109 protein-coding genes, 1 other RNA gene and 2 pseudogenes (1 of these 112 running past the window's edge) are annotated in these 112,001 nt (G+C 60.8%); 63 read left to right on the top strand and 49 right to left on the bottom strand.

What is annotated here, in order from left to right; genetic code table 11:
• The 9 genes from mreB to ACJ8MK_RS21755 all read left to right on the top strand — a co-directional run.
• A protein-coding gene (gene mreB / locus ACJ8MK_RS21795) for a rod shape-determining protein MreB (protein WP_003855260.1) crosses the window boundary here: on the top strand, positions 1 to 839 show its 3' portion. 205 nt of this gene lie to the left of the window's left edge; the window shows 839 of its 1,044 coding nt (coding positions 206-1,044); its start codon lies off the left edge, out of view; it ends in the stop codon at positions 837 to 839.
• Between the two features lie 94 nt (positions 840 to 933).
• The gene (gene mreC / locus ACJ8MK_RS21790) at positions 934 to 1,959 is read left to right on the top strand and encodes a rod shape-determining protein MreC (RefSeq protein WP_033636173.1); all 1,026 of its coding nucleotides are present in this window, start codon (positions 934 to 936) and stop codon (positions 1,957 to 1,959) included.
• Positions 1,956 to 2,444: a rod shape-determining protein MreD gene (gene mreD, locus ACJ8MK_RS21785; protein WP_004936918.1), complete on the top strand. Its 489-nt coding sequence runs from the start codon at positions 1,956 to 1,958 to the stop codon at positions 2,442 to 2,444. Before mreC ends, mreD begins: the two co-directional genes overlap by 4 nt.
• 10 nt (positions 2,445 to 2,454) lie before the next feature.
• Positions 2,455 to 3,039, top strand: coding sequence for a Maf family protein (locus ACJ8MK_RS21780; RefSeq protein ID WP_048321988.1), 585 nt, complete (start codon positions 2,455 to 2,457; stop codon positions 3,037 to 3,039).
• 38 nt (positions 3,040 to 3,077) lie between these two features.
• A complete protein-coding gene (gene rng, locus ACJ8MK_RS21775; protein WP_016930237.1) occupies positions 3,078 to 4,547 on the top strand; it encodes a ribonuclease G in 1,470 nt (489 codons plus the stop codon).
• 87 nt (positions 4,548 to 4,634) lie between these two features.
• Positions 4,635 to 8,438 (top strand): AsmA2 domain-containing protein YhdP, encoded by a 3,804-nt coding sequence (yhdP, locus tag ACJ8MK_RS21770; protein WP_442518055.1) that lies wholly within the window; start codon positions 4,635 to 4,637, stop codon positions 8,436 to 8,438.
• A complete protein-coding gene (nit1, locus tag ACJ8MK_RS21765) occupies positions 8,435 to 9,295 on the top strand; it encodes a deaminated glutathione amidase (protein ID WP_033636170.1) in 861 nt (286 codons plus the stop codon). The genes yhdP and nit1 overlap by 4 nt, the downstream gene beginning before the upstream one ends.
• 7 nt (positions 9,296 to 9,302) lie before the next feature.
• Positions 9,303 to 10,748, top strand: coding sequence for a metalloprotease TldD (gene tldD, locus ACJ8MK_RS21760; protein WP_047570394.1), 1,446 nt, complete (start codon positions 9,303 to 9,305; stop codon positions 10,746 to 10,748).
• 123 nt (positions 10,749 to 10,871) lie between these two features.
• Positions 10,872 to 11,636, top strand: a complete 765-nt coding sequence (locus tag ACJ8MK_RS21755; protein WP_041036851.1) for a CDP-diacylglycerol diphosphatase — start codon at positions 10,872 to 10,874, stop codon at positions 11,634 to 11,636.
• Positions 11,637 to 11,681: 45 nt separating this feature from the next.
• On the opposite strand, the gene ACJ8MK_RS21750 is transcribed toward ACJ8MK_RS21755, so the two are convergent.
• Positions 11,682 to 13,364 (bottom strand): Wzy polymerase domain-containing protein, encoded by a 1,683-nt coding sequence (locus tag ACJ8MK_RS21750; protein ID WP_442518054.1) that lies wholly within the window; start codon positions 13,362 to 13,364, stop codon positions 11,682 to 11,684.
• Between the two features lie 691 nt (positions 13,365 to 14,055).
• Positions 14,056 to 14,997, bottom strand: a complete 942-nt coding sequence (gene uriH / locus ACJ8MK_RS21745) for a uridine-preferring nucleoside hydrolase UriH (RefSeq protein WP_033636166.1) — start codon at positions 14,995 to 14,997, stop codon at positions 14,056 to 14,058.
• Positions 14,998 to 15,204: 207 nt separating this feature from the next.
• On the opposite strand from uriH, the gene ACJ8MK_RS21740 reads away from it, so the two are divergent.
• On the top strand, positions 15,205 to 15,480 hold the full coding sequence (locus tag ACJ8MK_RS21740; RefSeq protein ID WP_041036845.1) for a zinc ribbon domain-containing protein: 276 nt from the start codon (positions 15,205 to 15,207) through the stop codon (positions 15,478 to 15,480).
• A complete protein-coding gene (locus ACJ8MK_RS21735; protein ID WP_442518053.1) occupies positions 15,477 to 15,821 on the top strand; it encodes a hypothetical protein in 345 nt (114 codons plus the stop codon). Before ACJ8MK_RS21740 ends, ACJ8MK_RS21735 begins: the two co-directional genes overlap by 4 nt.
• On the opposite strand, the gene aaeR is transcribed toward ACJ8MK_RS21735, so the two are convergent.
• Positions 15,812 to 16,723, bottom strand: a complete 912-nt coding sequence (gene aaeR, locus ACJ8MK_RS21730) for an HTH-type transcriptional activator AaeR (RefSeq protein WP_033636163.1) — start codon at positions 16,721 to 16,723, stop codon at positions 15,812 to 15,814. The two genes, ACJ8MK_RS21735 and aaeR, sit on opposite strands and share 10 nt — an antisense overlap.
• Before the next feature lie 314 nt (positions 16,724 to 17,037).
• Between aaeR and aaeX the strand changes: the two genes are divergently transcribed.
• The 5 genes from aaeX (at position 17,038) to ACJ8MK_RS21705 (ending at position 21,198) form a co-directional block, all read left to right on the top strand.
• A complete protein-coding gene (gene aaeX / locus ACJ8MK_RS21725; protein WP_039569422.1) occupies positions 17,038 to 17,241 on the top strand; it encodes a p-hydroxybenzoic acid efflux pump operon protein AaeX in 204 nt (67 codons plus the stop codon).
• A gap of 7 nt (positions 17,242 to 17,248) precedes the next feature.
• Positions 17,249 to 18,184: a p-hydroxybenzoic acid efflux pump subunit AaeA gene (gene aaeA / locus ACJ8MK_RS21720; protein ID WP_033648981.1), complete on the top strand. Its 936-nt coding sequence runs from the start codon at positions 17,249 to 17,251 to the stop codon at positions 18,182 to 18,184.
• Positions 18,184 to 20,151, top strand: a complete 1,968-nt coding sequence (gene aaeB, locus ACJ8MK_RS21715) for a p-hydroxybenzoic acid efflux pump subunit AaeB (protein ID WP_049234171.1) — start codon at positions 18,184 to 18,186, stop codon at positions 20,149 to 20,151. Before aaeA ends, aaeB begins: the two co-directional genes overlap by 1 nt.
• 280 nt (positions 20,152 to 20,431) lie before the next feature.
• Positions 20,432 to 20,893, top strand: a complete 462-nt coding sequence (locus ACJ8MK_RS21710) for a ribonuclease (RefSeq protein ID WP_047570407.1) — start codon at positions 20,432 to 20,434, stop codon at positions 20,891 to 20,893.
• 5 nt (positions 20,894 to 20,898) lie between these two features.
• Positions 20,899 to 21,198 carry a barstar family protein gene (locus tag ACJ8MK_RS21705; RefSeq protein WP_060423064.1) on the top strand — a complete coding sequence of 100 codons (300 nt, stop codon included), beginning with the start codon at positions 20,899 to 20,901 and terminating at the stop codon, positions 21,196 to 21,198.
• A gap of 30 nt (positions 21,199 to 21,228) precedes the next feature.
• Here the strand turns inward: ACJ8MK_RS21705 and yjgA are convergent, their stop codons facing one another.
• A complete protein-coding gene (yjgA, locus tag ACJ8MK_RS21700; RefSeq protein WP_004936968.1) occupies positions 21,229 to 21,777 on the bottom strand; it encodes a ribosome biogenesis factor YjgA in 549 nt (182 codons plus the stop codon).
• A 179-nt stretch (positions 21,778 to 21,956) separates the two neighbouring features.
• Here yjgA and pmbA point away from each other — a divergent pair, with 179 nt between their 5' ends.
• Together pmbA and cybC are read left to right on the top strand one after the other, a co-directional pair.
• The gene (pmbA, locus tag ACJ8MK_RS21695) at positions 21,957 to 23,297 is read left to right on the top strand and encodes a metalloprotease PmbA (protein ID WP_041036841.1); all 1,341 of its coding nucleotides are present in this window, start codon (positions 21,957 to 21,959) and stop codon (positions 23,295 to 23,297) included.
• 138 nt (positions 23,298 to 23,435) lie between these two features.
• Complete coding sequence (gene cybC / locus ACJ8MK_RS21690; protein WP_015379185.1) at positions 23,436 to 23,822, top strand: cytochrome b562; 387 nt, start codon at positions 23,436 to 23,438, stop codon at positions 23,820 to 23,822.
• A 4-nt stretch (positions 23,823 to 23,826) separates the two neighbouring features.
• On the opposite strand, the gene ACJ8MK_RS21685 is transcribed toward cybC, so the two are convergent.
• Complete coding sequence (locus ACJ8MK_RS21685; RefSeq protein WP_025304388.1) at positions 23,827 to 24,609, bottom strand: AraC family transcriptional regulator; 783 nt, start codon at positions 24,607 to 24,609, stop codon at positions 23,827 to 23,829.
• Between the two features lie 290 nt (positions 24,610 to 24,899).
• On the opposite strand from ACJ8MK_RS21685, the gene ACJ8MK_RS21680 reads away from it, so the two are divergent.
• The 3 genes from ACJ8MK_RS21680 to ACJ8MK_RS21670 are packed head-to-tail and all read left to right on the top strand — an operon-like array spanning position 24,900 to position 28,013.
• Positions 24,900 to 26,354: an FAD/NAD(P)-binding protein gene (locus tag ACJ8MK_RS21680; RefSeq protein ID WP_442518052.1), complete on the top strand. Its 1,455-nt coding sequence runs from the start codon at positions 24,900 to 24,902 to the stop codon at positions 26,352 to 26,354.
• Complete coding sequence (locus tag ACJ8MK_RS21675) at positions 26,351 to 27,232, top strand: formyltransferase family protein (RefSeq protein WP_033648989.1); 882 nt, start codon at positions 26,351 to 26,353, stop codon at positions 27,230 to 27,232. The genes ACJ8MK_RS21680 and ACJ8MK_RS21675 overlap by 4 nt, the downstream gene beginning before the upstream one ends.
• Positions 27,225 to 28,013 (top strand): sulfite exporter TauE/SafE family protein, encoded by a 789-nt coding sequence (locus ACJ8MK_RS21670; RefSeq protein WP_033636153.1) that lies wholly within the window; start codon positions 27,225 to 27,227, stop codon positions 28,011 to 28,013. The genes ACJ8MK_RS21675 and ACJ8MK_RS21670 overlap by 8 nt, the downstream gene beginning before the upstream one ends.
• Positions 28,014 to 28,050: 37 nt before the next feature.
• On the opposite strand, the gene rnk is transcribed toward ACJ8MK_RS21670, so the two are convergent.
• Entirely contained in the window at positions 28,051 to 28,461 is a 411-nt protein-coding gene (rnk, locus tag ACJ8MK_RS21665) for a nucleoside diphosphate kinase regulator (RefSeq protein WP_004936993.1), read from the bottom strand.
• Positions 28,462 to 28,905: 444 nt separating this feature from the next.
• Here rnk and ACJ8MK_RS21660 point away from each other — a divergent pair, with 444 nt between their 5' ends.
• The 10 genes and pseudogenes from ACJ8MK_RS21660 to ACJ8MK_RS21615 all read left to right on the top strand — a co-directional run bounded on the left by ACJ8MK_RS21660 (position 28,906) and on the right by ACJ8MK_RS21615 (position 37,725).
• On the top strand, positions 28,906 to 29,232 hold the full coding sequence (locus tag ACJ8MK_RS21660; RefSeq protein ID WP_086557014.1) for a glycine dehydrogenase: 327 nt from the start codon (positions 28,906 to 28,908) through the stop codon (positions 29,230 to 29,232).
• Between the two features lie 36 nt (positions 29,233 to 29,268).
• Entirely contained in the window at positions 29,269 to 29,634 is a 366-nt protein-coding gene (locus tag ACJ8MK_RS21655) for a glycine-rich SFCGS family protein (protein ID WP_033636151.1), read from the top strand.
• Positions 29,634 to 29,930 (top strand): DUF4312 family protein, encoded by a 297-nt coding sequence (locus ACJ8MK_RS21650; protein ID WP_041036832.1) that lies wholly within the window; start codon positions 29,634 to 29,636, stop codon positions 29,928 to 29,930. The genes ACJ8MK_RS21655 and ACJ8MK_RS21650 overlap by 1 nt, the downstream gene beginning before the upstream one ends.
• Positions 29,931 to 29,960: 30 nt before the next feature.
• Positions 29,961 to 30,737 carry a DUF4311 domain-containing protein gene (locus ACJ8MK_RS21645; protein WP_004937006.1) on the top strand — a complete coding sequence of 259 codons (777 nt, stop codon included), beginning with the start codon at positions 29,961 to 29,963 and terminating at the stop codon, positions 30,735 to 30,737.
• An 11-nt stretch (positions 30,738 to 30,748) separates the two neighbouring features.
• Positions 30,749 to 31,399, top strand: a complete 651-nt coding sequence (locus ACJ8MK_RS21640; protein WP_442518051.1) for a DUF4310 family protein — start codon at positions 30,749 to 30,751, stop codon at positions 31,397 to 31,399.
• 60 nt (positions 31,400 to 31,459) lie between these two features.
• Positions 31,460 to 32,599 carry an amidohydrolase/deacetylase family metallohydrolase gene (locus tag ACJ8MK_RS21635; protein ID WP_033648991.1) on the top strand — a complete coding sequence of 380 codons (1,140 nt, stop codon included), beginning with the start codon at positions 31,460 to 31,462 and terminating at the stop codon, positions 32,597 to 32,599.
• A complete protein-coding gene (locus tag ACJ8MK_RS21630) occupies positions 32,583 to 33,701 on the top strand; it encodes a DgaE family pyridoxal phosphate-dependent ammonia lyase (RefSeq protein WP_033636145.1) in 1,119 nt (372 codons plus the stop codon). Before ACJ8MK_RS21635 ends, ACJ8MK_RS21630 begins: the two co-directional genes overlap by 17 nt.
• A complete protein-coding gene (gene dagF / locus ACJ8MK_RS21625; protein ID WP_004937022.1) occupies positions 33,698 to 34,438 on the top strand; it encodes a 2-dehydro-3-deoxy-phosphogluconate aldolase in 741 nt (246 codons plus the stop codon). Before ACJ8MK_RS21630 ends, dagF begins: the two co-directional genes overlap by 4 nt.
• A gap of 94 nt (positions 34,439 to 34,532) precedes the next feature.
• Positions 34,533 to 35,757, top strand: a pseudogene (locus ACJ8MK_RS21620) (lactonase family protein).
• A gap of 51 nt (positions 35,758 to 35,808) precedes the next feature.
• Positions 35,809 to 37,725 carry a BglG family transcription antiterminator gene (locus tag ACJ8MK_RS21615; RefSeq protein ID WP_033648995.1) on the top strand — a complete coding sequence of 639 codons (1,917 nt, stop codon included), beginning with the start codon at positions 35,809 to 35,811 and terminating at the stop codon, positions 37,723 to 37,725.
• A 47-nt stretch (positions 37,726 to 37,772) separates the two neighbouring features.
• On the opposite strand, the gene npr is transcribed toward ACJ8MK_RS21615, so the two are convergent.
• The 11 genes from npr to ACJ8MK_RS21560 all read right to left on the bottom strand — a co-directional run bounded on the left by npr (position 37,773) and on the right by ACJ8MK_RS21560 (position 45,807).
• Positions 37,773 to 38,045, bottom strand: a complete 273-nt coding sequence (npr, locus tag ACJ8MK_RS21610) for a PTS phosphocarrier protein NPr (RefSeq protein WP_033648996.1) — start codon at positions 38,043 to 38,045, stop codon at positions 37,773 to 37,775.
• Complete coding sequence (rapZ, locus tag ACJ8MK_RS21605; protein ID WP_015379177.1) at positions 38,042 to 38,896, bottom strand: RNase adapter RapZ; 855 nt, start codon at positions 38,894 to 38,896, stop codon at positions 38,042 to 38,044. Before rapZ ends, npr begins: the two co-directional genes overlap by 4 nt.
• Positions 38,897 to 39,025: 129 nt before the next feature.
• Complete coding sequence (gene ptsN / locus ACJ8MK_RS21600; protein ID WP_016930212.1) at positions 39,026 to 39,487, bottom strand: PTS IIA-like nitrogen regulatory protein PtsN; 462 nt, start codon at positions 39,485 to 39,487, stop codon at positions 39,026 to 39,028.
• Positions 39,488 to 39,642: 155 nt separating this feature from the next.
• Positions 39,643 to 39,930, bottom strand: a complete 288-nt coding sequence (gene hpf, locus ACJ8MK_RS21595; RefSeq protein WP_004937038.1) for a ribosome hibernation promoting factor — start codon at positions 39,928 to 39,930, stop codon at positions 39,643 to 39,645.
• Between the two features lie 23 nt (positions 39,931 to 39,953).
• The gene (gene rpoN / locus ACJ8MK_RS21590; RefSeq protein WP_043141961.1) at positions 39,954 to 41,387 is read right to left on the bottom strand and encodes an RNA polymerase factor sigma-54; all 1,434 of its coding nucleotides are present in this window, start codon (positions 41,385 to 41,387) and stop codon (positions 39,954 to 39,956) included.
• Between the two features lie 52 nt (positions 41,388 to 41,439).
• Positions 41,440 to 42,165, bottom strand: a complete 726-nt coding sequence (gene lptB / locus ACJ8MK_RS21585) for an LPS export ABC transporter ATP-binding protein (RefSeq protein ID WP_004937040.1) — start codon at positions 42,163 to 42,165, stop codon at positions 41,440 to 41,442.
• A gap of 6 nt (positions 42,166 to 42,171) precedes the next feature.
• The gene (gene lptA / locus ACJ8MK_RS21580; protein ID WP_004937045.1) at positions 42,172 to 42,711 is read right to left on the bottom strand and encodes a lipopolysaccharide ABC transporter substrate-binding protein LptA; all 540 of its coding nucleotides are present in this window, start codon (positions 42,709 to 42,711) and stop codon (positions 42,172 to 42,174) included.
• Complete coding sequence (gene lptC / locus ACJ8MK_RS21575; protein ID WP_033654803.1) at positions 42,680 to 43,258, bottom strand: LPS export ABC transporter periplasmic protein LptC; 579 nt, start codon at positions 43,256 to 43,258, stop codon at positions 42,680 to 42,682. The genes lptA and lptC overlap by 32 nt, the downstream gene beginning before the upstream one ends.
• Positions 43,255 to 43,809, bottom strand: coding sequence for a 3-deoxy-manno-octulosonate-8-phosphatase KdsC (gene kdsC, locus ACJ8MK_RS21570; RefSeq protein ID WP_166445424.1), 555 nt, complete (start codon positions 43,807 to 43,809; stop codon positions 43,255 to 43,257). The genes lptC and kdsC overlap by 4 nt, the downstream gene beginning before the upstream one ends.
• A gap of 17 nt (positions 43,810 to 43,826) precedes the next feature.
• Positions 43,827 to 44,813 carry an arabinose-5-phosphate isomerase KdsD gene (gene kdsD, locus ACJ8MK_RS21565; RefSeq protein ID WP_025304376.1) on the bottom strand — a complete coding sequence of 329 codons (987 nt, stop codon included), beginning with the start codon at positions 44,811 to 44,813 and terminating at the stop codon, positions 43,827 to 43,829.
• A 16-nt stretch (positions 44,814 to 44,829) separates the two neighbouring features.
• Positions 44,830 to 45,807, bottom strand: a complete 978-nt coding sequence (locus ACJ8MK_RS21560) for a calcium/sodium antiporter (RefSeq protein ID WP_025160120.1) — start codon at positions 45,805 to 45,807, stop codon at positions 44,830 to 44,832.
• A gap of 303 nt (positions 45,808 to 46,110) precedes the next feature.
• Between ACJ8MK_RS21560 and mlaF the strand changes: the two genes are divergently transcribed.
• From mlaF to murA, 7 genes are all read left to right on the top strand, one after another.
• A complete protein-coding gene (gene mlaF / locus ACJ8MK_RS21555; protein ID WP_028127533.1) occupies positions 46,111 to 46,926 on the top strand; it encodes a phospholipid ABC transporter ATP-binding protein MlaF in 816 nt (271 codons plus the stop codon).
• 4 nt (positions 46,927 to 46,930) lie between these two features.
• Positions 46,931 to 47,713, top strand: coding sequence for a lipid asymmetry maintenance ABC transporter permease subunit MlaE (gene mlaE / locus ACJ8MK_RS21550; RefSeq protein WP_004937059.1), 783 nt, complete (start codon positions 46,931 to 46,933; stop codon positions 47,711 to 47,713).
• 4 nt (positions 47,714 to 47,717) lie between these two features.
• Positions 47,718 to 48,266, top strand: coding sequence for an outer membrane lipid asymmetry maintenance protein MlaD (gene mlaD, locus ACJ8MK_RS21545; RefSeq protein ID WP_033636129.1), 549 nt, complete (start codon positions 47,718 to 47,720; stop codon positions 48,264 to 48,266).
• Positions 48,267 to 48,280: 14 nt separating this feature from the next.
• Complete coding sequence (gene mlaC, locus ACJ8MK_RS21540) at positions 48,281 to 48,910, top strand: phospholipid-binding protein MlaC (protein WP_033636128.1); 630 nt, start codon at positions 48,281 to 48,283, stop codon at positions 48,908 to 48,910.
• Positions 48,910 to 49,212, top strand: coding sequence for a lipid asymmetry maintenance protein MlaB (mlaB, locus tag ACJ8MK_RS21535; protein ID WP_016930202.1), 303 nt, complete (start codon positions 48,910 to 48,912; stop codon positions 49,210 to 49,212). Before mlaC ends, mlaB begins: the two co-directional genes overlap by 1 nt.
• Positions 49,213 to 49,352: 140 nt before the next feature.
• Positions 49,353 to 49,607: a BolA family iron metabolism protein IbaG gene (ibaG, locus tag ACJ8MK_RS21530; RefSeq protein ID WP_004937066.1), complete on the top strand. Its 255-nt coding sequence runs from the start codon at positions 49,353 to 49,355 to the stop codon at positions 49,605 to 49,607.
• A gap of 55 nt (positions 49,608 to 49,662) precedes the next feature.
• Positions 49,663 to 50,922 carry a UDP-N-acetylglucosamine 1-carboxyvinyltransferase gene (gene murA, locus ACJ8MK_RS21525; RefSeq protein ID WP_004937068.1) on the top strand — a complete coding sequence of 420 codons (1,260 nt, stop codon included), beginning with the start codon at positions 49,663 to 49,665 and terminating at the stop codon, positions 50,920 to 50,922.
• Positions 50,923 to 50,993: 71 nt separating this feature from the next.
• On the opposite strand, the gene degS is transcribed toward murA, so the two are convergent.
• The 3 genes from degS to zapG all read right to left on the bottom strand — a co-directional run bounded on the left by degS (position 50,994) and on the right by zapG (position 54,093).
• Entirely contained in the window at positions 50,994 to 52,052 is a 1,059-nt protein-coding gene (gene degS, locus ACJ8MK_RS21520; RefSeq protein WP_033636127.1) for an outer membrane-stress sensor serine endopeptidase DegS, read from the bottom strand.
• Between the two features lie 88 nt (positions 52,053 to 52,140).
• Positions 52,141 to 53,511 carry a serine endoprotease DegQ gene (degQ, locus tag ACJ8MK_RS21515; protein WP_033636125.1) on the bottom strand — a complete coding sequence of 457 codons (1,371 nt, stop codon included), beginning with the start codon at positions 53,509 to 53,511 and terminating at the stop codon, positions 52,141 to 52,143.
• Between the two features lie 180 nt (positions 53,512 to 53,691).
• Positions 53,692 to 54,093, bottom strand: coding sequence for a Z-ring associated protein ZapG (gene zapG, locus ACJ8MK_RS21510; protein WP_004937074.1), 402 nt, complete (start codon positions 54,091 to 54,093; stop codon positions 53,692 to 53,694).
• A 231-nt stretch (positions 54,094 to 54,324) separates the two neighbouring features.
• Between zapG and zapE the strand changes: the two genes are divergently transcribed.
• The 5 genes from zapE to sspB all read left to right on the top strand — a co-directional run bounded on the left by zapE (position 54,325) and on the right by sspB (position 58,026).
• On the top strand, positions 54,325 to 55,452 hold the full coding sequence (gene zapE, locus ACJ8MK_RS21505; protein ID WP_033648999.1) for a cell division protein ZapE: 1,128 nt from the start codon (positions 54,325 to 54,327) through the stop codon (positions 55,450 to 55,452).
• Between the two features lie 264 nt (positions 55,453 to 55,716).
• Entirely contained in the window at positions 55,717 to 56,145 is a 429-nt protein-coding gene (gene rplM, locus ACJ8MK_RS21500; RefSeq protein WP_004937079.1) for a 50S ribosomal protein L13, read from the top strand.
• A gap of 15 nt (positions 56,146 to 56,160) precedes the next feature.
• The gene (gene rpsI / locus ACJ8MK_RS21495) at positions 56,161 to 56,553 is read left to right on the top strand and encodes a 30S ribosomal protein S9 (RefSeq protein WP_004937080.1); all 393 of its coding nucleotides are present in this window, start codon (positions 56,161 to 56,163) and stop codon (positions 56,551 to 56,553) included.
• 325 nt (positions 56,554 to 56,878) lie between these two features.
• Positions 56,879 to 57,520 (top strand): stringent starvation protein SspA, encoded by a 642-nt coding sequence (gene sspA / locus ACJ8MK_RS21490; protein WP_025304366.1) that lies wholly within the window; start codon positions 56,879 to 56,881, stop codon positions 57,518 to 57,520.
• Positions 57,521 to 57,525: 5 nt separating this feature from the next.
• Positions 57,526 to 58,026 (top strand): ClpXP protease specificity-enhancing factor, encoded by a 501-nt coding sequence (sspB, locus tag ACJ8MK_RS21485; RefSeq protein ID WP_004937084.1) that lies wholly within the window; start codon positions 57,526 to 57,528, stop codon positions 58,024 to 58,026.
• A gap of 62 nt (positions 58,027 to 58,088) precedes the next feature.
• Here the strand turns inward: sspB and ACJ8MK_RS21480 are convergent, their stop codons facing one another.
• From ACJ8MK_RS21480 to gltB, 3 genes are all read right to left on the bottom strand, one after another.
• Positions 58,089 to 58,568, bottom strand: a complete 480-nt coding sequence (locus ACJ8MK_RS21480) for a hypothetical protein (protein ID WP_033649000.1) — start codon at positions 58,566 to 58,568, stop codon at positions 58,089 to 58,091.
• Between the two features lie 165 nt (positions 58,569 to 58,733).
• Positions 58,734 to 60,152, bottom strand: a complete 1,419-nt coding sequence (locus ACJ8MK_RS21475; protein ID WP_033649001.1) for a glutamate synthase small subunit — start codon at positions 60,150 to 60,152, stop codon at positions 58,734 to 58,736.
• Positions 60,153 to 60,166: 14 nt separating this feature from the next.
• Positions 60,167 to 64,627: a glutamate synthase large subunit gene (gene gltB, locus ACJ8MK_RS21470; RefSeq protein ID WP_033649002.1), complete on the bottom strand. Its 4,461-nt coding sequence runs from the start codon at positions 64,625 to 64,627 to the stop codon at positions 60,167 to 60,169.
• A gap of 691 nt (positions 64,628 to 65,318) precedes the next feature.
• Here gltB and ACJ8MK_RS21465 point away from each other — a divergent pair.
• Complete coding sequence (locus ACJ8MK_RS21465) at positions 65,319 to 66,251, top strand: TIGR01212 family radical SAM protein (protein ID WP_442518050.1); 933 nt, start codon at positions 65,319 to 65,321, stop codon at positions 66,249 to 66,251.
• Here the strand turns inward: ACJ8MK_RS21465 and ACJ8MK_RS21460 are convergent.
• Positions 66,246 to 66,953 (bottom strand): acid phosphatase, encoded by a 708-nt coding sequence (locus ACJ8MK_RS21460; protein WP_049196177.1) that lies wholly within the window; start codon positions 66,951 to 66,953, stop codon positions 66,246 to 66,248. The genes ACJ8MK_RS21465 and ACJ8MK_RS21460 overlap by 6 nt on opposite strands.
• 411 nt (positions 66,954 to 67,364) lie before the next feature.
• Between ACJ8MK_RS21460 and arcB the strand changes: the two genes are divergently transcribed.
• From arcB to mtgA, 3 genes are all read left to right on the top strand, one after another.
• Positions 67,365 to 69,704: an aerobic respiration two-component sensor histidine kinase ArcB gene (arcB, locus tag ACJ8MK_RS21455; RefSeq protein WP_033649005.1), complete on the top strand. Its 2,340-nt coding sequence runs from the start codon at positions 67,365 to 67,367 to the stop codon at positions 69,702 to 69,704.
• Between the two features lie 237 nt (positions 69,705 to 69,941).
• Positions 69,942 to 70,595 (top strand): isoprenoid biosynthesis glyoxalase ElbB, encoded by a 654-nt coding sequence (gene elbB / locus ACJ8MK_RS21450; protein ID WP_047570433.1) that lies wholly within the window; start codon positions 69,942 to 69,944, stop codon positions 70,593 to 70,595.
• Positions 70,592 to 71,323 carry a monofunctional biosynthetic peptidoglycan transglycosylase gene (gene mtgA / locus ACJ8MK_RS21445; protein WP_033636115.1) on the top strand — a complete coding sequence of 244 codons (732 nt, stop codon included), beginning with the start codon at positions 70,592 to 70,594 and terminating at the stop codon, positions 71,321 to 71,323. Before elbB ends, mtgA begins: the two co-directional genes overlap by 4 nt.
• Positions 71,324 to 71,362: 39 nt before the next feature.
• Here the strand turns inward: mtgA and dolP are convergent, their stop codons facing one another.
• Genes dolP through ACJ8MK_RS21425 form a run of 4 tightly spaced genes read right to left on the bottom strand, consistent with a single transcriptional unit; the run spans position 71,363 to position 74,976 of the window.
• Positions 71,363 to 71,938 (bottom strand): division/outer membrane stress-associated lipid-binding lipoprotein, encoded by a 576-nt coding sequence (gene dolP / locus ACJ8MK_RS21440; RefSeq protein WP_033636114.1) that lies wholly within the window; start codon positions 71,936 to 71,938, stop codon positions 71,363 to 71,365.
• Between the two features lie 9 nt (positions 71,939 to 71,947).
• Positions 71,948 to 72,538: a DnaA initiator-associating protein DiaA gene (diaA, locus tag ACJ8MK_RS21435; RefSeq protein ID WP_004937103.1), complete on the bottom strand. Its 591-nt coding sequence runs from the start codon at positions 72,536 to 72,538 to the stop codon at positions 71,948 to 71,950.
• Positions 72,539 to 72,589: 51 nt separating this feature from the next.
• Entirely contained in the window at positions 72,590 to 72,943 is a 354-nt protein-coding gene (locus tag ACJ8MK_RS21430) for a YraN family protein (RefSeq protein ID WP_442518049.1), read from the bottom strand.
• Positions 72,940 to 74,976 (bottom strand): penicillin-binding protein activator, encoded by a 2,037-nt coding sequence (locus tag ACJ8MK_RS21425; protein ID WP_041036809.1) that lies wholly within the window; start codon positions 74,974 to 74,976, stop codon positions 72,940 to 72,942. The genes ACJ8MK_RS21430 and ACJ8MK_RS21425 overlap by 4 nt, the downstream gene beginning before the upstream one ends.
• A gap of 62 nt (positions 74,977 to 75,038) precedes the next feature.
• Here ACJ8MK_RS21425 and rsmI point away from each other — a divergent pair, with 62 nt between their 5' ends.
• Together rsmI and rnpB are read left to right on the top strand one after the other, a co-directional pair.
• Positions 75,039 to 75,902, top strand: a complete 864-nt coding sequence (gene rsmI / locus ACJ8MK_RS21420) for a 16S rRNA (cytidine(1402)-2'-O)-methyltransferase (RefSeq protein WP_004937108.1) — start codon at positions 75,039 to 75,041, stop codon at positions 75,900 to 75,902.
• A gap of 41 nt (positions 75,903 to 75,943) precedes the next feature.
• Positions 75,944 to 76,321: RNase P RNA component class A (gene rnpB, locus ACJ8MK_RS21415), an RNA gene on the top strand.
• 57 nt (positions 76,322 to 76,378) lie between these two features.
• Here the strand turns inward: rnpB and ACJ8MK_RS21410 are convergent.
• The gene (locus ACJ8MK_RS21410) at positions 76,379 to 77,080 is read right to left on the bottom strand and encodes a pirin family protein (RefSeq protein ID WP_442518048.1); all 702 of its coding nucleotides are present in this window, start codon (positions 77,078 to 77,080) and stop codon (positions 76,379 to 76,381) included.
• Between the two features lie 107 nt (positions 77,081 to 77,187).
• Here ACJ8MK_RS21410 and ACJ8MK_RS21405 point away from each other — a divergent pair, with 107 nt between their 5' ends.
• Entirely contained in the window at positions 77,188 to 78,084 is an 897-nt protein-coding gene (locus ACJ8MK_RS21405) for a LysR family transcriptional regulator (protein ID WP_004937113.1), read from the top strand.
• 50 nt (positions 78,085 to 78,134) lie between these two features.
• On the opposite strand, the gene ACJ8MK_RS21400 is transcribed toward ACJ8MK_RS21405, so the two are convergent.
• From ACJ8MK_RS21400 to ACJ8MK_RS21350, 11 genes are all read right to left on the bottom strand, one after another.
• Entirely contained in the window at positions 78,135 to 79,121 is a 987-nt protein-coding gene (locus ACJ8MK_RS21400; protein WP_442518047.1) for a glutathione S-transferase family protein, read from the bottom strand.
• A gap of 70 nt (positions 79,122 to 79,191) precedes the next feature.
• Positions 79,192 to 79,587 (bottom strand): DoxX family protein, encoded by a 396-nt coding sequence (locus ACJ8MK_RS21395; RefSeq protein WP_004937119.1) that lies wholly within the window; start codon positions 79,585 to 79,587, stop codon positions 79,192 to 79,194.
• Positions 79,588 to 79,881: 294 nt separating this feature from the next.
• Entirely contained in the window at positions 79,882 to 80,169 is a 288-nt protein-coding gene (locus ACJ8MK_RS21390; RefSeq protein WP_004937121.1) for a YqjK-like family protein, read from the bottom strand.
• Positions 80,166 to 80,567: a phage holin family protein gene (locus tag ACJ8MK_RS21385; protein ID WP_033636106.1), complete on the bottom strand. Its 402-nt coding sequence runs from the start codon at positions 80,565 to 80,567 to the stop codon at positions 80,166 to 80,168. Before ACJ8MK_RS21385 ends, ACJ8MK_RS21390 begins: the two co-directional genes overlap by 4 nt.
• Positions 80,568 to 80,569: 2 nt before the next feature.
• Positions 80,570 to 80,875, bottom strand: a complete 306-nt coding sequence (locus ACJ8MK_RS21380; RefSeq protein WP_004937125.1) for a DUF883 family protein — start codon at positions 80,873 to 80,875, stop codon at positions 80,570 to 80,572.
• Positions 80,876 to 81,039: 164 nt separating this feature from the next.
• Positions 81,040 to 81,411: a DUF1090 domain-containing protein gene (locus ACJ8MK_RS21375; protein ID WP_033636105.1), complete on the bottom strand. Its 372-nt coding sequence runs from the start codon at positions 81,409 to 81,411 to the stop codon at positions 81,040 to 81,042.
• A 241-nt stretch (positions 81,412 to 81,652) separates the two neighbouring features.
• Positions 81,653 to 82,027 (bottom strand): EnvZ/OmpR regulon moderator MzrA, encoded by a 375-nt coding sequence (mzrA, locus tag ACJ8MK_RS21370; protein ID WP_004937130.1) that lies wholly within the window; start codon positions 82,025 to 82,027, stop codon positions 81,653 to 81,655.
• On the bottom strand, positions 82,024 to 82,704 hold the full coding sequence (locus tag ACJ8MK_RS21365; protein ID WP_033636104.1) for a DedA family protein: 681 nt from the start codon (positions 82,702 to 82,704) through the stop codon (positions 82,024 to 82,026). Before ACJ8MK_RS21365 ends, mzrA begins: the two co-directional genes overlap by 4 nt.
• A 135-nt stretch (positions 82,705 to 82,839) precedes the next feature.
• Positions 82,840 to 83,286 (bottom strand): hypothetical protein, encoded by a 447-nt coding sequence (locus tag ACJ8MK_RS21360; protein WP_033636103.1) that lies wholly within the window; start codon positions 83,284 to 83,286, stop codon positions 82,840 to 82,842.
• A 186-nt stretch (positions 83,287 to 83,472) separates the two neighbouring features.
• Complete coding sequence (gene exuR, locus ACJ8MK_RS21355) at positions 83,473 to 84,249, bottom strand: transcriptional regulator ExuR (RefSeq protein ID WP_033636102.1); 777 nt, start codon at positions 84,247 to 84,249, stop codon at positions 83,473 to 83,475.
• Between the two features lie 119 nt (positions 84,250 to 84,368).
• Positions 84,369 to 85,667 (bottom strand): MFS transporter, encoded by a 1,299-nt coding sequence (locus ACJ8MK_RS21350; protein WP_033636101.1) that lies wholly within the window; start codon positions 85,665 to 85,667, stop codon positions 84,369 to 84,371.
• Positions 85,668 to 85,744: 77 nt separating this feature from the next.
• Here ACJ8MK_RS21350 and ACJ8MK_RS21345 point away from each other — a divergent pair, with 77 nt between their 5' ends.
• From ACJ8MK_RS21345 to ACJ8MK_RS21335, 3 genes are read left to right on the top strand one after another with little or no spacing between them, the layout of a single operon-like run.
• Entirely contained in the window at positions 85,745 to 85,912 is a 168-nt protein-coding gene (locus tag ACJ8MK_RS21345; RefSeq protein WP_165791047.1) for a hypothetical protein, read from the top strand.
• A gap of 55 nt (positions 85,913 to 85,967) precedes the next feature.
• A complete protein-coding gene (uxaC, locus tag ACJ8MK_RS21340) occupies positions 85,968 to 87,380 on the top strand; it encodes a glucuronate isomerase (protein WP_103774259.1) in 1,413 nt (470 codons plus the stop codon).
• A 20-nt stretch (positions 87,381 to 87,400) separates the two neighbouring features.
• Positions 87,401 to 88,888, top strand: a complete 1,488-nt coding sequence (locus ACJ8MK_RS21335) for a UxaA family hydrolase (RefSeq protein WP_060424570.1) — start codon at positions 87,401 to 87,403, stop codon at positions 88,886 to 88,888.
• A gap of 53 nt (positions 88,889 to 88,941) precedes the next feature.
• Here ACJ8MK_RS21335 and sstT read toward each other — a convergent pair whose 3' ends face one another.
• The 5 genes from sstT to ACJ8MK_RS21310 form a co-directional block, all read right to left on the bottom strand.
• On the bottom strand, positions 88,942 to 90,177 hold the full coding sequence (gene sstT / locus ACJ8MK_RS21330) for a serine/threonine transporter SstT (protein WP_103774260.1): 1,236 nt from the start codon (positions 90,175 to 90,177) through the stop codon (positions 88,942 to 88,944).
• A 256-nt stretch (positions 90,178 to 90,433) separates the two neighbouring features.
• On the bottom strand, positions 90,434 to 91,408 hold the full coding sequence (locus ACJ8MK_RS21325) for a TerC family protein (RefSeq protein WP_033649013.1): 975 nt from the start codon (positions 91,406 to 91,408) through the stop codon (positions 90,434 to 90,436).
• A gap of 252 nt (positions 91,409 to 91,660) precedes the next feature.
• Positions 91,661 to 92,392 (bottom strand): glutamine amidotransferase, encoded by a 732-nt coding sequence (locus ACJ8MK_RS21320; RefSeq protein ID WP_174157995.1) that lies wholly within the window; start codon positions 92,390 to 92,392, stop codon positions 91,661 to 91,663.
• Between the two features lies 1 nt (position 92,393).
• Entirely contained in the window at positions 92,394 to 93,374 is a 981-nt protein-coding gene (locus tag ACJ8MK_RS21315; protein ID WP_033636095.1) for a Gfo/Idh/MocA family protein, read from the bottom strand.
• Positions 93,375 to 93,424: 50 nt separating this feature from the next.
• A complete protein-coding gene (locus tag ACJ8MK_RS21310; protein WP_442518046.1) occupies positions 93,425 to 93,931 on the bottom strand; it encodes a M48 metallopeptidase family protein in 507 nt (168 codons plus the stop codon).
• Positions 93,932 to 94,080: 149 nt separating this feature from the next.
• Here ACJ8MK_RS21310 and rlmG point away from each other — a divergent pair, with 149 nt between their 5' ends.
• Entirely contained in the window at positions 94,081 to 95,220 is a 1,140-nt protein-coding gene (gene rlmG, locus ACJ8MK_RS21305; RefSeq protein ID WP_033636091.1) for a 23S rRNA (guanine(1835)-N(2))-methyltransferase RlmG, read from the top strand.
• A 195-nt stretch (positions 95,221 to 95,415) separates the two neighbouring features.
• Here rlmG and ACJ8MK_RS21300 read toward each other — a convergent pair whose 3' ends face one another.
• Entirely contained in the window at positions 95,416 to 97,437 is a 2,022-nt protein-coding gene (locus ACJ8MK_RS21300; RefSeq protein WP_033636090.1) for an oxidoreductase, read from the bottom strand.
• Positions 97,438 to 97,744: 307 nt separating this feature from the next.
• Here ACJ8MK_RS21300 and ACJ8MK_RS21295 point away from each other — a divergent pair, with 307 nt between their 5' ends.
• The gene (locus ACJ8MK_RS21295) at positions 97,745 to 99,364 is read left to right on the top strand and encodes an ABC-F family ATP-binding cassette domain-containing protein (RefSeq protein WP_442518045.1); all 1,620 of its coding nucleotides are present in this window, start codon (positions 97,745 to 97,747) and stop codon (positions 99,362 to 99,364) included.
• 15 nt (positions 99,365 to 99,379) lie between these two features.
• On the opposite strand, the gene pdxR is transcribed toward ACJ8MK_RS21295, so the two are convergent.
• On the bottom strand, positions 99,380 to 100,870 hold the full coding sequence (gene pdxR, locus ACJ8MK_RS21290; protein ID WP_033654788.1) for a MocR-like pyridoxine biosynthesis transcription factor PdxR: 1,491 nt from the start codon (positions 100,868 to 100,870) through the stop codon (positions 99,380 to 99,382).
• 121 nt (positions 100,871 to 100,991) lie between these two features.
• On the opposite strand from pdxR, the gene ACJ8MK_RS21285 reads away from it, so the two are divergent.
• From ACJ8MK_RS21285 to ACJ8MK_RS21275, 3 genes are read left to right on the top strand one after another with little or no spacing between them, the layout of a single operon-like run.
• Positions 100,992 to 102,257: a 4-aminobutyrate--2-oxoglutarate transaminase gene (locus ACJ8MK_RS21285; RefSeq protein WP_308414084.1), complete on the top strand. Its 1,266-nt coding sequence runs from the start codon at positions 100,992 to 100,994 to the stop codon at positions 102,255 to 102,257.
• Positions 102,258 to 102,269: 12 nt separating this feature from the next.
• The gene (locus tag ACJ8MK_RS21280) at positions 102,270 to 103,724 is read left to right on the top strand and encodes an NAD-dependent succinate-semialdehyde dehydrogenase (RefSeq protein WP_004937166.1); all 1,455 of its coding nucleotides are present in this window, start codon (positions 102,270 to 102,272) and stop codon (positions 103,722 to 103,724) included.
• Between the two features lie 58 nt (positions 103,725 to 103,782).
• Positions 103,783 to 105,024 (top strand): aromatic amino acid transport family protein, encoded by a 1,242-nt coding sequence (locus ACJ8MK_RS21275; protein ID WP_060422864.1) that lies wholly within the window; start codon positions 103,783 to 103,785, stop codon positions 105,022 to 105,024.
• A gap of 73 nt (positions 105,025 to 105,097) precedes the next feature.
• On the opposite strand, the gene yfcF is transcribed toward ACJ8MK_RS21275, so the two are convergent.
• A complete protein-coding gene (gene yfcF / locus ACJ8MK_RS21270; protein WP_442518044.1) occupies positions 105,098 to 105,733 on the bottom strand; it encodes a glutathione transferase in 636 nt (211 codons plus the stop codon).
• Positions 105,734 to 105,904: 171 nt separating this feature from the next.
• On the opposite strand from yfcF, the gene ACJ8MK_RS21265 reads away from it, so the two are divergent.
• Complete coding sequence (locus ACJ8MK_RS21265; protein WP_049270431.1) at positions 105,905 to 106,621, top strand: HPP family protein; 717 nt, start codon at positions 105,905 to 105,907, stop codon at positions 106,619 to 106,621.
• On the opposite strand, the gene aac(6') is transcribed toward ACJ8MK_RS21265, so the two are convergent.
• Positions 106,622 to 107,062, bottom strand: a complete 441-nt coding sequence (gene aac(6') / locus ACJ8MK_RS21260) for an aminoglycoside 6'-N-acetyltransferase (RefSeq protein WP_060422871.1) — start codon at positions 107,060 to 107,062, stop codon at positions 106,622 to 106,624.
• A 576-nt stretch (positions 107,063 to 107,638) separates the two neighbouring features.
• On the opposite strand from aac(6'), the gene ACJ8MK_RS21255 reads away from it, so the two are divergent.
• The 4 genes and pseudogenes from ACJ8MK_RS21255 to ACJ8MK_RS21240 all read left to right on the top strand — a co-directional run bounded on the left by ACJ8MK_RS21255 (position 107,639) and on the right by ACJ8MK_RS21240 (position 111,811).
• Positions 107,639 to 108,325, top strand: a complete 687-nt coding sequence (locus tag ACJ8MK_RS21255) for a helix-turn-helix transcriptional regulator (RefSeq protein WP_126180413.1) — start codon at positions 107,639 to 107,641, stop codon at positions 108,323 to 108,325.
• Between the two features lie 390 nt (positions 108,326 to 108,715).
• Positions 108,716 to 109,462 carry a hypothetical protein gene (locus ACJ8MK_RS21250; RefSeq protein WP_439075832.1) on the top strand — a complete coding sequence of 249 codons (747 nt, stop codon included), beginning with the start codon at positions 108,716 to 108,718 and terminating at the stop codon, positions 109,460 to 109,462.
• Positions 109,463 to 109,615: 153 nt separating this feature from the next.
• Positions 109,616 to 111,510 (top strand): annotated as a pseudogene (locus tag ACJ8MK_RS21245) (replication endonuclease).
• 115 nt (positions 111,511 to 111,625) lie between these two features.
• Positions 111,626 to 111,811, top strand: a complete 186-nt coding sequence (locus tag ACJ8MK_RS21240) for a hypothetical protein (RefSeq protein WP_439075831.1) — start codon at positions 111,626 to 111,628, stop codon at positions 111,809 to 111,811.
• Positions 111,812 to 112,001: the final 190 nt, after the last annotated feature.

The following is a 112,001-nucleotide window of genomic DNA, read 5'->3' as shown; positions in this document are numbered from 1 at the left end:
ACATCGCGGCTATTCGCCCGATGAAAGACGGCGTGATCGCCGATTTCTTCGTGACCGAAAAAATGCTGCAGCACTTTATCAAACAGGTTCACAGCAACAGTTTCATGCGCCCAAGCCCGCGCGTGCTGGTCTGTGTGCCGGTCGGCGCGACCCAGGTTGAACGCCGCGCTATCCGCGAGTCCGCCCAAGGGGCCGGCGCGCGTGAAGTGTTCCTGATTGAAGAGCCGATGGCGGCGGCGATCGGCGCTGGTCTGCCGGTCTCCGAAGCGACCGGTTCCATGGTGGTGGATATCGGTGGCGGTACCACTGAAGTGGCGGTGATCTCGCTGAACGGCGTGGTGTACTCCTCTTCCGTGCGCATCGGCGGCGACCGCTTTGATGAAGCCATCATCAATTATGTGCGCCGCAACTACGGCTCGCTGATCGGCGAAGCGACCGCCGAGCGCATCAAGCACGAAATCGGTTCTGCCTATCCGGGCGACGAAGTGCGCGAAATCGAAGTCCGCGGCCGTAACCTGGCCGAAGGCGTACCGCGCGGCTTTACCCTGAACTCCAATGAAATCCTCGAAGCCCTGCAAGAGCCGCTGACCGGCATCGTCAGCGCGGTGATGGTTGCGCTGGAGCAGTGCCCGCCAGAATTGGCCTCCGACATTTCCGAACGCGGCATGGTATTGACCGGCGGCGGCGCGCTGCTGCGCAACCTCGATCGCCTGCTGATGGAAGAAACCGGCATCCCGGTCGTGGTGGCGGAAGATCCGCTGACCTGCGTGGCGCGCGGCGGCGGCAAGGCGTTGGAAATGATCGACATGCACGGCGGCGATTTGTTCAGCGAAGAATAGTCAGCCCCTGGAAGGAGGAATCGTATCGGATGAATGCGCACAGCGAGAATCGGGTACGGTTCCTCTTTCTGTTGTCGAGGAACTCGCATAATTTATGAAGCCGATTTTTAGCAGGGGGCCTTCCCTGCAACTGCGACTTTTTTTGGCGGTGATCGCGGCCATTGGCCTGATCGTTGCCGACAGCCGGCTCGGCACGTTCGTGAAGATACGCAACTACATGGACACCGCAGTCAGCCCTTTCTATTTTCTGGCCAACGGGCCGCGTAAAGTTTTGGACAGCGTGTCAGAAACGCTGGCCACCCGCCAACAGCTGGAGCTGGAAAACCGCGCTCTGCGGCAGGAACTGCTGCTGAAAAACAGCGATATTCTTCTTCTTGGCCAATTCAAGCAGGAAAACGCCCGCTTGCGCGAGCTGCTGGGTTCTCCGCTGCGCCAGGACGAACACAAGATGGTCACCCAGGTGATCTCCACCGGCTCCGATCCTTACAGCGATCAGGTGGTGATCGACAAAGGGTCGGACAACGGCGTCTATGAAGGCCAGCCGGTGATCAGCGACAAGGGCGTGGTCGGCCAGGTGGTGGCGGTGGCGAAAGTCACCAGCCGCGTGCTGCTGATCTGCGACGCCTCGCACGCGCTGCCGATCCAGGTGCTGCGCAACGATATTCGGGTGATCGCCGCGGGCAGCGGCTGCGCCGACGATCTGCAGCTGGAGCACCTGCCGAACAACACCGATATCCGCGTTGGCGATGTGCTGGTCACCTCCGGCCTCGGCGGCCGCTTCCCGGAAGGCTATCCGGTGGCGGTGGTTTCCTCGGTCAAGGTCGATAACCAGCGCGCTTACACCGTGATTCAGGCGCGGCCGACCGCCGGTCTGCAGCGCTTGCGCTACCTGCTGCTGCTGTGGGGCGCCGATCGCAACGGCGACATGCCGCTGCCGCCGGACGAAGTGCACCGCGTGGCCAATGAACGCCTGATGCAGATGATGCCGCAGGTGCTGCCGCCTGCCGGCTCCGTCGGGCCGCAGCTGCCGGCTCCGGCCACCGGGGTGGCGCCGCAAACCGCGGCTCCGGCCTCTGTCCAGCCCCAAGCTCAGCCTGCCGCGGCGGGAGTGGTGCCATGAACAGCTACCGCAGCCACGGGCGCTGGATAATCTGGCTGTCGTTCCTGGTGGCGTTGGTGCTGCAAATCATGCCGTGGCCGGAACAGATCTACATGTTCCGGCCCTCATGGCTGGTGCTGATCCTGATCTACTGGGTGATGGCCTTGCCGCACCGGGTCAACGTCGGCACCGGCTTCGTGCTGGGGCTGATCATGGATCTTATCCTCGGCTCCACGCTGGGCGTGCGCGCGCTGGCGCTGGGCATCATCGCCTATCTGGTGGCGTTCAAATTCCAACTGTTCCGCAATATGGCGCTGTGGCAACAGGCGCTGATCGTCGTGCTGCTGTCGCTGTCGATGGACGTGGTGGTGTTCTGGGCTGAGTTTTTAGTGATCAACGTCTCTTTCCGCCCAGAGGTGTTCTGGAGTAGTGTGGTAAACGGCATTTTGTGGCCGTGGTTATTCCTGTTGATGCGCAAAATCCGCCGTCAGTTCGCCGTACAGTAAGGGTATCTCAATGACTTCGCTTTATCTGGCCTCCGGCTCCCCACGTCGACGTGAACTGCTGACCCTGCTCGGCGTGTCGTTCGACATTTTGCTGACGCATACCGAAGAGCAGCGCCGGGAAGGCGAAGCCGCCGAAGCCTATGTGCGCCGCCTGGCGCAGGACAAGGCCAAAGCCGGCGTAGCGCTGGCGCAGGAAGATCGGCCGGTGCTGGGCGCCGACACCATCGTGGTGCTCAACGGCCGGGTGCTGGAGAAGCCGCGCGACGAAGCCCATGCGGCGGAAATGCTGGCGGCGCTGTCCGGCAAGCAGCATCAGGTGATGACGGCGGTGGCGATCGCCGATCGCCACGACGTGCGCTGCCAGCTGGTGGTGACCGACGTGACGTTCCGCAGCCTGTCACAACAGGATATCCGCGACTATATTGCTACGGGCGAACCGATGGATAAGGCGGGCGCCTATGGAATTCAAGGAAAGGGTGGTTGTTTCGTCAGAACGATAACCGGGAGTTATCACGCGGTGGTTGGTCTGCCGCTGGTCGAAACACATGAGCTGCTCAGTAATTTTGTCGCATTACGTGATGTAAGAACCGGTTGATGGGCGCTGCCATTATCGACCGGCTCTGAGGAGAAGGCATGACAGCTGAGCTACTGGTTAATATCACACCGTCTGAAACGCGGGTCGCCTATATCGATGGCGGCATTCTGCAAGAGATCCATATCGAACGCGAATCCAAACGCGGCATCGTCGGCAACATCTATAAAGGGCGTGTCAGCCGCGTCCTGCCGGGGATGCAGGCGGCGTTCGTCGACATCGGCCTGGACAAGGCCGCCTTCCTGCACGCCTCCGACATCATGCCGCATACCGAATGCGTCGCCGGCGACGAGCGGAAAAACTTCCACGTGCGCGACATCGCCGAGCTGGTGCGCCAGGGGCAAGACCTGATGGTGCAGGTGGTGAAAGATCCGCTCGGCACCAAGGGCGCGCGCCTGACCACCGACATCACGCTGCCTTCGCGCTATCTGGTCTTCATGCCGGGCGCGGCGCACGTCGGCGTTTCGCAGCGCATTGAAAGCGAAGCCGAGCGCGAGCGCCTGAAAGCCATCGTTGCGCCGCACTGCGACGAGCTGGGCGGTTTTATCATCCGCACCGCGGCGGAAGGTATCGGCGAGGAAGAGCTGGCGCAGGACGCCGCGTTCCTCAAACGCCTGTGGACCAAGGTGATGGAGCGCAAGAAGCGCAACCAGACCAAATACAAGCTGTACGGCGAGCTGGCGCTGGCGCAGCGCATCCTGCGCGATTTCGCCGGCGCGGCGTTGGATCGCATCCGCGTCGATTCGCGGCTGACGCACGATCTGCTGGTGGAGTTTACCGGCGAGTACATTCCGGACATCACCAACAAGCTCGAGCTCTATACCGGCAGCCAGCCGATTTTCGATTTGTACGATGTGGAAAACGAGATCCAGCGCGCGCTGGAGCGTAAGGTGGAGCTGAAGTCCGGCGGCTATCTGATCATCGATCAGACCGAGGCGATGACCACCGTTGACATCAACACCGGCGCCTTCGTCGGCCACCGCAACCTCGACGAAACCATCTTCAATACCAATATCGAGGCGACGCAGGCCATCGCGCGCCAGCTGCGGCTGCGTAACCTGGGCGGCATCATCATCATCGACTTTATCGATATGAACAACGAAGAGCATCGCCGCCGGGTGCTGCACTCGCTGGAGCAGGCGTTGAGTAAAGATCGGGTAAAAACCACGATCAACGGCTTCTCTCAGCTAGGCTTAGTTGAAATGACGCGTAAACGCACGCGTGAAAGCATTGAACATGTGCTCTGTCACGATTGTCCTACTTGCAATGGGCGCGGCACCGTGAAAACGGTGGAAACCGTGTGCTACGAGATCTTGCGCGAGATTGTGCGCGTGCACCATGCTTACGATTCCGATCGCTTCCTGGTGTACGCCTCCGCGGCGGTCGGCGAAGCGTTGAAGAGCGAAGAGTCGCATGCGCTGGCCGAAGTGGAGATCTTCGTCGGCAAACAGGTGAAGGTGCAGATCGAACCGTTGTACAGCCAGGAGCAGTTCGACGTCGTCATGATGTAGCCCGTCCGACATCGTAAGGGCCCGGCATGCCGGGCCCGTCAGTGCATAGATATTCCCGTTGCCAGGCAGCGGAGCAAGGAGAACTGCGTGAGGCGACTGCCTGGGATTCTGTTAGCAACAGGCGCCACCCTAATCGTGATTGTGGCGCTGCTGATCAGCGGGCTGCGCCTGATGCTGCCGAAGCTGAACGACTACCGTCCCCAACTGCTGGCGCAGGTGGAGAAGCTGTCCGGCGTGCCCGTGCAGATGGATTTCCTGCAGGGCAGCTGGGAAACGTTCGGCCCACAGCTTGAAATGCGCAACCTGAGCGCCACGCTGCCCAAAAGCGATGTGCATATCGAACGCGTGACGCTGGCGCTGGACGTGTGGCAATCGCTGCTGCACTGGCGCTGGCAGTTCCGCGATCTGACCTTCTATCAATTCCGCCTCGATCTGAACGCCACGCTGGGCGGCGACCGGCAGGGCGAAGGCCTTGAGCCGGGCAAAATCGGCGATCTGATGCTGCGTCAGCTCGACCATTTCGATCTGCGCGACAGCCGTATCTCATTCCTGACGCCCGCCGGCGCGCGCGCCGAATTCGACATTCCCCAACTGACCTGGCTTAACGGCCGCGAGCGCCATCGCGCCGAGGGGCAGATCAGCCTGTCGACGCTGAACGGCCAGCACGGCGTGGTGCAGCTGCGCATGGACCTGCGCGATAATCAGGGCCTGCTGGACACCGGCACGGTCTATCTGCAGGCCGATAACATCGACATGAAACCCTGGTTTACCCGCTGGCTGCGCGCCAACACCGGGCTGGAAAGCGCCGACTTCAGCCTGGCGGCCTGGCTGCAGGTGCAGAACGGCGAGATTGCCGGCGGCCATGCGTTGCTCAAGCAGGGGGCGGCCAACTGGGATACCGGCGCCGCGCAGCACCGGCTGGACGTGGACAATCTGGCGTTGTCGCTGCGCCGCCAGGGCACCGGTTGGCAGCTTGACGTGCCGCAGCTGCGGTTGAGCACCGACGGCCAGGCCTGGCCGCAGGGCGCGCTATCCGCCCTGTGGCTGCCGGAAAACACCGAGTTCATGGGGCCGGCGCAGAATGAAGAGCTGCGGGTACGCGCGACTAACCTTCAGCTGGAGCGCCTGTCGGCGCTGCTGCCGACCTTCTCGTTCCTCAGCCCGGACGTGCTCGATCGCTGGAACGATCTGCAGCCGCAGGGGACGATGGAGGCCCTGGCGCTGGACATCCCGCTGAAGCAGCCGGAAAAGAGCCGTTTCCAGGCGCTGTGGCGCGATGTCAGCTGGCAGAGTTGGGAGCTGCTGCCCGGCGTCAACCACTTCTCCGGCGCGTTGAGCGGCGGGGTGGAGAACGGCCGCCTGACGCTGGGGCTGGCAGGCAGCACCTTGCCTTACGGCGATATGTTCCGTGCGCCGCTTGAAATCAGCAGCGCGCGCGGCGCGCTGACCTGGCGTTACAACGATCAAGGCTGGGAGCTGGCGAGCCAGGGGCTGGACGTCAAGGCGAAGTCGCTGTGGGTCAACGGCGATTTCCGTTATCAGCAGCCGGCCAAGGGCGATCCGTGGCTGAATATCCTGGCGGGCATCCGCCTGTATGACGGCGCCGAGGCCTGGCGCTATTTCCCGGAACCGCTGATGGGCAAGCATCTGGTGGACTACCTGAGCGGTGCCATTCAGGGCGGCCAGGTGGATAACGCCACGCTGATTTATTCCGGCGATCCGCAGCACTTCCCGTACCGTAAGAACGAAGGGCAGTTCGAAGTCTTCGTGCCGCTGCGCCACGCCACCTTCCAGTTCCAACCGGGCTGGCCGGCGCTGACCGATTTGGCGATCGACCTCGATTTCGCCAACGAGGGATTGTGGATGCATGCGCCGCAAACCCGGCTGGGCAAGGTGGCGGGCAAAAATATCAGCGCGGTGATCCCGGATTACCTGAAAGAGCGGCTGCTGATCGACGCCGAAGTCGCGGGTGCGGGCAGCGACGTGCACGACTACTTCATGCAGACGCCGCTGCACGATTCGCTGGGGGCGGCGCTGGATCAGCTGCAGATTGGCGGTGATGTCAGTGGGCGCTTACATCTCGATATTCCCCTGGACGGCGAGCAGGTCAGAGCCACCGGTGAAGTGGCGCTGAACAACAATTCTTTGCTGATCAAGCCGCTGGACAGCGAACTGCAAAAGCTCAGCGGCAAGTTCCGCTTCGACAACGGCAACCTGCAGAGCGACCCCCTGTCGGCCAACTGGTTCGGGCAGCCGGTGGAGGTCAACTTCACCACCCAGGAAGGCGAGCGTGACTACAAGGTCAACGTCGGTCTGAAGGGCGACTGGCAGCCGGGCAAGTTCCCCGGCCTGCCGAAAGAGGCCGCCGATGCGCTCAGCGGCAGCGCGCCCTGGCAGAGTCAGGTGGCCATCACGTTGCCGCATCAGGGCTCGGCCAGCTACGATATCGGCCTTGACGCAGACCTAAGGAAAGTGAGCAGTCACTTACCTTCGCCGCTGGACAAGGCGCCGGGCGAAGCCTTGCCGGTGAGCGTCAAGGTCAAAGGCGGTCTTAACGGCTTCATGTTGACCGGCAGTGCGGGCAAGCAGAACCGCTTCAACAGCGAATGGAACTTCGACAAAAAACAGGTGAATCTGGCGCGCGCCGCCTGGCAAACCAACGGTGGCGGCAAGCCGCCGCTGCCGGCCGGCAAGTCGATGACGCTGAACCTGCCGGCGCTGGACGGCGAGCAATGGCTGGCGCTGCTGGCGCCGGCGCTGAAACAGGGCGGCGGCAGCGGTCAGGTGGGCGGTTTCAGCTTCCCCACCACCGTGGCGCTGACCACGCCGCAGCTGCTGTTGGGCGGCCAGGCCTGGCATAAGCTGACGCTGTCGGCCGAAAAACAGCTGGGTGCCACCGTGGTGAGCGCCAAGAGCGATGAAGTGGACGGCAGCCTGCGGGTGGCCGATCGCGGGCCGTGGCGCGCCGATATCAACTACCTGTACTACAACCCGCAGTTCGCCGAGACGAAAAGCGCGGCGGGTTCGCCGCCACCGCCGCCGGAGAAAGTCAGCTTCCGCGACTGGCCTTCGCTGATGCTGCGCTGCAAGTCGTGCTGGGTGCTGGGGCAGAACCTCGGCAAGGTCGAGGCGGATCTGAGCAATCGGGGCGATACCCTGACGCTGGATCACGGCCTGGTCGATACCGGCAAAGGGCGCATGAGCGCCACCGGCCTGTGGAAGCAGAACGCGCAGGAAGAGCGCAGCTCGCTGAAAGGCAAGCTGCTCGGCGGCAAGATCGATGAAACCGCCGCCTTCTTCGGCATCACCATCCCGCTGAAAGGCGCGCCTTACGACGTGGACTTCGATTTGTACTGGCGCGGCGCGCCGTGGCAGCCGCAGGTCAATACGCTGAGCGGCGCGCTGCAGGTCAAAATGGGCAAGGGCGAGATCGACAGCATGGGCGGCGGCCGCGCCGGCCAGCTGCTGCGACTGGTCAGCTTCGACGCCTTGCTGCGCAAGCTGCAGTTCGATTTCAGCGATACCTTCGGCAAAGGCTTCTACTTTGATTCCATCCGCAGCACCGCCTGGCTGAAAGATGGCATAATGCATACTGATAATCTATTGATCGACGGCCTGGCGGCGGATATCGCCATGAGTGGCCAGATCGATCTGGCGCGCCGCCGCATCGATATGGAAGCGGTGGTGGCGCCGGCGATTTCGGCGACGGTCGGCGTGGCCACGGCGTTTGTCGTTAACCCGATCGTCGGCGCGGCGGTGTTCGCCGCCTCGCAGGTGCTGGGGCCGCTGTGGAGCAAGATTTCGCTGATTCGTTACCATATCAGCGGCGATCTCGACCAGCCGAAGATCAATGAGGTACTTCGTAAGGCAAAGGAGGATAAGGCGTCATGAGGAATGCTAACGTTGCGTTGTTGCAGTTGTGCAGTGGCGATCAGGTGCGCGATAACCTGGCCCAGATTGAACAGCAGATCAAGCAGCTCAATGCCGGGGTAAAACTGGTCATGACGCCGGAGAACGCGCTGCTGTTCGCCAACTCCGCAGCCTATCGCCAACAGGCGGAAAAACAGGGCGATGGCCCGCTGCAGAACGCGGTGCGCGAACTGGCGCGCCGCTATGGCGTGTGGTTGCTGGTGGGCTCGATGCCCTTGATCAGCCGCGAAAACCCGGAGCTTATCACCACCAGCAGCCTGTTGTTCGACGATCAGGGCGAGATCCGCGCCCGCTACGACAAGCTGCACATGTTCGATGTGGACATCAACGACGCGCACGCCCACTACCGCGAGTCTGATACCTACCAGCACGGGCAGCATCTGACGGTGGTGGATACGCCGGTCGGGCGTTTGGGTATGACCATATGCTACGATCTGCGCTTCCCCGCGCTGTTCCAGGCGCTGCGGGCGCAGGGCGCTGAACTGATTTCGGTGCCGGCGGCCTTTACCCGGGTCACCGGCGAGGCGCATTGGGAAATCCTGCTGCGCGCCCGGGCGATCGAAAACCAGTGCATGATCCTGGCGCCGGCGCAGGTGGGGCGCCACGGGCCGACCCGCCGCACCTGGGGCCACACGCTGGCTGTCGACGGCTGGGGCAAGGTGCTGGCCGAGAACCCGGACGCCGTGGCGGCGCTGAAGGTGCGCGTGGACACCACAAGCCTGCAGCCCCTGCGGCAACAGATGCCGGTGCTGCAGCACAACCGATTCCAGACGTCGCTGACGGCGCCGTCTGACACGTTATCCTCCAATCAAGAGTGAAACCATTATGAGCCTGACGTTTGTCAGTGAGCAGTTACTCGCTACCAACAAGCTGAGTCATCAAGACCTGTACTCGGTACTGGGTCAACTGGCAGAACGCCGTATCGACTACGCCGATCTCTATTTCCAGTCCAGCTATCACGAAGCCTGGGTGATCGAGGACGGCATCATCAAGGATGGCTCTTACAATATCGACCAGGGCGTCGGCGTGCGCGCCGTCAGCGGCGAGAAAACCGGTTTCGCCTATGCCGATCAGATCACCCTGAATGCGCTGCAGCAGAGCGCCCAGGCGGCGCGCAGCATCGTGCGCGAGCAGGGCGACGGGCGGGCGCACACCCTGGGCGAAATCGGTTACCGGGCGCTGTACCCGCTGCTCGATCCGCTGCAAAGCCTGCCGCGCGAAGAGAAAATCGCCCTGTTGCACCGCGTCGATAAAGTGGCGCGTGCAGCCGATGCGCGGGTGCAGGAAGTGAACGCCAGCATCACCGGCGTTTACGAGCAGGTGTTGGTGGCCGCCACCGACGGCACGCTGGCGGCGGACGTTCGCCCGCTGGTGCGGCTCTCCGTCAGCGTGCTGGTGGAGCAGGACGGCAAGCGTGAGCGCGGCTCCAGCGGCGGCGGCGGCCGTTTCGGTTACGACTATTTTCTGGAAACCGTCGACGGCGACGTGCGCGCCGATGCCTATGCCAAAGAAGCGGTGCGCATGGCGCTGGTCAATCTCGGCGCGGTGGCGGCGCCGGCCGGCAATATGCCGGTGGTGCTGGGGGCCGGCTGGCCTGGGGTGCTGCTGCACGAGGCGGTGGGCCACGGCCTGGAAGGCGATTTCAACCGGCGCGGCACCTCGGTGTTCAGCGGCCATATGGGCGAGCTGGTGGCTTCCGAGCTGTGCACCGTGGTGGATGACGGCACCCTGCAAGGGCGCCGCGGCTCGCTGGCGATCGACGACGAAGGCGTACCGGGCCAGTACAACGTGCTGATCGAAAACGGCGTGCTGAAAGGCTACATGCAGGACAAACTCAACGCGCGGTTGATGGGCGTCGCGCCGACCGGCAACGGCCGCCGCGAGTCCTACGCGCATCTGCCGATGCCGCGCATGACCAATACCTACATGCTGGCGGGCCAATCGACGCCGGAAGAGATCATCGCCAGCGTCGAGTACGGCCTGTACGCGCCGAACTTTGGCGGCGGCCAGGTGGACATCACCTCCGGCAAGTTCGTGTTCTCCACCACCGAAGCCTACCTGATCGAGAAGGGCCGCATCACCAAACCGGTGAAGGGGGCGACGCTGATCGGCTCCGGCATCGAGGCGATGCAGCAGATCTCGATGGTCGGCAACGATCTGGCGCTTGATAAAGGCGTGGGCGTGTGCGGCAAGGAAGGCCAGAGCGTGCCGGTGGGCGTCGGCCAACCGACGCTGAAACTGGATACGCTGACCGTCGGCGGCACGGCGTAATCTTTCCTCAAGGGGCCACGCGCTGGCTCCTTTATCCATTCCCCATGTTGCGGCCCTTGCAGGCGCGCCTGCGCCCAGTGATGGAATGAAATTGACGTGGCGAAAAAACGGAACAATACGAGGATGGCGCGTTGGGCTTTCTCCGCCCGGCGTTGGCTGCTGTTGCTGGGCGTTCTGTCCCTGACGGGCTGCGCCCGTTCCGATGCGCTGTGGGGCGTGGTCGATAAGCTCTGCATGGCCAACTATCAGCAAAAGCGCGATCCGGCCCCGTGTGAGCAGATTTATATGCCGCAGGGGAAAGCGCAGGGCTTCAGCGTGCTGCAAAACCCGCGTTATCCCTATCATTTCATTCTGGTGCCGACGGCGCCGCTTTCCGGCATTGAAAGCCCGCTGCTGCTGGCCGGAGAACGAACAGACTATTTTGGCTATGCATGGCTGATGCGTTACCGGCTGGCCGCCGAGTATGGCGGGCCGGTGCCGGACGACAGGCTGGGCATGGCGATCAACTCCGCTTACGGCCGCAGCCAGAACCAATTGCACATTCACCTGACCTGTCTGCGCGAGGATGTGCGGCGCCAGCTGCAGGCGGAACGCCCCTACATACAGGAACAATGGCGCCCCTTGCCGGATAAGCTGTTGCGCCACACCTACTATGCCCGCCGCGTGATGCAGCCGACCGCGATGGGCATCTACCCGATTAAGGATCTTGCGGATTATTTTCATCTGTCGCCGCCGCAGCTGGCGGAGTATGGCGTGGCCGTCGTCCCGACCACGTTTGCCGGCCAACGGGGTTTTATCTTGCTGGCCTCGAAGCGCGGCTGGGACGTCGGCAACCGCGCCTCGGTAGAATCGCTGCTGGATAAAACGTGCGCGATTTTGCCGCGTTAATCTCAAGACGACAGGTGAGAGCGACGCGCTCTCACCTTATTCTTCCTACCTAAACCGCGCATCCCGCGAAAACAGGAAAGCGGCTTCCCGCTGGCGGGCGTCTGCTTCCGCCTGAGCGCCCTGATAACGCAAAATCATGATCAGCGTGGCATAGACGTTGGCGTCGATACGGCGCTGCAGATAGGCATTGGCCCACTGCCGATAGCCGGTCAGCAGGGCATCATCGCGCGTTTGGTTATAGACCAGCAGCGCGTGAGATTGCTCGTCGAAGGTTTTGCGCTCCCGGTAGATCCAGGCGGCCGGCGGCGGCATCTGCTCGATGCTGTCGATGGTGGCCAGCATGGTGCGCTCCGATTGGGTGAGCGCCATGCGCCCTTGCCAGGCGAAGACCGCCATCACCAACATGCCGACTGCCGCCATCGCCACCGGCAGGCTCAGGGCTTTAGCGAACGGCAGCGGGCGCGGCTCGCCGGTTTGGCCGTCCAGCAGCGCCAGCAGCAGCAGAAACGCCAGCCAATGCGGCGCAGACAGATAGAAAGGGTATTCCAGCTGGGTGTGTACCAGCATTGGCAGCAGCACCAGAAACAGCCCGACGCGCGCACCGCCCGGCTGTTCGCGATCCCGTTGCCAGGCGCGTTTCAGCAGCAGCGCGCCGGCGACGAGGACGATAACGATCCCCGCCAGCGCCGGCAGGCCGCCCTCAACCCACCACAGCAGGATTTCATTGTGCGGATGCCCGGCGACTTCCAGCACTTCTCGCCAGGACATTTCCTGCAGACGGAAGTGCGCGAAGCTGTATTCAAAGCCGCCGTAGCCCCAGCCCAGCAGCGGTTTGGCCAGGATCATGGCGCCGACGTCATGCAGCATGGTCAGGCGCGCGCTGTTGGAAAGCTCCCGCCCGATCAGGCCGGCGCGGCTATCCAGGCCAAGGCCGGTGAACAGCACCGTGAGACCGGCCGCCACGCCCAACAGCAGCGCGCCGCCGGCCCAGCGGCTTGCGGCCGGGCGCTGACGGGCAAAACGCCACAGCAGCAGCGCCGCCGCCAGGGCGCCGCCCAGCCAGGCGGCGCGCGACTGGATCAGCACCAGCAGGGCGGAGAAAGCGGCCAGCAGGGCGAGCAGCGGGAGTTGCCGCCGCCGCGTCGGCGTGGAGAGGGGGGCAAGCAGCAGCCAGAGCGCCAAAGCCAGCCCGGTGGCGATAAAGCTGCCCAGCACGTTCGGCTGTTGGAAGACGCCATAGACCCGGCGGCCGTTGGGGGCCACCCAGGCCAGCGCGGGGGCGAACAGCTGCAGCGCCGCCAGCAATGCCTGAACGCTTACGGCGAACAGCAGGCCGTACAGCAACAGATCGCGTTGCCGGGCGGTGAGGCGCAGCTGCAGGCAGGCGACATAGAACAGCCAGCCACCGAGCAAACCGGCGCTGCGCCACAGGGCGTCTTCGCGCCACTCGGCGCGGGTATACAGCAGCGGCAGCGCCAGCACGGCGATGCCGAGCAGCAACAAGCGTGCGGTAGGGGTCAGCGAAAGCCGGGCGCGGCCAAGGCAAACGCTGGCGGTCACGAGCAGCGTGGTCAGCGCCATGGCGCTCCAGGCCAGAATGTTTTGCGGCAGCGCCAGGCCGCCGCCGCCCATGTTGGGGTGATAAAACGGCAGGATCGCCGCCATCCAGATCAGCAACAGGGGCAGCACGGCGATAGCCGGCGCGTTAATGGCGGTTTTATCGGTCATGGTGAACCTGCCATGTTTCGATATCGATCATTGAATGCATATTATTAGGATTCCCTATCCTTATCCTGGTGTTTAAATTCGCTGAAGCTTCAATACCTAAAATTTTTTATGGAAATTGAAAAGACTTCCTGTTGAAGCGATAAATAAGTTTTTCCCCTGTGAGCGCGGGGACGGTTTATATAAAAAGGGGTAAGCCGTATTTCAGTTGCCTGCAAAGGGTGTTTTATTTGTTTGAAAAAACAGGGTTGTCATTTTCTCAAATTCATCTTGCTCCAGTCAATTTTTAATCTTTTATTTTATTTTTGCATTAAAATCAAAACATTGGGATTTTTTGTATGTAGTAAAACGCCGTGTGTACGACAACGAACGCCTGGGCCGACAGGCGATGTAGCCAATGAGATAAGCATTTTCTTGTTAAATCGTTGTTGCCAATGACGGCACGGCGATCGTGGTTTTATTTACCGCTGTTTTTTATTTTTATTTTATATTTTCTTTATTGAACCTGTATTTATTTTCATTAAGATTCTTCTTGTTTTTTATTGGTTGTTTTTAAATTTTATTTAAATCCATTTTATTAAGATTGTTCTGTTACTGTGGAAATAAAGGGGTGATGATCCCCCTATCCCTGTTGCCGTGCCGCAAGACGGATTAACGCGCCTGTAAAAGCGCGTTAATCCACGCTTCACAGACCTCACTCCACTTCGCCAATCCGTTCCAGCGCATCCACCACCAGATCCCAGAATTTATCCTGATCCAGTTTGACCGCCACCTGAGTGTGGCAGTCCGGCGGCGGCGGCGCGCGGAAATCCGCGACCGTCATGCCCAACGTCAGGGTGCCGGTGAGTTCGATATCCACCGGCGCTTTGCGCACCGTCATCACGCTCGGATCGATCACGTAGGCGACGGCGCAAGGATCGTGTACCGGCGGGGCGCTGAAGCCCTGCGCCTGTTGGTACATACGGCCAAAGAATGCCAGCAGTTCGCCGACGAAGGCGGCCGGCCGGGTGCCGAGGGCGGCGATACGCGCGCAGACTGCCGGCGTGGCCAAAGCCTGGTGGGTAAGATCCAGCCCGACCATGGTCAGCGGCCATTTTTCGTTAAACACGATGTGCGCCGCCTCGGGATCGATTTTGATATTGAACTCCGCCACCGCGCTCCAGTTGCCCACATGGTAGCCGCCGCCCATCAGCACCACTTCCTTGACCCGCTCGGCAATGCGCGGCTCTTTGCGCACCGCCATGGCGATATTGGTCAGGCCGCCGGTCGGCACCAGCGTCACGCTGCCGGGCGGGTGGGCCATCACCGTATCGATGATCAGATCCACCGCGTGGCGCGAGTCCAACTGCAGGTGAGGTTCCGGCAGCACCGGGCCATCGAGGCCGGAATCGCCGTGGATATCGGGCGCCACTTCGATATTGCGCACCAGCGGGCGCGGGCAGCCGGCGGCGAAGGGCACGCCGGTAATATTGGCGATGCGCGCCACCGCCAGCGCGTTGCGCGTCACTTTGTCCAGCGTCTGATTACCCACCACGGTGGTGACCGCCAGCAGGTCGATCTGCGGATTGCCCCAGGCCAGCAACAGAGCGATGGCGTCGTCATGCCCCGGGTCACAGTCCAGTATGATTTTTTTCATGGTTATTCCTGATGTAGGGAGAGGTTCCCGCAGCATAACGCAGCGCGGCGGCGTGGGATAATGCCGAGGGTGCTTTTGTTAACGGCATCAAAGCCTTGCCACTTTTACGATGTAATGAAACGTAAAGCCTGCTCGCCGGGCTTTACCCTGGAGGTTACTCCAGGGTTTACAGTGAGCTTCAGCGTCAATGTACAGAGGAGAGGCGGGATGAGCTTACTGAAAAGGTTGTTGGGGCAAGGCGGTATTAACCGCGGTCATCAGCGCGCGGGCCACGGCGGCGGGCATCATGGCAACCGCTATAACCAGCATGGCGAGCCGGGGCCGCAGTGTCCGGAATGCCGGGCGGTGAATAAATCGGGCGCGCGTTATTGCCACCGCTGCGGTCAGCCGTTTGCCGCGCTGAGCGCCACCTGCGGCCAGTGCGCCGCGCCGCTGCCGCCGGGCAGCCGCTTTTGCCCGCAGTGCGGCGGCGGTGTGCCGTGAACCGGGGCGGTTGGACGCTAGCGCTGCTGCTGGGCGCCATGGCGCTATGGACGCTGCTGGCCTGGGGCGTAGCCGGCGTGCTGGCCTGGCTCCCGGCGTTGGCGGAAGCGGCCGGCGGCGTATCGCTGCCGGTGAACGGCGCGCTGAGCCTGATGCCGCAGGCGGTGCTGGACGCCTGGCTGCCGTGGCTGAAACAGCTGGGCAGCGGGCTGGCGAGCTATTTTCCTCTGCTGCTGAACTGGGCCGGCTACGCCGTCTGGCTGCTGTGGGGCCTCGGCATGCTGGCGCTGATGCTGCTGGGCGCGCTGGCGCACCGCTATTTGAGCGCCGCTCAGCGATAGCCCTGATAGACCGCCGCCACGCGTTCGAAATAGTCGGTTAGGTAGTTGATGCACACCTGCACCTTCAGCGGCAGTTTGTCCTTCTCGGTATAGAGCGCGTAGATCGGCCGCGGATCCGAATGGTAGCTTTTGAACAGGATCTCGATCTCGCCGCGCTTGATCTCTTCGATCACCCACATCAGCGGGGCGTAGGCGATGCCGGCGCCGTTTTTCAGCCAACGGATCATGGTGGAGGAGTCGTTGGTGACGAAGCGCCCCTGCGGGGAAATGCGCGTGGTGATGCCCTCCGGCGACATCAGTTCAAATTCGCTGTCGGGCCGCACGCTGTACTCGAGCCAGGAAAAGTTGACCATGTCGCTCGGCTTTTGCGGCGTGCCGTGCTGGCTAAGGTAGCTTTTGGCGGCGCACACCACCATCGGCATCTGCCCCAGGCGGCGGGAGAACAGGCTGGAGTCCTGCAGCTCACCGGTGCGGATCACCAGATCCAGCCCGTCGGTGATCAGATCCGGCGCCGGAATGCCGGTCACCAGGTTGACCGTCAGGCCAGGGTACTCTTTCATCATCTCGGCGGTCATGTTCGCCAGCACGTTTTGCGCCATGGTGGATGAGCTGCCGATGCGCAGCGTGCCAGCAGGGGTATTGTTAAACGCATACAGCTGCTCATGCACTTCGCTGACTTCCTGCAGCATGCGTCGGCAACCCTGATAGTAGATTTTGCCGGCCTCGGTCAGGCCGATGCTGCGCGTGCTGCGGTTCAACAGCTTGACCTGCAGCTCATTTTCCAGTTTCGAGACGGTTTGGCTGATCGATGAAACGCTCATGCCGAGTTGGCGCGCGGCCGCGGTAAACGACCCGAACTCAACCACTTTGGCGAATACCGACATCCGTTTTAATCTTTCCATTATTCACTCTGGCTTAAAAGTGATTTAGATCACAGATTGTTGATGCCTTGATAGTAAGCAGGCTAATATAACGTGGTCGGGTGAATAGACCTTACCAACGTGCGAGAGCGATCGGCAACGCAATCCTGCCGCTCCTCCGGCACCCTCGCAATCCCTGTCGTGGATGTCTGCCCCAAAGTTTAACCTTTTTTCGGGTTCGTGACCTGGACAAGCTGCCTGGTCAAGATTTGTGGCGCGCGCACGCTAAAATGTAAAGAGAATGTGAATGGCGAGACCTGTCTTTCCCCGGCGCAGTGAACAATAAGGAAAAAGTGATGAGTTTGCTTCCGGTTATGGTCATCTTCGGACTGTCGTTTCCGCCGGTGTTTTTCGAGCTGCTGGTGTCGCTGGCGCTGTTTTTCCTCATGCGCCGCCTGCTGCAGCCGACGGGGATTTACGATTTTGTCTGGCATCCGGCGCTGTTTAACACCGCGCTGTATTGCTGCTTGTTTTATCTGATTTCATGTCTTTTTGTTTGAGGTCGCTGTGAAAAATTTTTCGATAAAAATAACCCGAATCGCGATCACTTTGATTCTTGTGCTGCTGGGCATCGTCGCGGTATTCAAGGCCTGGGTGTTTTACACCGAGTCGCCGTGGACGCGTGACGCCAAGTTTACCGCCGACGTGGTGGCGATCGCGCCGGACGTCAGCGGCCTGCTGACCGATGTGCCGGTGGTGGATAACCAATTGGTGAAGAAAGGGCAGGTGCTGTTCGTGGTCGATCGGCCGCGCTATGAGCAGGCGCTGGCGCAAGCCAGTGCCGACGTCGCCTACTATCAGACGCTGGCGGCGGAAAAACGGCGCGAAGCCGGCCGCCGCGTGAAGTTGGGCGTGCAGGCGATGTCGCAGGAAGAAATCGACCAGTCGAACAACTCGCTGCAGACCGTGCAACACCAGCTGGCGAAGGCCGTGGCGACGCGTGAGCTGGCGCAGCTGGATCTGGAACGCACCACGGTGCGCGCTCCGGCCGATGGCTGGATCACCAACCTCAACGTACACGCCGGCGAATACATCACCCGCGGTTCGGTGGCGGTGGCGCTGGTGAAGAAAGACTCCTTCTACATCCTGGCGTACCTGGAAGAAACCAAGCTGAACGGCCTGAATAAGGGCGATCGCGCGGAGATCACCCCGCTCGGCAGCAACCGCATCATGCACGGCACCGTCGACAGCGTGGCGGCGGCGGTGAACAACAGCAGCAGCACGGTGAACAACAAAGGATTGGCCTCGATCGACAGCAACCTGGAGTGGGTGCGCCTGGCGCAGCGCGTGCCGGTGAAGATCCTGCTGGACGCCAAGGACCAACAGCATCCGTACCCGGCCGGCACCACCGCCACCGTGGTGATCGTCGGCAAGAACGATCGCAATGCCGACAGCGGCTCGCCTTTTGTGCGCCTGATGCACCGGCTGCGTGAGTTCGGCTAATGAACAGCCCAACCTTTATCCGGCTGAGATTCGCCTTCAAGCTCAGCTTCGCGATTGTGTTTGCGCTGTTCGTCGGCTTCCATCTCAATCTGGAAACCCCGCGCTGGTCGGCGATGACCGCCGCCATCGTCGCCGCCGGCCCGGCCTTTGCCGCCGGCGGTGAACCCTTCTCCGGCGCCATCCGCCACCGCGGCTGGCTGCGCATCATCGGCACCTTTATCGGCTGCTTCGTCGGCCTGCTCATTATCATCACCACCGCCCGCGCGCCGGTGGTGATGCTGCTGTTGTGCTGCATCTGGGCCGGTTTCTGCACCTGGCTCTCTTCACTGATCAAGGTCGAGAACTCCTACGCCTGGGGCCTGGCCGGCTATACCGCGCTGATCATCATCGTGACGGTCGCCACCAGCGAGGCCCATCTGCTGGAAGCGCCGCAGTTCGCCATCGAGCGTTGCAGCGAGATCGTGCTGGGGATCGTCAGCGCCGTATTGGCGGATCTGCTGTTCTCGCCGCGTTCGATCAAGCAGGATATCGATCGGGCGGTGGATCAGCTGCTGGTGGATCAATATCGCCTGATGCAGATGTGCATCAGCAACGCCGACAAAGAAGACATCGACCGCGCCTGGAGCAATCTGGTGAAGAGCACCACGGCGCTGGACGGCATGCGCAACAACCTGATGATGGAGTCTTCGCGCTGGCAGAAGGTCAATCGCCGGGTGAAGGCGCTGCATACCCTGTCGCTGACGCTGATTACCCAGGCTTGCGAAACCTACCTGATCCTGGTGAATCATCCGGACGTGCTGCAAGCGAGCCTGCGGGAGCAACTGATGGTGCCGGCGGAAACCCCGCAGGAGATCCACAGGCGCATGAAGCTGTTGCGCCAGGTGCTGACCACGCATCGCTCCGAAGAAACGCTGCCGACCCTCACCGGCTGGGTCGGCGCGGCAACGCGCTACCTGCTGCTGTCGAAGGGCGTACACACCAACGGTAGCATCAGCGCGGTGGAAGAGGACGTGTTGAGCAATGAAACCGTGGTCAAGCCGACCTCGGCGGAAGGGCATCATGCGATGATCAACGGCCTGCGCACCTTTGTGGCCACGGCCTTCGGCTGCCTGCTGTGGCTATGGACCGGCTGGACGTCCGGCAGCGGCTTTATGGTGATCATTGCGGTAATCACCTCGCTGGCGATGCGCACCCCGGCGCCGCGCATGGTGGCGATGGATTTCGTGCTGGGCATGCTGGCGGCGATCCCGGTCGGCTCCCTGTTCTTCATGGTGATCCTGCCGGCGACGCAGCAGAGCATTTTGCTGCTGTGTCTCAGCCTCGGCCTGCTGGCGTTCTTCATCGGCATTGAGGTGCAGAAGCGGCGGCTCGGTTCGCTGGGGCTGCTGGCAGGAACCATCAACATTCTGGTGTTGAGCAACCCGATGGAGTTCAACGTCACCCAGTTTCTCGATGGGGCGCTCGGCCAGTTCCTCGGCAGCTGCGTCGGGCTGATGGTGCTGCTGTTGATCCGCGACAATTCGCGCGAACGCACCGGCCGCACGTTGCTCAACCAGTTCGTCAGCAGCGCGGTGTCGGCGCTGACCACCAAGGCAGCGCGCCGTCGGCAGAACCACCTGCCTGCGTTGTATCAGCAGCTTAACCAACTGCTGATGATGTTCCCGAACGACATCGCCAAATATCGTCTGGCGCTGAACCTGATCATCGCCCACCAGCGGATGCAGCGGGCGGAGATTCCGGTCAGTGAAGAGCTGTCGGCTTTCCACCGCCAGATCCGCAGCACCGCCGATCGGGTGGTCTCGGCCAAAAACGACGTCAAGCGCGCCTATTACTACGATCGCTTGCTGGGTGAAATGAACGAGTACCAGCAAAAATTGGTAGACAATCAGGCGCCGCTCAGCGTCACCGGGCCGGTGAAGCGCCTGGCCGACATGCTGCATCGCTATCGCCACGCCTTGATCGATTGATGCGTTCCCGCCTGTTGCGCCGCGTTGTGTGGTGCCTTCCCCGACTATACTGAAAGCAGCGCCTGGCACGGCGGGCCGTCTCATGTGGGGCGGCCCGTTTTCAGAGCGACTCCGAGTGCCAGAACGGCTGGAAAGTGGCATCATTGTCATGAATGGATGAAACTCTTACCGCCGCGAAAATGTGACGTGCCGGCCATCTTAGTTTCATCCAGGTCGACTATATAGCTAACTAGCCTGGGGGCGCTGCGGCGCCTTCGGCGGCATAATTTCAGGGAATGTCATGAACAAGCGGATTCTGTTGGCGATTGTCATCGCCGTGGTCATCGCCGTCTTCAGCGCGCTGCGCGGCAACGAGCACCGTGCGATCGACGGCAACGCAGCGGTGGCGCCGGCGGGGCAGCAGCAGAGCATTGATCGGCTCACGCAGCAGCAAACGGTGGTGAGTTACCTGCAGCAGCATCAGCGGCTGCCGGGCTATTACGTCACCAAGAAGCAGGCGCGCGAGCAGGGCTGGGATCCGCGTTCAGGCAACCTCTGTGCGGTATTGCCGGGCAAGGCGATCGGCGGCGATCGGTTCTCTAACCGTGAAGGGCAACTGCCGAGCGCCGGCGGCCGGGTCTGGCGCGAAGCGGACATCAATTATCAGTGTGGCCGGCGCGGCGCCGATCGCCTGCTGTATTCGAGCGACGGTCTGATCTTCGTCACGCGCGACCATTACAAAAACTTCATTCGTGTGGAGTGAGTTTGATGGCAAAAGTAGAGTTTGATTTCGAACAGATCCAGGATGTGCCGACCTTCTACCGCGATTTCGCGCACAAGTTTGCGCTAGGCGAGGGGTTTGGCGCCAACCTCGACGCGCTGTGGGACGTGGTGACCGGCGATATCGGCCTGCCGGTGGAAATCGAGTTCACTCACCTGAATGCCCGCAGCAAGCGTCGTTTCGGCGCGATCATTCTGCTGTTTGAAGAGGCGGAAGAAGAGCTGGAAGGCAGCCTGCGTTTCAATATCCGCGAAAGCAGCGGCGAACCGGCCCATCACCGGGGATGAAACGGGTTCATCCCGGGATGGCGGCGGCGCTTAGTCGGCCGCTTCGGCCAGCTCGCGCAGGTATTGGAAGATCTGGCGGTAAGCCTTAGGCGGCTTGTTGGCGGCCTTCTCTTTCTGCGCGTTGCGCACCAGTGAACGCAGCTGTTGGCGATCGGCGGCCGGATACAGATCCAGGATCGACGGAATCACGTCATCGCCTTCTTCCACCAGACGGTCGCGCAGCGCTTCCAGCTTGTGGAACAGCGAAACCTGCTGGTTGTGGCGGTTTTTCAGCTTGTCGAGTGCGGTCTGGATCGGCTCGATATCGCGGGCGCGCAGCATCTTGCCGATCAGCTGCAGCTGACGGCGACGACCCTCTTTCTTGATCTTCTGCGCCAGCTCGATGGCGGCGCGCAAATCTTCGTCCAACGGGATGCGATCCAGCGCGTTTTTGCCCAGATCGACCATTTCGGCCCCCAGGTCTTTCAGCGCTTCGGCATCACGTTTAATCTCACTTTTACTGACCCAGATAATCTCGTCATCGTCCTCGTTTTCATTCTCCGGGACATCGTCGAGCCAGTCTTCAGGCTGTTTGTTCATGGTAGGCTCCGTTAAAAAGAGGCTAATCCTAACAGGTTGCCGGCTTTATGCGAAATTCAACGCGGTTCCTGTTAGACTCAACGGCAGAGATCTCAGGATTTTTGCGCGCCGCTCCGCGTGCACAACTACGCCGCTCCGGCACTTTTCTCAACGATTTTCTGATTAATTATGGCAGATTGATGAAAGTAGTCACTCAAGTTGCAGAACAGCGCAAGGCGCTGGAACAGGCCGTCTCTCAGGCGCTGGAGCTGGCCCGCGCCGGTTCCGACGCGGCGGAAGTCGCGGTCACCAAATCGACCGGCATCAGCGTCAGCACCCGCTTCGGCGAGGTGGAAAACGTCGAGTTCAACAGCGATGGCGCGCTGGGCATCACCGTGTATCACCGCCAGCGCAAAGGCAGCGCCTCTTCCACCGATCTCAGCCCGGACGCCATCGCCCGCACCGTACAGGCGGCGCTGGATATCGCGCGCTACACCTCTGAGGATCCTTGCGCCGGCCCGGCGGAGAAAGATCTGCTGGCGTTCGAGGCGCCGGATCTCGATCTGTTCCACCCGATCGAGCTGGACGCCGAGCGCGGCATCGAGATGGCGGCGCGCGCCGAGCAGGCTTCGCTGGCGGCGGACAAGCGCATCACCAACACCGAAGGCGGCAGCTTCAACAGCCACTACGGCATCAAGGTGTTCGGCAACAGCCACGGCATGCTGCAAAGCTACTGTTCCAGCCGCCACTCGCTGTCCAGCTGCGTCATTGCTGAGCAGGACGGCGATATGGAGCGGGATTACGCTTACACCATCGGCCGTGCGATGGGCGATCTGCAAAGCCCCGAGTGGGTGGGGCAGGAGTGTGCCCGCCGCACGCTGGCGCGTCTCGCGCCGCGCAAACTGTCGACCATGAAGGCGCCGGTGCTGTTCGCCTCCGAGGTGGCCACCGGGCTGTTCGGTCATCTGGTGGGCGCCATCAGCGGCAGCAGCGTTTACCGCAAATCGACCTTCCTGCTGGACTCGCTCGGCAAACAGATCCTGCCGGCGTGGCTGACCGTCGAAGAGCATCCGCACCTGCTGAAAGGGCTGGCGTCGACGCCGTTCGACAGCGAGGGCGTGCGCACCCAGCGGCGCGATATCGTCAAGGACGGCGTGCTGCAAACCTGGCTGATGACCAGCTACTCGGCGCGCAAGCTGGGCCTGCACAGCACCGGCCATGCCGGCGGCATCCATAACTGGCGCATTGCCGGGCAGGGCGCCGACTTCGCCGGCATGCTGAAACAGCTTGGCACCGGCCTGGTGGTCACCGAGCTGATGGGCCAGGGCGTCAGCGGCGTCACCGGCGATTACTCGCGCGGCGCCGCCGGTTTCTGGGTGGAAAACGGCGAGATCCAATATCCGGTCAGCGAGATCACCATCGCCGGCAACCTGAAAGACATGCTGCGCAACATCGTCAGCGTCGGCAGCGATATCGAAACCCGCAGCAATATCCAGTGCGGTTCGGTGCTGCTGCCGGAAATGAAGATCGCCGGTCAGTGATTCGCGGCGCGGCCGGCGTCCGCCGGTCGCGCGTTATCCCGTCTCAACCTTGCTTACAAATCTCCGGTTTCGGTTTTGCCCGGCCTTGCCTATGGTAACGGTGGGTTAATTAAAACAATAACTGGAAGGTGAGCAAACATGCAGAATACCCTGAAAGCGCTGGCGGCGTTGACGCTGCTGGCGGCCAGCTCGCTGGCGGTCGCCGCCGATCTGGGCGACGATATGGACACCCTGGCGGAAAACTACAAAACGGTGCTGAATACCGATTCCGCCGCCACCCTCAAACAGAGCCTGCAAAACATGCGCGCCGCCGCGCAGGACGCCAAACAGGGCACCCCGCCGAAGCTGGAAGACAAAGCCGCCGACAGCCCGGAGATGAAAGATTTTCGCAGCGGGTTGGATACCCTGATCGGCCAGATCGATCAGGCGCTGGCGCTGGCCAACCAGGGCAAAGTCGCCGAAGCGAAGCAGCTGGCGCAGGGATTCAAACAGACCCGCGACGCCAACCACAAGAAATTCCGCTAACCCGTCAACCGTCGCGCCCGTCTTCCGTCAGATAGGAGGAGGGCGCCTGCCCCAGCACGCGGCGAAACATGGTTGAAAACGCCGCGCTGCTGTCATATCCCATCTCCATCGCCACCTGCGTTACGCTGCGCCCTTCGGCCAGCAGCGCCAACGCCAGCACCACGCAGGCGCGCTGGCGCCATTGCGAAAACGGCAGGCCGGTCTGCGCGCGAAAGAAACGGCTGAAGGTGCGAATACTCATGTACAGACGAGGGGCCCACCGCTGCGCGGAGTCGTGGGCGTCGGGGTGCTGCAAAAAGGCACGGCACAGCTCGCCCAGCCGGGGATCGGCGGGCAGCGGGATGTGCAACGGCAAGGGTTGCAGCCGGGCCAGCTCATGCAGCAGCAGCGTTGCCAGCGCTCCGTCGCGCCCCTCTTGTTCATACTCCAGCGGCATATCCACCGCTGCCATCAACAGCTGGCGCATCAGCGGAGTGACGCTGACCACCTGACAGACCTGCGGCCGTTCGGCGGGCAACGCGCCGGGTTCGAGGTACAGGCTGCGGGTGGTGACGCCGACCATCCTCACCGCGTGCGGCATCTGCGGCGGCAGCCACACCGCGTGCTGCGGCGGGACGACCCAATTGCCTTGCTGCGTGAAAACGTGCATGACGCCGGTGGCGCCGTACAACAACTGCGCGCGCCGGTGGCTGTGCATCGGCAGCAGGTGCCCCGGCGGATAATCGGTGCCGATGGCGATCACCGCGCGCGTTACGTGGTCGATGTCATCAATGCGGACGTTGCGCATGTGTTCCCTTTGGCGGGCAGATTGGCCGAAACGCAATGATAGTTGGCCCTTCATATAAAGCAAGCCAACGGCCGTCGCCCTACTATCGGAGCAGAAAAATAACGCTTGTTCGGGGCGCCGCTATTTTATCGGCCATATAGCCCGTGCAAGTTTTCACACCGGGGTGGGACGAAGATTTTCGTTCTCGCAATACAAGAAGTTAATAAGGAATAAAGCGTCTTTTTATTCCAACACCTGAAGCAATAGTTCTTAGCGCAGTTCGCAGTTCAATGACTATAAGGTGATATTTCATGTATAAGTTCGGTGTGGTTGGCGGCGGAGCCGCCGGGATCGCTTTTGCGTATAACTTTATAAAAAATAAGTCGGTTAATCATTGCAAAAGGCCGCTTTCCCTGACGGTGTTCGACAAGCAGGGCTTCAAGGGCGGTATGGCATACAGCAGCGATTTTGACAGCCATATATTAAATATGACGCCGGAAAATATGTCGGCGGATATTTTCGACGATGCGCACTTCGTCGATTGGATCGCCATGCATTTCCCGCAATTTTGCCAGGATCGTTATCCGCCGCGCTGGCTGTATCGGGAATATCTCGATTTTATTCGCGACATGACGATTTATATGGCGGCGGACAGCAACGTAGCGCTGAATTTCATGACCGCCGAAGTGAATACCATCGCGCCGCTGGAGGCCGGCTACCGGCTGACCACCACCTGTGGCGGTGCCGAACAGATGAACGCGCTGGTGCTGTGTTCGGGGCACAACCCGCCGGAATGTCTCTATCCGGTGGATGGGGTGATCGCTTATCAGGCCCACCAGGATCTGCCGCCGATCAACCCTTATTCGAGCATCGGCGTGATCGGCTGCAGCCTGACGGCGATTGACGCCATCGTTGAGCTGATGGAGCGTCTGGGGGCGACCGACATCTGTGCCCTGTCGCGCTCGGGCCTGTTCCCCAGCGTGCAGCCGGCGCTGATGCGTCCGCCGCCGGAGGCGTTTGTGGAGGGGGTGCGGCGCTTTGTCGCCGGCCGCGATTTCATTGACGCGCACCAGCTGGTGCATGCGATCAACGCCGCGCTGGCGCGCCACTATCCGGGGCCGGAGCGGTTGACGGTGCTCTCGGCGCTGGGGGAAAGGCGCGATTGTTACCGCGATCTGGCGGAAAGCCTCGATCGCGCGCGTTTTGCCCGGGAGCATATCTGCAGCTATCTGGCGGTGATCCACCCGGCGGTGTGCGCCGCCTGGGTCAAGATGGATGCCAACAACCGGCAGGTCTTCATGCGCTTTTACAACTCCTCCTGGATGCGCAATCGGCACGCCATGCCGATCAAGAACGCCAACAAGATCGTGGCGGCGCTGGAGAGCCAACGCCTGCGCGCCTGTGGCGGCCTGGCGGATATCAGCAAGGGAACGGACGGGTTTATCCTTCGTTGCCATGAGGCGCGGGTACATGCGCAGTATCTGTTCAACTGCACCACGCCGTCCTATCAACTGCCGCCCAACCGTCTGAGCCAGCAACTGCTGCAAGACGGGCTGGTGCAAGAGAACCTGTTCGGCGGCGTGAAGTGCAACCCGCACACGCTGAAAATCGCCGACCGACGCGGCCGCGAGCAGCATCTCTACTCGCTCGGCGCGCCTGCCAAGGGCGATCTTTTTTACACCTCGGCGATGGAGTCCATCACGCGAGATATCAGCAAGATCGTGTTCAACAACCCTATTTTCAACGCAAAGAAGGCTGAAGCATGAAAAACGTAGCGCTCTTTGTCGGCAACGACATTTTCTCCTGGCTGGTGTGTCAGGATCTGATCGCCACCCTGAAGGGCGAGTGTGCCTTTACGGTGTATTTCCCCCTGGCGAAAAGCGCCGGGCGCACGCAGGAGCCGGCGGTTCGCCGCCTGGGGCTGTATGAGCGCGAAGTGCTGAACGATTTCGTGTTCCCGTTCGTTGGCCGCAACGCCGCCGCCTGCGAGGGGGCCTATCAGCCGCCGGCCCTGTTCCTGGCCGCCGCCGGGGTCAAAGCGCATCGCGTTCTCGACATCAATGACGCTGCGTTTATCAGCAGCCTGGGGCATATGGATGGGGTGATCTCCCTGCGCTGTTATCAGAAATTCTCCGCCGACTATGTGCGCGCCTTCAGCCGACGCGGCAAGCTGCTGTGGAACCTGCATCCGGGGGACTTGCCGCGTTATCGCGGGGTGATGACGCTGTTCCGCGCGTTGATGAACGGTGACAGGGACTGTGCGGTAACGCTGCATGAAATGGATGAGCACTGGGACGCCGGCCCGGTTATCGCCCGCCTGCCCGCCGAGCTGCGTCACGATCTGTCGTTCCTGGAAAACATGATGCTGTTGGGCGTGCAGAGTGGCTCCTTCCTGGCGCGTCAGCTGATGCGGGCGGAGCACAGCGAAGCGATAGCGGCGGAAAAGCAGGGCGATTCGCGCTATTGGGGCTTCCCGGACGCGCAGACGCTGGCGCAGGCGGAACAGGCGGGCATTGAGCTGGTGGACCATGACGCCGTGCGCGAGCAGTATCTGGGGCTGTTCGTCGGCGATCGTTTCCACCCGCTGGCGGGGCAGTTCTGCGCCGGGTTCGACGACTTCGTGCGGGCGCACGGCCATGATTGAAACCTTGATTGTACTGGGTGCCGGTTTTCTGACCGGCATCACCACCATTCTGTTCGGCTTCGGCGGCGGCTTTGTGGTGGTGCCCTTCGTCTATCACCTGATCTCCGCGTCGGGCGAGCAGCCCGGCCAGGCGATGCATATCGCGGTGGCGACCTCGACGGCGGTGATGATCCTCAACGCGAGTTACGCCACGCTGACCAACTGGCGCAGCGGCAACCTGCTGCGTGAAACCATCGTGCCGCTGATCTTTTTCATCGGCATCGGCGCGGCGCTGGGCGCGTTCGCCTCCTCGCTGCTGGCGGACGGCGTGATCCGCGGGCTGTTCGTGGCCTATATGGCGGTGACCATCGCCGACTGTCTGTTCCGCCGGGGTTTTTTGATCAAACCGGCGCGCGCCGAACTTTCCCCCGCCACGCTGTGGGGCGGCGGGCCGCTGATCGGCGGCATCGCCACCCTGCTGGGGGTGGGCGGCAGCGTGATGACGGTGCCGCTGCTGCGCCGCCATGGCTACGACATGAAGTATTGCGTCAGCGCCGCCAACCCGCTGTCGATCCCGGTGGCGGTGATCGGCGCGCTGATGTATATCGTGTTAGGGTGGCGCGAGATGAGCGGGCCGCAGTATCTGGGCTACGTCAATCTGAACGTTCTGGGGCTGCTGGTGGTGGCGGGGATTGCGGGGATCGTATTTGCCAGGCGCTGTTTGCCTAAGGTGAGCGATGCGCTGCATGCCAAAATCTACGTGCTGCTGCTGATCGCCGTGCTGATCGCTATCTGCGTCTGAAACAGAAAGGGCGGCCGGATGCCGCCCTGAGAACCGCTTAACGGTGGTATTCGCCCGCCGCTTCCGGCTGGTACAGCAATTCCAGCACTTCAATCCGCGCTTCTTCACCGTTCGGCAATTGCCAGGAAATCTGCTTGCCGACGTGCATGCCGAGCAGCGCTGCGCCCAGCGGCGCCATCACCGACAGCTGATCGTGGCTGTCTTTCAGCGATGCCGGGTAAACCAGCGTGCGCACGTGCTCTTCATCGGTGTGCAGATCGCGAAAACGCACGCGGCTGTTCATGGTCACCACGTTGGCCGGCATTTTCTCCGGCGGCAGGATTTCCGCGCGATCCAACTCGTCGTTCAGCGCGGCGGCGACGTCGGTGTTGGCAAAGGCCGGTTGTTCCAATAGCGCATCCAGGCGTTCCGCATCCAGCTCATTAATAGTAATGATGGGTTTGGTCATTCCACTCTCCAGTCAAATCAAAGGGTGCCAGTCTGTGCACCCATAAATTCGGAAAAACAACACAAAGCAACACCCCCGCGCCAGAGGAGCGGGGGTGTGGGTAATGTCGATTTGTCCCATTGATAGTAGGCTGTTGGGACGAGAAAAGAAAGAGATCCCGATCACGAAGGCTTTTATCGTCAATTGTGGCGAAAGAAACGGTTAGCCCGGTTATCTATTTGTTATCTCATTAACTTTTTCACCGCAGCGCCGTTTTGCGAAATGGATCCCCGCGCGTCATGCGATTTCCACTTCGAACTGGAAAAAACCGGTCTACACAGAAAATCCTACCGGGGGTAGGGTAAAGACATCACAGAAAGCGGATTATTCAGGTGATGCGCTTTACGGCTTACTGATTAATGTGGGATCTAGGGGTACTGAAAAGTGAATGATGGATCTGCTTCGATAAAAGAAATTGAACAATCCGATGTCAGCGCAGCCGGTGAGATCACCGCTCGGGTGTTGGCGGATATTGCCGCGATGCTGAATGCTGAAAATATTTATACCAATGCGGTGCAGCAACAGATGCTGGAATCGCATATTCGCGCCATGGTGCAGCGTTCAATAACCGGCGAGCCGTTGCCGGAGGTGGATAAATCGTTGTTCGACGAAATCTCCGCCGAATCCATGCAAATGGCGGAGCGCGTGGTGAATCAGTTTGGCACATTGCCTATCGAAGAAGCCTATTTATTGTCAGTGCACTTCGAAGTGGCGAAAGATAATAACGCATAGCGGTTAACGCATCGATTTCAATCAGGAGAATATACCATGGGTCAAATTACCGTAGTGATCGGCGATCGTTTGGGTAAAGGGCAAAAAGTCGGCCAGGGCGTTGAAAACGCAGGCGGAAAAGCGGTGGTTATCCCCGGCGTGGCGGCGGATATGAAGCTGGGTGACGTCATGAAAGCGGAAAACGCGCAGCTGGGCATCTCTTTTTGCGGCAGCGGCGGCGCCGGCGCGATTACCGCGCAAACCAAACACGGCTACAAAGCCAAATACGGCATGCGTTCGGTGGAAGAGGGCGTGACGGCAATTAACGAAGGCTGCAACGTGCTGGGCTTCGGCTTTATGGATAAAGAAGAGTTGGGCCAGAAATTGGTGGAAGCCTACATCAAAAAACATGGCAATCCATAATGAAAGAGCAATATACCACATCGGTAAAGGTGGAGGGTAAAGGCGACAGCAAAGCGAAAGCTTTTGCTTCCGCCTTGGCTAATGTGCAGGGTGCGGTATTAAAGTCCACCAACAATATTCTGCTGCGTATCGAGCCGCAGGACGTCAGCGTCGTGAGAGCGGAAGAGAAAATAACTAAAGAGAAATTTCTTTTCTTCTTTTTGCCGCGTGAAAGAAAGAGCTATGCCGTTTCTCTGGAAATAACCGTGAGCGTAACCATTATCAATACCGAGAAGGTTGTCTTCGTCACGAAATAAAAACGTTAGCATAAATGAAAGGGTATACTGATGTTTTTAATCATCTTATTTAAATCGATTATTATCGGTGGGCTGGTGGGGGTCGGCGTAGGGGCCGGCGCCGCACGCATGTTCCACGCGCCGACAACACAGGGCATGGGGGCGTTTCGCACCCTGGGCGAGCTGAATTCCTGCGAGGGCGATCCGGCTTCCCACTTCTCATTCGGTCTGGGCTTCTTCTTCAACGCCTGGGCGTCTTCCGTGGCGGCGGGTTCCTTCACGCAGGACGTCGACCACCGCATCATCCCGCACTGGGGCGCGGCGGCCCTGATGGTCAAGAACCGCAATCTGGCGCAAACGCTGCACGATCCGAAAAAAATGGCTATTGCCTGCGGCATCATCGGCATGCTGGTGGTGGCGTTCCTCAATACCACCGCTTCCGCCGTGCCGGCCGCGCTGCAGGTCACCGCGATCAAGGTGCTGGTGCCGGCGGCCAACCTGCTGGTGAACACCGTTATGCCGGTGATCTTCTGGCTGGCGGCGATCGACGCCGGGCGCCGTTCCGGCTTCTGGGGCACCATCTTCGGCGGCCTGGCGCAGCTGATCATGGGCAACGCCGTGCCGGGCCTGGTGCTGGGCATTCTGATCGGCAAAGGCGTGGAAGAGAGCGGCTGGAACAAGATCACCAAGATCATGATGGCGGTGATCGTGCTGCTGTTCGTGCTGAGCGGCTTCTTCCGCGGCTTCGACATGAAAGTTCTCGAGTCCTTCAGCCTCGGCGTGCCGGGCTGGCTGGACGCCATTCACAACACCCTGAGCGGTAAATAAGGAGCGGGATGATGGAAGAGCAAACCCAAAAAGGCTTCTGGTACGCCGACTGGTCATTCCCGATTTTTGTTGGCCTGTTGTCCTCCGGCGTGTTCGCCGGGACGCACATGTATTACCTCTACGGCATCGGCGCCTTTAACGAAGTGGCGTTCGTTTCCATGCTGCGGGCGGGGATGGATACCGGCGTATACGGCGCGGTGGCGGCGTTCGGCGCCAGCTTCCTGTTCGCGCGCATCATCGAAGGCTCACTAGTGGGCATCCTGGACATCGGCGGCGCGATCCAGACCGGCGTCGGGCTGGGCGTGCCGGCACTGCTGCTGGGGGCCGGCATCGTGTTCCCGGTCGCCAACTTCGCCGCTTCGCTGGTGACCGGCATGGTCATTGGCCTGGCGATCGGTTACGTGATCATTCTGGCGCGCAAATTCACCATCAATCAGAGCAACTCCACCTACGGGGCGGACGTGATGATGGGCGCGGGCAACTCGTCGGGCCGTTTCCTCGGGCCGTTGATCATCCTGTCGGCGATGACCGCCTCGATCCCGATCGGCATCGGTTCGCTGCTCGGCGCGCTGCTGTTTTATATCTGGGGTAAACCGATCACCGGCGGAGCGATCCTCGGCGCGATGATCCTGGGGGCGATCTTCCCGGTAGCCATTTCTTGAGAGGCCTGCGCCAGGCGCCGCCCGATGCGGCGGCGCCCGGGCTAACAGGAGCAATGCGGTATGTATGACTTAGTAATCAGAGGCGCCAGACTGGCGGACGACACGCTGATCGATCTGGCGGTGAAAGACGGCAAAATCGCCTCGGTCGGGCGGCTGGCGGCGGACGTCAGCGCCGTTCGCCAACTGGATCTGGCGGGCAACTGCCGCCTGAGCGCCGGTTGGATCGATGCGCACGTGCACTGCTATCCCGACTCGCCGATTTACCATGACGAGCCGGATCGGGTCGGCGTCGCCAGCGGCGTCACCAGCGTAGTCGATGCCGGCAGCACCGGCGCCGACGATATCGACGCCTTTTATCAGCTGACGCGCAGCGCCAAAACCAACGTGTTCGCCTTCCTCAACATCTCGCGCATCGGCCTGCTGCGGCAGAACGAGCTGGCGGAGTTGACGGACATCGACAAGCGCGAGGCCGGCCAGGCCATCGCCAATCATCCCGGCTTCATCATCGGCATCAAGGCGCGCATGAGCAGCAGCGTGGTGGGCAAGAACGGCACCCGGCCGCTGGTGTTGGCCAAAGAGATCCAGCGGGAAAACCGCCAACTGCCGCTGATGGTGCATATCGGCAACAACCCGCCGGATCTGGACGAGATCGCCGATCTGCTGACCCGTGGCGACATCATCACCCACTGCTACAACGGCAAACCGAACCGCATTCTGACGCCGGCGGGCACGCTGCGCGAGTCGATCCAGCGCGCGCTGCGGCGCGGCGTGTTGCTCGACGTGGGGCACGGCACCGCCAGCTTCAGCTTCGAGGTGGCGCGCCAGGCGATCAAGCTGGGCATTTTGCCGCACACCATCAGCTCCGATATTTACTGCCGCAACCGCATAAACGGGCCGGTGCACAGCCTGGCGACGGTGATGTCCAAATTTTTCAGCGTCGGCCTGACGCTGCCGCAGGTGATCGCCTGCGTGACGGAGAACGCCGCGTCGGCGCTGCAGCTCAGCGGCAAAGGGCGGCTGGAGCCGGGCTATGACGCCGATTTCACGCTGTTTGAACTGCGCCGCGAACCGCAGGTGTTCGCTGACGCCGAAGGGCAAACCGCCGAGGGCGAACAGCTGTTGGTGCCGCTGGCCGCGGTGGTGGCCGGGGAAATCCTATTAACCGAACAAGGGGAGGCAAGCCATGTCTTCGATTTATGAAAAATACGGTTTGAAGCAGGTGATCAACACCTCCGGCCGCATGACCATTCTCGGCGTTTCCACGCCGCGCCAGGATGTGATCGACGCCGTTGACTACGGCCTGAATCACTATTTCGAAATCAAGGATCTGGTCAACAAGACCGGCGCCTACATCGCCGATCTGCTCAACGTGGAGGACGCGGTGATCGTTTCCTGCGCCTCGGCGGGCATCGCCCAGTCGGTGGCGGCGGTGATCGTCAAAGATAACGCCAATCTGCTGGTGAACCTGCACTCGGCGCCGATCGCCGTGCCGCGTGAGATCGTGTTGCCGCGCGGCCACAACGTCAACTTCGGCGCGCCGGTGGACACCATGGTGGCGCTGGGCGGCGGCAAGGTGGTGGAAGCGGGCTACGCCAACGAATGTTCGCCGGAGCAGATTGAAGCCTGCATCACGCCGCAGACGGCGGCGATCCTGTACGTCAAATCGCACCACTGCGTGCAGAAAAGCATTCTGTCCGTCGAACAGGCGGCGGTGGTGGCGCGCAAGCATAACCTGCCGCTGATCGTCGACGCCGCGGCGGAAGAAGATCTGATGTGTTACTACCAGATGGGAGCCGATCTGGTGATCTACAGCGGCGCCAAAGCCATCGAGGGGCCGACCAGCGGCCTGGTTATCGGCAAGAAACAGTACGTCGAGTGGGTGAAGCTGCAGTCCGGCGGCATCGGCCGGGCGATGAAGGTCGGCAAAGAGGGCATCCTCGGCCTGACGCAGGCGATCGAAAGCTATCTGACGCTTGAGAAAACCACCGGGCAACAGATGGTGGCGCGGATGACGCCGTTCCTCGACAGCCTCAACACCCTGACCGGCGTCAGCGCCAGAACCGTCTGGGACAGCGCCGGCCGCGATATCGCCCGCGCCGAGATCGCCTTCGACGAAGCGGTGCTGGGGCGGTCGACCTATGACATCGTCCAGGCGCTGAAAACCGGCGACATCGCCATCTACTTCCGCGGCTACAAGGCCAACGAGGGCAAGATTGAGGTCGACGTGCGCAGCGTCGATGAGCAACAGCTGATGACCGTCTTTACCTGTATCAAAAACCTGTTTACGGAGAAACAAGCATGAAGCTGCAGCCTAACTACTATCGTGACCGCGTCTGCCTGAACGTGCTGGCCGGCTCCAAAGCCAATGCGCAGGACATCTACGCCGCGGCGGAAGGCCATGTGCTGGTGGGCGTGCTCTCCAAGAACTACCCGGACGTCGACAGCGCGGTGACCGACATGCTGCGCTATGCGCGCCTGATCGACAACGCGCTCTCGGTCGGCCTGGGCGCCGGCGATCCGAAGCAGTCGGCGATGGTCAGCCTGATCGCTCAGCAGGTGCAGCCGCAGCACGTCAACCAGGTGTTTACCGGCGTTGGCGCCAGCCGCGCGCTGCTGGGCCAGAACGACAGCGTGGTCAACGGCCTGGTATCGCCGACCGGCCGCGTCGGTTGGGTGAAGATCTCTACCGGCCCATTGAGCGCCGCGGCGCCGGACGGCATCGTGCCGGTGGAAACCGCCATCGCCCTGCTGAAAGACATGGGCGGCAGCTCCATCAAGTATTTCCCGATGGGCGGCCTGAAGTGCAAGGACGAATATCAGTACGTAGCCAAGGCCTGCGCCGAGCATGACTTTATGCTGGAGCCGACCGGCGGCATCGATCTGGAGAACTACGAGCCGATCGTCGAGATCGCGCTGGCGGCCGGCGTGAAACGCGTGATCCCGCATATCTACAGTTCGATCATCGACGCCGCCAGCGGCGACACGCGCCCGCAGGACGTGAAAACCCTGCTGGCGATGACCAAAAAGCTGGTGGGCTGAACGCGCAATGGGATGAGGTAAAGGCTGGGAGGCGAAGGCTTTCCCCTGGCGCGGCATGCCGCGCCGTTACCTATACTCAGGTCTGAGGATAACTATGCGAAACTGGCAGGCTCCAACCCGACGCACCGCGTTGTTCCTGGCGCTGCTGGCCGTGACCGGCCCGGCGCTGCATGCTGAGGATGCAATGAATTCCACGTCATCTCATTTCGCCTATATCGGCACCTACAATCCCAACGGCGAAGGCGTTTACCGGGTGCAGGTCGATCCGGCCAGCGGCGCGCTGAGCCACACTACGCTGGTCAGCAAAGTGCCGAATCCGGCGCAGCTGACGCTGGGCGCCGATGGCAAGACGCTGTATGTCGCCAGATGTCGCCAGCGAAGTGGCCGATTTCAACGGCGGCAAGCACGGCGGCATCACCGCTTACCGGGTCAATCCGGCCGACGGCGGCCTGACGCAGCTCAACCAGGTGGATTCGCAGGGAGCGGGGCCGGTGTATCTCTCATCGACGCCGGACGGGCGCCATCTGCTGGTGGCGAACTATGTCAGCGGCAGCGTGGCGGCTTTCCCGATCGAAGCGGACGGCAGCCTGGGCGCCGCCAGCTCGGTGCAGCAACAGCAGGGCCCGGCGGGCGCGGCCAAACCGGTGGCGGCGGTGAACGGCAGCTTCGCCATCAGCGATCACAATGGCCCACATGTCCATATGATCGCCAGCGATCCGAGCGGCAAGTTCGTGTTCTCCACCGATCTGGGGTTGGATCGCATCTACCAATGGCGCTTTGACGCCGTGAGCGGCCGGCTGACGCCGAACGATCCGCCGTGGATCGCCGCCTCTTCCGCCGGCGCGGGTCCGCGTCACTTTGTGTTCCATCCGGACGGCGAAACCGTGCTGCTGGTGAACGAAGAGGCCTCGACGTTGACCAGCTACCGTTTTGATCGCCAAAAAGGTACTCTGAAACAACTGTATGCGGTTTCCGCGCTGCCCGCCGACTATCAGGGCACCAGCTTCGCTTCGGGGCTGGCGCTCAGCAAGAACGGCGACACGCTGTACGTCGCCAACCGGCTGCATAACAGCATTGCCCAGTTCAGCGTGGGCGCCGGCGGTGAGTTGAAACCGGTGGCGGAAACCTGGACGCGCGGCGATTATCCGCGTTCGCTGGCGCTGAGCCCGGATGGCCGCTATCTGTATGCGCTGAACCAGCGCAGCGATAACGTTACCCGCTTCAGCGTAAACCCGACGGACGGCAAACTCAGCTTTGTGGGCGGTTATCTACCGATCGGCAGCCCCTCGCAAATGGTGTTCCTGCCGCCGCCGAAGTAACCCGTGGCCCACCCGGTTCGCCGGGCGGGTCGCCTGATTGACGGACACAGAATGGTGCGATTTCCTTACCCGCGTTTGGCTTACTTGTTCGATGCTTTGCAAACCGAGACTTTGCCGCAGGATGAGCTGGCGAAGCGTTTCGCCGTGTCCACCCGCACGGTGCGGGCGGACATCACCGCGCTGAACGAGATTCTGGACAAATACGGCGCGCGTTTCGTGCATAACCGCGGTGCCGGCTATCGTCTGCAGGTCGATAACGCCGCGCTGTTCAGCGCCCTGCAGCATCAGGAGCGCCGCAAGCATGCCACCCCGCGCAGCGCGCAGGAGCGTGTGCATTATCTGCTGGTGCGTTTTTTGACCTCAGCCTTCTCCCTTAAACTGGAAGATCTGGCCGACGAGTGGTTCGTCAGCCGCGGTACGTTGCAAAACGACATGGCTGAGGTGAGAGAGCGTCTGGCGCACTATCAATTGACGATTGAAACCAAGCCGCGTTACGGCATGAAGCTGTTCGGCACGGAGATGGCGATCCGCGCCTGCCTGACCGATCTGCTGTTCCAACTGCAGCTGGCCGACGCCGAGAACCCGCTGCTCAACAACGAGATCCTGCTGCAGCCGCAGGTAGCGGCGTTTGCCGGATTGCTGCACCCGCTGTTGTCGCAATACGCCATTCGCCTGACCGACGAGGGTGAGCAGTACCTGATCTTCTACTGCGCGGTGGCGCTGCGGCGCATCAACGACGGCTATCCGCTGCCGGACTTCGAGGTGGAAGACGGCGACGATGCGGTGCGCCAGGTATCGACCCGCCTGGCGGCGGAACTGCGTTCGGCCTCCGGCAAAGAGATCTCGATGGCCGAAGAGGCCTATCTGCGGGTCAATATCGCCGCGCGGCGCGTGCAGGACGTGCAGCCGACCGAGATCAACGCCGACGATGAAGAAGCGCTGGTGGACTACATTCTGTCCTACATCAACGCACACTATAACTACAACCTGCAGGGCGACGAGCAGCTGCGGGCCGATCTGCTCACCCATATCAAAACCATGATTACGCGGGTGAAATACCAGATCAATATCCCCAATCCGCTGTTGGCCAACATCAAACAGCACTATCCGATGGCTTACGACGTGACGCTGGCGGCGGTCTCCAGCTGGGGCAAATACACCCCCTATACCCTGAGCGAGAATGAGATAGGCTATCTGGTGCTGCACATCGGCGTGGGGCTGGAGCGGCATTACAACATCGGTTATGAACGCCACCCGCAGGTGATGCTGGTGTGCGATACCGGCAACTCGACGGTGCGCATGATCCAGGCGCAGATTGCGCGTAAGTATCCGCAGCTGGTGATGACGCGCATCGTCTCGCTGCGCGATTACGAGATGCTTGCGCATATCGACGAAGACTTCGTGATTTCCAACGCCCGCATCGGCGAAAAGAACAAGCCGGTGGTGGTGATGTCGCCGTTCCCAACCGATTACCAGCTGGAGCAGCTGGGCAAGCTGGTGCTGGTGGATCGCACCCGACCGTACATGCTGGAGAAGTTTTTCGACGCCGAGCATTTCATGGTGCTCAACGAGCCGCTGACGCAGGCGGAACTGTTCAGCCGAGTGTGCGGCCAGCTGGAGCGGGAAGGGTACGTCGGCGCGGACTTTTATCCGTCGGTGGTCGAACGCGAGGCGATCGTCTCCACCTTGCTGGGCGAGGGCATCGCGCTGCCGCACTCGCTGGGGCTGCTGGCCAAAAAAACCGTGGTGGTGACGCTGCTGGCGCCGCAGGGCGTCGCCTGGGGAGAAGGCGAGGTCGCGCACGTGATTTTCCTGCTGGCGATCAGCAAGAGCGACTATGAAGAGGCGATGGCGATCTACGAGCTGTTCGTCACCTTCGTGCGTGAACGCTCAATGAGCCGCCTGCTGAGCAGCGACAGCTTCGACAGCTTTAAAGCGGTGGCGCTGGACTGCCTGAGCCGGAGCTGAGTGGGAGAGGATATGGGGGATTGGGCGCAAAGGTGCGCCCTCAGCGGCTAATCTTCATCAAACCCGGAGTTGAACAGCTCGACGACCGCCTCCAGCGCGTTGACTTCGTCGGGGCCGGTCGCTTCGACTTCGATATGCCGGCCCTGGGCGGAGTCCAGCATCAGCAGCGCGATGACGCTGCTGGCCTCGGCTTCGGTGCCGCTTTCGTTGCGCAGCATCACTTCGGCGTCGAAGCTTTGCACCAGCTCGAACAGTTTCATCGCCGGGCGCGCGTGCATGCCCAGCTTGTTTTTGATTTCAACCGTCTGTTTGACCGTCATTGTTTGCGCTTTTCCAGCGTGCGGTGGCGCGACTGCACGTTCTTGCCGCGCGAGCGGAAGTAATCGGCCAGCTGTTCTGCCACGTACACCGAGCGGTGCTTGCCGCCGGTACAGCCGATGGCGACCGTCAGGTAGCTGCGGTTGTTGGTTTCCAGCATCGGCAGCCATTGCTCCAGGTAGCTGCGGGTCTGGTAGATGAAGTTGTGCACTTCGGTATGGCGATCGAGGAACGACGCGACCGGCTTATCCAGACCGGTCATCGGCCGCAGCTTCGGATCCCAGTGCGGGTTCGGCAGGAAGCGCACGTCGAACACGTAGTCGGCGTCGATCGGGATGCCGTGCTTGAAGCCGAAGGATTCGAACACCATGGTCAGCTCGCGCTCACGCTTGCCCAGCAAGCGGGTGCGCAGCATTTCAGCCAGCTCGTGCACCGACATTTCCGAGGTGTCGATAATCAGGTCAGCCCGCGAGCGCAGCGGTTCGAGCAGATCGCTCTCTTCGTCGATGGCGCTTTCCAGCGACAGGTTTTTGCTGGAGAGCGGGTGCAGGCGGCGGGTGTCGCTGTAACGGCGGATCAGCGTGTTGCGATCGGCGTCGAGGAACAGCAGCTGCGGCGAGAAGCTGTCCGGCAGCTGAGTCATCGCGTATTCGAACACTTCCGGCGATTCCGGCATGTTGCGCACGTCGATGCTGACCGCCGCGGAGATATTGCGTTCCGCCAGCGTATTGGCGAGCTGCGGCAGCAGCACCACCGGCAGGTTGTCAACGCAGTAAAAACCCATGTCTTCCAGCGCCCGCAAGGCGACGGATTTTCCGGAACCGGAACGGCCGCTGACAATCATCAGCACCATGTGGCAACTCCCCTGGCATCGCGGCGGCGTTCATCGCCACCGGTGGAAACTTTGTTATTCCGGCCGAGGCCGGATCCATCATCGTGAAACAGTAACGTTATCCGGGCTGGAAGTCACGCCGGCCGGGCATTACTCGGTGATGATTTGGTAAAGTTCTTCGTCGCTTTGCGCGGCGCGCAGGCGGCGGCATACGGTTTTGTCGGCCAGGCGTTTGGCGACCAGCGACAGGGTATGCAAATGGGTTTTGCACTGATCGGCAGGCACCAGCAGCGCGAACAGCAGGTCGACCGGCTGGTTGTCGATAGCGTCGAAAGCGATGGGTTGGTCGAGACGGATAAACACGCCAACGGCCCGCAGTGTGTCCTCTTCCAGTTTGCCGTGGGGAATGGCGATACCGTTGCCGATACCGGTGCTGCCCATGCGCTCCCGGGTGAGAACCGCGTCAAACACCACCTGCGAAGGCAGATTGAGCTGTTTGGCGGCCAGTTCGCTGATAATTTCCAAAGCCCGCTTCTTGCTGGTGCAGTGTACCGAGCTTTTGGTGCACTCGATGTTTAACACCGAGCTTAATTGCATATATTCGTTGTTCATCTCATCTTCACTTAAAACCGCGCCGCCGGGCGCACCCGGCAAGGCGGTTTTTCGTCGGTTTTAACCCTGATTACCGTTCGGCGCGTCACCCATGCGGGTCACGCGCCGAAGGGCGAGGCGGCGACGGATGCCGCCTCATGGAGTGGGTTAGGGTGTCAGTGTTGCTTCAATTTGTCTTTATGTTTGTTCAATTGACGTGCCAATTTGTCGATCAGCGTATCAATTGCGGCATACATATTCTCGTCTTCCGAGGTGGCGTGCAACTCGCCTCCATTCACGTGCACCGTTGCTTCCGCAATTTGCTGCACTTTTTCCACACTTAATACAACATACACCTGATTGATGCGATCAAAATACTGTTCGAGTTTGGCGAACTTGTTGTTCACGAACTCGCGCAACGGATCGGTGATTTCGATGTGGTGTCCGGTAATGTTGAGCTGCATAGTGTCTTCCTTCTCAATAGAGGTCAAACCAACTGTTTACGCTGGTTCGACGGCGGGATGGACAAAGACTCTCGGTACTTGGCGACGGTGCGCCGCGCCACGATGATCCCCTGATCGGCGAGCAGGGTGGCCAGCTTGCTGTCGCTGAGTGGCTTGGCGGGGTTTTCCGCCGCAATCAATTTCTTCACCAACGCGCGGATCGCCGTCGAGGAGGCTTCGCCGCCGCTGTCGGTATTCACGTGGCTGGAGAAGAAATACTTCAATTCAAAAATGCCGCGCGGGCTGTGCAGAAACTTCTGCGTGGTGACGCGCGAGATCGTCGATTCATGCATCTCCACGGCCTGGGCGATATCCGCCAGCACCATGGGTTTCATAAACTCTTCGCCTTGCTCGAAGAACGCCTGCTGTTGGCTGACGATGCAGCGGGTGACCTTCAGCAGCGTCTCGTTGCGGCTCTCCAGGCTTTTAATCAGCCACTTGGCTTCCTGCAGGTTGCTGCGGATAAACTGGCCGTCGGCTTCGCTGCGGGCGCTGTTGCCCAGCGCGGCGTACTGCTGATTGATCTTCAAACGCGGCACGCTGTCGCCGTTGAGCTCGACCGTCCATTTGTTCTGCGTCTTGCGCACCAGCACGTCCGGGATCACGTATTCCGACTCGCCGGTATTGATCGACTGCCCCGGGCGCGGATCGAGCGACTGAATCAGCAGCATCGCTTCTTTCAGTGTATCTTCTTTTAGCCGGGTTGATCGCATCAGGCTGCGAAAGTCGTGGTTGGCCAACAGATCCAGATGCTCGCTGATGATCAGCCGCGCTTCGGCCAGGTAAGGGGTGTCTTTGGCGTATTGGGAGAGCTGCACCAGCAGGCAATCGCGCAGATCGCGCGCGGCGACGCCGATCGGATCGAAACGCTGCACGCGCTTCAATACCGCCTCGACTTCCTCGAGGGTCACGTTCTCGTCGCCCAGGCTTTCCAGAATGTCTTCCAGCGGCACGGTGAGATAGCCGGTGTCGTCCACCGCGTCGACGATGGAGGTGGCGATGGCGGCGTCGGTATCGGAGAACGGCGTCAGATCCACCTGCCACATCAGGTAATCCTGCAGCGTTTGGGTGGTCTCGCCCTGATAGACCGGCAGTTCGTCGTCGCTGTAGTCGGTGCCGGTGCCGGACGGCGTGCCGGCGGTGTAGATCTCATCCCAGGTGGCGTCCAGCGGCAGCTCTTCCGGCATGTCTTTCTGTTCCAGCGCCTCGCGGGTATCGAGCCCCTCGGTCTCCTGGGTTTCTTTGGCGTCGATTTCGTCGTGCAGATCGGTCTGTTCAAGCAGCGGATTGCTCTCCAGCGCCAGCTGGATCTCTTGCTGAAGCTCAAGCGTGGACAACTGCAGCAGGCGGATCGCCTGCTGGAGCTGAGGAGTCATGGCCAGCTGTTGGCTGAGCCTGAGTTGCAAACCTTGCTTCATAGTTTTCTGTCTACTTCCGTTAACGGTGTCGCCCCACAGGGCGCGCCGGCGCTTAGAGGCGGAACTCTTCGCCCAGATAAACGCGTTTAACCTGCTCGTCGGCCAGAATAGCATCCGGCGTGCCGTGGGCAATCAGTTTGCCCTGGCTGACGATGTAGGCGCGTTCACACACGTCCAGCGTCTCGCGCACGTTGTGGTCGGTGATCAGCACGCCCAGGCCGCTGTCACGCAGGTGCTCGATGATTTTCTTGATATCGATAACGGAAATCGGATCCACCCCGGCGAAGGGTTCGTCCAGCAGTATGAATTTCGGGTTGGCCGCCAGCGCGCGGGCGATTTCGACGCGGCGACGCTCACCGCCGGACAGCGCCTGGCCAAGGCTGTCGCGCAGATGGGAGATATGGAACTCTTCCATCAGCTCCTTGGCGCGGTCTTCACGCTGTTCGCTGGTGAGGTCGGGGCGAATCTCCAGCACCGCCATCAGGTTGTCGTACACGCTCAGGCGGCGGAAGATCGACGCTTCCTGCGGCAGGTAACCGATGCCGCGGCGCGCGCGGGCGTGCAGCGGCAGCAGACTGATGTCTTCTTCGTCGATCACGATGCGCCCGGCGTCGCGTGGCACGATGCCGACCACCATGTAGAAGGTGGTGGTTTTACCGGCGCCGTTCGGCCCGAGCAGGCCGACGATCTCGCCGGATTTCACTTTCAGGCTGACGTCTTCGACAACTTTACGGCCCTTGTAGGCTTTCGCCAGGTTTTCTGCGATGAGTGTTGCCATAAGTGATTAGTTACTCTTTTTCTGCTCGTTTTTGTCTTGCAACTGCGACGGTACCAGAACCGTTGTCACGCGTTTGCCTTTGTCGCTAAACGCCTGCATTTGCTGCTGTTGCACCAGATAGGTGATGCGATCGCCTTTCACGTTGCTGTCGAGCTGCTCCAGATAGGCGTTGCCCGTCAGGGTCACCAGCTGGGTCGCCACGTCGTAACGCACTTTCTGCGCGTGGCCTTTGACCGGCTTGCCGCTGTCCTGCATCTGGTAGAAGGTTACCGGGTTGCCGAACGCTTCAATATAGGTCTTATTCTGATCTCCGCCCGGGCGGGTGACCACCACCTTGTCGGCGCGAATATCGATGGTGCCTTGCTTGATCACCACGTTGTCGGTGAAGGTGCTGACGTTGCTCTGCATGTCCAACGACTGCTTGAGCGAGTCGATGCTGACCGGCTGGCTGGAGTCGGATTTCAGCGCCAGAGCGGGGGCGCTGGCGGCCAAAACTAAGCTGCCGAGCAACAGGTTACGGAGTTGGTTTTTGGTTCTGAATTTCATAGTTGGTCTTAACCTTATCAATCAGCTCAGCGGTTTTGGTCCGCAGGTTCCCACGCATTTTCATGCCGTTAGAGGTAAAATTGGTCCCGTAAATCGTGACTTCGTCATCGGAGGTGACGTCCTGGGTGACCAGGTTTACCTGAGCGTTGTCCGTCTTAATTTTTTCCAGCTGCGAGGTGGTGGTCAGGCTGTTTACCTCGACGTGACCATACAGATACAGCATCCGGTCTTTCGTCAGTTTGGCGCGATCGGCGCGAACTGACCAGGTGGCCACCGCATTCTCATCGAACAGCGTCATTACCGGCTGGGTGAACCAGCTCAGCTCGCCGGCGGTGTAATACTTCGCGTCTTCCGCCACCAGTTTGTAATTCAGCTTGCCGGCCGGGTTGTACACCACGGTGACCGTGTGCTGGCTCTGGTAGGTCGGATCCTGATCGTTGACCGGGCCAGGGGCCGTGTCGTCGCTGAAATCCGTCATGTTCCAGCCGATCAGCGCCAGAACGATCACCGTCAACAGGATGGTGATCCACAGTTTGGTTTTACTCATATCGACAGCCCTTTGGCGTCCTCCAGCTTATTTTGAGCCAAAAGAATGATGTCGCACAGTTCGCGCACCGCGCCGCGGCCGCCGGCAATGCGGGTGACGTAGTGGGCGCGCGGCGTCAGCAGCGGGTGGGCGTCCGCCACCGCGACCGCCAGGCCGACCTGCGCCATCACCGGCCAGTCGATCAGGTCATCGCCGATATAGGCGACCTGATCCGCCGTTAACGACAGTTTATCCAACAGTTCGCGGAAGGCCAAAAGCTTATCGGACTGCCCCTGATACAGATGGGTGATATCGAGCGTCTGCGCGCGGTCTTCCAGCAGCTTGGCGGAGCGACCGGTGATGATCGCCACCTCGATGTCCGAGGTTTTCAAGCAGCGGATGCCGTAGCCGTCGCGCACGTTGAACGCTTTCAATTCTTCACCGTTGTTGCCCATGAAGATCAGGCCGTCCGACAGCACGCCGTCAACGTCGCAAATCAACAGGCGGATGTTCCCGGCACGCGCCATAACCTCTTGTTCTACCGGCCCGTAGCAGGTTTCTACCATACCCATTCCGTTCTATTCCTTAATTAAACGACGCCGGCGCGCAGCATGTCATGCATATGTACCACACCCAGCAACTGGTCGCCATCGGCAACCAGCAGCGCGGTGATGTGGCGTTGTTGCATCAGGTTCAATGCATCGACCGCCAGGATGTTGGGGCGCACCCGTACGCCGCCCGGCGTCATGACATCGGCGATCTTCGCCTCGTGCAGGTTGATGCCCATGTCGAATACCCGGCGCAGGTCGCCGTCGGTGAAGATGCCGGCGATTTTCATCAAATCGTCGCAGACAACCGTCAGGCCCAGATTTTTGCGGGTAATTTCCAGCAGCGCGTCGCGCAACGAGGCGTCGGCGCTGACGTGGGGCATTTCGTCGCCGCTGTGCATGATATCGCTAACCCGCAGCAGCAGTTTGCGGCCGAGTGCGCCGCCCGGATGCGACAGCGCGAAATCTTCCGGCGTGAAACCGCGCGCCTTCAGCAGCGCGACGGCCAGCGCATCGCCCATCACCAGCGTGGCGGTGGTGCTGGTGGTCGGCGCCAGCCCCAGCGGGCAGGCTTCCTGCGGCACCTTGATGCACAGGTGGATATCCGCCGCCTTGCCCATCGAGCTTTCCGGATTGTTGGTCATACAGATGAGGGTGATCTGCTGGCGTTTCAATACCGGGATCAGCGCCAGGATCTCGCTGGACTCGCCGGAGTTGGAGATGGCGAGCACGATGTCCTGTGGGGTGACCATGCCCAAATCGCCATGGCTGGCCTCCGCCGGGTGAACGAAGAATGAGGGGGTGCCGGTGCTGGCGAAGGTCGCGGCGATCTTGCAGCCGATATGGCCGGATTTGCCCATGCCCATCACCACCACTTTGCCGCCGCAGGCGGCGATCGTTTCGCAGGCGCGGGTGAAGTCTGCGTTGATGTAGCTGTCGAGCTGAGCCAGCCCTTCACGCTCTATCTGAAGCACTTCTTTGCCGGCCTGCTGAAAATCGAAGCCCGGTTGCAACTCAATGTTCGACATACTCATTCCCGTCGGTTTAGCCGAAAGTACTGAAAGGGTTAAAGAACAGCACCGCAAGATACGCAATAAAGCCACATAATAACAGAGCGCCCGCCAGGTGACCGATGCGATGCTTGCGGCCGATGCACAGTACGCTCAGCAGCACGCTGGCCGCCAGCATCACCCAGTAATCGCGCTGGAAGGCGGCGGCGTCTACGCTGCCCGGCGACAGCAGGGCGGGGACGCCCAGCACGATCACCGTGTTGAAAATATTGGAGCCGATGATATTTCCAATCGCCATATCATCCTCGCCCTTCAGCGCCCCGGCGATGGAGGTAGCCAATTCGGGCAGGCTGGTGCCGATGGCAATAATGGTCAAGCCGACCACCAGTTCGCTCAGGCCGAAATAGTGCGCAATCACCGTCGCGTTATCGACCACCATTCTGGAAGAGAGCGGCAGAATGATAAACGCCAGCACCAGCCACAGCACCGCCACGGTGTTGCTGCTGTCCTGCGGCAGCTCGGCGATCTGCTCCATGGTCAGGCTGTCGCTGCCCTCGCGCTGCGCCAGCCGGGCGATTTTCAGCATCAGCAGGATGAAGCCGGCGGCGGCGGCCAGCAGCAGCACGCCGTCCAGCCTGCTCAGGGTGCCGTCCATCAACACGAAACCGCACAATACTGTGACCGCTAACATCAACGGCAGTTCGCGCCGCAGTATCTCGGAACGCGCGGCCAGCGGGTGAATCAGCGCCGCCACACCCAGGATCAATAAGATGTTGGTGATGTTGGAACCTAATACGTTGCCAACGGCCATATCTATCTGCCCGTTCAGCGCGGCGGTGGTGGACACGATCAGCTCCGGCAGCGAAGTGCCGATGCCGACGATGGTCATGCCGATGATCAACGGCGGGACGCCGAGCGAGCGGGAAATCACGGCAGCACCATAAACTAAGCGGTCTGCACCATACACCAGTAGAAATAAACCAACGATTAATAATGCTATCGCGAGAAACATGCAGGGTCCTTTGTCGGGTATTATCCCGGTTCGTTGGTTAAAGCCGTCAATGCGGCGGTATTGCTTGCCCTCCGTTGCGCGCGCGTGAGCCGCAGCAACGGTTTTTCCCGGCTAATAGTTGAACAGTTTCGTTTTTTTTCGTTATGGCGCCAATTTTGACCGGGTGGCGCGGAAAAGTAAAACCAATGGCACCATTGGTTGCGAAATGGCAGTAAGTTTTTGTAAAGATGAGACGGATTGCGCCCATTGCTTTAACATCACGGGTAGATTCAGCAAAAGATGAGTCGTAAAGGGTCCATTAACATGCTCCAAAAGGCAGATAATTTGGTCGAAGTGCGCGACATGAGCTTCTCGCGCGGCGACCGACGGATATTTGAAGACATCAACCTGACGGTGCCTCGCGGTAAGGTCACGGCGATCATGGGGCCATCGGGCATCGGCAAAACCACGCTGCTGCGCCTGATAGGCGGCCAGCTGGCGCCGGACAGCGGGGAGATTTGGTTCGACGGCGACAACATTCCCGCGTTGTCCCGCCGTCAGTTATATGACGCGCGCAAAAAGATGAGCATGCTGTTCCAGTCGGGCGCACTGTTCACCGATTTGACCGTGTTCGAAAACGTGGCCTACCCGCTGCGCGAGCACAGCAACCTGCCTGAACCCCTGCTGCGCAGCACGGTGCTGATGAAGCTGGAAGCGGTGGGGCTGCGCGGCGCGGCCCAGCTGATGCCCAATGAGCTTTCCGGCGGCATGGCGCGCCGGGCGGCGTTGGCGCGCGCGATCGCGCTGGACCCTGAGATGATCATGTTCGACGAACCTTTCGTCGGCCAGGATCCGATCACCATGGGGGTGCTGGTCAAGCTGATCGATGAGCTGAACCATGCGCTGGGCATTACCTGCATCGTGGTGTCGCACGACGTGCCGGAGGTGCTGAGCATCGCCGACTACGCCTATATCGTGGCCGATCACCGGGTGATCGCCGAAGGCACCACGCAGCAATTGCAGAACAATCCTGATGCGCGCGTGCGCCAGTTTCTGGATGGTATAGCGGATGGGCCGGTGCCGTTCCGCTATCCGGCCGGGGATTATCAGACCGAACTGCTAGGCTTAGGGAGTAAATAAGCTCATGTTATTAAGAGCGTTAGCGTCGTTGGGGCGCAGTGGCATCAACACCAGCGCCAGCTTCGGCCGCGCCGGGTTGATGCTGTTCAACGCGTTGATTGGCCGGCCGGAACCCGGCAAGCAGTGGCCGCTGTTGTTGAAACAGCTCTACAGCGTCGGCGTGCAGTCGCTGCTGATCATCATGGTCTCCGGGCTGTTCATCGGCATGGTGCTGGGCCTGCAGGGCTATATCGTGCTCACCACCTACAGCGCCGAGGCCAGCCTCGGCATGATGGTGGCGCTGTCGCTGCTGCGCGAGCTGGGGCCGGTGGTGACGGCGCTGCTGTTCGCCGGCCGCGCCGGTTCCGCGCTCACGGCGGAAATCGGCCTGATGAAGGCGACGGAGCAGATCTCCAGCCTGGAGATGATGGCGGTCGATCCGCTGCGGCGCATCGTGGCGCCGCGCTTCTGGGCGGGGCTGATCAGCATGCCGCTGTTGACCATCATTTTCGTGGCGATCGGCATCTGGGGCGGCTCGGTGGTCGGCGTGGACTGGAAGGGCATCGACAGCGGCTTCTTCTGGTCGGCGATGCAGGGCGCCGTAGAGTGGAAAAAAGATCTGCTCAACTGCCTGATCAAAAGCGTGGTATTCGCCATTACCGTAACCTGGATTGCCATTTTCAACGGGTACGACGCCGTGCCTACCTCTGAAGGGATTAGCCGGGCGACGACGCGTACCGTGGTGCATTCGTCACTGGCGGTGTTGGGATTGGATTTCGTGCTGACAGCACTGATGTTTGGGAATTGATTCGATGCAAACGAAGAAGAGTGAAATCTGGGTTGGGGCATTTATGCTGATCGCGCTGTGTGCCATCGTGTTTATCTGCCTGCAGGTGGCGAACCTTAAATCGATCGGCAGCGAGCCGACCTACCGCATTTACGCGACGTTCGACAACATCGGCGGCCTGAAACCGCGTTCGCCGGTGAAGATTGGCGGCGTGGTGATCGGCCGCGTGGCGGACATCGAACTCGATTCGAAAACCTACACGCCGCGCGTGGCGCTGGATATCCAGAAAAAGTACGACCAAATCCCGGATACCAGCTCGCTGGCGATCCGCACCTCCGGCCTGCTGGGCGAGCAATATCTGGCGCTTAACGTGGGCTTCGAAGATCCTGATATGGGCACCGCCATCCTGAAAGACGGCGGCACCATTCAGGACACCAAATCAGCCATGGTTCTGGAAGACCTGATCGGCCAGTTCCTGTATAAAAGCGGCGGTCAGGACAGCGCCAAACCGGGAGACGCGGCCGCTGAGCCGGCTGCCGGCGCCGCACCGCAACCCGCTGTTCCAAATCATTAAGAGAGGATACCTGCATGTTTAAACGTTTACTGATGGTGGCTCTGCTGGTGGTTGCACCGCTGGCGAGCGCAGCCGACCAAACCAATCCTTACAGCATGATGCAAGAAGCGGCGCAGAAGACCTTCAGCCGTTTGAAGAATGAACAGCCGAAGATCAAGCAGGACCCGAACTACCTGCGCTCCATCGTGCATCAGGAACTGATGCCGTTCGTGCAGGTGAAATACGCCGGCGCGCTGGTGCTGGGGCGCTACTACAAAGAGGCGACGCCTGCGCAGCGCGAAGCTTACTTCACCGCCTTCCAGGCTTACCTGGAGCAGGCTTACGGCCAGGCGCTGGCGATGTATCACGGCCAGACTTACCAGATCGCGCCTGAACAGCCGCTGGGCAATGCCGACATCGTGGCCATTCGCGTCACCATCATCGACAACGGCGGCCGCCCGCCGGTGCGTCTGGATTTCCAATGGCGCAAGAACAGCAAAACCGGCTATTGGCAGGCCTATGACATGATCGCCGAAGGCGTCAGCATGATCACCACCAAGCAGAACGAGTGGGCGTCCACGCTGCGTACTCAGGGCATCGACGGCCTGACCAAACAGCTGCAGGCCGCCGCCGCGCAGCCTATCACGCTGGACAAGAAAAACTGATGTCGGCAGCGCTCAGCTTCGAATCAGAGCAGCAGACGCTGATCCTGCGCGGTGAACTGGACCGGGAAACGCTGCAGCCGCTGTGGCGGCAGCGCGACGCGCTGATGGCGGATAAAACCGCGATCGACGTGGCGCAACTGCAGCGCGTAGACTCCGCCGGGCTGGCTCTGTTGCTGCATCTGCAGGAAGAGCAGCGCGAGCGCGGCGTCGCGCTGAAAATTTTCGGCGCCACCGAGCGCCTGAAAACGCTGATTGCGCTCTACAACCTGCAGGCGATAATGCCTGTCGATACCGCCGGTTAGCGGCGTTTTACGCCGCCCTTGCGTGGTAAAACGATACAAAGCCCCTGTTATGCAGGGGCTTTTTCTTTAGTTTAAGAAAACATCGTATTCCACTAAGATACTAGGCTGTTTATGATCCTTTAGCGGCAGAACTGGATACTATGGAAACCAACGAGATTAAAGACGTGCTGATGCAGGCATTGGCACTGGATGAAGTACATGTGACGGGCGACGGCAGCCATTTCCAGGCGATCGTGGTCGGCGAACTGTTCGCCGGCATGAGCCGCGTCAAAAAACAGCAGACGGTTTACGCACCGCTGATGGAATACATTGCGGACAACCGCATTCATGCCTTGTCTATCAAGGCGTACACCCCTGAAGAGTGGCAGCGAGACCGCAAACTCAACGGATTTTAAGGCTGTTTGCCCTGCCGGGCGGGCAGCTTCAGATTAGATAACAGAGAGTAGTCAGATGGATAAATTTCGTGTGCAGGGTCGGACCCGCCTGAGCGGTGAAGTGTCTATTTCCGGGGCCAAAAACGCCGCCCTGCCGATCCTGTTCGCCGCCCTGTTGGCGGAAGAGCCGGTCGAGCTGCAGAATGTCCCCAAGCTGAAGGACATCGACACCACCATTAAACTACTCAACCAGTTGGGTACCAAGATTGAGCGCAACGGTTCGGTCTTCGTGGACGCCAGCGGCGTGAACGAGTTCTGCGCCCCTTACGATCTGGTGAAAACCATGCGCGCTTCCATCTGGGCGCTGGGGCCGCTGGTGGCGCGTTTCGGCCGCGGTCAGGTTTCCCTGCCGGGCGGCTGTGCGATCGGCGCGCGTCCGGTCGATCTGCACATCACCGGCCTCGAGCAGCTGGGTGCCGAGATCAAGCTGGAAGAAGGCTACGTCAAAGCGTCCGTCGAGGGCCGCCTGAAGGGCGCGCACATAGTCATGGACAAGGTGAGCGTGGGCGCGACCGTGACCATCATGAGCGCCGCGACCCTGGCGACCGGCACCACCGTTATCGAGAACGCCGCGCGTGAGCCGGAAATTGTCGATACCGCCAACTTCCTCAATACGCTGGGCGCGAAGATCAGCGGCGCCGGCAGCGACAAGATCACCATCGAGGGCGTCGAGCGTCTGGGCGGCGGCGTGTACCGCGTGCTGCCTGACCGCATCGAAACCGGCACCTTCCTGATCGCCGCCGCGGTTTCCGGCGGCAAAGTGATGTGCCGCAACACCCGTCCGGACACGCTGGATGCGGTGCTGGCCAAGCTGCGCGAAGCCGGTGCCGATATCGAAGTGGGCGAGGACTGGATCAGCCTGGACATGCACGGCAAACGCCCGAAAGCGGTCACCGTGCGCACCGCGCCGCACCCGGGCTTCCCGACCGACATGCAGGCCCAGTTCAGCCTGCTGAACCTGGTGGCGGAAGGCACCGGCGTCATCACCGAGACCATCTTCGAAAACCGCTTCATGCACGTGCCGGAACTGATCCGCATGGGTGCGCACGCGGAAATCGAGAGCAACACCGTGATCTGCCACGGCGTTGAACAGCTGTCCGGCGCTCAGGTGATGGCGACCGATCTGCGCGCTTCCGCCAGCCTGGTGATCGCCGGCTGCATCGCCGACGGCGTGACCGTCGTCGATCGCATCTACCACATCGATCGCGGCTATGAGCGTATTGAAGACAAGCTGCGCGCGCTGGGTGCTAACATCGAGCGCGTGAAAGGCGAGTAAGTCATTAGCGCCGGCGCGGCTGCGTCGGCAGGATGAAAATCAAAGGGCCGGCTATCAATGCCGGCCCTTTTTTAATTATTGTCTTCCGGGAATTCGCCCACCGTCATTTTCAACGTAATGCGTTTGCCGTCGCGCAGCACGATAACCGGTATCTCGGTGCCCGGCCTGATCTCCGCCACCTGATCCATGGTCTCCAGCACGGACACCGCCGGTTTGTTATCCACGTTGATGATGATGTCGTTGATCTGGAAACCGGCGCTGCTCGCCGGGCCGTTCGGCGTGATTTCGGTCACGATGATGCCCTGCAGGCGATCGATGCCGGAATTGGAGGAACGCAGCGGAATGATCTCCTTACCCTGAATGCCGAAATAGCCGCGGATCACGCGGCCGTCGCGGATCAGCTTGTCCATGATTTTGGTAGCCAGTTCGATCGGAATGGCGAAGCCGAGGCCTTCCGGCGTTTCGCCGTCGGTGATTTTGTCATAGGTCAGGGTATTGATGCCGATCAGCTCGCCCAGCGAGTTGACCAGCGCGCCGCCGGAGTTGCCGCGGTTGATTGAGGCATCGGTCTGCAGGAATGTCTGCCGGCCGGTGGTGCTCATACTGATGCGCCCGGTGGCGCTGAGGATGCCCTGAGTCACGGTCTGCCCCAGGTTGTACGGGTTGCCGATTGCCAGCACCACGTCGCCGACGTGGGCAACGCGATTTTTGTTGGTCGGGATCACCGGCAGGTTGCCGGGATCGATCTTCAGCACCGCCAAATCGGTCAGGCCGTCGGAGCCGACCAGCAGCGCTTCGTAGCGGCGGCCATCCTGCAACACCACGGTGATCTGCTGAGCGTCTTTGATCACGTGGCGATTGGTGATGATATAGCCGCGTTCGTTCATGATCACGCCGGAACCGAGCGACAGCACGTTGGCGGCGCCGTTCAGGTTGCGGTTGTAGATGTTCACCACGGCGGGCGCGGCGCGGCGCACCGCTTTGTTGTAGCTCACCGGCGTTTCGTCGCTGGTATTCTCGGTTTTCTCTGCAAACAGGCCGTTGGAAGAGCGCAGCACGGGCAGAGCGGCCAACAGCAGGCCGGCAACGATGAGACCGATAACGACAGAACGCAAGAGCTTAGCAAACATGGAGTTTTCGTGGTGTGGTGAACGATGTTCGGAGGATAGCATGAGTTAACCGGGCGCAGTATGTCACCGAGCCCGGTTTTTGCACAAATTAACGCAGCAGCAGATAAATGGTTTCGTTACCGCGCACGATATTGAGCGCCATCACCGGCGGTTTGGCTTCCAGCACCTTGCGCAGCGCGGTGATGCTGTCCACGCGCTGGCGGTTGACGCCGATGATCACGTCGCCTTTTTGCAGGCCGATTTGCGCCGCCGTCGAGCCTTTATCCACGTTCTCCACCTTCACGCCCTTGTCGCCGCTCGGCAGCGCGCCGTTGCTGAGGGAAACCCCCTGCAGCGCCGGCGACAGCGTTTCGGCATTGGTCGAGGCGCTCTCGCTGTTGTCCAGCGTGACCGAGACTTCCTGCGGTTTGCCGTCGCGCAGCAGGCCCACCTTGAGGGTTTTGCCCGGCGCGGTGGTGCCGACCTTGGCGCGCAGTTCGGCGAAGCTGTTCACCGGCTTGCCGTCGACGGAAACCAGAATATCCCCGGCTTTGATGCCGGCCTTGGCGGCGGCGGATTTCGGCAGCACTTCGCTGACGAAGGCGCCGCGCTGCGCGTCGGTGTTGAAGGCTTTAGCCATGTCCGGGGTCATTTCACTGCCCTTGATGCCGAGCAGGCCGCGTTTCACTTCGCCGAATTCGATCAGCTGCTGGCTCAGGTTCTGCGCCATATTGCTCGGAATGGCGAAGCCGATGCCGACGTTGCCGCCGCTCGGCGCCAGAATGGCGGTATTGATGCCGATCAGCTCGCCGTTCAGGTTAACCAACGCGCCGCCGGAGTTGCCGCGGTTGATCGAGGCGTCGGTCTGAATGAAGTTTTCCAGCCCTTCCAGATTCAGGCCGGTGCGGCCCAAGGCCGAGATGATGCCGGAGGTGGCGGTTTGGCCCAGGCCAAACGGGTTGCCGACCGCCACGGCGAAGTCGCCGACGCGCAGCTGATCGGAATCGGCCATCTTGATGGCGGTCAGGTTTTTGGTGTCGCTGAGCTGCAGCAGGGCGATGTCGGATTGCTCATCACGGCCGACCAGTTTGGCGTCCAGTTCGCGGCCGTCGTTCAACTGCACGCGGATTTTATCGGCGTTGTTGATGACGTGGTTGTTGGTCAGCACGTAGCCTTTGGCAGCGTCGATGATGACGCCGGAGCCCAGCCCTTCAAACGGGCGGGAGCTCTGCTGCTGACCGGGGAAATTGGGGCCGAAGAAGCGTCTGAACTCTTCCGGCAGCTGTTGACGCTGCACCTGGGTGCCGGCGACATGCACGCTCACGACGGCGGGCAAGACTTTTTCCAGCATCGGCGCCAGGCTCGGCAGCGGCTGCCCCTGAACGGCGACGGGCAGGGCCGCGTTGGCCACCGGTGCGGCGCTGAGCGCCAGGCCGAGGCTCATTGCCAATGCACTAAGAATTAACGACTTTTTCTTCATTGATGATAACTCTCTCAATACCTGCCGATGAAAATTTGATGATAAGGCAATCACCTTGTCATAGTGAAGGGTAAGACCGTGAATTTGCGTGCAAAGTTCAGTAAAGGTAATGCGAAGGAAGGTCAATAAGGCACAAACGGGGTTAAACCCGCGGGTGGCCCCGCGGGTGAAGAAGGGGTATCAGTCGCGGCGCGCGCTTTGGCCGCGCAGCAGGCCGGAGGCCCCTTCAGAATAGTCGCGCGGCATTTCCACCGGCGCCTGATCGTTGTCCGCTTCCGCTTCGGTCAGGCGATAGCGGAACGGGTTCTCCTGCATCGGCAGATCCGGCAGCAGGTTGTTGGAGCTTTTCGCCATATGCTGATACAGCTGACGATAATCGCGCGCCATGTTGTCCAGCAGCTCGGCGCTGCGGGCAAAGTGGCCGACCAGCTCCTGACGGTACTCTTCCAGCTCGGTTTTGCTCTTGTCCAGCTCGTTCTGCAGGACTTGTTGTTGACGTAATTTACGGTTGCCAAAACGCATCGCCACCGCACCAATCACGATACCGACGACCAAACCAATCAGCGCATACTCCCAGGTCATGATGACTCCTATTTTGACTTCGTTGTTCCGCAGGGATTTTTCACTTAATAATATCCACTATAACCGTTAACCTTGTCAGAGTGGAATCCTGATGCGCTTCCACCCAGTGTTTACAGGGTTTTCAGCGGCGCCCGCAGCGGGCATTTGTGGCGATAACGGTGCGAATCGGCATCAACTTGCCGCCAACGTTGGCTAAATAATTTCTAAGCGTTCTTAGGGAACATCGAACAGATGCAGGCACTATCACCGTTATCTCGCTACCAGCAGGCGCTGGAGGCGGGGGAATATCAGGCCGATGAGGTTCAACGCCGGGCCGTCACTCAACTGGATCGCATTTATCAGGCCTTGCTGCAAAAACCGGCGGCGAGCGCGCCGGCCGGCGGGCTGCGCGGCAAGCTCAGCCGTTTGCTGGGCAAAGGCGGCGAAACGGCGCCGCAGCGCCCGGTGCAGGGGCTGTATATGTGGGGCGGCGTCGGGCGCGGCAAAACCTGGTTGATGGACATGTTCTTCCACAGCCTACCGGGCGATCGCAAAATGCGTCTGCACTTCCACCGCTTCATGCTGCGGGTGCATGAAGAGCTGACCGAGCTGCAAGGGCGGGAAAACCCACTGGACATCGTCGCCGACGGCTTCAAGGCCGAAACCGACGTATTGTGCTTCGACGAATTCTTCGTGTCCGACATCACCGACGCCATGCTGCTGGCCACGCTGCTGCAGGCGCTGTTCGCCCGCGGCATCACGCTGGTGGCTACGTCGAACATCCCGCCGGACGATCTGTATCGCAACGGCCTGCAGCGGGCGCGTTTCCTGCCGGCTATCGATCTGATCAACGAGTTCTGCGACGTGATGAACGTCGACGCCGGCATCGACTATCGTCTGCGCACCCTGACCCAGGCTCACCTCTATCTGACGCCGCTGAACGACCAGACGCGCGCGACCCTGGATCGGATGTTCGTCAAACTGGCGGGCAAGGCGGGGGAGGAGGCGCCGGTGCTGCAGATCAACCATCGGCCGCTGCAGGCCATTCGTTCGGTGGACGGCGTGCTGGCGGTGGATTTCCACACGCTGTGCGAAGAGGCGCGCAGCCAGCTGGATTACATTGCGCTGTCGCGGCTGTATCACAGCGTGATCCTGTATAATGTGCAGGTGATGGGGCCGCTGAAAGAGAATACCGCGCGCCGTTTCCTGGCGCTGGTGGACGAATTCTACGAGCGGCACGTCAAGCTGGTGATCGGCGCCGAGGCGTCGATGTTCGAGATCTACCAGGGGGAACGGCTTAAGTTCGAGTACCAGCGCTGCCTGTCGCGCCTGCAGGAAATGCAGAGCGAAGAGTACCTCAAGCTGCCGCATCTGCCCTGAGTCCGCCGGGCCTATCGCCGGTTGCCTGCCGCCGGCGATAAATTTATTTTCCATTCAAAAACCGTTCGATCTTTGTGAGCGACTTCTCTATAATCTTGCGACCCCACGTTACAACAAAGTTTTTTTTCCCAAAAACTTTATAGTGCCGGCAATGGCTATTCGAAGGGGTAGGTTTGCTGGACTTGTATGGTCGTGTGAGCCTCAACTGTTTTCGAGCGTTTGGGTGTTCACCAACGTGTAACTAATTATTGGGTAAGCTTTCTAATGAAAACTTTTACAGCTAAACCAGAAACCGTAAAACGCGACTGGTACGTTGTTGATGCAGATGGTAAAACTTTAGGCCGTCTCGCTACTGAACTGGCTCGTCGCCTGCGCGGCAAGCATAAAGCGGAATACACCCCGCACGTGGATACCGGTGATTACATCATCGTTCTGAACGCTGACAAAGTTGCTGTAACCGGCAACAAGCGTACAGACAAAGTGTACTACCACCACACCGGCCACATCGGTGGTATCAAGCAAGCGACCTTTGAAGAGATGATTGCCCGCCGTCCTGAGCGCGTGATTGAAATCGCGGTTAAAGGCATGCTGCCAAAGGGCCCGCTGGGTCGTGCTATGTTCCGTAAACTGAAAGTTTACGCGGGCACCGAGCACAATCACGCGGCACAGCAACCGCAAGTTCTGGACATTTAATCGGGATTAATGGCAATGGCTGAAAATCAATACTACGGCACTGGTCGCCGCAAAAGCTCCGCCGCTCGCGTCTTCATCAAGCCGGGCAACGGTAACATCGTTATCAACCAGCGCAGCCTGGAACAGTACTTCGGTCGCGAAACTGCCCGCATGGTAGTTCGTCAGCCGCTGGAACTGGTCGACATGGTTGGCAAACTGGATCTGTACATCACCGTTAAAGGTGGTGGTATCTCCGGTCAAGCTGGCGCTATCCGTCACGGTATCACCCGTGCACTGATGGAATACGATGAGACTCTGCGTTCTGAACTGCGTAAAGCTGGCTTCGTCACCCGTGACGCTCGTCAGGTTGAACGTAAGAAAGTCGGTCTGCGTAAAGCACGTCGTCGTCCGCAGTTCTCCAAGCGTTAATTTTCGCTGCTTCGGCAGTGCGATTTACGCAAAAAACCCGGTGCTTCACCGGGTTTTTTTATGCCTGAAATCCGCCATCCCCGACTAAAATCTGTGGCATATCAGACAATTCAACATGAATTCGCCGCACCGCCCCCACAAAACAAGCAAAATCTGGTAAACTATCACCCACTTTTGCGCCTGTTCGCCGTGCAGTTGACCCCCTGAGCCGGTTTTTCATGGGCTCGGGTCGCGCTGCGTGCTGCCGGCCTGCGGCAAGATTATTCAGGATAGCAGCCTGTCAGTTGGCTATTCGCAGTATTTTCTAGATAACTTGGAGGTTTTCATGGCTGTCGCTGCCAACAAACGTTCGGTAATGACGCTGTTCTCTGGCCCGACCGACATTTTTAGCCATCAAGTACGCATCGTACTGGCGGAGAAAGGTGTCAGCGTCGAGATCGAGCAGGTCGAAATGGATAACCTGCCGCAAGATCTGATTGACCTCAACCCTTACCAGACGGTGCCTACGCTGGTCGATCGCGAACTGACCCTGTATGAATCCCGCATCATCATGGAATACCTGGATGAGCGTTTCCCGCACCCGCCGCTGATGCCGGTTTACCCGGTTGCCCGTGGCGAGAGCCGTCTGATGATGCTGCGCATCGAGAAGAACTGGTACTCGCTGATGGACAAGATCGAGAAGAGCAGCGGCCAGGAAGCGGAATCCGCCCGTCGCCAACTGCGTGAAGAGCTGCTGGCGATCGCGCCGATCTTCGGTCAGACGCCGTATTTCATGAGCGAAGAGTTCAGCCTGGTGGATTGCTACCTGGCGCCGCTGTTGTGGCGTCTGCCGCAGCTGGGCATCGAATTGAGCGGTGCCGGCTCCAAAGAGCTGAAAGGCTACATGACCCGCGTCTTCGAACGCGACGCCTTCCTGGCTTCCCTGACCGAAGCCGAGCGTGAAATGCGCCTGCAGACCCGGGGCTAAGCGCGATGGACATGTCTCAGATGACGCCGCGTCGCCCGTATCTGCTGCGGGCGTTCTACGACTGGCTGCTGGATAACCAACTGACGCCGCACCTGGTGGTCGACGTGACTCGCCCGGACGTGCAGGTGCCGATGGAGTTCGCGCGTGACGGCCAGATAGTGCTGAATATCGCGCCGCGCGCGGTAGGCAACCTGGCGTTGGGCAACGAAGACGTGCAGTTCAACGCGCGCTTCGGCGGCGTGCCGCGTCAGGTTTCGGTGCCGATGGCCGCCGTGTTGGCGATCTATGCGCGTGAAAACGGCGCCGGCACGATGTTCGAACCGGAAGCCGCCTACGACGAGAGCGAAGGCGTGTTCGAAGGCCTGGACAATGAGACGATCCCTTCGGAAACGCTGATGTCGGTGATCGACGGCGATCGCCCGGACACCGCGGAAGACAACGGCCCGGACGACGAACCGCCGCAGCCGCCGCGCGGTGGCCGCCCGGCGCTGCGCGTGGTGAAATAAGCCCGCGCGAACAAACGAAAAAGCACCCTATGGGGTGCTTTTTTTTGCCCGGCAGAAATGAATCAGCCTTTCAAGGCGGCAATGCAGGCATCGCGCGGCGCGCTGAGATCGCCTACGCGCACGGTGGACAAGGCGCGGGTTGCGCGCTGGCGGAAACTGGTGACGGCGGTGTCGCCTTGCACTTCCGGCGGCGCGGTGCAAATGTCATTGAGCGGCAGATCGTTGCCTTTGTTGAGCGCCTGCAACACCGCCGCCGGATTGTAGATCAGGGCGGCGGAGAGGGCCGATTTGATGCCGGCGGTAAAGCCGGCATTGCCGCCGCCGGCCAGCTTGGGCGCCAGGGCAATCCAATTGTCGTCCCCCAGCCGGATGCTGTTTTCCACGGCGTTGAACTGCCCGGCCTTGCCTAACTGAGCCACGACCGGCCGCGCGCCGCGCGCTTCGATATTGTAACCAACCTCCTGCGAATCCAGCGCCATGGCTGAAGCGCTGAAACTGACGGCCAGCAGCGCGCCGGCCAACAGGGAAATGGAGCATTTCATGTTCGCTATCCTTATCTCGGTGTCAGGCGCAGCCGCGCCCCGCAATGGTGCCAACTCAATACTATAGCGCGTTGAGACGGTGAGGAGAGGGGGAGGGGTGACAAAGCGTGGCAGGCTAAAAACGGAGGCCCGGCAATATGCCGGGCCTCCGATGGTACGGAAGGTTTACACTTCCAGGTAGTTCATGATGCCATCTGCCGCTTTGCGGCCTTCGGCAATCGCTGTCACCACCAGGTCGGAGCCGCGCACCGCGTCGCCGCCGGCGAAAATTTTCGGGTTGCTGGTCTGGAACGCGTTGTCGCTGCCCTCCGGCGCCAGGATGCGGCCCTGTTTATCGAGCTGCACGTCGTGCGCCGCCAGCCAGTCCATGCGGTGCGGGCGGAAGCCGAACGCCATCACCACCGCGTCCGCGTCGATCACGTGTTCGGAACCCGGTACCTGCTCCGCCGCCTGACGGCCGTTGGCATCCGGCGCACCCAGCTGGGTGCGCACCATTTTCACCCCGGCCACGCGGCCGGCGCTGTTCAGTTCGATGCTCAGCGGCTGCAGGTTGAACTGGAAGTCCACCCCTTCTTCCCGGGCGTTCTTCACTTCGCGCTTGGAGCCCGGCATGTTGGCTTCGTCGCGGCGGTAGGCGCAGATGACCTGCGTCGCGCCCTGGCGCACCGAGGTGCGCACGCAGTCCATGGCGGTATCACCGCCGCCCAGCACCACCACCCGCTTGCCTTCCATGCTGACGTAAGGCTCGTGCTGATCGGCTTCATACCCCATCAGCTGCTTGGTGTTGGCGATCAGGAACGGCAGCGCGTCGTACACGCCCTGCGCTTCCTCGTTCTCCAGGCCGCCGCGCATCGACTGATAGGTGCCGACGCCGAGGAATACCGCATCGTACTCGCTCAGCAAGGTCTCCATGCTGACGTCTTTGCCCACTTCAGTGTTCAGTTGGAACTCGATGCCCATCTCGCTGAAAATGCCGCGGCGTTTGACCATCACTTCCTTTTCCAGCTTGAAGGCCGGGATGCCGAAGGTCAGCAGGCCGCCGATCTCAGGATGACGGTCATACACCACCGCTTTGACGCCGTTGCGGGTCAACACGTCGGCGCAGGCCAGCCCGGCAGGGCCGGCGCCGACGATCGCCACGCGCTTGCCGGTCGGCTGCACGTGCGACATGTCCGGCTTCCAGCCCATTTCGATGGCCTTATCGCTGATGTAGCGCTCGATATTGCCGATGGTGACCGCGCCGAACTCGTCGTTCAGGGTGCAGGAGCCTTCGCACAGGCGATCCTGCGGGCACACGCGGCCGCACACTTCCGGCAGGCTGTTGGTCTGATGCGCCAGGTCCGCCGCTTCCATAATGCGGCCTTCGTTGGCCAGCTTCAGCCAGTTCGGGATGTAGTTGTGCACCGGGCACTTCCACTCGCAATACGGGTTGCCGCAGGACAGACAGCGGTCCGCCTGGGCCTTGGCCTGGGTTTCCGAAAACGGTTCGTAGATCTCGACGAACTCGATTTTGCGGATCTTCAGCGGTTTCTTTGGCGGATCAACACGCTGCAGGTCGATAAATTGATAAACGTTCTGGCTCATTAATGACCTACCTCTTACTGCGCCTGCACCCGCAGCTCGGCTGCGGAACGGCTACGGTGACCCAACAGCGCTTTGACATCGCTGGACTTCGGTTTGACCAGGGCGAACTTCGGCGCCCATTCCGGCCAGTTGGCCAGGATCTCTTCCGCGCGGGAAGAGCCGGTCGCCTGCACGTGTTCGGTGATCAGGCCGCGCAGGTGCTCCTCATGGATCGCCAACTGATCGACATCCAGCACTTCCACCAGCTCCGGGTTCACGCGCTTGCGGAACTCGCCGTCTTCGTCCAGCACGTAGGCGAAGCCGCCGGTCATGCCGGCGCCGAAGTTGATGCCGGTTTTACCCAGCACGCAGACGATGCCGCCGGTCATGTATTCGCAGCCGTTGTCGCCGATGCCTTCCACCACGGTGATGGCGCCGGAGTTGCGCACCGCGAAGCGTTCGCCCGCGCGGCCGGCGGCGAACAGTTTGCCGCCGGTGGCGCCGTACAGGCAGGTGTTGCCGACGATGCTGGCTTCATGGCTGCGGAAGGCGGAGCCGATCGGCGGACGCACCGCGATGCTGCCGCCGGCCATGCCTTTGCCGACATAGTCGTTGGCGTCGCCGGTCAGGGTCAGCTCGACGCCGCCGGCGTTCCAGACGCCGAAGCTCTGCCCGGCGGTGCCGGAGAAGTGCGCCTTGATCGGATCGGCCGCCATGCCCTGATCGCCGTGCACGTCGGCGATAGCGCCGGACAGCATGGCGCCCACGGAGCGGTCGGTGTTGCGAATGTCGAAGTAGAAGGTTTTACCCTGCTTCGCTTCGATATGCGGCTGCGCCTGCGCCAGCAGCTCTTTGTTCAGCAGGCCCTTGTCGAACGCCGGGTTGCTGCTTTCGGTGCAGTACACCGCTTTGCCCGGATGCGGCGTGGCGGTTTTCAGCAGCGGCGACAGATCCAGCTTGTTCTGCTTGGCGGAGATGCCGTCCAGCTCGGTCAGGAACTCGGTGCGGCCGATCAGATCCACCAGCTGGCTCACGCCCAGCTGCGCCATGATCTCGCGGGTTTCACGCGCGATAAACTGGAAGTAATTCGTCACGCGTTCCGGCAGGCCGTGGTAGTGATCGCGGCGCAGCTTGTCGTCCTGAGTCGCGACGCCGGTCGCGCAGTTGTTGAGGTGGCAGATGCGCAGGTATTTACAGCCCAGCGCCACCATCGGCCCGGTGCCGAAGCCGAAGCTTTCCGCGCCCAGGATCGCCGCCTTGACGATGTCGACGCCGGTTTTCAGGCCGCCGTCCACCTGCAGGCGGATCTTGTGGCGCAGGCCGTTGGCCACCAGCGCCTGCTGGGTTTCCACCAGGCCCAGCTCCCACGGACAGCCGGCGTATTTCACCGAGGACAGCGGGCTGGCGCCGGTGCCGCCGTCGTAACCGGCGATGGTGATCAGATCGGCATAGGCTTTCGCCACGCCGGTGGCGATGGTGCCGACGCCCGGCTCGGAAACCAGTTTCACCGAGATCACCGCTTTCGGGTTGACCTGCTTCAGGTCGAAGATCAGCTGCGCCAGATCTTCGATCGAGTAGATGTCGTGGTGCGGCGGCGGGGAGATCAGCGTTACGCCCGGCACCGAGTAACGCAGTCTGGCGATGTACGGAGTGACCTTGTCGCCCGGCAGCTGGCCGCCTTCGCCCGGTTTGGCGCCCTGCGCCACCTTAATCTGGATCACGTCGGCGTTCACCAGGTAGGCCGGCGTCACGCCGAAGCGGCCGGAGGCCACCTGTTTGATGCGCGACACCTTGTTGGTGCGGTAGCGCGCCGGATCTTCGCCGCCTTCGCCGGAGTTGGAGAAGCCGCCGAGGCCGTTCATGGCGATCGCCAGCGACTCGTGCGCTTCCGGGCTCAGTGCGCCGATCGACATCGCCGCGGTGTCGAAGCGTTTGAACAGCGACTCCGCCGGTTCAACCTGATCGACCGGGATCGGTTCGCCTTTCGGCGTGATGGCCAGCAGATCGCGCAGCATGGCGACCGGCCGCTCGTTCACCAGCTTGGCGTAGGCCTGATAGTCGCTGTATTCCCCGCTGTGCACCGCTTTTTGCAGCGAGTTCACCACGTCCGGGTTGTAGGCGTGGTATTCGCCGCCGTGCACGAATTTCAGCAGGCCGCCTTGCTCCAGCGGCTTGCGTTTCAGCCAGGCGCGCTTGGAAAGGTTCTGCAGATCCTGCTGGAAGTCGCTGAAGCTGGCGCCGCCGATGCGGCTGACCACGCCCTGGAAGCACAGATCCGCCAGATCGCGATGCAGGCCGACCGCTTCGAACAGCTTGGAGCAGCGGTAAGAGGCGATGGTCGAGATGCCCATTTTGGACATGATCTTGTACAGGCCTTTATTGATGCCGTTGCGGTAGTTCAGCATCACGTCGCGGTATTTCTTGTCGATCGCCTGGCTGTCCACCAGCTTGGCCAAGGTTTCATAGGCCAGGTACGGGTAGATGGCGGTCGCGCCGAAGCCGAGCAGCACGGCGAAGTGGTGCGGATCGCGGGCGCTGGCGGTTTCAACAATCAGGTTGGCGTCGCAGCGCAGGCTTTTCTCTACCAGGCGGGTTTGCACGGCGCCAACGGCCATCGGGGCCGGGACCGGCAGGCGGCCGGGCGCGATGGCGCGGTCGGACAGCACCAACAGCACCGCGCCTTCGCGCACCTTGCGTTCCGCTTCGTCGCACAGGGCGCGAATGGTCTGCTCCAGATCCTGCTGCTGCGGATCGAAGGTCAGATCGAGCGTCTCGGCGCGATAGTATTCGCCTTCCAGCGTGGTGAGCTGTTTGAAATCGGAGTACAGCAGGATCGGCGATTTGAAGCTCAGGCGGTGCGCCTGGCCTTCGGCTTCGCAGAACACGTTCATTTCACGGCCGATGCTGGTGGCCAGCGACATGACGTGCGCTTCGCGCAGCGGATCGATCGGCGGGTTGGTGACCTGCGCGAACTGCTGGCGGAAATAGTCGTAAACGATGCGCGGCCGGCTGGAGAGCACGGCGAACGGGGTATCGTCGCCCATCGAACCGGTGGCTTCCTGGCCGATCTCGCCCAGCACGCGGATCACCTGATCCAGCTCTTCGCTGCTGTAGCCGAACTGTTTCTGGTAGGTTTCGAGCTGTGCGTCGTCGAGTTCGCGGCTGCCGACCTGATCGTCCGGCAGATCTTCGAACGGCACCAGACGTTTGACGTTTTTCTCCATCCACTCTTTATACGGGTGGCGGCTTTTCAGATCGTTGTCGGTTTCCGCCGAGTGCAGGATGCGGCCGCTGCGGGTGTCGATCACCATCAGCTCGCCGGGGCCGACGCGGCCTTTTTCCACCACTTCATCCGGCTGGTAATCCCAGATGCCGACTTCGGAGGCGCAGGTGATCAGCTTGTCTTTGGTGATGACATAGCGCGCCGGGCGCAGGCCGTTGCGATCGAGGTTACAGGCGGCGTAGCGGCCGTCGGACATCACGATGCCGGCCGGGCCGTCCCACGGCTCCATGTGCATCGAGTTGAAGTCGAAGAAGGCGCGCAGATCGCCGTCCATGTCCGGGTTGTTCTGCCAGGCCGGCGGCACCAGCAGGCGCATGGCGCGGATGAGATCCATCCCGCCCGCCAGCAGCAGCTCCAGCATGTTGTCCAGCGAGCTGGAGTCGGAGCCGGTTTCGTTGACGAACGGCGCGGCGGCCTGCAGATCCGGGATCAGCGGCGTTTGGAATTTGTAGGTACGGGCACGCGCCCATTGGCGGTTGCCGGTGATGGTGTTGATTTCGCCGTTGTGCGCCAGGTAGCGGAACGGCTGCGCCAGCGGCCAGCGCGGCACGGTGTTGGTGGAGAAGCGCTGGTGGAACAGGCAAATGGCCGATTCCAGGCGCAGGTCCGCCAGATCGAGATAGAAGCGCGGCAGATCCGCAGGCATGCACAGGCCTTTATAGATCGTCACCAGATTGGAGAAGCTGCAGACGTAGAAGCTGTTGTCCTGCACGCGTTTCTCGATGCGGCGGCGCGCCACGAACAGGCGGCGCTCCATATCGCGCGGGCGCCAGCCGGCCGGGGCGTTAACGAAGATTTGCTCGATGCGCGGCAGGGAGGAGAGGGCGATTTCACCCAGCACGTCCGGGTTGGTCGGCACTTCGCGCCAGCCGACGATCGACAGCGTTTCGTTTTGCAGCTCTTCTTCCACGATGCGGCGGCTGAGGCGCGCTTCCTCTTCATTCTGGCTGAGGAACATCATGCCGACGGCGTAGTTCTTGGCCAAACGCCAGCCGCGCTCTTCCGCCACCATGCGGAAGAAGCGATCGGGTTTTTGCAGCAACAGGCCGCAGCCGTCGCCGGTCTTGCCGTCGGCCAGGATCGCGCCGCGGTGCTGCATGCGAGCCAGCGCGTGAATGGCGGTGCGCACCACCTTGTGGCTAGGTTCGCCTTCTATGTGGGCGATCAGGCCGAAACCACAGTTGTCCCTCTCTTGGGATTTATCGTACAACATATCGTGAACCTCCCCAGGCTCTGCGTGACTCTCACAACCTACTGCGAGGGGGCTTCCCAATTTCAGGCAGAAGTCCAATCAGCAAGTTAACCCCGCCAATCTGCTTTTCCGCCCTCCATCAATGGCCTCTCGTGACGGTCTCACAAGTGGTATAGGACTTGTTTTAAGAGGGAGTCTTCAATTACTGCATAAATATGACGAGACGTTTGCCCGTCCAGAAAGCTTCCAGCGGACTTCCAACTTAGCGAGAAAGAATTCGCAGGTCAAATGTGGGCTTAAGATAGATTCTTATCGAATTTATGTTATTTATTTATTTGAAAAATAAGGTGTTTAATGCGTTTTTGCACTATCGTGGGGCAACGCCGATCCCCGCAGAAGTGTGAGCTGTCTCACTATAGTGCAACCCCTTAATCTCTGCACCATGCTAGTGCGGGGGTTAATGGCAGAGTTTTATTCTATAAGATATTGCTTAGTTGATGTTTATGACTATTTTTCACCGTGTTGTCATATTGCCGTTAACGGTTGCGTGACGATTAGAATAATTCATCAGAATTATAGTGAATTGATTTGCGTTTATGATGAATAGTTATGCCTGGTGGCGCCTTGCGGGGAAAGCGTTGATCTCTGTCATCGCGGGAAAAGCCGTTTCTTATTAGCATCGCGGCTTTGAACACAGAGAATCACCAAGATTATGCAGTTGCCGCAATTAGTCAATATGTTTGGCGCAGATCTCCAGCGCCGCTATGGCGAAAAGATCCATAAACTCACGCTGCACGGCGGATTCAGCTGCCCTAACCGCGACGGCACGTTGGGGCGCGGCGGCTGTACGTTCTGCAACGTCGCTTCATTCGCCGATGAGGCGATGCAGCGGCAGAGCATCGCCGAACAGCTGGCGCAGCAGGCCGCGCGGGTCGACCGGGCGCGGCGCTATCTGGCCTATTTTCAGGCCTATACCAGCACCTATGCGGAGGTCGAACTGCTGGCGTCGATGTATCGGCAGGCGTTGGCGCAGAGCGACATGGTCGGCCTGTGCGTCGGCACTCGCCCGGACTGCGTGCCGCCCGCCGCATTGGATCTGCTGACGGGGTATCGCGAAGAGGGTTATGAAGTGTGGCTGGAACTGGGGCTGCAGACGGCGCACGATAAAACGCTCAAACGCATCAACCGCGGCCATGATTTCCGCTGCTATCAGCAGACCGCGCAACGGGCTCGGCAGCGCGGGCTGAAGGTGTGCTGCCATCTGATCGTCGGGCTGCCGGGAGAAACCCAGCGCGATCATCTGCTCACGCTGCAGCGGGTGGTGGAGAGCGGCGTGGATGGCATCAAGCTGCATCCGCTGCACGTTGTTACCGGCAGCACCCTGGCCCGCGCGTGGCGCGCCGGGCGCTTGCCCGAACTGGCGCTGGAAGATTACACCGTCAGCGCCGGGGAGATGATCCGCCACACGCCGGGCGAGGTGGTGTATCACCGCCTGTCCGCCAGCGCCCGTCGGCCTACGCTGCTGGCGCCGCTGTGGTGCGAAAACCGCTGGCGCGGCATGCAGGCGGTGGGTGCTTATCTGCAGCAATACGGCGGGCAGGGCAGCGCGCTGGATGCCGCCCTGCATTATTCACCGACGTTATAACTGCAGGTTGGCGCGCACCTCCACGCGGGCGCGCTGCAGATCGGCCTGCAGCTGCGGATTCGCCAGCAGTCGTGCGGCGAGCGCCGTCGCCGCCAACTTGCCGCCTTCCAGATCGCTCGGGTAGTGAACACCGGCAATCACCCGGCTTTGCGCATTGCTTGCCGCCCGCTCAAACAGCGCGCTGCGTTTTTCCGGCACCATCTGCGCCAACAGGAGTGCCGTCAGGTAGCTGTCCATCGCGTGTCCGCTAGGGTAGGAATCGCCTTCCGGCGGCGGCAGCAGCGGTTTCACGCGGCTGTCGGCCTCATAGGGGCGCGGGCGGCCATAGAAGGCCTTGGCGGGCATCAGGCTTTGTTCAAAGTCCTGATAGACCCGGCGGAACAGGGCGGCGGTGAGCGGATGGCGATCGACGGTAAAGGTCGGGCCGAAGATCTCGCGGGCGAAGGGGAAGGCGGCGTCTTCCAGGTGGTCATCCCGCTTGGCTTTGGCGATTTGTTCCGCCGTGCGGTTAGCCTGAATGGCCAGCACTGCCTGCAGATCCGCCCGATTCTGCGGCGTATCCGTTGAAGGCGGCGGCGGCAACAGCGTGGCGATTTGCCGTTGCTCTGCATTCAGGTAGCCGGTCACGGCAGTGGCGGCCTTCAGGGGCAAAATAACGGTCAAAGACAGGACGAACAGGGTAGTGCGATAGATGGTTAACATGGTCAATCCTCACGTCAGGGAAATGAGGAAGCCTGCCGGGCTGGCCACAACGCTGCTGCCGGTGAAAGTAAACCGCGGGATAACATCCTTTCCCTTACTTCAAGCCTTAGGGCTTCGCTATCCGTGTCTGCTAAAGCATGCGTCATGCACGGTGCATCATTAATATATTAACGGAAAGGCCTTCTCAAGCGGCTGAGGTGTGGGGTGTGTCACATAAAAAGTCTTTTAGTTACAAGTGATTAATCCCTAAGTATGAGCGGATTGATCAACGTGCTTTTCCACGGTGTCGACGGCAATGAACCGCCCGATGCACGCCAGACGCCGCTATTTTCCGTTAGCAGGACTTGACTCTCAGACACGGCGGAAAAATTTACGGTATGATTCAAAAGATTGTGTCTGATGGGAGCCGCTATGAAGCAAATCCGGGTGTTGGCCCAGTACTACGTTGATTTAATGGTGAAACTGGGGTTGGTGCGCTTCTCGCTGCTGCTGGCCTCGGCGCTGGTGGTGCTGGCGATGGTGGTGCAGATGGCGGTGACCATGCTGCTGCGCGGTGAAGTGGAAAGCATCGACGTGGTGCGTTCAATCTTCTTCGGCCTGTTGATCACCCCGTGGGCGGTCTACTTCCTCTCGGTGGTGGTGGAGCAGCTGGAGGAGTCGCGCCAACGGCTGGCGCGGCTGGTGGACAAGCTGGAAGAGATGCGCCACCGCGATCTGGAGCTCAATCAGCAGCTCAAAGACAATATCAGCCAGCTGAATCAGGAGATCGCCGATCGCATCAAGGCGGAAGAAGAGCGCCTGCAGGTGATGGAAAAGCTGACGGAAGAGATGGAACAGCGTGAGCTGGCGCAGATTGAGCTGGGCCAGCAGTCGGCGCTGCTGCGTTCCTTCCTCGACGCCTCGCCGGACCTGGTCTACTACCGCAACGAAGACAAAGAGTTCTCCGGCTGCAACCGCGCGATGGAGCTGCTGACCGGCAAGAGCGAGAAGCAGCTGATCGGCCTGACGCCGTTCGACGTCTACGGCCAGGAGATCGCCGAAAAGGTCATTGAGACCGACGAGAAGGTGTTCCGCCACAACGTCTCGCTGACCTACGAACAATGGCTGGTGTATCCCGACGGCCGCAAGGCCTGTTTCGAACTGCGCAAGGTGCCGTTTTACGACCGGGTGGGCAAACGCCACGGGCTGATGGGCTTCGGCCGCGATATTACCGAGCGTAAGCGCTACCAGGACGCGCTGGAGAACGCCAGCCGGGAGAAGACCACCTTTATCTCCACCATCAGCCACGAGCTGCGTACGCCGCTTAACGGCATCGTCGGCCTGAGCCGCATCCTGCTCGATACCGAGCTGAACGACGAGCAGCTGAAATACCTGAAGACCATTCACGTCAGCGCCATCACCCTCGGCAATATCTTCAACGACATTATCGAAATGGACAAGCTCGAGCGGCGCAAGGTGCAGCTCGACAACCAGCCGGTGGACTTCACCGGTTTCCTGGCGGATCTGGAAAATCTCTCCGGCCTGCTGGCGCAGCCGAAAGGGCTGCAGTTCATCATGGAGCCGCAAACGCCGCTGCCGCAGCAGATCGTGACCGACGGCACGCGCCTGCGGCAGATTTTGTGGAACCTGATCGGCAACGCGGTGAAATTTACCCAGCAGGGGCAAATCGTGGTGCGCGTGCGGCGCGAGGCGCAGGAGAAGCTGGTGTTCGAGGTGGAAGACTCGGGCATGGGCATCCCGCAGGACGAGCAGGACAAGATCTTCGCCATGTATTACCAGGTGAAAGATCAGCGCGGCGGCCGCCCGGCCACCGGCACCGGCATCGGGCTGGCGGTCTCCAAGCGGCTGGCGCAGAGCATGGGCGGCGACATCACCGTGCGTAGCGAACAGGGGCACGGTTCTTGCTTCACTCTGACCATCCAGGCGCCGGCGGTGCAGGAAGCCGTCAGCGCGGCGCCGGAGGAAGAGGAGCTGCCGTTGCCGGCGCTGCACATCCTGCTGGTGGAGGATATCGAACTGAACGTGATCGTGGCGCGCTCGGTGCTGGAGAAGCTGGGCAACAGCGTCGAAGTGGCGATGAACGGCCACGATGCGCTGGCGATGTTCGATCCGGACGAGTTCGATCTGGTGTTGCTGGACATTCAACTGCCGGACATGACCGGGCTGGACATCGCCCGGGCGCTGCGTGAGCGCTACGCCGGGCAGGCGCTGCCGCCGCTGGTGGCCCTGACCGCCAACGTGCTGAAAGACAAAAAAGAGTACCTCGAGGCGGGCATGGACGATGTGCTGAGCAAGCCGCTGTCGGTGCCGGCGCTGACCCAGGTCATCAAACACTATTGGGATCATCAACCTTCTCACACTTCAAAGAAAACGGAGCACAAGGCGATGCAGATTAATGAGTCGTTACTCGATACCGCGATGCTGGAACAGTACATGGATCTGGTTGGCCCGCAGCTGATCCACCAAAGCCTGGAGATGTTCGAACAGATGATGCCGGGCTATCTGGCGGTGCTGGACTCCAACATGACGGCGCGCGATCAGAAAGGCATCACCGAGGAAGGGCACAAGATCAAGGGCGCCGCCGGTTCGGTCGGTCTGCGCCATCTGCAGCAGCTGGCGCAGCAGATTCAAACGCCGACGCTGCCGGCCTGGTGGGATAACGTGCAGGATTGGGTGGATGAGTTGAAGCAAGAGTGGCGCAACGACGTGCAGGTACTGCGGGCTTGGGTAGAGAACGCTGAAAAAAAATGACCCCGACCTAAGCCGGGGTGCGCGAATATTGCGCCAACACCAGGGAAATTGTGAACCTGCGTATTGGTTTCAGTGTTCTGGTCGAGCAGGTTGTAGCGAATTCCTAAACATCATACAGCCAACAACATAGCAAATGTAAGCGCTCTTGTTAGAAGATTCATTAAAATGTGTGATGTAGATTAGTGTTTGTCAACTCGGAGCACGAACCAGTTGACAGCAGCGACAGGAGTAAGAGTGATGAAAAAGGTGGGTGTAGTCCTCAGCGGCAGCGGCGTTTATGACGGTACGGAGATCCATGAAGCGGTGCTGACGCTGCTGGCGTTGGATCGTGCCGGCGCGCAGGCGGTGTGCTTTGCGCCTGATAAACCACAACGCCATGTTATTAATCACTTATCGGGTGATGAGATGGCGGAGACGCGCAATGTCCTGATTGAATCGGCGCGCATTGCCCGCGGCGCGGTGCAGCCGCTGGCGCTGGCGGAGGCCGCGCAGCTGGATGCGCTGATCGTGCCCGGCGGCTTTGGCGCCGCCAAGAACCTCAGCAATTTCGCCGAAGCCGGCGCGGAATGTTGGGTCGATGAAGATTTGGCGCGCCTGACGCGCGAGATGCATAAGGCCAACAAACCAATTGGCCTGATGTGCATCGCGCCGGCGCTGTTGCCGAAACTGCTGGATCAACAAGCGCGGCTGACCATTGGCAACGATCCGGACCTGGGAGAAGTGATTGACGCCATGGGCGGCGAACCGGTGATTTGCCCGGTGGACGACATCGTGGTGGACAGCGATCACAAGATCGTGACCACGCCGGCCTATATGCTGGCGCCGTCGATCGCGCAGGCGGCCCTCGGCATCGATAAGCTGGTGGCGCGGGTGCTGGAACTGGCTGAATGAGAAAATCGCTCGGCGGATGGCGGCGGCTGCGCCCGTGGTATTGGCTGAAGCGCGGCGTCATCGCGATCCTCGGCCTGTGGGCGTTGGGCATTGTGCTCTTCGCCTTCCTGCCGGTGCCGTTTTCCGCCGTGATGGTGGAGAGGCAAGTCAGCGCCTGGCTGAGCGGCGACTTCGGCTACGTCGCCCATTCGGACTGGGTGTCGATGGACGACATCTCGCCGCAAATGGCGCTGGCGGTGATGGCGGCGGAGGATCAGAAGTTTCCAGACCATTGGGGCTTCGACGTGGCGGCTATTGAAAAGGCGCTCAGCCACAACGAGAAGCGCCCGACGCGCATCCGCGGTGCGTCCACGCTGTCGCAGCAAACCGCCAAGAACCTGTTTCTGTGGGATGGCCGCAGCTGGCTGCGCAAAGGGCTGGAGGCCGGATTGACGTCGGGCATCGAGCTGGTGTGGACCAAACGGCGCATTCTGACGGTGTATCTGAACATCGTCGAGTTCGGCGACGGGGTATTCGGCGTGGAGGAGGCTTCACAGCGCTTTTTCCATAAGCCGGCTAAACGGCTGAGCGCGGCCGAGGCGGCGCTGCTGGCAGCGGTATTGCCGAATCCGCATCGTTTCAGGGCCGATGCGCCGTCCGGCTATGTGGTGCAGCGTCAACAGTGGATCATGCGCCAGATGCGGCAACTGGGCGGGGAAGCGTTTTTACGCGAGAACTCGCTGGATTAAACCGGCGGGAACGGCAGGGCGCCGTTCCCGCCAAGCGGATTATTTCACATAGGTAAAGGCGGTGGTGACGTGCTTCACGCCGCTGACCTGGCTGGCTATCTGCGCCGCCGACTGCCCTTCCTGCTGCGTGACCAAGCCCAGCAAGAACACTTCGCCGTTTTCGGTAGTGACCTTCACGTTGGACGATTTTACCGTATCGCTGGTCAACAGCTGCGAACGCACCTTGGTGGTGATCCAGGTGTCGGAGGAAGCGGTGCTCAGGCTGACCGGCGTGCCCTGACGGATTTCGTTATACACTTCGCTCGTGCCTTCCACGCCCATGGCGATCTGCTTGGCGCGCGCGGTGAGATCGGCGTTAGGCGACTGGCCGGTCAACAGCACCTTGCCCTGATAGGCGGTGGCGACCACCCGGGCATCTTTCTTCAACTGCTGGTCTTTGCTCAGGGCGTTTTCGACCCTGGCTTCCAGCGTGCCGTCATCCACCTGGGTCCCTACGCTGCGCGGGTCGGTGGCGGTTTTGGTGGCGACGGCCGCACTGCCGACGACGACGCCGGCGATACAGCCTTGCAACAGCAGGGCGCTGGACAGCACTGCAAATGTGGCTTTTAGCTTCATCTCAGTTCCTTAATCGTCCTGGTGGGGGAATAACGTGTTGTCTATCAGGTCGCACAGGCAGTTTACGGTCAGCATATGCATTTCCTGAATGCGTGAGCTGCGGTGCGACGGGATGCGGATCTCGACGTCCTGCTGGCCGAGCAGCCCGGCCAGCTCGCCGCCGTCGTAGCCGGTGAGCGCGACGATGGTCATATCGCGCGTGACGGCCGCCTCGACCGCTTTCACAATATCACGGCTGTTGCCGCGGGTGGAAATCGCCAGCAGCACGTCGCCGGTGTGCCCGAGCGCGCGCACCTGCTTGGCGTACACTTCGTCGTGCAGCCGATCGTTGCTGATCGCCGTCAGCACCACGTTGTCGGCGTTGAGGGCGATGGCCGGCAGGCTGGGGCGCTCGGTTTCAAAACGGTTGATCATGCTGGCGGCGAAGTGCTGCGCGTTGGCCGCCGAGGTGCCGTTGCCGCAGCACAGGATTTTGTTGCCGTTGAGTAAGGATTGAACCAGCGTCATCGCAGCGCGGGAAATGGCGTCCGGCAATGCTTCCGCCGCCGCGATCTGGGTTTGGATGCTTTCGGTAAAACAGACTTTAATTCTATCCAGCACGTTGTATTAATCCACTAAGTCAAAGGGCCGGTCTGCGCCGCAAAACCCCGATTAATCCGCATTGAAGGCGTTGGGTATCCATTCTAACTGGCTACCGGTAATGGCCAAAACATCAAAACGGCAAGATGATGTGTCAAAACTGGCTCCGCGCCCCGCCAGCCAGACGGCGGCGGCGTGCAGCAACCGCCGTTGTTTGCGAAAGGTGACGCTGGCGGCCGCGCCGCCGAAGGCGTCGTTGCGGCGGTAGCGCACTTCGACGAATACCCAGGTAGCGCCGTCGCGCATGATGAGGTCGAGCTCACCGCCGCGCACCACGACGTTGGCGGCGCAGAAGGTGAGCCCGGCGTGTTCCAGGTGACGGCGGGCCAGTAACTCATAGCCCGCCCCTGAGGCGCGTGGGTTCAAGAGACCGGAACGACCGTGCCCTGACGGTATTGCAGCCAAGGCAGCTTACGGTTGATCACGCAGTTCGGCGACGCGCTCAGCATACCGGTGGTGCCGGAAACCTGGAAGCCCGGCAGCTGGCGCATTTCAGCAAAGTGGTTGGCCAATGTCCAGGCATCCATCCCCATCGCATACAGGCGCACCAACGAGTAGTCGTTGCGGAAGCGCGCGCTGGCCTGCTGCAACAGCTGAGGGTTTGAACCGGCCAGCAGCGGGATATCGCTGAACTGCAGGCCTTCCATTTCCAGACGGAAGTCCGGGCCGGCGCCGGCCTGGTAGCTGCGCGAGCTGGCGTACATCGCCGGCTTGCCGCGCGAGCTGGTGGCCATGTCGATCATCGGTTTGATCAGCGTCAGCTGAGACTGCGTGGCGACGATATACACCGCGTCGACGCCGCCGGTTGCGGCGGGCACGTCGCTCGGCGGCGCCGGAATGGTCAGCCCGGCGATGGTCACGCTCTGCGGCGCCGGGGCGCTCGACATCGGCGTGCCGGTCATGCGGATGCCGCCGCTGTTCACCATCTGGCGCAGCTCGCCGGCGGAGCCGATGTCCTGACGCAGCACGGTTTGCCCGCCTTGCTTCTGCCATTCCTGGTTAAAGGCCTTGGCGACGCGATCGCCGAAGGCGCCGCGCGGCACCAGCAGCAGCGGTTGACGCTTCTGCTGTTCCCAGATGTGGCGAGCGGCGTCGCGCGCTTCATCTTCCGGCGACAGGGCGAAGTAACAGATGTTCAGGTTGTCCTTCGGCGTTTCCGGCTGGTTGAGCGCCAGCACGTTCAGCGTAGTGGTGCTGGCGGACAGCTGATCGACGTTCTCTTTCAGCAGCGGCCCGACCACCAGGGTGGCGCCATCCTGCTGCGCCTGGCTCAGCAAGGCGGCCAGCGGCTGGCTGGTGGTGTCGTACACTTTGACCTGCGCGTTGGCGGCCTGCGGCGGCGTTATCGGCGCGCTGGACGGCGCAGCGGGTTGTGCGGCGGTCACGGCAGGCTGGCTCTCTTGCGCCGAAGGGCTGACCGCGCCGTTGGCGTTGATGTCACCCGTGGCGGCCTGATCGGCCGGCGCCGTTTGGGCCGGTGCGCTGGCCGGTGGCGCGGCTTGAGGCTGCGGCGCCGGCATGGAACCGCCGTTTTTCGCCGCTTCGAAGCCTTGCTGGATGGCGTCGGCGAACACTTTCGCCTGGCCGTTCAACGGCAGCAGCAGGGCGATTTTCGAGGTGGAGGCCTGGGTGAAGTTCAGCACCTGGTTCAGGCGAGCCGGCAGCGTTTTGGCCGCCGGGTTCTTCGGATAACGGTTCTGCCAGTCTTTGATGCCGGCCTTCAGCAGATCGGGATCCTGCTTGTTGTCCTGATAGACGCGCAGCAGATCCAGCCAGCCTTGCAGCACGTTCTCGTCGGCGTTGATCACCAGGCTGTTCATCTCCTGCGGCGTCAGCTGCAGCAGCGCCTGCCAGGTCTGATCCAGGTTGTCCTGATGCGGTTTGCCGGTCAGCAACGGCTCCTGAGCGATATAGGCGCGGATCAACGGCAGCGACGCTTTGCCCTGATTGGCGGCGATCTGCGCCTGGTAGTAGCGCACCTTCTGATTCGGCGACAGTGAACCGCTGTCCAGGTGGCCCAGCGTGCTGCGGGCGCTGACGTAGCTCTTGTTGGCGATCTGCAGTTCGGCGGTCAGCAACTGGCGTTCAGTCTGCTGCGCGCCGCTGAGGTTTTTCGGCAGCTGATTCAACTGGTCGCCGGCCTGCGGCAGTTTTCCTTCACGCAGCAAGGCGCGAATAGCAAGTAATTGCCAGTCAGCCTTGTTATCATCGCTGCTTTGCTGCAACTGCTGCAGGTAGTAATCGGAGCTGGCGCTCGCTTCGTCCTGTATATTGGCGGGCGGCGTTTGCGGGGCCCGACTTGGACAGCCTGCCAGGAAAAGGGCGGCCGCGATGACTGCGGTAAGTCGGACAGGCTTGGAACGCCCTGCTTTGGTACGAACGAATGTTGAGGAAAGCATACTGTATCCAGTGATGTTTTTTTCAAGATGCTCAATATTAAATCGGCAACCCGGATGAAACAATGAATCAACACCAACAATCAGTCATTTCTGCATCAACGCTGTATGTGGTGCCCACCCCAATCGGCAATCTGGGCGATATCACCCACCGCGCGTTAGAGGTACTGAAAAGCGTTGATCTGATCGCGGCGGAAGACACGCGCCATACCGGATTGCTGCTGCAACACTTCGCGATCAACGCGCGTCTGTTCGCGCTGCATGACCACAACGAACAGCAAAAGGCCGATCAGCTGCTGGCGAAACTGCAGGAGGGCCAGAGCATCGCGCTGGTGTCCGACGCCGGCACGCCGCTGATCAACGATCCCGGTTATCACCTGGTGCGCCGCTGCCGCGAGGCCGGCATTCGCGTGGTGCCGCTGCCGGGTGCCTGCGCCGCCACCACCGCGCTGTGCGCCGCGGGCGTCGCTTCCGACCGTTTCTGCTACGAGGGCTTCCTGCCGGCGAAAACCAAGGGGCGCAAGGATACGCTGATGGCGCTGGCGGAGGAACCGCGCACGCTGATTTTCTACGAGTCCACTCACCGCCTGCTGGAAAGCCTGCAGGACATGGTCACCGTCTGGGGGCCGCAGCGCTATGTGGTGCTGGCGCGCGAGCTGACCAAAACCTGGGAATCTATCCACGGCGCGCCGGTGGGCGAGCTGCTGGCGTGGGTGCAGGAAGATGAAGTGCGCCGCCGCGGCGAGATGGTGCTGATCGTCGAAGGCCACAAGGCGCAGGAGGATGCGCTGCCGCTTGAGGCGCTGCGCACGCTGGCGCTGCTGCAAAAAGAGCTGCCGCTGAAAAAGGCGGCGGCGCTGGCGGCGGAAATCCACGGCGTGAAGAAAAATGCGCTGTATAAGCACGCGCTGGAGCAACAACAGCCGTAAAGCGGTTGACCTGCCGCCGCCGCGACGCTACTATCCGCGCCGGAGTTGACCAGACAGTCGCCGCTTCATTGCCGTCCTCTTCGGGGAGACAGATGGAGGGGAGGAAAGTCCGGGCTCCATAGGGCAGGGTGCCAGGTAACGCCTGGGAGGCGCAAGCCTACGACTAGTGCAACAGAGAGCAAACCGCCGATGGCCCGCGCAAGCGGGATCAGGTAAGGGTGAAAGGGTGCGGTAAGAGCGCACCGCGCGGCTGGCAACAGTTCGTGGCACGGTAAACTCCACCCGGAGCAAGGCCAAATAGGGGTTCACATGGTACGGCCCGTACTGAACCCGGGTAGGCTGCTTGAGCCAGTGAGCGATTGCTGGCCTAGAGGAATGACTGTCCACGACAGAACCCGGCTTACCGGTCAACTCCCTCGACAAAAGAAAACCCCGCGCAACGCCAGTTGCGCGGGGTTTTTCGTTTTCCGGCCGGCTTACACCGGCAGATCAATCAGCAGTGCGCGCAGCGGCGTCTCGGCGCGGATCGTCAGGCGATTTTCCTCACGAACGAAGGCGCCGTCGCCGCAGGTCAGGCGTTGTTCTTCGTGGCGCTCGCCGGTGGCGGCGATGGTGCCGTGAATCGACTGCAAATAGGCGCGCGGCCCGTTAATCGTCAGCGTTTGTTCTTCGCCCGGCTGTAGATCGAGATGGTGGATCGAAACCTGCTGGCGCAGCTGCAGGCTGCCCTGCGCGCCGTCCGGCGAGGCCAGCAGCAGGTTGCCCGCCGCCGGCAGCGTCAGGCGCTGCACCCGCTCGTTGTTGCGTTCCGGGCAGGCGTCCAGCCACAGCTGCAGGCGAGTCAGCGGCGTATCGCTGCTGACGTTCTGTTCGCTGTAGCTCAGGCTCGGCTGGGTGGCCAGCAGCAGCGCTTCACCGGCTTTGGCGCGCGCGGTGTTGCCGTCGCTGTCGCGGTATTCCGCCTCGCCCTGCAGGATCAGGTTCAGGATATCCACGCTGGGATAGGTGCGCGGCTGGAACGACGCGCCCGGCGCCAGCACCTCCTGATTCAGCACCCGCAGCGACGCGTAGCCCATCAGTTTGGGATCGAAGTAGTGACCAAAGGAAAAGGTGTAGCGAGCCTGCAGCCAACCAAAGTCAGCTTGCCCGCATTGTTGTGCTGTTCTGCATGTGATCATGGCAATCGGCTCTCTAAATTCATTATCCAAATGGTAAGCATCTGGACGTCGGATTGTTAGCCAGTTAATCTGGTCGGCATATTCAAATTTCCTGACAGAGGGATGTGATGGCCAGAGATCGGGCGCTCACGCTTGAGGCGCTGAGAGTGATGGACGCGATCGACCGGCGCGGCAGCTTCGCCGCGGCCGCCGACGAATTGGGCCGGGTGCCGTCGGCGCTCAGCTACACCATGCAAAAATTGGAAGAAGAATTGGACGTGGTGCTGTTCGACCGTTCGGGCCACCGCACCAAGTTCACCAACGTGGGGCGCATGTTGCTGGAGCGCGGGCGGGTGCTGCTGGAAGCGGCCGACAAGCTGACCACCGACGCCGAAGCGCTGGCGCGCGGTTGGGAAACCCACCTGACCATCGTCAGCGAAGCGCTGTCGCCGCCGAGCCTGCTGTTTCCGCTGGTGGACAAGCTGGCGCTGAAGGCCAACACCCAGGTGTCGATTTTCACCGAGGTGCTGGCGGGCGCCTGGGAACGGCTGGAGCAGGGGCGCGCCGACATCGTGATCGCGCCGGACATGCACTTCCGCGCGTCGTCGGAGATCAACACCCGCAAACTGTACAAGGTGATGAGCGTTTACGTCGCCGCGCCGGATCATCCTATCCACCAGGAGCCGGAGCCGCTGTCCGAGGTGACCCGCGTGAAATACCGCGGCATCGCGGTGGCGGATACCGCCCGCGAGCGTCCGGTGTTGACCGTGCAGCTGCTGGATAAGCAGCAGCGTCTGACGGTGAGCACCATCGAAGACAAGCGTCTGGCGCTGCTGGCCGGGTTAGGGGTGGCGACCATGCCATATCCGATGGTGGAGAAAGATATCGAAGCCGGGCGGCTGCGCGTGGTGGGGCCGGAATACAGCCGCGAAGCCGATATCATCATGGCCTGGCGGCGCGACAGCATGGGGGAGGCGAAGGCCTGGTTCCTGCGCGAAATTCCGCGCCTGTTCGCACAGCGTTAACGCCGGTTGGATGACATCCCCTTGCCGGGCGGCAAGGGGATTTTTTTGCCTTAGCCGAAGCGCTGGTCGCGGCCGTGCGGCTCGTCCAGATCCTGCGCCGGCCCGATGGAAATGATGCCGTGCGGGTTGATGGTGGCGTGGCTGCGGTAGTAGTGGTTGCGAATGTGCGGCAGGCTGACCGTCTCGGCGATGCCCGGCATCTGGTAGATGTCGCGCAGGAAACCGTACAGGTTCAGGTAGTCGCTGATGCGGTGTTTGTCGCACTTGAAGTGGGTGACGTACACCGGATCGAAGCGCACCAGCGTGGTCCACAGACGCAGATCGGCTTCGGTCAGCCGATCGCCGGTCAGGTAGCGGTGCTGCCCCAGGATCTGCTCCAGGCGTTCGAGCGCGCTGAAGACCCCGCTGACCGCGTCGTCATACGCTTCCTGGCTGGTGGCGAAACCGGTCTTGTACACGCCGTTGTTCACTTGATCGTAAATCCAACCGTTCAGCTCATCGATTTTGCCGCGCAGATCGGCCGGGTAGTAATCGCCCGCGCGGGCGCCCACGCCGTCAAACGCGCTGTTGAACATGCGGATGATATCGGCGGATTCGTTGCTGACGATGGTTTGCTGCTGTTTATCCCACAGCACCGGCACGGTTACGCGCCCGCTGTAGTGCGGATCGGCACGCAGGTAGATCTGGTACAAGAAGTCGGCGTGATACAGCGGATCGCCGGTGGTTTCAGGAAAATCCTGGCCGAAGGTCCAGCCGTTTTCCAGCATCAGCGGGTGCACCACCGAGACCGGAATGATCTGCTCCAGCCCTTTCAGTTTGCGCATCAGCAGCGTGCGGTGCGCCCAGGGGCAGGCGAGAGAAACGTACAGGTGATAACGGCCCGCTTCGGCCTGGAAGCCGCCCGCGCCGTGTTCGCCCGGCTGACCGTCGGCGGTCACCCAATTGCGAAACTGAGCGGTTGAACGTTTGAAACGGCCGCCGGTAGATTTCGTGTCATACCAGATGTCTTGCCAAACGCCATCGACGAGTTGTCCCATGGGAATCTCCTTGGTGTCCGAGTGAAAAGCGACAGGGCCCGGCATGCCGGGCCCTGAATGACAGTTTAGATTACCATTTCTTGTTCAGAAGACGGTCGATGCTAAAGCCGCCAGGGCCTGCGACCGCCAACACGATGAAGCCGCCGGCGATGGTCAGGTTTTTCATGAACATCAGCTGGTTTACGCCTTCCGCAAAGTCAGTGTGGAACAGCAGCGCGGTCAGAATGGTGAAACCGGCAGTGAACAGCGCCACGGTACGGGTCAGGAAGCCGAACAGGATCGCCAGACCGCCGCCAAATTCCAGCAGGATGGTCAGTGGCAGCAAGAAGCCAGGCACGCCCATCGATTGCATGTACTGTTGGGTACCGGCATAAGCGTCACCCATTTTGCCGTAGCCTGCCACGATAAACAGGATTGGCATCAGAATACGAGCAACCAACAAACCTGTATCTTCTAATTTTTTCATCATCTACTCCAACGTGTTTTTGTGTGCCTGTTCGGCGGTAGTCATATCAACGGGCGGCGTAGCGGGTCTCTTACCCTGTCCGCTCCGTCTCGAATTGATGGAGTGAATGTTAAGCGGGAAGTGCTCAGGTTGTTAGCAAGTAAAACTGTCGTAATTTTTCAAAAAATCTGAATCTTTAGCGTGCTAATAAACTGACGCTTGTCAGCAGGTTGCCCGGCCCTCGGGATAAGCAGCGCTGTTTTAGGGGGGAAACGAGGGCGGAGCAACAGGATGTTTGAAGGAAAATCGCGGGGCTTACTTGGCGGAGAAGGTCTTTTTAAACAGGCGGATAGCGCTCCAGGCGCCGAAAGCGCGGCGCGACCAGCGGATCATCTTGCTGGGGTGGCGGATGCCGTACAGCGCCATGACGCTGGAACCGAGCACCAGATAGCGGCGCAGGCCAAACACCGTCTGCCAGCCGCGGTCGATGCGTTCGGTCTTTTCCAGCCATAAAGACTTGTGTTCGGCCAGATCCAGACGCTGTTGCTGGATCTGGCGAATCAGCCTCTCTTTTTTCCATTCCAGATAGCGGCGGCGGCTCATGGCTCGCGCTCCAGTTCGGCACGATCGAGTTCCAGCTGCTTGCGCGTGGCGCCGAGCAGCGTGGTGCGACGGGCCTTGACCAGCGTCCAAATGGTGCCGACCACGGCCAGGAACAGCAGCACGCCGGTCGTGGCACCCAGCGCCATCAGCCGATAGACCGGATCGATGGCCCAGAAGATCAGGATCAGCAGGCTCATCAAACCGAAGGCGGTAAACAGCAGCGTCATACCGGCCATGATCAGCAGCTGAATGAGGTTGGCTTTCTCCTCTTCCAGCTCGACCACCGCCAGCCGGACACGGGTTTCCACCATGCCGACCAGGATCGTGATGATGCGCTGACCGATATCCAGGACCCCTTTAGCGGGGCCCTGCGCGCGCACTTGCGGTTGTTCAGCCATGATTAACGACGCGCGAGCAGCACGCCCAACACCACGCCGACCGCCGCGCCGATGCCGATGCCGGTCCACGGGTTGTCGCGCACATAGTCGTCGGCCTGGCCGGCGATCTGCTTGGTTTGCGAAGCCAGCTTGTCACCGGCGTCGCTCAGGCGAGCGCGGGTCTCTTTCAGCGCGCCTTCCGCCTTCGAGCGCAGCTTCTCCAGCTCGGCTTTCGGCTTGTCGGTAGAGGAGTTCAGCACTTCCTCCAGCGTATCGGCTAAGGACTTCAGTTCAGCGCGTAAGTTTTCTGCATTTGAATCATGTGCCATGTGATTATTCCTTAACGTTTATTTCGACAGACTTTTAACATAGCGGATTTTTTCGCCGGAGCAAAGGGGTGATTGCCAGCAGATAACACCAGGCATCAATCCAATATGCTTAATAAATCCCGTGTGATGGGGCTCTCATCGATAAATCCGCTGGTACAAAAAAATTATTCCGCCTGAGCGCGTTTCAGCTCAGCCTGCGCTTCCGCCAGCTTCTGCTGCTTCTTGGCGACCTTGTCCAGCTTGCCGGTTTGCTGCGCTTCTTTCAGCTCCTGCCGGCGTTCGTCGACCTTGCGCTGTTTCTCCGCGATATTTTTCTGGCGTTCGGCCTGCAGGCCGGCTTCGGTACAGTGAGTCTGCACTTCGCTCAGCGCTTTTTTCAGCCCGTCCACGCGGTGGGTGTTGCCGTGCTGGGTGGCATAGTCGATTTGCTGCTGGATGTCTTGCGCTTTGGCGGCGCAGCCGCCCTCAGCGGCCGAAGCGAGGGCCGGCAGCGTGCAGAGTGGCAACAGCAGTAACAGTGAATGGCGTAATTTCATCTTTCAGTTCCTTTTCATGGGATGCCTGAACAGGCACCCGCTTTCCTGACTGCCGAAGGCGGCAGCGCGAGAGGAGGGCGTTCATCGCCGGCTGAAGTTACCCTTCAGCATAGTCATGAAACCGGCGCGCCCCCAAAGAATCAGCCGTGACTCGGTGCTGACTGATTAATTCTTGAGCTAATCGGTGCGAATGAAAATGAAAATAATGCAATGAAAGGAAACCCCTTCATATGAAGGGGGATTATCCCAGATTGAGTGGGGAACGCGCAAATTCGCGTACCCAATGCGACGGCACGGGGGACTCGCTCAACGCGATGTGGTAACCGGGCGGCAAAATGGTTTGCAGCGCTTCGCGCGCCAGCAATTGCTGCTCCGGCGAATCCAGACGGATGACCAGGCCATCGCCTTCCGGCGTGATGCTTTTGATGCGGATGCCGCGCTCATCCAGGCGCTGGTAGACGTAAAAACCGTCGGGCAGCGACAGCCCTTGCTGGCTGGCGCGAATGCGCAGCTCGCTCTCGGTGCGCACCATGCAGGGCACCAACAGCGTCGCCAACGCCAGCAGGGCGAGCGCGATCATCAGGACGTATTGCCAGCGCGGGCGCTTTGCTGTCACGCCCCTTTCCCCGGGTTCTGGCCGCTGGCGCGCTTCTTGCGCCACAGCACGATCAACGAGCCGATCAACCCGACCACCAACAATACCAGCGGCAACATCATCAGGCAGAACATCAGCTGATCTTCATACTTGCGGAACACCGGGGTTTTGCCCAGCGCGAAGCCCAGCGTCGTCAGGATCAAGACCCACAGCAGGCCGCTCATCCAGTTGAAGAACTGGAAGCGCGCGTTGCTCAGGCCGGACAGGCCGGCGATGGTCGGCAGCAGGGTGCGCACGAAGGCCAGGAAGCGGCCGACCAGCAGGGCGGAAAGCCCGTGGCGGTGGAACAGGTTGTGAGCGCGTTGATGGTAGTGGGCCGGCAGGTGCGAAAGCCAGCCTTGCACCGTTCGCGTATTGCCGAGCCACCGGCCCTGTATGTAGCTGACCCAGCATCCCAGGCTGGCGGCGACGGTCAGGATGACGATGGTCAGCGGGAAGCCCATGGTGCCTTTGGCGATCAGCACGCCGACCAGGATCAGCAGGCTGTCACCCGGCAGGAAAGCGGCCGGCAGCAGGCCGTTTTCCAAAAACAGAATCATGAACAGCAGGATGTAGAGGGTCCACACCAACGAAGGGTTCGCCAGCGTCTCAAAATCCTGCTGCCACAGGGCATGTATCAGTTCTTTAATGATGTCCATCCGGTGTTCCTAAAACGTCATTGTTTATTTTTATCTCAGCGGCGGAACGGGCGTGGGCTGAAAGCGCGCGGCGATCCTGAATGCTGATAACGATGAAACGGCGTTGCTTTAAGGTTTTTAGCGGTGCGACACCGGTCATAGGTGATAAGTCAGCGTGCCACGGTACTGCATGTTACTTTCTTTCCAGCCGGCCTGCCGACTCTGTTGCCTGGAGGCGTCCAGCATCCAGTCGACCTGGGCAAGCCGGTTGGGAGCCGGAGTGTCCTGGCGGGGGAAGCGAATTCGGTAGCCCGGCTCTGCGGCCAAGGTATAGACCGGCGCCGGCAGGGAGGATGCGAGCAGCGAACCGGGGAAAGAGTGCGCTCTGGGCAGCAGCAGCGGCAACTTGCCGGGGGCTTTGCGGCGCGCTTCGGCCGGTGCCCGATACACATGATCATAGGGGGAAAGCGCCGGCTCCGCCAGCAGCGGCAGGCTGCTCAGCGCGCTGGGGGTTGGCTTGGGTGACGCCACGCATAGCTGTTGGCCGGAGACCGAACCGGTCCAGCAAAAAACAGCAATCAGCATGGCAAACAACCAGCGCATTTATTCGCGTCCCGCCCCCGCAGCAATGGGTAAAAAAGTGGGCTAACTCTACCAAAATAGCACGATTGGCAACAGGGAAATCTACGTTGCCGACGGTGAAATAGTACACGGCAAACGGCGGTTCCGGCATCGATTCAGCGGATTTTACATTACCTGACATAAGCCGACGGTTTTTGACCGCCGTGGCTATTTCGGTTCGTGGCTCACGCCATCCAGATGCACCACCGGATTCTCGGCGAACAGATAGCGGTCGGCATTGTATTCGAAATCGTCGCTGGTGGCGTTGAACAGCATCTGCTTGGTGTTTTCCAGGTGCTGCCACATCGCCAGTTTGGCGGCGTAAGGATCTTTGCGCATCAGCGCCTTGAGGATTTGATCGTGATCGTCGCACCAGCTGGCGATCGAACGTTCGTCGATATGCTCGTGCAGTTTCTTCCAGTAAGGGTTGTTGACCCGCTGCACCCACATTTTTTCCACGATGGTGGCCATGGCGGTGTTCTGGGTGGCCAGCGCCACCTGCACGTGGAACTTCAGATCCCACTGCGAGTCGCGAAAGCGATCCTCTTTGCGGGCGTGCTCCTGGATCTCCATTAGCTGCACGATATCTTGTTTGGTCACCTGGGTGGCGGCGAATTCAGCGATGTTGCTTTCGATCAGCTGGCGCGCCTGCAGCAGCTCAAACGGGCCGGCGGTGGCGAACTCGATGCTATCGCCCGGCACCACCAGGTGTTTTTGCTGGTTGGACACCACGTGGATCCCGGATCCCTTGCGCACGTCCACATAGCCTTCCACTTCCAGCATGATGATCGCTTCGCGCACCACGGTGCGGCTGACATTCATCTCTTCGGCGATGTATCGCTCGGCCGGCAGCTTGTCGCCCACCGGGTAGCGGCCGCTTTCGATGCGTTGTTTAAGCTCGGCGGCCAGTTGCTGATACAGGCGTCTGGTTTCAGTGAATTCCATAGTGAATGCTCTATACGGTGCGGTGGGAAGGGGCGCGTGGCCATCGGATTTGTTATACCACTTATTCGGCACCGCTGCCAGAGGAGCAGAAGGCCCGGCGCGGGGGCCGGGCGGCGGGATCAGCTGCGCGCCGGAGACGGCTGCAGCGCGGCCGGTTGCGCTTCGGCGGCCGGGCGGTTTTGCAGCACCGTCCAGATGACGATGGCGCCGAGAATATCGAAGACCGACAGCGCGGCGAACAGCGGGCTGAAGCCGAGAGTGTCCGCCAGGGCGCCGACCACCAGCGCGAACAGCGTGCTGGCGGTCCAGGCTGCCATGCCGGTCAGGCCGTTGGCGGTCGCCACCTCATTGCGGCCGAACACGTCGGAAGAGAGGGTGATCAGCGCGCCGGACAGCGCCTGATGTGCGAAGCCGCCGACGCATAACAGCGCAATAGCCGCGTAAGGGCTGGTGAACAGGCCAATCATGCCGGGGCCGATCATCAACACCGCCCCCATCGTCACCACCAGCTTGCGCGAGACGATCAGATTGACCTTGAAATACTTCTGGAACAGCGGCGGCAGGTAGCCGCCGACGATGCAGCCGAGATCGGCGAACAGCATCGGCATCCAGGCGAACATGGCGATCTCTTTCAGGTTAAAACCGTAGGCCTTGAACATGAACAGCGGGATCCAGGCGTTGAAGGTGCCCCAGGCCGGCTCCGCCAGAAAGCGCGGCAGCGCGATGCCCCAGAACTGGCGGTTGCGCACGATCTGCCAGGCGGACATTTTTTTTGCGTTAGAGGTCTGGTGCTGCGCCTCCTGGCCTTCGAGGATGTAACGGCGTTCTTCCTGGCTCAGTTTCTTCTGATCTTTTGGGTGTTTGTAGAACAGCAGCCAGCAGATGGCCCAGATCAGGCTCAGCACGCCGGTGATGATGAACGCCATCTCCCAGCTGTGCGCCACGATGGCCCACACCACCAGCGGCGGGGCGATCATGCCGCCGATCGACGAACCGACGTTGAAATAGCCGACGGCGATCGAACGCTCTTTGGCCGGAAACCACTCGCTGCTGGCCTTCAGCCCGGCGGGGATCATCGCCGCCTCGGCCATGCCGACCGCGCCGCGCGCCAGCGCCAGGCCGCCCCAGCTGTTGGCCAGCGCGGTGCCCATGCAGAACAGCGCCCACAGAATGGCGAACATGGCGTAGCCGACCTTGGTGCCCAGCACGTCCAGCACATAGCCCGCCACCGGCTGCATCACGGTGTAGCAGGCGGAGTAGGCAGCGACGATGTAGGAATACTGCTGGGTGGTGATGTGCAGCGTATCTTCCAGCGTCGGCGCCGCCACGGCGATGGCGTTGCGGGTCAGGTAACCCAGCACGGTGCCGACGGTCACCAGCCCGATCATGTACCAGCGTAACCCTTTAATTTTACGCATCCGAAATGTCTCCCCGTTTGAAGGTATGGCCGACGATGCGGCTGGCGAGACAATAACCTGTCATACAGGTTTAAAAGTTGAGTGATATCACAAAAGGAATTATTCGCCTGAGCGATACTGTCGCCGATGAAATAGCGCATTTATGGCGCAAGTTTGCCGTAAAAACGAGCAGAAAAGGGGTTGAGGGACAGCAAAACGGCAGGCGTCGAGAAAAATATGCTGGACGCTCATTGGAATTGGTGTGATAACTTTTGTGATTCGATCCCCATGCCGCACGGCAAGTAAGGTAAGGAGCCCGAGATGGCGACGTTTTTGAGCGAAGATTTCCTGCTGGACAGCGAATTTGCCCGGCGTTTGTATCATGACTACGCGGCGGACCAGCCGATTTTCGATTATCACTGCCATTTGCCGCCGCAGCAGATCGCGGAGAATACCCGCTTCAGCAACCTGTACGATATCTGGCTGCGGGGCGATCACTATAAATGGCGGGCGATGCGCACCAACGGCGTGGCGGAGCGGCTGTGCACCGGCGATGCGGGCGATCGCGAGAAATTCGACGCCTGGGCCGCCACGGTGCCGCACACCATCGGCAATCCGCTCTATCACTGGACGCATCTGGAGCTGCGCCGGCCGTTCGGCATCACCGGAACGCTGCTGTCGCCGGCCACGGCGGATGAGATCTGGCAGCGCGGCAATGCGCTGCTGGCGCAGGATGAGTTTCGCGCGCGCGGCATCATGCGGCAGATGAACGTGAAAATGGTCGGCACCACCGACGATCCGATCGACGATCTGCGCCATCATCGGGCGATCGCCGACGATCACAGCTTCGATATCAAGGTGTTGCCGAGCTGGCGGCCGGACAAGGCCTTCGCCATCGATGCGCCTGGCTTCAACGACTATCTGCGGCAGCTGGAGGCGGCGGCGGACACCGCCATCGGCCGCTTCAGCGCGCTGTGCGACGCGCTGTACAAGCGCATGGATCACTTCGCCGCCCACGGTTGCAAGGTGGCCGATCATGCGCTGGACGTGGTGGTGTTCGGCGAGGCCGACGAAGCGGCGCTGGATGCGATCCTGCTGCGCCGCCTGAACGGCGAGCTGCCGACCCCGGAACAGAACGCCCAGTTCAAAAGCGCAGTGCTGCTGTTCCTGGCCGGCGAATACCGGCGCCGCGGCTGGGTGCAGCAGTACCATATCGGCGCGCTGCGCAATAACAACAGCCGCATGCTGGCCGCCGTCGGGCCGGATACCGGCTTCGACTCGATCAACGATCGGCCGCTGGCGGAGCCGCTGTCGCGGCTGCTGGATGCCCAGGCGCGGCAGGGCGGCCTGCCGAAAACCATTCTCTATTGCCTCAACCCGCGCGATAACGAAGTGATCGGCACCATGATCGGTAATTTCCAGGGGGAAGGCACGCCGGGCAAGATGCAGTTCGGCTCTGGCTGGTGGTTCAACGATCAGAAGGACGGCATGCAGCGCCAAATGACGCAGCTGGCGCAGCTCGGGTTGCTGAGCCGCTTCGTCGGCATGCTGACCGACAGCCGCAGCTTCCTGTCGTATACGCGGCATGAATACTTCCGCCGCATTCTTTGCCAGCTGATCGGCCGCTGGGTGACGGACGGCGAAGCGCCGGCGGATCTCGCGCTGCTGGGCGAGATGGTGAAAAACATCTGTTTCGACAACGCCAAAAACTATTTCGCCATTGAACTGGCGTAGCCGTTATCCGGGACCGGTTTATGCAAAGTACGATAAAGATTCACGAGCAGGATAACGTGGCGGTGGCGCTGCGCGATCTGGCCGCCGGAGAAACGGTTGAGCTGGACGGGGAGCGCGTTCAACTGGCGCAGCCGGTGGCGCGCGGGCACAAGTTTGCGCTCGGCCCGATCGCAAAGGGCGAGGACATCATCAAATATGGCCAGCCGATCGGCCACGCGCTCGCGGCCATCGGGCCCGGGGAACATATTCATTCGCAAAACGCCAAAACCAACCTGAGCGATCTGGACAGCTACCGTTACCAGCCGCAGTTTCCGGCGTTGCCGCCGCAGGCGGCGGATCGCGAGGTGCAGCTGTACCGCCGGGCCGGCGGCGACGTGGGGATCCGCAACGAACTGTGGATCGTGCCGACCGTCGGCTGCGTCAACGGCATCGCCCGCCAGATCCAGCAGCGCTTTTTGCAGCAAACGCAGGCGGAGGGGATCGACGGCGTGCATCTGTTCAGCCATCCGTTCGGTTGCTCGCAGCTGGGACAGGATCATGCCAACACCCGCATCATGCTGCAAAACATGGCGCGCCATCCCAACGCCGGCGCGGTGCTGGTGATCGGGCTGGGGTGCGAGAACAATCAAGTGGAGGCCTTTCGCGCCACGCTGGGGATGGCGGACGAGCGGCGGCTGCGCTTTATGGTGTGCCAACAGCAGGACGACGAGGTGGAGGCCGGGCTGGGGCTGCTGCACGAGCTATACCGTGAGATGCGCCACGATCGCCGCGAGCCGGGCCGCCTGAGCGAGCTGAAGTTCGGCCTGGAGTGCGGCGGTTCGGACGGACTGTCGGGCATTACCGCCAACCCGCTGTTGGGACGGTTTTCCGATTATGTGATCGCCAATGGCGGCACCACGGTGCTGACCGAAGTGCCGGAGATGTTCGGCGCCGAGCGCATCCTGATGAGCCGCTGCCGCGATGGGGAGACTTTCGACAAAACCGTCGACATGATCAACGATTTCAAACGCTATTTCATCGCCCATCAACAGCCGATTTATGAGAACCCGTCGCCGGGCAACAAGGCCGGCGGCATTACCACGCTGGAAGAGAAATCGCTCGGCTGCACCCAAAAAGCGGGCCTGAGCCAGGTGGTGGACGTGCTGAAATACGGCGAGCGGCTGCGCGTGCCGGGGTTGAATCTGCTCAGCGCGCCGGGCAACGACGCGGTGGCGACCAGCGCGCTGGCCGGCGCCGGCTGCCATATGGTGCTGTTCAGCACCGGGCGCGGCACGCCATACGGCGGCTTTGTGCCGACGGTGAAGCTGGCCACCAACAGCGAGCTGGCGGCGAAGAAACCGCACTGGATCGATTTCGACGCCGGCGGTCTGGTTCACGGGGTGGCGATGGAGACCTTGCTCGGCCGCTTCGTCGATCTGATCGTCGAGATCGCCAACGGCCGTCCGGCGCGCAATGAAGCCAACGATTTCCGCGAGCTGGCGATCTTTAAAAGCGGAGTGACGCTGTAAGGCTGACAAAAAAGGCGCTCGAAAGAGCGCCTTTGCAATGCAGCCAGGTGGGATTAACGCACCTTCAGCGGGTCTTCGTTCGCCAGCCGCTGGTCTTCCGCCTGGCAGGCCGCGGCGGTGAACAGCACGTCGGTGGAGGAGTTGAGGGCGGTTTCCGCCGAATCCTGCAGCACGCCGATGATAAAGCCGACCGCAACCACCTGCATCGCCACGTCGTTCGGAATGCCGAACATGTTGCACGCCAGCGGGATCAGCAGCAGCGAGCCGCCGGCCACGCCGGACGCGCCGCAGGCGCAGAGGGCGGCCACCACGCTCAGCAGCAGGGCGGTCGGAACGTCCACCGCGATGCCCAGCGTGTTTACCGCCGCCAGCGTCAGTACGGTGATGGTGATCGCCGCGCCGGCCATATTGATGGTTGCGCCCAACGGGATGGAAACCGAGTAGGTGTCCTCATTCAGGTTCAGCTTCTTGCACAGCTCCATGTTCACCGGGATGTTGGCGGCCGAGCTGCGGGTGAAGAAGGCGGTTACGCCGCTCTCGCGCAGGCAGGCGAACACCAGCGGATACGGATTGCGGCGGATTTTCCAGTAAACGATCAGCGGGTTGAGCACCAGCGCCACCAGCAGCATGCAGCCGATTAACACCATCAGCAATTGGGCGTAGCCCCACAGCGCGCCGAAACCGGTTTCCGCCAGCGTGGAAGCCACCAGGCCGAAGATGCCGAGCGGCGCACAGCGGATCACCGCGCGCACCACCAGCGTGACCGCATGGGACATGTCGTTGATCAGCCCCTTGGTGGTTTCGGAAGCGTGGCGCAGCGCCAGCCCCAGCCCGACGGCCCACGCCAGAATACCGATGTAGTTGGCGTTAATCAGCGCATGGAACGGGTTGGCCACCACGCTCATCAGCAGGCCCTTCATCACCTCCACAATGCCGCCCGGCGGGGTAATGTCCGTCGCGCCGGTACTCAGCGCCAGCATGGAAGGGAAGATAAAGCTGACGACGACCGCCACCAGCGCCGCGGCGAAGGTGCCCAACAGGTAGAGGAACAGGATCGGGCGAATGTTGGTCTTCTGCCCCTGTTTATGGTTGGCGATCGAGGCCATCACCAGCACCAGCACCAGCACCGGCGCCACCGCCTTCAGCGCGCCGACGAACAGGGAACCGAGCAGGCCAACGGCGGAGGCCGCCGCCGGCGAAACCAGCGCCAACAGAATGCCGGCCACCAGGCCGACCATGATTTGTTTGACCAGGCTACCCTGCGTGATCTTTTGTAGTAGTTTTTGCATAGTGCTTTCTTCCTGATGTTATCTGGCCGCCGCGGCGGGAACGACGCCGGGTGGCTTTATATGATTCTGTAACTAAGTGTGTTTGCCGAATCAGTATTCAGCAATCGAATGATGTTGGAAAGAGGCGAAGGTGAAATTCTAAGCGCGGATCAACACTTGATAACATACTGGTTACATTTGTGTGATCGCAATAACGTTTGGCGTTTTGGGGGAATTGCCAAACAATCACGGGGCGACTAGCGCCCCGGATAACAGATTATGGTTGTTTATTCGCCAGGCGATCGTTGCGACGGTTGACCCAGGCGTTAATCAGCAAGGTGAGCGTCAGGATGCCCGCCACCACGCCCAGCGATACGCCGATCGGGATGTGGAAGAAGTCGATAATCAGCATCTTGATGCCGATAAACACCAGGATCACCGAGAGGCCGTATTTCAGCATCGAGAAACGCTCCGCCACGTTGGCCAGCAGGAAGTACATGGCCCGCAGGCCCATGATGGCGAACAGGTTGGAGGTCAGGACGATGAACGGGTCAGTGGTCACGGCGAAGATCGCCGGAATGCTGTCCACCGCGAAGATCACGTCGCTCAGCTCTACCAGGATCAGCACCAGCACCAGCGGGGTGGCGAACAGGATGCCGTTGCGGCGCACGAAGAAGCGCTCGCCTTCCAGGTTGTCGGTCATGCGCAGGTGGCTGCGCAGCCATTTCACCAGCGGCTTGTCGCCGATCGCCGAGTCATCTTCCTTCGCCAGCGCCATTTTGATACCGGTGAACAGCAGGAAGGCGCCGAACAGATACAGCAGCCACTGGAATTGGCTGACCAGCCAGCTGCCGGCGAAGATCATGATGGTACGCAGCACGATCGCCCCCAGCACGCCGTAGATCAGCACCCGCCGCTGCAGGTTGGCCGGCACGGCGAAGTAGCTGAACAGCATCAGCCAGACGAACACGTTATCCACCGCCAGCGCTTTTTCGATCAGGTAGCCGGTAAGGAAGGCCAGCGCCTGGGTATCGGCGACGGCGCGCCCGGCGGTTTCATTCAGGTAGTACCAGAAACCGAAATTGAACAGCAGGGAGAGGCTGACCCACACCAGCGACCAGCTGGCGGCCTGCTTCATAGACATGGTGTGCGCGCCTTTACGGCCTTGCAACAGGAGATCGATTGCGAGCATCACGACTATGACGGCGGCGAAGCTGCCCCATAACCACGGTGTGCCAACGGAATTCATCATCAGAGGTATCCTTCAAAAACAAAAACGGCCAACGTCGGAAGACGCCAGCCGCTCTGTGAACGCTGCAAGCAAACCTCGCCTTCCGGCAAGGTCTCACTTACAACGTTGATGAAGGTGGTTACACCTTTGACATCAGGTTGCCCGGTAACCGGATGCTTGCGCATCGTAATGACGATTGACCGGCAATGAAGTTACTCCCCTTTGCAGAGCAGAAAGTAATGCAAAATGTGTCGGCGGTCAACGTGAATCGCGTTAGCCGGCCATCGCTTTTTGCGCGCCGAGGCTGACGACGAATCCCTGCAGCAGCAGGCGGCTGAACGGCGTGTCGCTAACCTGTTGTTGTTGCTGTTGATAGCGGGCTTGCTGCTCGGGATGCAGTTCGCCGAGCCACTGCAGATACTGGCTCATCACCGCGCCGTTGAATTCCGGGTGGAACTGGGTGGTCAGAGCGTGATCGCCATAGCGCAGGATCTGGTGCGCGTCCTGCTGCGAACGCGCCAGCGTCTGCGCGCCGGCGGGCGGCGTCAGCACGCTCTGCGAGTGGATAAGATTGGCCTTGAATCGCGGTGGCAGCAGGGTGAGCCGCCGATCGTCGGCCGCGGCGGGCAGCAGTGCGATCTCCAGCGTGCCGACCTCCATGCCCTGCGGGTGATAGCCCACTTCGCCGCCGAGCGCGTAGGCCAACAGCTGGTGGCCGTAGCAGACGCCGAACAGCGGCAGTTTGATCGCCATCGCCTGACGCAGCCATTCGGCGGCCTCCTCGCTCCACGGCAGCCGTTCGGTCACCATCGCCGGCGAGCCGGTGATGACCACGCCGCAATAGGCGGCCGGCGGCAACGGCCGGTCGCCGGCGGGCAGATGCACGATGTGCGCGCGTTCGGCGTCGATGTTGCCCTGTTGCAGGAACATGCCTTCAAAGTTGGCCAATTCCTGACGAATGGCCTGCGGCGCGTCGCCGGTTTGCATCACGAGCAGCCGTTTCATCTCATTCTCCGTCGGCGGGGAAAACGACGCCGGTCTGGCGGCGTATGTCGGTCAGCAGGCGGGCGACGATCAGCGAATTTTCCAGCCCTGGATGTTCCACCTGACGCTGTTCAACCAGCTCGGCGAAGGCCAGCGCTTCATACAACATGGTGTTGATGTGCTGCGTCTGGCTCAGGTCCTGCCGGTTGCCGCCGCGCGGCGTCAGCGCCACGCCCTGGCACTCGGAAATCTTGTCGATAATCAGCGTGCCTTCTTCCCCCTGGATCTCGCTGGGGAGTGCCGAGTCGCTGACCTTGGAATGGGAAAGCGTGACGTCGAAATCACCGTAGTTCAGGCAGACGGTGCCGTGGGCGTCCACGCCGGTATCGAGCAGCGTGGCGCTGGCCAGCACCGACTGCGGCGCGCCGAACAGCGCCACCGCGCTGGCCAGACAGTAGTAGCCGATGTCCATGATCGAGCCGTTGGAAAACTGCGGGTTAAAGGTGTTGGGATTCTCGCCGGCGAGGTAGCGCGGGTAGCGCGAAGAGTATTGGCAATAGTTGATAAAGGCTTTGCGCAGCCGGCCGACCTTCGGCAATGCCTGTTGCAGCGCCAGGAAATTCGGCAGATAGGCACTTTTGAACGCCTCGAACAGCACCACCTGGTTTTCCCGCGCGCAGGCGACCAGCTGTTCCGCTTCGCGCTGGTTGGAGGCCAGCGGTTTTTCGCAGATCACGTGCTTTTTATGGCGCAGGAACAGCAGCGATTGCGGGCAGTGCAGGGAGTTGGGGCTGGCGATATACACCGCGTCTATGGCGTCAGACTGCGCCATCGCCTCGAGCGAGTCGAAAAACTGCGTGACCTGATAGTTGGCGCCAAATGCCTGCGCCTGTTCCAGCGAGCGTGAATACACGGCGCTCAGCTTGAGTTTGCCGCTTTCATGGGCGGCATCGATAAAACGTTCCGTAATCCAGTTGGTGCCGACGACGGCAAAGCGAATCATGGCGAGCTCCGGTCCAGGCCTAAAACCGCAGATTATCACGCCCTCACTCGCTATGCATACAGCTCGCCGAACAGCGAAAGGTGCGTCAGATACAGCCGGGTATCGAACTCCAGCTGGTGGTAATCCGGCTCCATATGGCAGCACAGGCTGTAGAATGCCTTGTTGTGATCTTTCTCTTTCAGGTGCGCCAGCTCATGCACCACGATCATGCGCAAAAAGGGTTCGGGCGCGACCTTGAACACCGTCGCCACGCGGATTTCCGCCTTGGCCTTCAGTTTGCCGCCCTGCACGCGCGAGATGGCGGTGTGCAGGCCAAGCGCGTGCTTCATGACGTGGATCTTGCTGTCGTAGGCCAACTTGCTCAGCGGCTGGGCGTTGCGCAGATACTGGTTTTTCAGATCGACGGTAAACTGATACAGCGACTTGTCGGTGGTGCAGCCGTGCACCTGCGGGTAGCGCTGCAGCAGCACGTCTCCCAGCCGATTCTGATGGATCAGTTGCTGCACCTGGCTTTGCAGATGCGTTGGGTAGCCTTGCAGGTAGGTCAATTCAGACATTCTTGTTCCGTATCAACGGCCATTCAGTCGGTCATTCTATGCTGTTTTTTCGCTCAAATCCTGGCATACGCAATTTATCCGAAAAAACATTTTACTGACGGGCGTTTTTAGGGGATAAACAGCCCAAATTTTATCAGTCAGGAGGGGCAATGAGCCAACTCGATCTGGGAACACAGCAACTTGAGCTGGAGCGTTATCCCCAACAGGAAGAATCCACCCAACTGCAGGCGTGGGAAGCGGCGGACGAATATCTGCTGCAACAGCTTGAAAACGTAGATATCGGCGGCCGCCCGGTGCTGATTTTCAACGATAACTTCGGCACCCTGGCCTGTGCGTTGCACGCGCATCGCCCTTACAGCGTCAGCGACTCCTACATGAGCCAGCTGGCGACGCGCCACAACCTCAAGCTCAATGGGCTGGATCCCGAGCAGGTTACGCTGCTGGACAGCCTGGCCGAGCTGCCGGCGGCGCCGGCGGTGGTGTTGATTCGCGTGCCAAAGGCGCTGGCGCTGCTGGAGCAGCAGCTGCGCGCGCTGCGCCACGTCGTGACCGAAGACACGCTGATCGTCGCCGGCGCCAAGGCGCGCGACGTGCACACCTCGACGATGCAGCTGTTTGAAAAGGTGCTGGGCCCGACGCGCACCAGCCTGGCGTGGAAGAAAGCGCGCCTGATCTTCTGCCAGGCGGCGGACATCGTCCCGCCGGCGGCGGCGGAAACCACCGACTGGCCGCTGGACGGCACCGATTGGCTTATCCATAACCACGCCAACGTCTTCTCGCGCGGCAGCCTGGATATCGGCGCGCGCCTGTTTATGGAACATCTGCCACGTGGCCTGAACGGCCATATCGTCGATCTGGGCTGCGGCAACGGCGTGATTGGCCTGACGGCGCTGGCGCAAAACCCGGAAGCGCAGGTGACCTTCGTCGATGAATCTTACATGGCGGTGGCCTCCAGCGAACTGAACGTGGAGCACAACCTGCCGCAAGAGCTGGATCGTTGCCAGTTTGAGGTGAACAACGCGCTGGCGGGCATCGAGCGCGAAAGCGTGCAGGCGGTGCTGTGTAACCCGCCGTTCCACCAGCAGCACGCCATTACCGATCACACCGCCTGGCAGATGTTCTGCGACGCCAAGCGCTGTCTGCAGGTGGGCGGCGAATTGCGCATCGTCGGCAACCGCCACCTCGACTATCACCAGAAGCTCAAGCGTCTGTTCGGCAACTGCACGCTGGTGGCCTCGAACAAGAAGTTCGTGATCTTGAGAGCGGTGAAATCCGGCGCGCGTCGCTGAGCGTGATGACCAAGGGGCGCTGTGCGCCCCTCATGCTGTTGACAAAGGGGGAAAAAAGCGTGGTTTTTCCCCCCTTTGTGGTTATCAGCCGAAAATCAATAAATTGATTTTCCTTGTTTTCTATTCGCTGCTCTCTGCCACCCGGCATGGGGATGAGGTTTGTCATCAATGTCAGGGGCGCTGTGCGCCCCTTTTTTACAGCGCCATCGCCAGCCGCGTCCCCTGATCGATCGCGCGGCGGGCGTCCAGCTCGGCGGCCACGTCGGCGCCGCCGATCAGATGCACGGTTTTCCCCATCGCCAGCAGCGGCTGCTGCAGCTCGCGGCGCGGTTCCTGCCCGGCGCAAATGACCACCGTGTCCACCGGCAGGCAGCTGTCCTGCTCGGCGCGGGTGATGTGCAGCCCTTCGTCGTCGATCAGCCGATAGCTGACGCTGTTGAGCATCTTCACGCCGCGCATCGCCAGGCTGGCGCGATGGATCCAACCGGTGGTTTTCCCCAGGCCTTCGCCCACCTTGCTGGTTTTGCGCTGCAACAGGTAGATTTGCCGCGCGGCGCGCGGTGCCTGTGGCCCTTGCGCCGCCAGCCCGCCGCGCTGCTCAAGGCGGCCGTCGATGCCCCATTCGCGGTTGAATTCCGCCTGATCCAGGCTGCTGGACACGCCGTGCTGGCTGAGGTACTCGGCGGTGTCGAAGCCGATGCCGCCGGCGCCGACGATCGCCACCCGCTGGCCGACCGGTTTTTTATCGCGCAGCACGTCCAGATAGCTCAGCACCTTGGCGTGGCCGATGCCGGGGATGTCCGGGGTGCGCGGCACGATGCCGCAGGCGAGGATCACTTCGTCGAATTCGCTTAAATCCGCCGCCTCGACCTTGACGCCCAGCCTGACCGTCACTTCACGCAGCGCCAGCTGGCGGCGGAAGTAACGCAGGGTTTCATGGAATTCTTCCTTGCCGGGGATCTGCTTGGCGATGTTGAACTGGCCGCCGATCTGCTCGGCGGCGTCGAACAGCGTCACCTGATGGCCTCGGCTGGCGGCGGTGGTGGCGAAGGCCAGCCCGGCGGGGCCGGCGCCGATCACCGCCAGTTTTTTCGGTTTCTCCGCCATTGTCAGCGGCATTTCGGTTTCGCGGCAGGCGCGCGGGTTGACCAGGCAGGAAGTCAGCTTGCCTTCAAAAATCTGGTCGAGACAGGCCTGGTTGCAGCCGATGCAGGTATTGATCTCGTCGGCGCGCCCCTCGGCGGCTTTCTGCACAAAGGCGGCGTCGGCGAGGAACGGACGCGCCATCGATACCATGTCGGCGCAGCCTTCCGCCAGCACCTGCTCGGCCACCGCCGGATCGTTGATGCGGTTGGTGGTGATCAGCGGGATGCCGACCTTGCCCATCAGCTTGCGGGTCACCCAGCTGAACCCGGCGCGCGGCACCATGGTGGCGATAGTCGGAATACGCGCTTCGTGCCAGCCGATGCCGGTATTGATGATCGTGGCGCCCGCCTGTTCAACCGCCAGCGCCAGCTGTTCGATCTCCTGCCAACTGGAGCCGTCTTCTACCAGATCGAGCATCGACAGCCGGTAGATCAGAATGAACTCCGCGCCCACCGCCTGGCGCACCGCCCTGACGGTCTCGACCGCGAAGCGCATACGGTTGGTGAAGCTGCCGCCCCATTGGTCGTCGCGCTGATTGGTGCGCGTCGTCAAGAATTGGTTGATCAGATAGCCTTCGGATCCCATCACTTCCACGCCGTCGTAGCCGGCCTGCTGCGCCAGCGCCGCGCAGCGGGCGAAGTCGGCGATGGTCTGCTCGATCTCCGCTTCGCTGAGCGCGCTCGGCGTAAACGGGTTGATCGGCGCCTGCAGGGCAGAAGGGGCGACCAGCTTGGGTTGATAGCTGTAGCGGCCGGTGTGCAGGATCTGCAGCGCAATTTTGCCGCCCGCCCTGTGGACGGCTTCGGTCACCGGGCGGTGGTGAGGCAATTGCTCCTCGCTGTTGAGGATCGAACCGCCGCGAAAAACCACGCCCTGTTCGTTCGGGGCGATGCCGCCGGTGACGATCAGCGCCACGCCGGCGGCGGCGCGCTCGGCATAGAACGCGGCCAGGCGCTGCGGGCCGTCGGGCAGCTCTTCCAGGCCGGTATGCATCGATCCCATCAGCACCCGGTTTTTCAGGGTAGTGAAGCCGAGATCCAGCGGCGCCAGCAGGTGAGGGTAATTGCTCATTGCACTCTCCATCGGGTGAAATCGGGGCCCGTTGTTATAATTATGTGAACACAAGTGGTCGGATGAGATAAATCTAGCCGTTGTCGCGCCTCTTGGGAATCTGCGTTGCGCCGAATGTGATAGACGTCATGAATCTCAGACACTGTTTGCATAACGAACAAAAGATCGGTTAACCTTTGCGCGTTGCAAATTCCTTCTCTCTGCGGAGCCATAACCGAAAATGAACAACCACACCTGTTGATATCTGGTCCCACGCCGTGCGCTCCCGCGCCCTGTGGGGATGTTTTGATCTCATTCAGGAGTGCTTATGGCTCATTTTGCGCAGTCCCCTTATTTCGTTTTACATCAACTGACCTGCCAATTTGCTGACGGCGAAACGCTGTTCGGCCCGCTGGATCTCGCTTTCGATCGGCAGCGCTGCGGCCTGGTAGGGCGCAACGGCGTCGGCAAAACCCAGCTGCTGCGCCTGATCGCCGGGCTGGATCGGCCGGGCAACGGGCACGTCGAATCCCATGCCGCATTGGCTTACGTTGCGCAGCAGCCGGAGATCGCGGCCGACACCACGCTGGCGCAGCTGCTGGGCTACGGCGAGGTGTTCGCCGCGCTGGCGCGCATCGAGCAGGGGCGGCCGTTGGCGGACGACATCGATCGTCTGGAAGGGCGCTGGGATCTCAACGATCGCCTGCAAAGCGCCTTCGCCGCCGCCGGGCTGCCGGCCTTCGATCCGTTGCGATCCGCATGCGATTTGAGCGGCGGCGAACGGATGCGCGCGGCGCTGTGCGGCGCTTTTCTGGGGGAGGCGGATTATCTGCTGCTGGACGAACCGACCAACCACCTCGACAGCGCCGGGCGCGCCTGGCTGTATCAGCAGCTGGAGCGGTGGCAGGGCGGGCTGCTGATCGCCAGCCATGATCGGCAACTGCTGGGGCGTATGGAGCGCATCGTCGAACTGACGCCCGGCGCGCTGCGCAGCTACGGCGGCAACTACGACGACTACCGCCGCCAGCGCGACACGGAGCAGCAGGCGGCGCGCGCCGATCTGGAGCATGCGCGCGAGGAGCGCCGCCGTACCCGCGCGCGTCAGCAGAAAGAGCACGACATGAGCCAGCGGCGCTCGGCGCAAACGCTGCGCGTCGTCGATACGCTCAATATCGCCTCTTTCGAGCGGATGGCCTACAAATCGGCGGCGAAGGAGAGCCTCGGCACGCTGCGCAAACAGCATCAGGACCAGCGCGACAGCCTCGATGCGGCGGTGCGCGAGGCCTATCAGCGGGTGGAAGAGGAACAGCCGGTGTTGCTGGCGCTGCCGGGCAGTGATGTGAGCGCGAACAAGCAGGTGCTGGTGCTCGAACAGCTGCAGCTGCCGTTCGTCAGCGCGCCGCCGCTGGATCTGCGGATCGACGGTCCGATGCGCGTGGCGTTGACCGGCCCTAACGGCTGCGGCAAGTCCACCTTGCTGAAGACCGTTCTCGGCCAGCTGGCGCCGCTTGCCGGCCATTGTCATTGCCCGCTGTCGACGGCCTATCTCGATCAAACCCTGTCGCAGCTCGACCCGAGCCTGTCGGTGATGGAGCATCTCGGGCTGCAGGATTCGCCGCTGGTGGAAGGCGCGTTGCGCACCCGGCTGGCGCAGTTGCAGCTTGGCGCCGATCGCATCGCGCTGCCGCTGGGTTCGCTGAGCGGTGGCGAACGGCTGAAGGCGGCGCTGGCCTGCGCACTGTGGCGGCCGCAACCGGCGCAGCTGCTGTTGCTGGACGAACCGACCAACCACCTGGATCTGGCGTCGTCGCTGGCGATCGAAACCGCCCTGGCGGATTTCCCCGGCGCGATGCTGGTGGTGTCGCACGACGAAGATTTCCTGCAGGCGCTGCGGCCGACGCACCGTCTGCACCGGCAGGCGGACGGTTGGCGGCTTCAGGCCTGGTAACGCGCGAAGGCGGCCCTAAGGAGCCGCCTTTTTCATTTCGGGCGCGTTGATGCACGCCAGCAGCTGGGTGAAGGCGGCGGCCATCTGCTCTTCCGGTACGCAGGCAAACCCCATCAGCAGGCCGCGCCGGCGGTTGGGCTGCATGTAGTAGCGTGACAGCGGCCGCACCAGCACCCCGCGCGCGCCGGCGGCGGCGGCGATCGCCACGTCGTCGGCCTCGTCCGGCAGGTTGAGGATCAGATGCAGCCCGGCGTTGCTGTTGAACTCGCTGAGCGCCTGTTTGCCGAGGTGCTGTTCGATCAAGCCGGTCAGGAAGGCGCGCCGCCGGGCGTACAGCAACCGCATGCGGCGGATATGCGCGGTGTAATGCCCCGCCTGAATAAACTCCGCCAGCGCGCTCTGGATCAGCAGGTGCCCGCCGCGGTACAGCTCGGCGTGGGCGGTTTTCAGCGCCTGCACCAGCGGCGGCGGCAACACCACATAGCCGAGGCGCAGCGCCGGATAGAGCGTTTTGCTGAAGGTGCCGATGTAAATCACCGGCGCGTCGGCCTCCAGCCCTTGCAGCGCCGGGATCGGTTGGCCGGAAAAGCGGAATTCACTGTCGTAATCGTCCTCGACGATCCAGCCGCCGGCGTTGCGCGCCAGCGCCAGCAGCCGTTGGCGGCGCGCCAGGCTCATCACCGAGCCGAGCGGATACTGGTGCGACGGAGTGACGAAAATCAGGCGGGGCGGGGTGGTCGGCTGCTCCGGCGGCACCAGCCCGGCTTCGTCCACCGCCAGCGGGCAGATGTTCAGCGCATTGATGCGCAGGATATTGCGGATCCCCCAATAGCCCGGCTCTTCGATCCAGGCGTCATCCCCCGGATTGCACAGCATGCGCGTCACCAGATCGATCGCCTGATGGATGCCTTCGGTGATCAGGATCTGTTCCGGCGAACAACGCACCGAGCGCGCCACCCGTAAATACTCCACCAACGCATGTTGCAGCTCCGGGCTGCCGCCCTGATTGCTGTAGGTCAGCCGCTGCGGCGCCGGGCGGCGGCTGAGGCGCGCCTGGATCTTGCTGAACAGCTGATGGGGAAAGGCGTTGACGTCGGGCACGCCGGGAATGAACGCCCCCCACTGTTTGGGGCTGGCGCTGGCGTGGTGCAGCAGCGTGGCGCCGCGCTCGGACAGCTCGACGCGCCGCGGTTGCCCGCTGCCGTCGGCCGGCGCGCCGCCGGTGGAGAGGCAGCTGTCCGGCACCGTGTCGGCGACGAAGGTGCCGCTGCCGGCGCGCGCCGATACGTAGCCTTCCGCCAGCAGTTGTTCATAAACGGTTAATACGGTGTTGCGGGACAGGCTGAGCTCCTGCGCCAGATCGCGCGAGGCGGGCAAGCGGCTGGAGGGCGGCAGGCTGCCGTCGAGAATGCTGGTGCGGATCGCGTTGTAAAGCCGCTTGTGCAGCTTGTCATCGGGCTGCTCGCCGAGGCGCTGCAGCAACAGATCACCACTCAATGAGCGCAATTGGATCCCTCAATTATTCGTAACTGGCACTCGATTATAGGGCCACATCCTGTGTAAATAAACGGCATTGTTTCACGAATGTGAACGAAACGTGTAACTGGCACCGACCGGAGAGAACAGCATGAAAAACGCAGAATTGAACCAACGCCGTCAGGACGCCACCCCGCGCGGAGTGGGCGTGATGTGTGGTTTTTACGCCGAGCGCGCAGAGAACGCTACGCTGTGGGATGTGGAAGGCAATGAAGTGATCGACTTCGCCTCGGGGATCGCCGTGCTGAACACCGGCCATCGCCACCCGAAGGTGATCGCCGCGATTGAAAAGCAGCTGCAGGCCTTCACCCACACCGCCTATCAGATCGTTCCTTACGAAAGCTATGTCTCGCTGGCGGAGCGCATCAACCAGCGCGCGCCGATCGCCGGCCCGTGTAAAACCGCCTTCTTCACCACCGGCGCGGAGGCGGTGGAAAACGCGGTGAAGATCGCCCGCGCTTACACCGGCCGTCCGGGCTTGATCACCTTCGGCGGCGGCTTCCACGGCCGCACCTATATGACCATGGCGCTGACCGGCAAAGTGGCGCCTTACAAACTGGGCTTCGGGCCGTTCCCCGGCTCGGTGTTCCACGGCCAGTACCCGAATGCGCTGTACGGCGTGACTACCGAAGACGCGATGAACAGCCTGGATCGCCTGTTTAAAGCGGATATCGATCCCAAGCAGGTGGCGGCGATCGTGCTGGAGCCGGTGCAGGGCGAAGGCGGTTTCAACGTGGCACCGGCCGACTTTATGCAGGCGCTGCGCGCGCTGTGCGACCAGCACGGCATTCTTCTCATTGCCGACGAAGTACAGACCGGCTTCGCCCGTACCGGCAAGCTGTTCGCCATGGAGCACTACAGCGTTAAACCAGATCTGATCACCATGGCGAAAAGCCTGGCGGGCGGCATGCCACTGTCGGCGGTGGCGGGCCGCGCCGAGGTGATGGACGCGCCGGCGCCGGGCGGGCTGGGCGGCACCTATGCCGGCAACCCGCTGGCGGTGGCCGCGGCGCACGCGGTGCTGGACGTGATCGAAGAAGAGCAGCTGTGCCAGCGCGCCCAGCGTTTGGGGCAGCACCTGGTGGAAGTGCTGCAGCAGGCGCGCAAAACCAGCCCGGCAATTGCGGATGTGCGGGCGCAAGGTTCGATGGTGGCGGTGGAGTTCAACGATCCGGCTACCGGCAAGCCTTCGGCGGAGATCACCCGTCAGGTGCAGCAGAAGGCGATGGAGGAAGGGCTGCTGCTGCTGAGCTGCGGCGTGAACGGCAACGTGATCCGCTTCCTCTACCCGCTGACCATCCCGGACGATCAGTTCACCAAGGCGATGGGCATCCTGTCCCGCGCGCTGGCTCACTAAGGAGCGAACGGCATGAAATTGAACAATCCCGAGCTGCTGCGCAGCCAGTGTCTTATCAACGGCGAATGGTGCGATGCCCTGAGCGGCAAGCGCGAAGCGGTGATCAACCCGGCCACCGGCGCCGAACTGGCCAGCATTCCGCTGGTCAGCGAAGAGGAAACCCAGCAGGCGATCGCGGCGGCGCAGCGGGCGCAAAACGACTGGAAACAGCTGACCGCCAAGCAGCGTTCTGCGCTGCTGTTGGCCTGGGCCGACAAGGTGCTGGCCGCACAGGAAGATCTGGCGCAGCTGATGACCGCCGAGCAGGGTAAATCGCTGGCGGAAGCGCGCGGCGAAGTGGCCTACGCCGCGTCGTTCATCACCTGGTTCGCCGAAGAGGCCAAGCGGGTGGACGGCGCGGTATTGCAGGCGCCGCAGGCTTCGCAGCGCCTGGTGGTGGTGAAGCAGCCGATCGGCGTGTGCGCGGCCATCACCCCGTGGAATTTCCCGGCGGCGATGATCACCCGCAAGGTGGCGCCGGCGCTGGCGGCCGGTTGCGCCATCATCGTCAAACCGGCTGAGCAAACGCCGTTGACCGCGCTGGCGCTGGCCAAGCTGGCGCAGGACGCCGGTATTCCCGCCGGCGTTTTGCAGGTGGTGACCGGGGAAGCGGCACAGGTGGGCAAGGTGCTGTGCGACAGCCCGGTGGTGCGCAAGCTGAGCTTTACCGGTTCGACCGAGGTCGGCCGCATCCTGATGGCGCAGTGCGCGCCGAGCATCAAAAAACTGTCGCTGGAGCTGGGCGGTAACGCGCCGGTCATCGTGTTCGACGACGCCAATCTGGACGCGGCAGTGGCGGGCATCATGGCCTCCAAGTTCCGCAACAGCGGCCAGACCTGCGTCTGCGCCAACCGCATCTACGTGCAGGACGGCATCTACGAGCGGCTGGCGGAGAAACTGGTGGCGGCGGTCGAGCAGCTAAAAGTCGGCGACGGCAGCCAGGAAGGCACCACCCAGGGGCCGCTGATCGACAGCGATGCGGTAGCGAAGGTACAGAGCCATATCGACGACGCGTTGATCAAAGGGGCGCAGATCGCCACCGGCGGCCAGCCGCACGCGCTCGGCGGCACTTTCTTCCAGCCGACGGTGGTGACCGGGGTAACGCAGAAGATGCGCTTCGCCAAAGAAGAGACCTTCGGGCCGGTGGCGCCGCTGTTCCGTTTCCATGACGAGGCGGAAGCCATCGCCATGGCCAACGACACCGAATTCGGCCTGGCCGCCTACCTGTTCACGCAGAACGCCGCGCGCCAGTGGCGCGTGCCGGAAGCGCTGGAGTACGGCATGGTCGGCATCAACACCGGGCTGATTTCCAACGAAGTGGCGCCGTTCGGCGGCGTGAAACAGTCAGGGCTCGGGCGTGAAGGATCGCGCTACGGGATAGAAGAATATCTGGAGCTGAAATACCTGTGTATCGATGTGAGCCGTTGAGCGTCAGGACGTTAACCCATCCCGGCGGCCAGCGTCGCCGGGCGATAAAGGATGATGCATGTCTGATAATACCTCTGTTTCTCCGGCGCTTGCCGCCGGGGTGCGAGCACCTGCACCCGCCAAATCGTTAAGTTTCCTTGAAGGGGTGGCGATGATCGTCGGCACCAATATCGGCGCCGGGGTGCTCTCCATCGCCTACGCCTCCAGCAAGGCCGGTTTCCTGCCGCTGCTGTTCTGGCTGGTGCTGGTGGGGAGCCTGACCACCATCACTATGCTGTACGTCGCCGAATCCACGCTGCGCACCCGCGCACATCTGCAGCTGAGCGGGCTGGCGAAGCGCTACGTCGGCGGCCTGGGCGCCTGGCTGATGTTCGCTTCGGTGTGCGTCAACAGCGTCGGGGCGCTTACCGCCTACATGACCGGCAGCGGCAAGCTGCTGCAATCGCTGTTCGGCATCTCGCCGGCGCTGGGCAGCCTGCTGTTCTTCGTGCCCGCCGCCGGCGTGCTGTACCTCGGTTTGAAAGCGATCGGCCGCGGCGAGAAGTTCATCAGCATCGGCATGGTGGTGATGTTGACCGCGCTGGTGGCGGCAACGCTGCTGAAAGATACCACCCAGATGCGCAACCTGCTGGACGGTGACTGGCGCTATATGGTGCCGGTGTTCAACGTGGTGGTGTTCTGCTTCTCGGCGCAGTACATCGTGCCGGAAATGGCGCGCGGCTTTGCCGACAAGCCGGAACAACTGCCGAAGGCGATCATCGTCGGTATGGTGGTGACCTTCATTTTGCTGGCGGCGGTGCCGATGTCGGTGATCGCGCTCAGCGGGCTGGATGACATCTCCGACGTGGCCACCATCTCCTGGGGCCAGGCGCTGGGGCAGTGGGCGTTCTTCTCCGCCAACATCTTTGCGCTGTGTGCGATGCTAACCTCGTACTGGGGATTGGGCGGCAGCTTCCTGACCAATATTTTCGACAAGTTTCGGCTGGGCAACGACGAGCTGCCGCTGCGCCGCTTCGGCGTGCTGCTGCTGGTGGTAGTGCCGCCGTTCGTGCTGGCCTACAGCGGGCTGGTGTCGTTCGTCAACGCGCTCTACTTCGCCGGGGTGTTCAGCGGGGTGATCCTGTCGATCATGCCGATGCTGATCCTGCGCGGCGCGCGCAAACAGGGCGACCAGACCCCGCGCTGGCAGTGCAACTGGATCACGCACCCGCTGCTGCAGGTCAGCATTGTGCTGCTGTACCTGGCCAGCGCGGTGTACGCCATCGCTTCATTGTTAGGCTATCTGCCCTCTGGATGGTGATTTGCCTTCCCTCAAGCAGTGATGTTGTTTCTCGGCATTGAGAACGGCGGCGTCGTGGCCGCCGATTTTTTTCTCAGGCGCGCCGTTTTTCCGACAACGCCAGCCAGGCCTGCACCGACGGGCGCTGCCACTGCTTGTGCGCATAGTGGCGCACGCGCTCCGGCACCGGGTCGCCGTGCATCACCAGCCGGTTGAGCATCAGCGCCAGATCGGTGTCGGCGATGCACCACTCCCTGAACAGATTGTCCTGCCCGTGGCTCAGCAGCTTTTCCACGGCGGCGATCAGCTTGCGTGCGGCCTCCTGCGCGGCTTCGGACAGCGGCGGGAACTTGCCGTTGTTGAACACCACCTCGGTCGAGCGCTCGGCGCGGATCGGCAACAGATCGCTGCGCAGCCAGGCCTGGATCTCGCGCGCCTTGGCGCGCAGCTTCACGTCGCGCGGATAAACGGCGTGGGCCGGGTGGATGTCTTCCAGGTATTCGGCGATCGCCGAAGACTCCGAGAGCTGAAACTCGCCGATCGCCAGCGTCGGCACCCGGCGGGTGAGCGACAGCGCCGCGTAGGCCGCCTCTTTGTTCTCTTCTTTCGCCAGATCCACCGTCTTCACGGTGAACGGAATGCCTTTTTCCGTCAGCACGACAAAGGCGGACATGGCGTACGGGCTGAAAAATTCACTGTCGGTATAAAGCTCGATGATCGGTTGAGACATCGGCGGTTCCTCGGGGTTAAGGGGGGAACATTCATCATTGACGAGGGGAGGCTAAAAATCAATCTGTTAGCCTAAAAGTTCTTGGGCGGCGCGGTTTACGGCGCCGTGAGCTCCTTCAGGATGATGTGATATATTTGTTGCCAACACGTGAATCGAGCCGTATTGGGTAACATGAAGACGCAGTGGATAGAACGAGTAAAAGTGGGATGCGCGCGCCTGTGGCCGCACCCGCTGGCGGTGGGCAAGCGAGAGATGCTGATTTCCAGCGTCGGCGCCGGTTTGGGGCTGATGCTCGCCGGCTGGATCAGCCACTTTATTTTGGGCGAGGTGAACCTGTGGTTTATCGCGCCGATGGGCGCCTCGGCGGTGCTGCTGTTCGGCGTGCCCAACAGCCCGCTGGCGCAGCCCTGGTCGATCGTCGGCGGCAATGCGCTGGCGGCGACGGTGGGCGTCAGCGCCGGTCTGCTGATCCCCGATCCGGGCCTGGCCTGCGGCGTTGCGGCGGCGGTGGCCATCGGCCTGATGTTCAAGCTGCGCTGCCTGCATCCTCCGGGTGGCGCGGTGGCGCTGACCGCCATCCTCGGCGGCCCCGGCATTCACCAGATGGGCTACCACTTCGTGCTGTACCCGGTGCTGCTGAACTCGGTGCTGCTGGCGGCGCTGGCCATTCTGTTCAATAACCTGGCCGGGCGACGCTACCCGCACGCGCTGGCGCCGGCGGAGGCCAAACCGGCCAATCTGCCGATCGATGCCGTGTCCATCACCCGCGCAGATCTGCACGAGGCGCTGATGGAGGGGGATCTGTTCGATATTGACGAGGACGATCTGCAGGAGATCCTGCTGCGCGCCGAGCAGCTGGCGCATCAGCGGCAAAGCAAGACCGCCTGATCAGCCCAGCGTTTTGCGGTAAAACACCACCCGCTCCGTTTCGGCAAAGCCCAGCGCCGCATGCAGGCGCTGGGAGTCCAGATTGGCGATGTCGGTATCCGACGCCAGCTCGCTGCACCCCTGCTGCTTCGCCCACTCCTGCACCTGTGCGATTAAGCGCGCGGCCCAGCCCTGGCGGCGCGCGCGCTCGACGGTATAAATCCCTTCCAAAAACGCCACCGGTGACGATTCGCAGCCGTTGACGTAATCGTAGCGCAGCGCGACCTCGGCAAAGCCAACGAAAGCGCCGTCCAGCCCCCGCGCCATAAACGCGGTGTGGTGCGGTGAAGCCAGTATCTCGCGCATTTCCGCGCGGTGATCTTCAGGCGAGCTGGAGGGCCACAGCGCGGTGCGCAGCGCCAGCCAGGCGTCGAGGTTGTCGTGGTCGCAGTTGACGATCATGCGGGGGCCTTAGCGGTGATTTTTGTTACCCGCGAGCGTAGCAGGTCTCGGCGCGCAAGCTCAATCTCTCCATCGCTATCTCGCCATTTCTCTCACTTATGATAATGATCGTCGTGTTCATGAGGCCGCCGGAGACCGGTGTGGTTATCGAATAACGAGTGGAGCGCACATTAACGTTCCAAAGTGCATGCTCTCCGGCTCGATAAGGCTAAGGAAGCTTTCGCAATGTGATTGGCCATGCCAACTGGTACAGATGGCCTGCGACTGTGCATAGTTTTCTGCAATGGCCACATCGACGAAAACGTCTCCGTCCAGTTTAAGTAAATACTGATGTAGCCAACCAGGTTGCGCAGACAGATGATGTTGCACCATTTGGCAATAGGCCGCGTACATCTTCTCTTCGGTAACGCCTTTTCTTAGTCTGAAGCGGCCCAGTTCGACGCCATGGCCGGCACTGGCGGGGGAATATGCTGCTATGTGATTAGGGGATGCCATGGTAATTTTTCCAGTAATGGGTGAGTGACTATCATAGGCCGCGACCCTGCCAATTTTTGTCAGGGGTGTCGGAGGCATTCAGTGAGAACCGTCAGGTTATTTTCAATACTCGAGCAACTGCGCGGCAGACAACGCCCGGTTTCGGCGGAGTTTCTGGCCCAGACGCTGGATGTTTCGGTGCGAACCATCTATCGAGATATGAGCACGTTGCAGGCGATGGGTGCTCCGATCCGCGGCGAGTCTGGATTGGGGTACCAGCTGGAAAAGGGGTATTTCTTGCCGCCGCTGCATTTTGACGCTAACGAGCTGGAGGCCATAATACTGGGCACTCGTCTGATTGCGGCTCGCGGTGATGCGCAGCTGGGTGAAGCGGCACGTCGCGTTTCAGCCAAAATAGGTGCCATGTTGGATGACGATGCGAAGAAACGTTACGAGGATATGCCATTGCGCGCCGTCTCGCGCAGGACTCTGGAGTATGAACTGGCCGACAGGTATCTGGAGCCATTGCGCGTGGCTATTCGAGGCAGAAAGCGGTTGGCCGTCCGTTATCGCGACCTTAAAGGTAATGAAAGCCGAAGAAATATCAGGCCATTAGGATTGACCATGTTTGACGCCGTGTGGCTGCTGACCATATGGTGCGAGACCAAAGCCGATTTCCGCAATCTGCGCGTTGATGGCATTCTATCGTTGACGGACACCGGCGAACGTTTTCGACAGGAAAGAGGTAAACGTTTTGAAGATTATATTAAATCTTTACCGGCAGCATAGGTGCTACAGAGACGGCTTTGGCGATAATGACACGACGAGCCATTGTGTGGGCGGCACAGTAACGACGGACTGTGTAAATACCTGCCATTTGAGGGCAGTGGGTAGACTCGTACCGCCACTGTGAGCAAGAAATAAAAAAAGCCACTTCGAGAAAAGTGGCTTTTTTATATGATATTAAAGCTAAGGTTTGGTGGCCCCTGTTGGGTTTGAACCAACGACCAAGCGATTATGAGTTCCTAAAGGAACAACCGAAAATCAATGGTTTGCGTTATTTTTCATTGGCATAGTTTGCATCTATTTGCCAATGATTACCCATCATTCGCCATTTCCACCGCCATTTTATCGCCATTTTGAAAACTGGTTTCCCGTGATTGCGAAAAAGAGTATCTTATGCAAGAACCACAAGATTTTGGAGTATATATGGATAAGTTGAAACTCGAAGATAGTGTTTTTCAAGCCTCTAAAGATTACTTACATGATTTATATGGCGACTTCACACGCATTGATGAGCAGAAAGACAAGCCTGATGCAGCAATTAGGTTATCACAAAAAGTAGATGGTGTTGATGTAACTATAGGAATAGAAATAACTTGTGTCGATAAACAAGGTGACTTGCAATACTTCAATGACGAAAAATTCTCCCGCGATATAACTCGAAAACAAATTGACGATTGTATAAATGGAGTTGTTCCAACACAACCCATGAAAAAAACTTCAATCGCGATAGGAAAAGACTATTTTTATGAAGCCATAGAGAAAAAACGTGATAAATATGATGGTTATAAAAGTGATGGTGGTTTTAATGAGGTGATTATATTAGTTTTTAGTCAGTTATTTGGTTGTGATGAAAAACATTTTGGTGACTACCATGTTTCATGGACAAATTATTTGTTAAGTAAGTCTAACTTTCCATTTGACAAGGTTGTTTTTGTCGATAGAGCTCAGTCCAAGTGTATTACTATGTTTGATAAAAACATACCAAAAAAGTCTCCACCTAAAAATGAGCCGAATAAAGAATTAGGCTTTACCCAAGTACACACTGGGTTTATCCCAGTGAATCAGCCAGTAAACTTATATGATACTTATAAAAGGGAACCTTTAGTAAACAAGAAGAAAGGAAAGTCCAAGAAAAGATAGTTGGAATTTTTCCCCTTTTAAGGGGTGGATATATCTGCCCCTCAACTTTATTAAAATTAACCTTTATAATCTAAGGGATTAAGTTTAATTGCATCATTCTAAATGATCAGGTGCAAAGTGCGCATATCGCATCGTCATTTTGATACCCAGCTGATGCAATACCTGGCGTCACGTATGGTCAATATGGTCGCCAGATATAACCGCCTCCCTGATATGTCGCGCGCCGATATTGACTTACTGGCCGCTGATATCGCTAATTTCATCCGGTCAGAGCTGGTCGACATTGATGACACCGGATTTAGTGAACTCAAAACGCTGTACACGTGGTACATGCGCGCTGGGATTATTTCCCTGCAATTCAATGTTACCCCGCCACATTGGGAGCGGGTGACAAAGAAATATTTTGGCGAGGATGAAATAGCCCCGGCTATCACCCGTATGTTTAACGATGTGTGGTGGCGTGGTCGTCTGCGTCGTATCGCGGCTGCATGGCGGGAACATCTGCAAATTGCTGTCGGTAACGTCAGTAAGAAAAAGCATTCCTATGCGAGTTAAAACTGCGTGACTGACTGGCGCGAGCAGAAGCGCCGCACGCGCGAGTTTCTCAAGGGGCTGGATCTCGAAGACGAAGACGGCAACCGCATCAGTCTTATCGAAAAATACGACGGTTCGGTCGCTAACCCGGCAATACGCCGCTGCGAGCTGATGACCCGCATTCGTGGGTTTGAAAATATCTGCAATGAACTCGGTTATGTCGGTGAGTTTTACACCCTGACCGCACCGTCTAAATATCATGCCACCACCAAAGCGGGCTACCGTAACAGCAAATGGAACGGAGCCAGCCCGTCGGACACGCAGAGTTATCTCACCGGCCTTTGGGCGCGCATTCGTGCCAAGCTACACCGGGAAGAAATCCGCATTTTCGGTATACGTGTTGCCGAACCTCATCACGACGGAACGCCTCACTGGCACATGCTTATGTTCATGTTGCCGGAAGACGTCGAGCGTGTGCGCCTCATCATCCGTGATTATGCGTGGGAGGAAGACCACCACGAACTGAGAAGCGATAAAGCCAAAAAGGCACGCTTTCATGCCGAAGCCATTGACCCAGAAAAGGGCAGCGCTACCGGCTATGTCACTAAATACATTTCCAAAAACATCGACGGCTATGCTCTTGATGGTGAAACCGATGACGAAAGCGGTGAGTTGCTGAAAGAGACAGCTCCCGCCGTTTCAGCGTGGGCGGCACGCTGGCACATTCGTCAGTTTCAGTTTATCGGTGGTGCGCCGGTGACGGTCTACCGTGAGTTGCGCCGTCTCGCTGACACTGAGACCGCACATGGTTTGAGCGTTGAGTTTGCCGCCGTCCATGATGCCGCCGACGCTGGTGATTGGGCTGGTTACGTTAATGCACAGGGCGGTCCGTTTGTTCGTCACGATGATTTGCAGGTGCGCACGCTGTATGAACCGCGTGCCGAGTTTAACCAGTATGGCGAGGAGACTGTCTGCATCTGTGGTGTGCACGATTCTACTGTTGGTGCTGGCACCCCGATTTTAACCCGGCTCACGCAGTGGAAAATTGTGCCGAAGCGTGCCGTTGATTTGGCCGTTGACATTAAGGGCGCTCCTGCGCCCTCTCGGAGTTCTGTCAATAACTGTACGGGAGACGAAAGCGATCCGCCGGAACTCGATTTATCAAAACCTCTGAGTCGACGTCAAAGGCGAGAACTGACGAACAGAATCAGGAAACCAAAGCCACCAAAAAGGGAGAAATTTATCCAAGGAACAGATGAGCAAAACGCTGCGATAGAGAAGGCTATCGACGAGATACATCTGACAACCGGCATTACCATCAGTCGGGGGGAAGCTCTGCATCTTATAGCCGGGGGAGGAGCTGTATAAACGGAAAATGGTGTAGAGGTTCTGCTTCTGGGGAAGTCTTCCCGTCAGTACCATCACGGGCGGCAAAACGTGAAGCGGCAAGATTAAAAGCAAAGCAAATTATGGCGCGTGTAGAACGTTTAGCACCACTGCAACAGATAAATTAATACTTATTGTTTATCCATATCAGATAGATACATATCGATGGTGTGTATTTTTTCTTCCCAATTTTTGGCAATACGTGATTCTGTATATATGTACAGTGTTACGTTAGGGGGTTGTGTGGATAGAGAGTTAAGTGAGCAAGTTATGCTAGAGCGAGTTGAAATGATTGCACGTCTTGCTGCTAGTTGCATGTGCCAAGAAAAAGACCGAGAGATAGCACTTGGTATGACTGCTGACCTTGTTATGGAAAAATTGATAGAATCAAAAGATACCCATTTCATTAACATTATTACAGACGAATAAATCATTTCATATCAATTAATTATATGTGATTCTGTGTATAGCTAAGTGACTTAGTACAGTGAATGTCGCAATAGGGGAATTGGGTAGAGAATGGAAGCGTTGTTCCCCCCTCTTTCTTTAATTGCTCATGGTGAAGCATGTCTCTGGTGTCGCAAGCACGCAGCTTGGGTAAATATTTTCTGTTGCTCGA

This window comes from Serratia sp. CY38905, from assembly GCF_052168875.1.
Lineage (GTDB): Bacteria > Pseudomonadota > Gammaproteobacteria > Enterobacterales > Enterobacteriaceae > Serratia > Serratia sarumanii.
The sequence above is the reverse complement of the archived record's forward strand: the minus strand, read 5'-3'. Positions and strand labels throughout refer to the sequence as shown.

Bases quoted from the DNA above. Each gene is read 5' to 3' on its own strand.
- rsmI (WP_004937108.1), top strand. From the start codon at position 75,039: ATGAATCAACACCAACAATCAGTCATTTCTGCATCAACGCTGTATGTG.
- gltB (WP_033649002.1), bottom strand. From the start codon at position 64,627: ATGTTGTACGATAAATCCCAAGAGAGGGACAACTGTGGTTTCGGCCTG.
- ACJ8MK_RS21705 (WP_060423064.1), top strand. From the start codon at position 20,899: ATGGCAAAAGTAGAGTTTGATTTCGAACAGATCCAGGATGTGCCGACC.
- ACJ8MK_RS21315 (WP_033636095.1), bottom strand. From the start codon at position 93,374: ATGATTCGCTTTGCCGTCGTCGGCACCAACTGGATTACGGAACGTTTT.
- tldD (WP_047570394.1), top strand. From the start codon at position 9,303: ATGAGCCTGACGTTTGTCAGTGAGCAGTTACTCGCTACCAACAAGCTG.
- ACJ8MK_RS21325 (WP_033649013.1), bottom strand. From the start codon at position 91,408: ATGATGAATTCCGTTGGCACACCGTGGTTATGGGGCAGCTTCGCCGCC.
- ACJ8MK_RS21425 (WP_041036809.1), bottom strand. From the start codon at position 74,976: ATGCTTTCCTCAACATTCGTTCGTACCAAAGCAGGGCGTTCCAAGCCT.
- ACJ8MK_RS21650 (WP_041036832.1), top strand. From the start codon at position 29,634: ATGAAAGAGCAATATACCACATCGGTAAAGGTGGAGGGTAAAGGCGAC.
- ACJ8MK_RS21300 (WP_033636090.1), bottom strand. From the start codon at position 97,437: ATGAGCAATTACCCTCACCTGCTGGCGCCGCTGGATCTCGGCTTCACT.
- ACJ8MK_RS21670 (WP_033636153.1), top strand. From the start codon at position 27,225: ATGATTGAAACCTTGATTGTACTGGGTGCCGGTTTTCTGACCGGCATC.
- yjgA (WP_004936968.1), bottom strand. From the start codon at position 21,777: ATGAACAAACAGCCTGAAGACTGGCTCGACGATGTCCCGGAGAATGAA.
- lptC (WP_033654803.1), bottom strand. From the start codon at position 43,258: ATGAGTAAAACCAAACTGTGGATCACCATCCTGTTGACGGTGATCGTT.
- ACJ8MK_RS21640 (WP_442518051.1), top strand. From the start codon at position 30,749: ATGGAAGAGCAAACCCAAAAAGGCTTCTGGTACGCCGACTGGTCATTC.
- ACJ8MK_RS21395 (WP_004937119.1), bottom strand. From the start codon at position 79,587: ATGAAAAAATTAGAAGATACAGGTTTGTTGGTTGCTCGTATTCTGATG.
- rapZ (WP_015379177.1), bottom strand. From the start codon at position 38,896: ATGGTGCTGATGATTGTCAGCGGCCGTTCCGGTTCCGGAAAATCCGTC.
- ACJ8MK_RS21645 (WP_004937006.1), top strand. From the start codon at position 29,961: ATGTTTTTAATCATCTTATTTAAATCGATTATTATCGGTGGGCTGGTG.
- ACJ8MK_RS21335 (WP_060424570.1), top strand. From the start codon at position 87,401: ATGCAAAGTACGATAAAGATTCACGAGCAGGATAACGTGGCGGTGGCG.
- kdsC (WP_166445424.1), bottom strand. From the start codon at position 43,809: ATGGGTATGGTAGAAACCTGCTACGGGCCGGTAGAACAAGAGGTTATG.
- rpoN (WP_043141961.1), bottom strand. From the start codon at position 41,387: ATGAAGCAAGGTTTGCAACTCAGGCTCAGCCAACAGCTGGCCATGACT.
- ACJ8MK_RS21320 (WP_174157995.1), bottom strand. From the start codon at position 92,392: ATGAAACGGCTGCTCGTGATGCAAACCGGCGACGCGCCGCAGGCCATT.
- zapG (WP_004937074.1), bottom strand. From the start codon at position 54,093: ATGACCTGGGAGTATGCGCTGATTGGTTTGGTCGTCGGTATCGTGATT.
- ACJ8MK_RS21685 (WP_025304388.1), bottom strand. From the start codon at position 24,609: ATGCGCAACGTCCGCATTGATGACATCGACCACGTAACGCGCGCGGTG.
- ACJ8MK_RS21655 (WP_033636151.1), top strand. From the start codon at position 29,269: ATGGGTCAAATTACCGTAGTGATCGGCGATCGTTTGGGTAAAGGGCAA.
- mtgA (WP_033636115.1), top strand. From the start codon at position 70,592: ATGAGAAAATCGCTCGGCGGATGGCGGCGGCTGCGCCCGTGGTATTGG.
- uxaC (WP_103774259.1), top strand. From the start codon at position 85,968: ATGGCGACGTTTTTGAGCGAAGATTTCCTGCTGGACAGCGAATTTGCC.
- arcB (WP_033649005.1), top strand. From the start codon at position 67,365: ATGAAGCAAATCCGGGTGTTGGCCCAGTACTACGTTGATTTAATGGTG.
- dolP (WP_033636114.1), bottom strand. From the start codon at position 71,938: ATGAAGCTAAAAGCCACATTTGCAGTGCTGTCCAGCGCCCTGCTGTTG.
- mreD (WP_004936918.1), top strand. From the start codon at position 1,956: ATGAACAGCTACCGCAGCCACGGGCGCTGGATAATCTGGCTGTCGTTC.
- ACJ8MK_RS21365 (WP_033636104.1), bottom strand. From the start codon at position 82,704: ATGGACATCATTAAAGAACTGATACATGCCCTGTGGCAGCAGGATTTT.
- ACJ8MK_RS21295 (WP_442518045.1), top strand. From the start codon at position 97,745: ATGGCTCATTTTGCGCAGTCCCCTTATTTCGTTTTACATCAACTGACC.
- ACJ8MK_RS21265 (WP_049270431.1), top strand. From the start codon at position 105,905: ATGAAGACGCAGTGGATAGAACGAGTAAAAGTGGGATGCGCGCGCCTG.
- lptA (WP_004937045.1), bottom strand. From the start codon at position 42,711: ATGAAATTCAGAACCAAAAACCAACTCCGTAACCTGTTGCTCGGCAGC.
- ACJ8MK_RS21250 (WP_439075832.1), top strand. From the start codon at position 108,716: ATGCAAGAACCACAAGATTTTGGAGTATATATGGATAAGTTGAAACTC.
- pmbA (WP_041036841.1), top strand. From the start codon at position 21,957: ATGAAAGTAGTCACTCAAGTTGCAGAACAGCGCAAGGCGCTGGAACAG.
- yfcF (WP_442518044.1), bottom strand. From the start codon at position 105,733: ATGTCTCAACCGATCATCGAGCTTTATACCGACAGTGAATTTTTCAGC.
- ACJ8MK_RS21375 (WP_033636105.1), bottom strand. From the start codon at position 81,411: ATGAAATTACGCCATTCACTGTTACTGCTGTTGCCACTCTGCACGCTG.
- mreC (WP_033636173.1), top strand. From the start codon at position 934: ATGAAGCCGATTTTTAGCAGGGGGCCTTCCCTGCAACTGCGACTTTTT.
- mlaE (WP_004937059.1), top strand. From the start codon at position 46,931: ATGTTATTAAGAGCGTTAGCGTCGTTGGGGCGCAGTGGCATCAACACC.
- rplM (WP_004937079.1), top strand. From the start codon at position 55,717: ATGAAAACTTTTACAGCTAAACCAGAAACCGTAAAACGCGACTGGTAC.
- ACJ8MK_RS21675 (WP_033648989.1), top strand. From the start codon at position 26,351: ATGAAAAACGTAGCGCTCTTTGTCGGCAACGACATTTTCTCCTGGCTG.
- ACJ8MK_RS21710 (WP_047570407.1), top strand. From the start codon at position 20,432: ATGAACAAGCGGATTCTGTTGGCGATTGTCATCGCCGTGGTCATCGCC.
- ACJ8MK_RS21475 (WP_033649001.1), bottom strand. From the start codon at position 60,152: ATGAGCCAGAACGTTTATCAATTTATCGACCTGCAGCGTGTTGATCCG.
- ACJ8MK_RS21410 (WP_442518048.1), bottom strand. From the start codon at position 77,080: ATGATCACATGCAGAACAGCACAACAATGCGGGCAAGCTGACTTTGGT.
- hpf (WP_004937038.1), bottom strand. From the start codon at position 39,930: ATGCAGCTCAACATTACCGGACACCACATCGAAATCACCGATCCGTTG.
- ACJ8MK_RS21380 (WP_004937125.1), bottom strand. From the start codon at position 80,875: ATGGCACATGATTCAAATGCAGAAAACTTACGCGCTGAACTGAAGTCC.
- aaeX (WP_039569422.1), top strand. From the start codon at position 17,038: ATGAGTTTGCTTCCGGTTATGGTCATCTTCGGACTGTCGTTTCCGCCG.
- exuR (WP_033636102.1), bottom strand. From the start codon at position 84,249: ATGGAATTCACTGAAACCAGACGCCTGTATCAGCAACTGGCCGCCGAG.
- degQ (WP_033636125.1), bottom strand. From the start codon at position 53,511: ATGAAGAAAAAGTCGTTAATTCTTAGTGCATTGGCAATGAGCCTCGGC.
- ACJ8MK_RS21405 (WP_004937113.1), top strand. From the start codon at position 77,188: ATGGCCAGAGATCGGGCGCTCACGCTTGAGGCGCTGAGAGTGATGGAC.
- aaeR (WP_033636163.1), bottom strand. From the start codon at position 16,723: ATGGAAAGATTAAAACGGATGTCGGTATTCGCCAAAGTGGTTGAGTTC.
- zapE (WP_033648999.1), top strand. From the start codon at position 54,325: ATGCAGGCACTATCACCGTTATCTCGCTACCAGCAGGCGCTGGAGGCG.
- ACJ8MK_RS21615 (WP_033648995.1), top strand. From the start codon at position 35,809: ATGGTGCGATTTCCTTACCCGCGTTTGGCTTACTTGTTCGATGCTTTG.
- mlaC (WP_033636128.1), top strand. From the start codon at position 48,281: ATGTTTAAACGTTTACTGATGGTGGCTCTGCTGGTGGTTGCACCGCTG.
- mlaF (WP_028127533.1), top strand. From the start codon at position 46,111: ATGCTCCAAAAGGCAGATAATTTGGTCGAAGTGCGCGACATGAGCTTC.
- degS (WP_033636127.1), bottom strand. From the start codon at position 52,052: ATGTTTGCTAAGCTCTTGCGTTCTGTCGTTATCGGTCTCATCGTTGCC.
- ACJ8MK_RS21560 (WP_025160120.1), bottom strand. From the start codon at position 45,807: ATGTTTCTCGCGATAGCATTATTAATCGTTGGTTTATTTCTACTGGTG.
- nit1 (WP_033636170.1), top strand. From the start codon at position 8,435: ATGAGGAATGCTAACGTTGCGTTGTTGCAGTTGTGCAGTGGCGATCAG.
- ACJ8MK_RS21460 (WP_049196177.1), bottom strand. From the start codon at position 66,953: ATGTTAACCATCTATCGCACTACCCTGTTCGTCCTGTCTTTGACCGTT.
- kdsD (WP_025304376.1), bottom strand. From the start codon at position 44,813: ATGTCGAACATTGAGTTGCAACCGGGCTTCGATTTTCAGCAGGCCGGC.
- ACJ8MK_RS21350 (WP_033636101.1), bottom strand. From the start codon at position 85,667: ATGCGTAAAATTAAAGGGTTACGCTGGTACATGATCGGGCTGGTGACC.
- aaeB (WP_049234171.1), top strand. From the start codon at position 18,184: ATGAACAGCCCAACCTTTATCCGGCTGAGATTCGCCTTCAAGCTCAGC.
- mlaB (WP_016930202.1), top strand. From the start codon at position 48,910: ATGTCGGCAGCGCTCAGCTTCGAATCAGAGCAGCAGACGCTGATCCTG.
- ACJ8MK_RS21275 (WP_060422864.1), top strand. From the start codon at position 103,783: ATGTCTGATAATACCTCTGTTTCTCCGGCGCTTGCCGCCGGGGTGCGA.
- ACJ8MK_RS21635 (WP_033648991.1), top strand. From the start codon at position 31,460: ATGTATGACTTAGTAATCAGAGGCGCCAGACTGGCGGACGACACGCTG.
- sstT (WP_103774260.1), bottom strand. From the start codon at position 90,177: ATGCAAAAACTACTACAAAAGATCACGCAGGGTAGCCTGGTCAAACAA.
- ACJ8MK_RS21755 (WP_041036851.1), top strand. From the start codon at position 10,872: ATGGCGCGTTGGGCTTTCTCCGCCCGGCGTTGGCTGCTGTTGCTGGGC.
- ptsN (WP_016930212.1), bottom strand. From the start codon at position 39,487: ATGAACAACGAATATATGCAATTAAGCTCGGTGTTAAACATCGAGTGC.
- ACJ8MK_RS21780 (WP_048321988.1), top strand. From the start codon at position 2,455: ATGACTTCGCTTTATCTGGCCTCCGGCTCCCCACGTCGACGTGAACTG.
- cybC (WP_015379185.1), top strand. From the start codon at position 23,436: ATGCAGAATACCCTGAAAGCGCTGGCGGCGTTGACGCTGCTGGCGGCC.
- npr (WP_033648996.1), bottom strand. From the start codon at position 38,045: ATGACGGTCAAACAGACGGTTGAAATCAAAAACAAGCTGGGCATGCAC.
- ibaG (WP_004937066.1), top strand. From the start codon at position 49,353: ATGGAAACCAACGAGATTAAAGACGTGCTGATGCAGGCATTGGCACTG.
- ACJ8MK_RS21465 (WP_442518050.1), top strand. From the start codon at position 65,319: ATGCAGTTGCCGCAATTAGTCAATATGTTTGGCGCAGATCTCCAGCGC.
- mlaD (WP_033636129.1), top strand. From the start codon at position 47,718: ATGCAAACGAAGAAGAGTGAAATCTGGGTTGGGGCATTTATGCTGATC.
- ACJ8MK_RS21285 (WP_308414084.1), top strand. From the start codon at position 100,992: ATGAAAAACGCAGAATTGAACCAACGCCGTCAGGACGCCACCCCGCGC.
- uriH (WP_033636166.1), bottom strand. From the start codon at position 14,997: ATGAAAAAAATCATACTGGACTGTGACCCGGGGCATGACGACGCCATC.
- ACJ8MK_RS21400 (WP_442518047.1), bottom strand. From the start codon at position 79,121: ATGGGACAACTCGTCGATGGCGTTTGGCAAGACATCTGGTATGACACG.
- murA (WP_004937068.1), top strand. From the start codon at position 49,663: ATGGATAAATTTCGTGTGCAGGGTCGGACCCGCCTGAGCGGTGAAGTG.
- ACJ8MK_RS21310 (WP_442518046.1), bottom strand. From the start codon at position 93,931: ATGTCTGAATTGACCTACCTGCAAGGCTACCCAACGCATCTGCAAAGC.
- rpsI (WP_004937080.1), top strand. From the start codon at position 56,161: ATGGCTGAAAATCAATACTACGGCACTGGTCGCCGCAAAAGCTCCGCC.
- rlmG (WP_033636091.1), top strand. From the start codon at position 94,081: ATGAGCCAACTCGATCTGGGAACACAGCAACTTGAGCTGGAGCGTTAT.
- ACJ8MK_RS21480 (WP_033649000.1), bottom strand. From the start codon at position 58,568: ATGAAATGCTCCATTTCCCTGTTGGCCGGCGCGCTGCTGGCCGTCAGT.
- rng (WP_016930237.1), top strand. From the start codon at position 3,078: ATGACAGCTGAGCTACTGGTTAATATCACACCGTCTGAAACGCGGGTC.
- ACJ8MK_RS21280 (WP_004937166.1), top strand. From the start codon at position 102,270: ATGAAATTGAACAATCCCGAGCTGCTGCGCAGCCAGTGTCTTATCAAC.
- ACJ8MK_RS21630 (WP_033636145.1), top strand. From the start codon at position 32,583: ATGTCTTCGATTTATGAAAAATACGGTTTGAAGCAGGTGATCAACACC.
- ACJ8MK_RS21360 (WP_033636103.1), bottom strand. From the start codon at position 83,286: ATGCGCTGGTTGTTTGCCATGCTGATTGCTGTTTTTTGCTGGACCGGT.
- ACJ8MK_RS21680 (WP_442518052.1), top strand. From the start codon at position 24,900: ATGTATAAGTTCGGTGTGGTTGGCGGCGGAGCCGCCGGGATCGCTTTT.
- elbB (WP_047570433.1), top strand. From the start codon at position 69,942: ATGAAAAAGGTGGGTGTAGTCCTCAGCGGCAGCGGCGTTTATGACGGT.
- sspB (WP_004937084.1), top strand. From the start codon at position 57,526: ATGGACATGTCTCAGATGACGCCGCGTCGCCCGTATCTGCTGCGGGCG.
- sspA (WP_025304366.1), top strand. From the start codon at position 56,879: ATGGCTGTCGCTGCCAACAAACGTTCGGTAATGACGCTGTTCTCTGGC.
- dagF (WP_004937022.1), top strand. From the start codon at position 33,698: ATGAAGCTGCAGCCTAACTACTATCGTGACCGCGTCTGCCTGAACGTG.
- rnk (WP_004936993.1), bottom strand. From the start codon at position 28,461: ATGACCAAACCCATCATTACTATTAATGAGCTGGATGCGGAACGCCTG.
- ACJ8MK_RS21740 (WP_041036845.1), top strand. From the start codon at position 15,205: ATGAGCTTACTGAAAAGGTTGTTGGGGCAAGGCGGTATTAACCGCGGT.
- ACJ8MK_RS21385 (WP_033636106.1), bottom strand. From the start codon at position 80,567: ATGGCTGAACAACCGCAAGTGCGCGCGCAGGGCCCCGCTAAAGGGGTC.
- ACJ8MK_RS21750 (WP_442518054.1), bottom strand. From the start codon at position 13,364: ATGACCGATAAAACCGCCATTAACGCGCCGGCTATCGCCGTGCTGCCC.
- lptB (WP_004937040.1), bottom strand. From the start codon at position 42,165: ATGGCAACACTCATCGCAGAAAACCTGGCGAAAGCCTACAAGGGCCGT.
- ACJ8MK_RS21390 (WP_004937121.1), bottom strand. From the start codon at position 80,169: ATGAGCCGCCGCCGCTATCTGGAATGGAAAAAAGAGAGGCTGATTCGC.